Source organism: Psychrobacter sp. Choline-02u-9, assembly GCF_002836505.1.
Lineage (GTDB): Bacteria > Pseudomonadota > Gammaproteobacteria > Pseudomonadales > Moraxellaceae > Psychrobacter.
This window is the reverse complement of the sequence record NZ_PJBF01000054.1, coordinates 1-115343: the sequence shown is the minus strand read 5'-3', so window position 1 is coordinate 115343 and position 115343 is coordinate 1. Positions and strand designations below refer to the sequence as shown.

General features: G+C 42.2%; 95 protein-coding genes and 3 tRNA genes. 41 read left to right on the top strand and 57 right to left on the bottom strand.

Annotated elements, in window-relative coordinates:
* Nucleotides 1-772: 772 nt before the first annotated feature.
* On the top strand, nucleotides 773-1771 hold the full coding sequence (gene araD1 / locus CXF69_RS08730; protein WP_102078733.1) for an AraD1 family protein: 999 nt from the start codon (nucleotides 773-775) through the stop codon (nucleotides 1769-1771).
* 10 nt (nucleotides 1772-1781) lie between these two features.
* Nucleotides 1782-3356 (top strand): aldehyde dehydrogenase (NADP(+)), encoded by a 1575-nt coding sequence (locus tag CXF69_RS08725; RefSeq protein ID WP_102078732.1) that lies wholly within the window; start codon nucleotides 1782-1784, stop codon nucleotides 3354-3356.
* A 113-nt stretch (nucleotides 3357-3469) separates the two neighbouring features.
* On the opposite strand, the gene CXF69_RS14350 is transcribed toward CXF69_RS08725, so the two are convergent.
* From CXF69_RS14350 to CXF69_RS08710, 3 genes are all read right to left on the bottom strand, one after another.
* Complete coding sequence (locus tag CXF69_RS14350) at nucleotides 3470-3661, bottom strand: hypothetical protein (RefSeq protein ID WP_102083175.1); 192 nt, start codon at nucleotides 3659-3661, stop codon at nucleotides 3470-3472.
* Nucleotides 3662-3776: 115 nt separating this feature from the next.
* Nucleotides 3777-4496: a FadR/GntR family transcriptional regulator gene (locus CXF69_RS08715; protein WP_102078731.1), complete on the bottom strand. Its 720-nt coding sequence runs from the start codon at nucleotides 4494-4496 to the stop codon at nucleotides 3777-3779.
* A gap of 385 nt (nucleotides 4497-4881) precedes the next feature.
* Nucleotides 4882-5091 (bottom strand): DDE-type integrase/transposase/recombinase, encoded by a 210-nt coding sequence (locus CXF69_RS08710; RefSeq protein ID WP_102078730.1) that lies wholly within the window; start codon nucleotides 5089-5091, stop codon nucleotides 4882-4884.
* A gap of 182 nt (nucleotides 5092-5273) precedes the next feature.
* Here CXF69_RS08710 and CXF69_RS08705 point away from each other — a divergent pair.
* Nucleotides 5274-6439 (top strand): IS3 family transposase gene (locus CXF69_RS08705; RefSeq protein WP_102078729.1). Its coding sequence is split into 2 segments (ribosomal slippage): nucleotides 5274-5532 and nucleotides 5532-6439, totalling 1167 coding nucleotides; the frame shifts between segments, so codons are not numbered across the junction.
* 334 nt (nucleotides 6440-6773) lie between these two features.
* Here CXF69_RS08705 and CXF69_RS08700 read toward each other — a convergent pair.
* The 10 genes from CXF69_RS08700 to CXF69_RS08645 all read right to left on the bottom strand — a co-directional run bounded on the left by CXF69_RS08700 (nucleotide 6774) and on the right by CXF69_RS08645 (nucleotide 21297).
* Complete coding sequence (locus CXF69_RS08700) at nucleotides 6774-8354, bottom strand: aldehyde dehydrogenase (NADP(+)) (RefSeq protein WP_102078728.1); 1581 nt, start codon at nucleotides 8352-8354, stop codon at nucleotides 6774-6776.
* A gap of 168 nt (nucleotides 8355-8522) precedes the next feature.
* Nucleotides 8523-10310, bottom strand: coding sequence for an IlvD/Edd family dehydratase (locus CXF69_RS08695; protein WP_102078727.1), 1788 nt, complete (start codon nucleotides 10308-10310; stop codon nucleotides 8523-8525).
* A gap of 45 nt (nucleotides 10311-10355) precedes the next feature.
* On the bottom strand, nucleotides 10356-11519 hold the full coding sequence (locus tag CXF69_RS08690; RefSeq protein WP_102078726.1) for a fumarylacetoacetate hydrolase family protein: 1164 nt from the start codon (nucleotides 11517-11519) through the stop codon (nucleotides 10356-10358).
* A 35-nt stretch (nucleotides 11520-11554) separates the two neighbouring features.
* Entirely contained in the window at nucleotides 11555-12427 is an 873-nt protein-coding gene (locus CXF69_RS08685) for an NAD(P)-dependent oxidoreductase (RefSeq protein WP_102078725.1), read from the bottom strand.
* A 47-nt stretch (nucleotides 12428-12474) separates the two neighbouring features.
* Nucleotides 12475-13461: a D-erythronate dehydrogenase gene (gene denD / locus CXF69_RS08680; protein ID WP_102078724.1), complete on the bottom strand. Its 987-nt coding sequence runs from the start codon at nucleotides 13459-13461 to the stop codon at nucleotides 12475-12477.
* A 56-nt stretch (nucleotides 13462-13517) separates the two neighbouring features.
* Complete coding sequence (locus CXF69_RS08675) at nucleotides 13518-14837, bottom strand: MFS transporter (RefSeq protein WP_102078735.1); 1320 nt, start codon at nucleotides 14835-14837, stop codon at nucleotides 13518-13520.
* A 1543-nt stretch (nucleotides 14838-16380) separates the two neighbouring features.
* Nucleotides 16381-16608, bottom strand: a complete 228-nt coding sequence (locus CXF69_RS08665) for a helix-turn-helix domain-containing protein (protein WP_075107579.1) — start codon at nucleotides 16606-16608, stop codon at nucleotides 16381-16383.
* A 511-nt stretch (nucleotides 16609-17119) separates the two neighbouring features.
* Nucleotides 17120-18073, bottom strand: a complete 954-nt coding sequence (locus CXF69_RS08655; protein WP_228706762.1) for a DMT family transporter — start codon at nucleotides 18071-18073, stop codon at nucleotides 17120-17122.
* Between the two features lie 223 nt (nucleotides 18074-18296).
* Nucleotides 18297-19760 (bottom strand): sodium:solute symporter family protein, encoded by a 1464-nt coding sequence (locus CXF69_RS08650; RefSeq protein ID WP_102078426.1) that lies wholly within the window; start codon nucleotides 19758-19760, stop codon nucleotides 18297-18299.
* A 280-nt stretch (nucleotides 19761-20040) separates the two neighbouring features.
* On the bottom strand, nucleotides 20041-21297 hold the full coding sequence (locus tag CXF69_RS08645; RefSeq protein ID WP_180952642.1) for a M24 family metallopeptidase: 1257 nt from the start codon (nucleotides 21295-21297) through the stop codon (nucleotides 20041-20043).
* A 224-nt stretch (nucleotides 21298-21521) separates the two neighbouring features.
* Here CXF69_RS08645 and CXF69_RS08640 point away from each other — a divergent pair, with 224 nt between their 5' ends.
* On the top strand, nucleotides 21522-22502 hold the full coding sequence (locus CXF69_RS08640) for a GlxA family transcriptional regulator (protein WP_180952638.1): 981 nt from the start codon (nucleotides 21522-21524) through the stop codon (nucleotides 22500-22502).
* A gap of 335 nt (nucleotides 22503-22837) precedes the next feature.
* Here CXF69_RS08640 and CXF69_RS08630 read toward each other — a convergent pair whose 3' ends face one another.
* On the bottom strand, nucleotides 22838-23260 hold the full coding sequence (locus CXF69_RS08630; RefSeq protein ID WP_227522987.1) for a DUF4172 domain-containing protein: 423 nt from the start codon (nucleotides 23258-23260) through the stop codon (nucleotides 22838-22840).
* Nucleotides 23261-23597: 337 nt separating this feature from the next.
* Between CXF69_RS08630 and CXF69_RS08625 the strand changes: the two genes are divergently transcribed.
* The 3 genes from CXF69_RS08625 to CXF69_RS08615 all read left to right on the top strand — a co-directional run bounded on the left by CXF69_RS08625 (nucleotide 23598) and on the right by CXF69_RS08615 (nucleotide 25368).
* On the top strand, nucleotides 23598-24230 hold the full coding sequence (locus tag CXF69_RS08625; RefSeq protein WP_102078428.1) for a sulfite exporter TauE/SafE family protein: 633 nt from the start codon (nucleotides 23598-23600) through the stop codon (nucleotides 24228-24230).
* Between the two features lie 280 nt (nucleotides 24231-24510).
* Nucleotides 24511-24930 carry a TetR family transcriptional regulator C-terminal domain-containing protein gene (locus CXF69_RS08620; RefSeq protein ID WP_228706765.1) on the top strand — a complete coding sequence of 140 codons (420 nt, stop codon included), beginning with the start codon at nucleotides 24511-24513 and terminating at the stop codon, nucleotides 24928-24930.
* A 159-nt stretch (nucleotides 24931-25089) separates the two neighbouring features.
* Nucleotides 25090-25368, top strand: coding sequence for a peptidylprolyl isomerase (locus tag CXF69_RS08615; protein WP_102078430.1), 279 nt, complete (start codon nucleotides 25090-25092; stop codon nucleotides 25366-25368).
* 225 nt (nucleotides 25369-25593) lie between these two features.
* Here the strand turns inward: CXF69_RS08615 and CXF69_RS14500 are convergent, their stop codons facing one another.
* Nucleotides 25594-26103: a pirin-like C-terminal cupin domain-containing protein gene (locus CXF69_RS14500; protein WP_102078431.1), complete on the bottom strand. Its 510-nt coding sequence runs from the start codon at nucleotides 26101-26103 to the stop codon at nucleotides 25594-25596.
* Here CXF69_RS14500 and truC point away from each other — a divergent pair.
* The gene (truC, locus tag CXF69_RS08605; RefSeq protein ID WP_416375001.1) at nucleotides 25993-26766 is read left to right on the top strand and encodes a tRNA pseudouridine(65) synthase TruC; all 774 of its coding nucleotides are present in this window, start codon (nucleotides 25993-25995) and stop codon (nucleotides 26764-26766) included. The genes CXF69_RS14500 and truC overlap by 111 nt on opposite strands.
* Nucleotides 26767-27068: 302 nt before the next feature.
* On the opposite strand, the gene CXF69_RS08600 is transcribed toward truC, so the two are convergent.
* Entirely contained in the window at nucleotides 27069-27941 is an 873-nt protein-coding gene (locus CXF69_RS08600; RefSeq protein WP_102078433.1) for an alpha/beta fold hydrolase, read from the bottom strand.
* 7 nt (nucleotides 27942-27948) lie between these two features.
* Nucleotides 27949-28740, bottom strand: coding sequence for a class II aldolase/adducin family protein (locus tag CXF69_RS08595; RefSeq protein WP_228706760.1), 792 nt, complete (start codon nucleotides 28738-28740; stop codon nucleotides 27949-27951).
* Between the two features lie 85 nt (nucleotides 28741-28825).
* Here CXF69_RS08595 and CXF69_RS08590 point away from each other — a divergent pair, with 85 nt between their 5' ends.
* The 10 genes from CXF69_RS08590 (at nucleotide 28826) to CXF69_RS08545 (ending at nucleotide 40053) form a co-directional block, all read left to right on the top strand.
* Entirely contained in the window at nucleotides 28826-29515 is a 690-nt protein-coding gene (locus CXF69_RS08590) for a Crp/Fnr family transcriptional regulator (RefSeq protein ID WP_180952640.1), read from the top strand.
* Nucleotides 29516-29656: 141 nt separating this feature from the next.
* Nucleotides 29657-31375: a phosphoethanolamine transferase gene (locus CXF69_RS08585; RefSeq protein WP_102078435.1), complete on the top strand. Its 1719-nt coding sequence runs from the start codon at nucleotides 29657-29659 to the stop codon at nucleotides 31373-31375.
* Nucleotides 31376-31481: 106 nt separating this feature from the next.
* Nucleotides 31482-32177, top strand: coding sequence for a response regulator transcription factor (locus CXF69_RS08580; protein WP_102078436.1), 696 nt, complete (start codon nucleotides 31482-31484; stop codon nucleotides 32175-32177).
* A gap of 127 nt (nucleotides 32178-32304) precedes the next feature.
* Nucleotides 32305-33645, top strand: coding sequence for a sensor histidine kinase (locus CXF69_RS08575; protein ID WP_102078437.1), 1341 nt, complete (start codon nucleotides 32305-32307; stop codon nucleotides 33643-33645).
* A gap of 178 nt (nucleotides 33646-33823) precedes the next feature.
* The gene (locus tag CXF69_RS08570; RefSeq protein ID WP_102078438.1) at nucleotides 33824-34297 is read left to right on the top strand and encodes a diacylglycerol kinase; all 474 of its coding nucleotides are present in this window, start codon (nucleotides 33824-33826) and stop codon (nucleotides 34295-34297) included.
* 118 nt (nucleotides 34298-34415) lie between these two features.
* Nucleotides 34416-35225, top strand: coding sequence for a PAP2 family lipid A phosphatase (locus CXF69_RS08565; protein ID WP_102078439.1), 810 nt, complete (start codon nucleotides 34416-34418; stop codon nucleotides 35223-35225).
* A gap of 258 nt (nucleotides 35226-35483) precedes the next feature.
* Nucleotides 35484-36041, top strand: a complete 558-nt coding sequence (locus CXF69_RS08560; protein ID WP_102078440.1) for a YceI family protein — start codon at nucleotides 35484-35486, stop codon at nucleotides 36039-36041.
* Nucleotides 36042-36219: 178 nt separating this feature from the next.
* Complete coding sequence (locus CXF69_RS08555) at nucleotides 36220-37593, top strand: cytochrome c (RefSeq protein WP_102078445.1); 1374 nt, start codon at nucleotides 36220-36222, stop codon at nucleotides 37591-37593.
* 81 nt (nucleotides 37594-37674) lie between these two features.
* Entirely contained in the window at nucleotides 37675-39276 is a 1602-nt protein-coding gene (locus CXF69_RS08550; protein WP_102078441.1) for a flavin monoamine oxidase family protein, read from the top strand.
* Between the two features lie 87 nt (nucleotides 39277-39363).
* The gene (locus CXF69_RS08545) at nucleotides 39364-40053 is read left to right on the top strand and encodes a c-type cytochrome (protein ID WP_404944623.1); all 690 of its coding nucleotides are present in this window, start codon (nucleotides 39364-39366) and stop codon (nucleotides 40051-40053) included.
* A gap of 57 nt (nucleotides 40054-40110) precedes the next feature.
* Here CXF69_RS08545 and CXF69_RS08540 read toward each other — a convergent pair whose 3' ends face one another.
* The 13 genes from CXF69_RS08540 to CXF69_RS08480 form a co-directional block, all read right to left on the bottom strand.
* A complete protein-coding gene (locus CXF69_RS08540) occupies nucleotides 40111-40524 on the bottom strand; it encodes a PaaI family thioesterase (protein WP_101206341.1) in 414 nt (137 codons plus the stop codon).
* Nucleotides 40525-40666: 142 nt separating this feature from the next.
* Entirely contained in the window at nucleotides 40667-41209 is a 543-nt protein-coding gene (locus tag CXF69_RS08535; protein WP_101206454.1) for a DUF3124 domain-containing protein, read from the bottom strand.
* A gap of 44 nt (nucleotides 41210-41253) precedes the next feature.
* The gene (locus CXF69_RS08530; RefSeq protein ID WP_057761091.1) at nucleotides 41254-41955 is read right to left on the bottom strand and encodes a potassium channel family protein; all 702 of its coding nucleotides are present in this window, start codon (nucleotides 41953-41955) and stop codon (nucleotides 41254-41256) included.
* Between the two features lie 68 nt (nucleotides 41956-42023).
* The gene (locus CXF69_RS08525; RefSeq protein WP_101206340.1) at nucleotides 42024-43784 is read right to left on the bottom strand and encodes a TrkH family potassium uptake protein; all 1761 of its coding nucleotides are present in this window, start codon (nucleotides 43782-43784) and stop codon (nucleotides 42024-42026) included.
* Nucleotides 43785-43996: 212 nt separating this feature from the next.
* The gene (locus CXF69_RS08520; RefSeq protein ID WP_101206339.1) at nucleotides 43997-44935 is read right to left on the bottom strand and encodes a DMT family transporter; all 939 of its coding nucleotides are present in this window, start codon (nucleotides 44933-44935) and stop codon (nucleotides 43997-43999) included.
* Nucleotides 44936-45013: 78 nt separating this feature from the next.
* The gene (locus CXF69_RS08515; protein ID WP_101206338.1) at nucleotides 45014-46168 is read right to left on the bottom strand and encodes a flavin monoamine oxidase family protein; all 1155 of its coding nucleotides are present in this window, start codon (nucleotides 46166-46168) and stop codon (nucleotides 45014-45016) included.
* Between the two features lie 68 nt (nucleotides 46169-46236).
* Complete coding sequence (locus tag CXF69_RS08510; protein WP_101206337.1) at nucleotides 46237-46659, bottom strand: Replicative DNA helicase; 423 nt, start codon at nucleotides 46657-46659, stop codon at nucleotides 46237-46239.
* Nucleotides 46660-47094: 435 nt separating this feature from the next.
* Nucleotides 47095-47583: a M48 metallopeptidase family protein gene (locus tag CXF69_RS08505; protein ID WP_101206336.1), complete on the bottom strand. Its 489-nt coding sequence runs from the start codon at nucleotides 47581-47583 to the stop codon at nucleotides 47095-47097.
* A 220-nt stretch (nucleotides 47584-47803) separates the two neighbouring features.
* Complete coding sequence (gene betT, locus CXF69_RS08500; protein ID WP_101206335.1) at nucleotides 47804-49849, bottom strand: choline BCCT transporter BetT; 2046 nt, start codon at nucleotides 49847-49849, stop codon at nucleotides 47804-47806.
* A 291-nt stretch (nucleotides 49850-50140) separates the two neighbouring features.
* On the bottom strand, nucleotides 50141-51841 hold the full coding sequence (gene betA / locus CXF69_RS08495) for a choline dehydrogenase (protein WP_101206334.1): 1701 nt from the start codon (nucleotides 51839-51841) through the stop codon (nucleotides 50141-50143).
* A gap of 118 nt (nucleotides 51842-51959) precedes the next feature.
* Nucleotides 51960-53462: a betaine-aldehyde dehydrogenase gene (gene betB, locus CXF69_RS08490; protein WP_101206333.1), complete on the bottom strand. Its 1503-nt coding sequence runs from the start codon at nucleotides 53460-53462 to the stop codon at nucleotides 51960-51962.
* A 147-nt stretch (nucleotides 53463-53609) separates the two neighbouring features.
* Nucleotides 53610-54179: a TetR/AcrR family transcriptional regulator gene (locus CXF69_RS08485; protein WP_220456015.1), complete on the bottom strand. Its 570-nt coding sequence runs from the start codon at nucleotides 54177-54179 to the stop codon at nucleotides 53610-53612.
* Between the two features lies 1 nt (nucleotide 54180).
* The gene (locus tag CXF69_RS08480; RefSeq protein WP_101206331.1) at nucleotides 54181-54525 is read right to left on the bottom strand and encodes a DMT family transporter; all 345 of its coding nucleotides are present in this window, start codon (nucleotides 54523-54525) and stop codon (nucleotides 54181-54183) included.
* A 486-nt stretch (nucleotides 54526-55011) separates the two neighbouring features.
* On the opposite strand from CXF69_RS08480, the gene CXF69_RS08475 reads away from it, so the two are divergent.
* The 3 genes from CXF69_RS08475 to CXF69_RS08465 all read left to right on the top strand — a co-directional run bounded on the left by CXF69_RS08475 (nucleotide 55012) and on the right by CXF69_RS08465 (nucleotide 56643).
* Nucleotides 55012-55087: transfer RNA gene (locus tag CXF69_RS08475), tRNA-Asn, on the top strand.
* A 190-nt stretch (nucleotides 55088-55277) separates the two neighbouring features.
* Nucleotides 55278-55607: a hypothetical protein gene (locus CXF69_RS08470; protein WP_057761113.1), complete on the top strand. Its 330-nt coding sequence runs from the start codon at nucleotides 55278-55280 to the stop codon at nucleotides 55605-55607.
* A gap of 304 nt (nucleotides 55608-55911) precedes the next feature.
* Nucleotides 55912-56643, top strand: a complete 732-nt coding sequence (locus tag CXF69_RS08465; RefSeq protein ID WP_101206330.1) for a hypothetical protein — start codon at nucleotides 55912-55914, stop codon at nucleotides 56641-56643.
* 111 nt (nucleotides 56644-56754) lie between these two features.
* On the opposite strand, the gene CXF69_RS08460 is transcribed toward CXF69_RS08465, so the two are convergent.
* The 3 genes from CXF69_RS08460 to CXF69_RS08450 form a co-directional block, all read right to left on the bottom strand.
* Nucleotides 56755-56845: transfer RNA gene (locus CXF69_RS08460), tRNA-Ser, on the bottom strand.
* A 92-nt stretch (nucleotides 56846-56937) separates the two neighbouring features.
* Nucleotides 56938-58086 (bottom strand): type I glyceraldehyde-3-phosphate dehydrogenase, encoded by a 1149-nt coding sequence (locus tag CXF69_RS08455; protein WP_101206329.1) that lies wholly within the window; start codon nucleotides 58084-58086, stop codon nucleotides 56938-56940.
* A 144-nt stretch (nucleotides 58087-58230) separates the two neighbouring features.
* Entirely contained in the window at nucleotides 58231-60177 is a 1947-nt protein-coding gene (locus CXF69_RS08450; protein WP_101206328.1) for an AAA family ATPase, read from the bottom strand.
* Nucleotides 60178-60684: 507 nt separating this feature from the next.
* On the opposite strand from CXF69_RS08450, the gene CXF69_RS08445 reads away from it, so the two are divergent.
* The 9 genes from CXF69_RS08445 (at nucleotide 60685) to CXF69_RS08405 (ending at nucleotide 72210) form a co-directional block, all read left to right on the top strand.
* Nucleotides 60685-62211, top strand: coding sequence for an acetaldehyde dehydrogenase ExaC (locus CXF69_RS08445; RefSeq protein ID WP_101206327.1), 1527 nt, complete (start codon nucleotides 60685-60687; stop codon nucleotides 62209-62211).
* Between the two features lie 236 nt (nucleotides 62212-62447).
* A complete protein-coding gene (adhP, locus tag CXF69_RS08440) occupies nucleotides 62448-63476 on the top strand; it encodes an alcohol dehydrogenase AdhP (RefSeq protein ID WP_178379299.1) in 1029 nt (342 codons plus the stop codon).
* Nucleotides 63477-63676: 200 nt separating this feature from the next.
* Nucleotides 63677-64003 carry a DUF779 domain-containing protein gene (locus CXF69_RS08435; RefSeq protein WP_101206326.1) on the top strand — a complete coding sequence of 109 codons (327 nt, stop codon included), beginning with the start codon at nucleotides 63677-63679 and terminating at the stop codon, nucleotides 64001-64003.
* A 190-nt stretch (nucleotides 64004-64193) separates the two neighbouring features.
* Nucleotides 64194-65822, top strand: a complete 1629-nt coding sequence (locus tag CXF69_RS08430) for a GMC family oxidoreductase (RefSeq protein WP_101206325.1) — start codon at nucleotides 64194-64196, stop codon at nucleotides 65820-65822.
* A gap of 459 nt (nucleotides 65823-66281) precedes the next feature.
* Nucleotides 66282-67922 carry an ABC transporter substrate-binding protein gene (locus tag CXF69_RS08425; RefSeq protein ID WP_101206324.1) on the top strand — a complete coding sequence of 547 codons (1641 nt, stop codon included), beginning with the start codon at nucleotides 66282-66284 and terminating at the stop codon, nucleotides 67920-67922.
* 186 nt (nucleotides 67923-68108) lie between these two features.
* Complete coding sequence (locus CXF69_RS08420; RefSeq protein WP_101206323.1) at nucleotides 68109-69125, top strand: ABC transporter permease; 1017 nt, start codon at nucleotides 68109-68111, stop codon at nucleotides 69123-69125.
* A gap of 133 nt (nucleotides 69126-69258) precedes the next feature.
* Complete coding sequence (locus CXF69_RS08415; RefSeq protein ID WP_057761128.1) at nucleotides 69259-70173, top strand: ABC transporter permease; 915 nt, start codon at nucleotides 69259-69261, stop codon at nucleotides 70171-70173.
* Between the two features lies 1 nt (nucleotide 70174).
* Nucleotides 70175-71242, top strand: coding sequence for an ABC transporter ATP-binding protein (locus tag CXF69_RS08410; RefSeq protein WP_228706759.1), 1068 nt, complete (start codon nucleotides 70175-70177; stop codon nucleotides 71240-71242).
* A complete protein-coding gene (locus CXF69_RS08405) occupies nucleotides 71239-72210 on the top strand; it encodes a peptide ABC transporter ATP-binding protein (RefSeq protein WP_057761132.1) in 972 nt (323 codons plus the stop codon). The genes CXF69_RS08410 and CXF69_RS08405 overlap by 4 nt, the downstream gene beginning before the upstream one ends.
* A gap of 42 nt (nucleotides 72211-72252) precedes the next feature.
* On the opposite strand, the gene CXF69_RS08400 is transcribed toward CXF69_RS08405, so the two are convergent.
* From CXF69_RS08400 to serS, 5 genes are all read right to left on the bottom strand, one after another.
* Nucleotides 72253-73299, bottom strand: coding sequence for an NERD domain-containing protein (locus CXF69_RS08400; RefSeq protein WP_101206322.1), 1047 nt, complete (start codon nucleotides 73297-73299; stop codon nucleotides 72253-72255).
* A gap of 73 nt (nucleotides 73300-73372) precedes the next feature.
* Nucleotides 73373-73789, bottom strand: a complete 417-nt coding sequence (locus CXF69_RS08395) for a hypothetical protein (RefSeq protein WP_101206321.1) — start codon at nucleotides 73787-73789, stop codon at nucleotides 73373-73375.
* 128 nt (nucleotides 73790-73917) lie between these two features.
* Nucleotides 73918-74460 (bottom strand): hypothetical protein, encoded by a 543-nt coding sequence (locus CXF69_RS08390; RefSeq protein WP_102078581.1) that lies wholly within the window; start codon nucleotides 74458-74460, stop codon nucleotides 73918-73920.
* 270 nt (nucleotides 74461-74730) lie between these two features.
* Nucleotides 74731-76728: a transketolase gene (gene tkt, locus CXF69_RS08385; RefSeq protein WP_101206319.1), complete on the bottom strand. Its 1998-nt coding sequence runs from the start codon at nucleotides 76726-76728 to the stop codon at nucleotides 74731-74733.
* A 295-nt stretch (nucleotides 76729-77023) separates the two neighbouring features.
* Complete coding sequence (serS, locus tag CXF69_RS08380; RefSeq protein WP_101206318.1) at nucleotides 77024-78310, bottom strand: serine--tRNA ligase; 1287 nt, start codon at nucleotides 78308-78310, stop codon at nucleotides 77024-77026.
* A gap of 498 nt (nucleotides 78311-78808) precedes the next feature.
* On the opposite strand from serS, the gene CXF69_RS08375 reads away from it, so the two are divergent.
* Nucleotides 78809-79468 (top strand): YcxB family protein, encoded by a 660-nt coding sequence (locus CXF69_RS08375; RefSeq protein ID WP_101206317.1) that lies wholly within the window; start codon nucleotides 78809-78811, stop codon nucleotides 79466-79468.
* A 265-nt stretch (nucleotides 79469-79733) separates the two neighbouring features.
* Nucleotides 79734-80219 carry a Dps family protein gene (locus CXF69_RS08370; RefSeq protein ID WP_101206316.1) on the top strand — a complete coding sequence of 162 codons (486 nt, stop codon included), beginning with the start codon at nucleotides 79734-79736 and terminating at the stop codon, nucleotides 80217-80219.
* Between the two features lie 118 nt (nucleotides 80220-80337).
* On the opposite strand, the gene CXF69_RS08365 is transcribed toward CXF69_RS08370, so the two are convergent.
* The 3 genes from CXF69_RS08365 to CXF69_RS08355 form a co-directional block, all read right to left on the bottom strand.
* On the bottom strand, nucleotides 80338-81042 hold the full coding sequence (locus CXF69_RS08365) for a DUF2057 family protein (protein ID WP_101206315.1): 705 nt from the start codon (nucleotides 81040-81042) through the stop codon (nucleotides 80338-80340).
* 102 nt (nucleotides 81043-81144) lie between these two features.
* A complete protein-coding gene (gene hda / locus CXF69_RS08360; protein ID WP_101206314.1) occupies nucleotides 81145-81948 on the bottom strand; it encodes a DnaA regulatory inactivator Hda in 804 nt (267 codons plus the stop codon).
* A gap of 328 nt (nucleotides 81949-82276) precedes the next feature.
* On the bottom strand, nucleotides 82277-83383 hold the full coding sequence (locus tag CXF69_RS08355) for an AI-2E family transporter (RefSeq protein ID WP_102078580.1): 1107 nt from the start codon (nucleotides 83381-83383) through the stop codon (nucleotides 82277-82279).
* Between the two features lie 500 nt (nucleotides 83384-83883).
* On the opposite strand from CXF69_RS08355, the gene purM reads away from it, so the two are divergent.
* Together purM and purN are read left to right on the top strand one after the other, a co-directional pair.
* On the top strand, nucleotides 83884-84945 hold the full coding sequence (gene purM, locus CXF69_RS08350) for a phosphoribosylformylglycinamidine cyclo-ligase (protein ID WP_102078579.1): 1062 nt from the start codon (nucleotides 83884-83886) through the stop codon (nucleotides 84943-84945).
* The gene (gene purN / locus CXF69_RS08345; protein ID WP_102078578.1) at nucleotides 84945-85637 is read left to right on the top strand and encodes a phosphoribosylglycinamide formyltransferase; all 693 of its coding nucleotides are present in this window, start codon (nucleotides 84945-84947) and stop codon (nucleotides 85635-85637) included. Before purM ends, purN begins: the two co-directional genes overlap by 1 nt.
* Before the next feature lie 161 nt (nucleotides 85638-85798).
* Here the strand turns inward: purN and CXF69_RS08340 are convergent, their stop codons facing one another.
* Both CXF69_RS08340 and CXF69_RS08335 read right to left on the bottom strand, forming a co-directional pair.
* Nucleotides 85799-87172 (bottom strand): NAD-dependent succinate-semialdehyde dehydrogenase, encoded by a 1374-nt coding sequence (locus CXF69_RS08340; protein WP_102078577.1) that lies wholly within the window; start codon nucleotides 87170-87172, stop codon nucleotides 85799-85801.
* Between the two features lie 401 nt (nucleotides 87173-87573).
* Entirely contained in the window at nucleotides 87574-88563 is a 990-nt protein-coding gene (locus tag CXF69_RS08335) for a LysR family transcriptional regulator (RefSeq protein ID WP_102078583.1), read from the bottom strand.
* 698 nt (nucleotides 88564-89261) lie between these two features.
* Here CXF69_RS08335 and CXF69_RS08330 point away from each other — a divergent pair.
* Both CXF69_RS08330 and CXF69_RS08325 read left to right on the top strand, forming a co-directional pair.
* Entirely contained in the window at nucleotides 89262-90848 is a 1587-nt protein-coding gene (locus CXF69_RS08330) for an isocitrate lyase (RefSeq protein ID WP_101206309.1), read from the top strand.
* A gap of 153 nt (nucleotides 90849-91001) precedes the next feature.
* On the top strand, nucleotides 91002-92636 hold the full coding sequence (locus tag CXF69_RS08325; protein ID WP_102078576.1) for a CYTH and CHAD domain-containing protein: 1635 nt from the start codon (nucleotides 91002-91004) through the stop codon (nucleotides 92634-92636).
* Nucleotides 92637-92783: 147 nt separating this feature from the next.
* Here CXF69_RS08325 and CXF69_RS08320 read toward each other — a convergent pair whose 3' ends face one another.
* Complete coding sequence (locus CXF69_RS08320) at nucleotides 92784-93299, bottom strand: L,D-transpeptidase (protein WP_101206307.1); 516 nt, start codon at nucleotides 93297-93299, stop codon at nucleotides 92784-92786.
* A 140-nt stretch (nucleotides 93300-93439) separates the two neighbouring features.
* On the opposite strand from CXF69_RS08320, the gene CXF69_RS08315 reads away from it, so the two are divergent.
* On the top strand, nucleotides 93440-94708 hold the full coding sequence (locus tag CXF69_RS08315; protein ID WP_101206306.1) for a hypothetical protein: 1269 nt from the start codon (nucleotides 93440-93442) through the stop codon (nucleotides 94706-94708).
* Nucleotides 94709-94853: 145 nt separating this feature from the next.
* On the opposite strand, the gene CXF69_RS08310 is transcribed toward CXF69_RS08315, so the two are convergent.
* The gene (locus CXF69_RS08310; protein WP_057761167.1) at nucleotides 94854-96092 is read right to left on the bottom strand and encodes an argininosuccinate synthase; all 1239 of its coding nucleotides are present in this window, start codon (nucleotides 96090-96092) and stop codon (nucleotides 94854-94856) included.
* Nucleotides 96093-96427: 335 nt separating this feature from the next.
* Between CXF69_RS08310 and pyrC the strand changes: the two genes are divergently transcribed.
* From pyrC to CXF69_RS08295, 4 genes are all read left to right on the top strand, one after another.
* Complete coding sequence (gene pyrC / locus CXF69_RS08305; protein ID WP_101206305.1) at nucleotides 96428-97498, top strand: dihydroorotase; 1071 nt, start codon at nucleotides 96428-96430, stop codon at nucleotides 97496-97498.
* Between the two features lie 291 nt (nucleotides 97499-97789).
* A complete protein-coding gene (rnt, locus tag CXF69_RS08300; protein WP_102078582.1) occupies nucleotides 97790-98449 on the top strand; it encodes a ribonuclease T in 660 nt (219 codons plus the stop codon).
* A gap of 281 nt (nucleotides 98450-98730) precedes the next feature.
* The gene (locus CXF69_RS14230; protein ID WP_134292217.1) at nucleotides 98731-98928 is read left to right on the top strand and encodes a hypothetical protein; all 198 of its coding nucleotides are present in this window, start codon (nucleotides 98731-98733) and stop codon (nucleotides 98926-98928) included.
* Nucleotides 98929-98980: 52 nt separating this feature from the next.
* Nucleotides 98981-99056, top strand: a tRNA-Glu gene (locus CXF69_RS08295).
* A gap of 226 nt (nucleotides 99057-99282) precedes the next feature.
* Here CXF69_RS08295 and CXF69_RS08290 read toward each other — a convergent pair.
* The 12 genes from CXF69_RS08290 to CXF69_RS08235 all read right to left on the bottom strand — a co-directional run bounded on the left by CXF69_RS08290 (nucleotide 99283) and on the right by CXF69_RS08235 (nucleotide 114913).
* Nucleotides 99283-99891: a BLUF domain-containing protein gene (locus CXF69_RS08290; RefSeq protein WP_101206304.1), complete on the bottom strand. Its 609-nt coding sequence runs from the start codon at nucleotides 99889-99891 to the stop codon at nucleotides 99283-99285.
* Between the two features lie 431 nt (nucleotides 99892-100322).
* Nucleotides 100323-101051, bottom strand: a complete 729-nt coding sequence (gene ispD / locus CXF69_RS08285; protein WP_227522984.1) for a 2-C-methyl-D-erythritol 4-phosphate cytidylyltransferase — start codon at nucleotides 101049-101051, stop codon at nucleotides 100323-100325.
* 167 nt (nucleotides 101052-101218) lie between these two features.
* Entirely contained in the window at nucleotides 101219-101527 is a 309-nt protein-coding gene (locus CXF69_RS08280; protein ID WP_057761172.1) for an FtsB family cell division protein, read from the bottom strand.
* A gap of 150 nt (nucleotides 101528-101677) precedes the next feature.
* A complete protein-coding gene (gene eno, locus CXF69_RS08275) occupies nucleotides 101678-102994 on the bottom strand; it encodes a phosphopyruvate hydratase (protein WP_057761174.1) in 1317 nt (438 codons plus the stop codon).
* 326 nt (nucleotides 102995-103320) lie between these two features.
* Nucleotides 103321-105678, bottom strand: coding sequence for a heavy metal translocating P-type ATPase (locus tag CXF69_RS08270; protein ID WP_102078791.1), 2358 nt, complete (start codon nucleotides 105676-105678; stop codon nucleotides 103321-103323).
* A gap of 236 nt (nucleotides 105679-105914) precedes the next feature.
* On the bottom strand, nucleotides 105915-106139 hold the full coding sequence (locus CXF69_RS08265; protein ID WP_102078790.1) for a heavy-metal-associated domain-containing protein: 225 nt from the start codon (nucleotides 106137-106139) through the stop codon (nucleotides 105915-105917).
* A 254-nt stretch (nucleotides 106140-106393) separates the two neighbouring features.
* Entirely contained in the window at nucleotides 106394-106651 is a 258-nt protein-coding gene (locus tag CXF69_RS08260; protein WP_102078789.1) for a heavy-metal-associated domain-containing protein, read from the bottom strand.
* A 27-nt stretch (nucleotides 106652-106678) separates the two neighbouring features.
* Entirely contained in the window at nucleotides 106679-107521 is an 843-nt protein-coding gene (gene kdsA / locus CXF69_RS08255) for a 3-deoxy-8-phosphooctulonate synthase (RefSeq protein ID WP_228706764.1), read from the bottom strand.
* 249 nt (nucleotides 107522-107770) lie between these two features.
* On the bottom strand, nucleotides 107771-109405 hold the full coding sequence (locus CXF69_RS08250; protein ID WP_102078787.1) for a CTP synthase: 1635 nt from the start codon (nucleotides 109403-109405) through the stop codon (nucleotides 107771-107773).
* A gap of 230 nt (nucleotides 109406-109635) precedes the next feature.
* On the bottom strand, nucleotides 109636-110772 hold the full coding sequence (locus tag CXF69_RS08245; protein ID WP_068036869.1) for a porin: 1137 nt from the start codon (nucleotides 110770-110772) through the stop codon (nucleotides 109636-109638).
* A gap of 299 nt (nucleotides 110773-111071) precedes the next feature.
* Nucleotides 111072-112181, bottom strand: a complete 1110-nt coding sequence (locus CXF69_RS08240) for a porin (protein WP_102077670.1) — start codon at nucleotides 112179-112181, stop codon at nucleotides 111072-111074.
* Between the two features lie 527 nt (nucleotides 112182-112708).
* Nucleotides 112709-114913 carry a malate synthase G gene (locus CXF69_RS08235; protein WP_102078786.1) on the bottom strand — a complete coding sequence of 735 codons (2205 nt, stop codon included), beginning with the start codon at nucleotides 114911-114913 and terminating at the stop codon, nucleotides 112709-112711.
* Nucleotides 114914-115343 lie beyond the last annotated feature (430 nt).

Below are 115343 nucleotides of genomic sequence, written 5' to 3'. Positions count from 1 at the left end.
TAAATATAATACATCTAAAATACACTAAAAAAAATATTTTAAAAGGGTTGATGTTTAAATAGTATTACTATATTTTAGATAAAGCTTTTATATACTATTTTGTTTATCTACTAATAACGCCTTTAATTACAGATACTTCCTTTTGATATGATGTTTTAGAATTACTATATAGAACGTAGAATCGAATATGAATTTCGAAAAGAACTTTATATAACAGTGGGCTACAGATCAATCCCTGCATTAGTTTTACTTTATCTGGTCGTCTATATTGATCACGGTGCGGTTTGCTCTACTTACGCACTTATATTTAACAGATGATATTAAAACCTCCAACTAGTTAACTGCAGAGCGAAAAATGAATTTGTTAAAGATGAGTCTTAGTATAAGCAAGCAAGGCATGCTAATTCTTTATATGTGCGAAAAGACAGAAGTATATTGATTCTTGTGCTGTACTACCTACCTGACACCCTAAATATTTACGGTTACCCACTATTATCAAACAATTTAGTGGTAGCGATTTACGAGCTGGTTCTTATCGAGCATTCCTTATTTTTTTGAGGTAATCGAATTATTAATTACTCTACGCGGTGTTGCTCGTTATGGACCCCTTGGTTTCTTCATGCGGTAGGTGCTTGTGCCATGTTCTCGAGTGCTTGGCTCACCTATTCTGTCTTGTAGTTATTTACCTTGACTAAAGCCTGTCATGGCTAATAACTACAAGACATTCAAAAAAAACAAACACTAGCGAACAAGCGTACTAAGGACATTAACTATGAACATCATTCAATTTGAAGCCCAAGACCATCAGCGCGCTATTGGGATTATCGAAAACAATACTGTCAAACCAGTTAATCAAGTTGAAACAGTTCGAGACTTAGCATTGATGGCGATTAAAAATAAATTAAGTCTAGAGCAACAGATCGAACAGTTAGGCTTTGCTTCTAAGACCTATGACTACGCACTACTACTAGACAACTTACAGGTACTCCCACCTTTAGATCATCCAGATACCGCGCATTGTTTTGTCTCAGGGACGGGTTTGACTCATCTAGGCTCAGCGGATACTCGTGACAAAATGCACCAGCAAAATTCCGCTGATACTGTCTCAGTAACCGACACCATGCGTATATTTCAATTGGGTATTGAAAAAGGTAAACCTGCTGAAGGTAAGGTGGGCGCACAACCTGAGTGGTTCTACAAAGGCGACGGCTCCATTGTGGTTCGTCCTGGTGCTGATTTTCCGTTACCTAATTTTGCAGAAGATGGTGGCGAAGAACCTGAAATTGTAGGTCTGTATGTGATCGGACCAGACTCGAAACCCTATCGAATTGGCTTTGCTATGGGTAATGAATTCTCTGATCACATCATGGAACGTCGCAATTACTTATATCTTGCCCATTCCAAATTACGTTTCTGTAGTTATGGTCCAGAGCTACGTACAGGTGAGCTTCCGAAACATTTAGTGGGTACCAGTCGCCTGCGCCGTGATGGTGACGTGATTTGGGAAAAAGAATTTTTATCCGGTGAAGACAATATGTGTCATAGCCTAACCAATCTTGAATACCATCATTTTAAATATCAGCAGTTCTTAAAACCGGGTGATGTACATATTCATTATTTTGGTACGGCGACGCTGTCATTTGCAGATGGCATGCAAACCCAAGTCGGTGATGAATTCGAAATTGAGATGAAAGAATTTGGTCATTCTTTAAAAAATAAGATTGCACATACTCAACCTGAACTATCCATTGGTTCAGTTAAAACACTCTAAGGAGAATACTATGATTATCGGACATAATTTTATTGCAGGTCAGCGCAGCGCGCTTGGTAGCAAAGTCTTACAAAGCGTTAATGCTAGCACTGGAGAACCTTTGGCTTATGATTTTCATCAAGCGACTGAAGAAGAGGTCAATAAGGCCTGCGAAGCCGCCAGTGAAGCCTTTAAAAGCTATCGTAATACGTCACCTGAACAGCGCGCGTTATTTCTTGAAGCGATTGCTGATGAACTAGACGCACTAGGGCAAGACTTTCTTGACAATATTTCACAAGAGACAGCGCTACCACTTGCACGCTTACAAGGCGAGCGTGGTCGTACTAGTGGTCAAATGCGTTTATTTGCTAAAGTGCTACGCCGCGGTGACTATTTAGGGGCTCGTATCGATACGGCACTGCCTGAGCGTGAGCCTATGCCACGTGTAGATTTACGTCAAGTAAAGATAGGCGTCGGTCCGATTGCTGTGTTTGGGGCTAGTAACTTTCCTTTAGCTTTTTCGACAGCGGGCGGTGATACGGCTTCTGCTTTGGCAGCAGGCTGCCCTGTGGTTGTCAAAGCCCATAGTGGACATATGGTAACGGCGGATCAAGTAGCTCAAGCGATTGATAGAGCTGTTGCAAGCACCAATATGCCAAAAGGTGTGTTTAGTATGATTTATGGCAGTGGTGTCGGTGAAATATTGGTAAAACACCCCTTGATTCAAGCGGTTGGTTTTACAGGTTCGCTAAAAGGTGGTCAGGCCTTAGGCGCTATGGCAGCCTCTCGCCCCAATCCCATTCCAGTATTTGCAGAAATGAGCAGTATCAATCCTATGGTCATGCTGCCAGCTGCTCTAAAAAATCGCGGTGATAGCATTGCTCAAGACTTAGCGGATTCTGTTGTAATGGGCTGTGGACAGTTTTGTACCAATCCTGGTTTAATCATTGGGATTAAGTCACCTGAATACAGTCAATTTATTGAAAATCTGACAACTATTATCGATGCCAAACCTGCACAAACCATGTTAAACCCTGGCACGTTAGAAAGCTACTCATTAGGTCTAGAAGATTTAATGGCACACAAAGGGTTTCAGCATTTAGCAGGCCAGACTCAACAAGGGGATCAAGCTCAACCGCAACTGTTTAAAGCAGACGTAGAATTACTACTCGCGGGCAATCAGTTGTTACAAGAAGAGATTTTTGGTCCTGCGACCATAGTCATTGAAGTCAAAGACAAAGCACAGCTGATTCAAGCACTAAGTAGCATGAATGGTCAGCTGACAGCATCTTTAATTGCTGATGAGGCCGATTTTGCTGAATTCGCAGACGTGGTACCCGTACTAGAAGAGAAAGCTGGACGTCTACTCTTAAATGGCTATCCAACTGGGGTAGAAGTCTGTGAAGCAATGGTTCACGGTGGACCTTATCCTGCAACATCTGATGCACGTGGTACTTCAGTCGGAACGCTAGCCATTGACCGTTATCTACGCCCTGTATGTTATCAGAATTATCCCCAGAGCTTATTACCAGAAGCGTTAAAAGATGAGAATCCGTTCAATATTTTGAGACTAATCAATGGTGAGATGACTCAAAATAAGATTTGATGCAAATAAAAAGAGACCATCAAATGGTCTCTTTTTTTATTTTACTAGGTAGAAGATACTTATACTAACAATCTTTTCTGAGATTCATTCCTTTCCCGAACCCTGTGTAATTATTAATAACTTACAAACATAGTGGCGGCCACATATTGCTGATCCTTATCTGTAATAAACTTTAAGCGGCAAGAGAGTAAAAGCACACCTCTTAACCTGCTTTCTAACAACGTGTCAGAGATAGTTTCATGGATCCAAACATAGCGTTCAAAGCCTGCGTAGATTTGCTCTACTAGTTTGTTGATATCAGGCATAGCAATTATTTGATTTTGTGCAATAAAGTTCTTCTAATTCATCATGCAACTCTTATAAAAAGTCTATTATTCTTGCCAACTATTACAAGTTTAATAGTCAAAGTCGAGTTCCATATTATTTTTTGATTAATGCATATCCCATATTAGCGTCATCCAATTGTACTAAAGAAGCAAGTCTCGCTGATAAAGGGTCTTTATTCTCAATCGCAGTTAAAATAGCTTTGTGCCTTGGCAATGAGTGTGTTTGTGAATTGAGCCTCAATTGGCTAGTGACCTTGATAGATTGTTGTAAAGGTAATACCAACATTTTCGACATATAGGCAAGTAAGTCATTATGTGTTGCCTTTGCAATGGCAAGATGAAAATTTATGTCAGGTTCTACAAATTCTTCTATATTAGCTGCCCTTTCCATTCCATCGTAGGCTTCTCTAATTTTTTCTATATCTTCATCCGTTGCCGTACTAGCAGCAATATAAGCTAATTCAGGTTCTAAAACACGTCGAACAGTCGATAGAGTTTTAACAAAATCAGTTTCTGGTGTTGATTCTATCAGCCAAAAAAGTACGTCTGGATCTAATAAATGCCATTCATCTTTTGGGCGAACAACTGTACCAATTTTTGGACGTGAATAAGTTAAGCCTTTTGAATTCAATACACGTATTGCTTCACGAGCAACTGGACGGCTAACTTGAAACTCTTCGCATAATTCAGCAGCAGCTGGTAACTTTTCATTTTCAGGAAATTCACCAGAAACAATTTTTAGACCTAATTGTTGAACAATTAGTGCATGCTGACTTTTACTTGGAATTGGATTTTTATAATTGGCTGAACTCATAGTTTGCACTTATTCATAGTTGACGCTGATATGTTATAGAAGACCTTACAAATTAACAAGGTGAACCACTCTAGCTTTATCGGAGGTTGATTTACTTGAGTCAGACAGCCATGCCCGACAAAGTTAAACTATCATAATATCGTTTTTCAAACTCAAAAGATAACACACAATTAGTCGTGCTATATGAATGGGTTCTATGAAGAATAGTTTATCAATTCAAGAGTTGCCAGTTCAACATCGTTTACACCATTGTTCTTTTGAATATTGAATTATTTCAGTTCTATATAAGGTTATTAGCCGTTCCGACCAACGTATTATAGTATGAGTCCACAAAGATGATAACGTCTGACTCAGCCATATTATAGGTATAGCGAATGGATAAGTATTAAACCTTACTATCGTTATCATGAGTTAGAGCTTTGAGCTTATTACAATTAACTAAAGCTTGTTCTAACGCGTCGAATACCATATTTTTGTTCATATCATTAGAAACCTTCCAGCCGACAATGCTACAGCCAAGCATATGAATAATAAAAGCGGTATAAATCCAACCGTTAATAGTTTCGATATAATTAAAGTCAGCAACAATAAACATGCGAACGACGTGTTATTTAATATTAGGAGGGTAAGTTTGTCTTTTCATTTTCGTATTTCCTTAGAATATTGAGAATCCGACAATCCCAAAGTGGTTCATAGGGAGTTGATAACAGACTGAGCTATGCTGAAGAAACCGTACAACTAAACTTGGTAAACTAAGCGTATTAACTGGAGTTTACCATGACCAAGAAAGTAAGAACCTACAGTGACGAATTTAAAGCAGAAGCCGTTAAGAAAATAGCAGACAATAACGGTAATGTTTCAGCCACAGCCAAGCAACTTGGCATAGCGATGCAAACGTTATCGAACTGGCAGAACAAAGCCAATCAAGGCAAGCTTATTGGCACAGAACAATATGATCCTGATCTTATGAGTGCTCTTCAAGAAATAAAGCAGCTCAAGCGGCAGCTTAAAGTAGCCGAAGAGGAGCGCGAAATTCTAAAAAAGGCGACGGCGTACTTTGCAAGGCACAGCTAGTCAGGTACGCCTTCATCAAAGATAACCAGCACCTCTTTCGCATCACCACTATGTGCCGCGTGCTAAGTGTTAAGTTATCAAGCTATTACGACTGGCTGGGTCGTGATCTCAGCGACCAACAGATACATCGCAATCAGTGTGAACTACTGGTTAAAGTCGCTCATACTCAGACCAAGCAGTGCTATGGCGTAGATCGACTGCATGCCCACCTAAGAGCGCAAGGGTACGATATCAGCCAATATATGGTTAGAAGCATCAAAGAAGAATACGGCATTAAATGCCGTCGTCACAAGCGCTTTAAAGTCACCACTGACTCTGATCATAACAAGCTGGTTTATCCAAACGTGCTGGATCAGAAGTTTGATGCAAACCGTCCTAATGATGCATGGGTAAGCGATATTACTTATATCTGGACTGCTGAGGGCTGGTTGTATTTGGCAGGCGTTAAAGATTTATATACCAAAGAGCTTGTCGGCTATGCTATCAACAAACGCATGACTGCTGACTTGGTTTGCCGTGCACTCAATATGGCAATCAAAAACAAACGACCTAATAAAGGATTAATTGTGCATTCAGACAGAGGCAGTCAGTACTGTAGCCATGCCTACCACAAAATCATTAAGCAGCATCACTTTATAGGCTCTATGAGTGGTCGTGGCAATTGTTATGACAATGCGCCAATAGAAAGCTTCTGGGGCATATTAAAGAATGAGCTAATATATCATAAGGACTATAAAACACGATTCACAGCCATTACTGACATCATCAAATATATCGAGCTGTATTACAAACAGACTAGGATTCAAAAGGGTTTGGGCTATAAATCGCCAAGACAGGTGTGGTTTGACTTTTATCGTCAGGCTGCGTAACTAAAATCTCCCAAGTTTAGTTCTACGGGATTGACAGCAGGGGTCAGTATCGAAAAGGTTCAAATTCATAGACTATATATGAGGTATTTCTATTATTTCCAGTTGTGCAAAAGGTTCTAATTTCTGCCGTTATTTCTGACTATAATAGAAATTGATTGTCCTAAAATTCCTATATCTTTTATAAGAAATTATTGTAACTTAAGGCTGTATGTATAGCATTTAAGTTTTCTAACTATGCTTTGTGCCATCTTCGTGTCCACTTATTTTGTTGTGGACACTAGACACTATCTCGCATTTTTAAGTGTACGCTAGATGGAATAGTCGAATGCTTAGACTATAATTTATCCTTACTTATACTACCATTTACAAGGCGATTAATATTTAAGGGGTTTTCATTCTTTAACGCATCAGGCAAGAGACTATGTGGCGTATTTTGATAGCACACGGGACGTAGGAAGCGTTCGATCGATCCTGTACCCACAGAAGTACCACGGGCATCACTGGTTGCAGGGAAAGGTCCACCATGTACCATCGCATCCGACACCTCTACTCCTGTAGGGTAACCATTAAACAATACTCGCCCTGCTTTTTTACTGAGTAAGTCTAGCAGTTCGCCTGCTTCAACCAAATCTTCCTCATCAGCGATGATGGTCGCGGTAAGTTGTCCACCCAAAGCCGCAATTCCTTTAACAAGATTTTCTTCGCTACTTGTCTCAATTACAATGGACAACGCTCCAAATACTTCATGCTGTAAACGGGCATTCCCTGATAACAATAGAGATTCATCTGCTTTGAATAATTTAGCTTGTCCTTGGGATTTTAGCTCAGCCGCTTTACCTGAAGAAAGTAGTTTAAAGCCTTTTTCTTTAGTAAGATTTTCTACACCTTCATTATAGCTTTTGAGTGTGCCCTGATTGAGCATAACTTGGGGAGCTTCTTCAGTAGTGTATTCAGTTAAGTCGCTAATCAATTGATCAAATTCTGGGCTTTTAACACCTAATATCAATCCTGGTTTAGTGCAGAACTGTCCAGAACCCATATTAAAAGACCCGACTAACTCCTGGGCGATTTTTTTACCACGCGCTTTTAGAGCATTTGGTAAAACAATGACAGGGTTCACACTCGACATTTCAGCAAAGAAAGGTATGGGCTGAGGACGGTTTTGAGCAAGAGAAAATAATGCCATTCCGCCTTCAAGAGATCCAGTAAATCCTGCAGCTTGAATTGCTGGATGTTTAACAATGTCTGCACCAACTTTGCCACCAAAGATCATGTTAAATGTGCCTTTTGGCATACCGCAGACATCAACAGCCTTTTGAATAGCCTCTCCAATCAGTTCTGCCGTCGCCATATGTCCTGAATGAGCTTTAAAAACAACAGGGCAACCTGCTGCCAATGCGGCAGTAGTGTCGCCGCCAGCCGTAGAGAACGCTAAAGGAAAGTTACTTGCACCGAACACTACAACAGGACCAACACCTATTTTTTGTTGGCGCAAATCGACACGCGGCATTGGCTTACGGTCAGGTAGTGCGACGTCAATGCGTGCACCATACACGTCTCCACGGCGTAGGAGTTCTGCGAATAATCGTAACTGTCCGGTAATTCGCCCTGTCTCACCTTTCAAGCGTGCAATAGGTAGACCCGTTTCAATCGAGCTAACCTCTTGCAGGGTTGCACCTAGTGCTTCGACTTGGGTCGCTATCTCTTCTAAGAATTGTGCACGTTGTTCATGACTTGTTTTGTAGTAAGCTTCAAAAGCAGTAGCAGCAGCTGTGCAAGCGTTATCAACTTCTTGTAAGGTGGCCTGACTAAACAAATAACCCGTCGGCTCATAAGTGGTTGCGTTGATGCTTTGTAAATCAGGTGAATTAGTTGCTATACGTTCGCCATTAATAAATTGTTTTCCATTGTTCATAGAGCACTCCAAATAATATTGAGTTGACCATAAATTAATTTGAATGAAGCAATTATAAGTTACTTATAATTGCTTCAAACTAAGGGATCTAAACGTTTTGCGATATAAAGTAATTTTTCACGCAATGAAGGATGTATTAGTTTTAATACAGCTTTGACTGTATATAATCTAATGGGAGTTACGGGGTAGATTACTGTTATGAGTAACATTAAAATATAATGTTGCAGGCTCAAGACATCCACCTGTAGAAAGCTGACCCACCATGCTTCTATAGATTTCTTGCCATGGAGTCTGGGATTTAGGAAAATTAGGCTTAGATTGTTTTTGTCTATCTTGCAATTCTTGTTCAGAAATCAGCACATCTACTTTCCGCAGATTTAGGTCTATTCGCAGTTTATCGTTAGTTTGTAGTAGAGAAATACCACCACCTACCGCAGATTCAGGAGACATATTTAAAATAGAAGGGCTAGCAGAAGTACCACTTTGTCTACCATCACCCAAGCAAGGGAGTTCATCAATGCCTTGCTTGATTAATTTGGCAGGCGGCGCCATATTCACGACCTCAGCACTGCCTGGATAACCGACTGTACCGTTGCCTCGAATGACTAGAATGCAGTTTTCATCAATATCTAGGCTTGGATCATTGATCCTTGAATGATAATCTTCAGGTCCCTCAAAAACGATAGCTCGTGCCTCAAATGAATTTTCTTCACCAGGCTTAGATAGATAAGTTTTTTGGAATTTCTCACCTACAACTGACATTTTAATAATGGCATTATCGAAAAAGTTGCCACTCAAAACAATAAATCCTGCTCTTGACTTAAGGGGATTATCATAAGAATAAATAACATCGGGATTAGTATTAGGAAACTTAACGAGATTTTTCCCCATAGTTTCGCCTGTAACGGTAAGACAGTCTGTATGGATTTTCTCTGCTTTGGATAACTCATTCATAACAGCAGGGACACCACCTGCTCTGTGGAAATCTTCGCCTAAATATTTTCCTGCAGGCATACAGTTAACGAGTAATGGAATATGCTCACCTATACTTTGCCAATCCTCTAACTTTAAATCGATGCCAATATGCCGTGCAATTGCAATCAAATGTGGAGGACAATTACTAGATGCACCAAGCGCTGAGGACACAACAATAGCATTTTCAAATGCTTGTTTGGTCATAATCTTGGAAGGTCTTAGATCCTCTTTGACCATATCAACGATACGCTTACCTGTCTTATAAGCCATCTGTGCCCGCTCCTGGTACGGTGCAGGAATACTGGCACAGCTTGGTAAGGACATTCCCAATGTTTCTGCTATGGCATTCATGGATAAAGCAGTACCCATGGTATTACAGTGTCCAATTGAAGGAGAAGCCGAAGTAGTCATTTCCATAAAATCTTCATAATCAATTTCGCCAGCTGCTAATAGGTTACGAGCATGCCATAGTACTGTACCTGAACCGATTAAATCTCCTTTGTAATAGCCATTAAGCATAGGCCCTCCCGAAAATACAATCGAGGGTAAATCTGTTGTACCTGCTGCCATTAAGCAAGCTGGTGTTGTTTTATCACAACCTGTGGTTAAGACTACACCATCTAAAGGATAGCCATGCAAAATCTCTACTAGACCTAAGTAAGCAAGGTTTCTGTCCAATGCAGCTGTGGGTCGCCTGGTTTGTTCAGCTATGGGATGGACAGGAAACTCCATAGGTATACCACCCGCATCACGAATTCCATCTTTGATACGTTCTGCTAAAACTTTGTGATGGCGATTACAAGGGGTTAGGTCGCTGCCTGTTTGAGCAATACCGATAATAGGGCGGTCTGACTGAAGCTCTTCTCTAGTTAAGCCATAGTTCATGTATCTTTCTACATATAAGGCTGTCATATCTGGATGAGAAGGCTCGTTGAACCATTGTTTACTTCGCAAAAAAACATTGTCTTTTTTGTTTGTCATATAAATTCCTTAAGAGATAGATTCTTATTAACACACTATTGTGAATTAGTTTTTCAGGCTATCTATTAATGAAAGCAAACCAAAATTCCACTTAGGAGCTTTATCGCTGGTTATTACAATGTTTCGTAGTGTGCCAAGTTTTGGGGTGTGGATTTTTACTATATCGTTGATTTTGTGCGTGAATCCTGCACCTACTTTATCTCTATCTTGTGTAGGAGCAAAAAGTGTTCCTAGAAACAATACAAAACCATCTGGATACTGATGATTTTCATTTAATGTTTGCTGCACTAAATCTTCCGGGTCACGACTAATCTCAGTCATCGAACTTTCGCCTGTCAGTATGTAACCTTCACTACCTTCTATTTCTAGCTCAACGTTAGATTCTCTGACGTCATCTAGTGAAAAATTGTCATCAAACAAGCGAATAAATGGACCTAAGGCACACGAAGCATTATTATCTTTAGCTTTACTTAACAGCAAGGCACTTCTACCTTCAAAATCTCGTAAATTTACATCATTACCTAGCGTCGCCCCTTGGATTTTCCCTGCACTATTCACTACTAATACAATTTCTGGTTCTGGATTATTCCATTCAGATTTGGTATTGATACCAATATATTGCCCAACCCCTACTGATGAAAGTGTGGCGGCTTTGGTAAAGATCTCGGCATCTATCCCAATACCAACTTCTAGATACTGTGACCACATATTATTATTAATAAGATGCTCTTTTAACTTTTGAGCTTGTTCTGAGCCGGGAACAATATCTTTTAAATTATTTCCTATAACTTCGGTTACCTTATTGCGAATATCTTTAGCTTTAGCAGCATCGCCCCCTGCTTTTTCTTCTATAACGCGTTCAAGCATACTACTAGCAAAAGTTACACCTGCTGCTTTTATCACTTGTAAATCTATCGGTGATAAAAAATAAAATTTATCGTTTTCTATCGCATTACAGTGGGTATTGTCTAATAACTCATCTATTGTTCCTAACACTTCACCCTTTAGGTTGGTAAGAATGCTGACAGGTGAAGTGTTCTCCAATAGTTGGGCTATTGTGGAAAAATGCGACGATATATCCATAACTTCATTGTTTTTTAGCAAAACGGGCACAGGTTTATTTTTGTCAGCTCGCCAAACCCGTCCAATAAGACACCCTTGTTGTCCATCTGTAGGCAAGGTGTTCATTGTATTTAGTTGCATATTCATAGTAAAAATTCCCTTTAAATGAATAAAAATATAGTTTATAAGTGATTCATCTTTTTTATGTGTTTAATCAAGGCAGAATGGTCTAACTCTCCCCATCCTTCTTGTACCATCTGTTCAAATAACGTATCTACCAACGCCAAAACTGGTAAACTAAGATTAAGGCTTTTAGCATAATTGACTGCAGTATGTGTATCCTTCAGCTGCCATTTCGCATACCCTCCTGGTTTAAAATCTTCATTAATCATACGTTTTCCATGTTGCTGTAGAATTAATGAGTCCGCGAACCCCCCTGCTAAGGCTGATAGCATTTTTTCAGGGTTAGCCCCACCTTGCTTTGCTAAAACTAGACCTTCACTAACGGCAGCGATAGTAGTAGCAACAATGATCTGATTGACAAGTTTGGCTAATTGTCCGGTACCAGATGGCCCAACATGTATGGGCCTACCCATAGCGGCTAATACGTCAAAAGCCGACTGATATGCAACTTCTTCACCGCCAGCCATAATAGCTAAATTTCCAGTAATTGCCCCCTGCTCACCACCTGAAACAGGGGCATCCAAATAATCAATTCCTTTTTCATAACATTTTCTAGATTGAGCTTGAGCTGTTTCGACTGGGATTGAGCTCATGACTATGACGCTGCTAGAGGGGTTCAAGTCATTAATTAGTCCATATTGACCAAATAGCATATCATCACAAGTTTGACCATCACTTAGCATAAGAATAAGCACATCTACCTGCCTTGCTAGTTCTTGTGGCGACTCAACGATGTTAGCCCCTTGCTTCTCTAACAATTCAAGTTTATCTTTAGAACGATTCCAAACTTGGAGGGAAAATCCGGCATTAAGTATATTTAATGCCATTGGAAGTCCCATAACTCCTGTACCGATAAAACCTATTTTTTTCATAATTAGCCATTCTAAGTCTATTTTATTAGTTTCATAATTGATTATGTTTATGCTAAAGCCGTAGGATTGTCTTCTATATGAGCTCGTATAATATCTTCAAAGCTTTTATCTGCTTCAAAACCCAAAGATTTCGCATATGCTGCTTCGATTTGAATAGGCCAACTTTTAACAATCTTTTCGATATTGGCATCATGCTGCCATTCAATTAAATTGAGTCGTTCTTTACCCGCAATCTTCTCTAATGCTTCCAGCATTTTATTGACACTAACAGTTAAACCAGGCAAAGAAATAATCCGCTCATTCCCCAAATCTTCGTGAGAAATCTGGGCTGCTAGAAGCATTGAGGAGATACATTGTCTTGGGGACATTATAAAAACTTGGGTCTCTCTATTGACAGGGCATATCGCTTTTTCGTTATTAAGTGGTTCTCTAATAATCGAACTGAAGAATGTTGAGGCAGCACGATTTGGCTTACCAGGTCGCACTACAATCGTCGGGAGTCGCAAAACTCGTCCATCAATATAACCTTTTCGTGAATAATCACAGACTAGGAGTTCACCCACGGCTTTTTGCATTCCATAAGAAGAGCTTGGTGTAACAGCTGTAGTGTCGGTCACTACATCGGGTAGCTTACCGCCAAAAACAGCACAGCCACTTGCATAGATAAATTTTACTGGTTTGCTAGAAGTGTTTAACCGCAATATTTCTAACAAATTAATTAAGCCATATAAATTTATACTCATACCTAATTCAAAATCTTCTTCTGCAGCAGAGCTGACTACTGCTGCTAAATGCCAGATAATATCAACGTCTTGAATGAGCTCTTGAAGCAGGGATTTATCATTAATATCGCCAAGTACTACCTCTACTCTATCATCTGTGGGAACACCTTCACCTGCAAAGCAATCGAACAAAATAACTTTACTAATTTTATGTGTTTCACCATTTTTTAAAGTAAGACTGCCTGTTTTCAATAGCGTTTTAGCGATTTCTTTACCGACGAAACCTGTACCGCCTGTAATCAAAATATTCATAACCGAATCCTTTGTCTGTAATTAATGTAAAAAATAAAAACAATTAATCAAAATAATCAAGAAGCAATTTTCTTTAACTCTGATAGGTTTGATGACTTAGTAGCAGAGTTTTTTTCCATCTTGTTATACATAAAATAGGTCATTATTAGTCCAAATATCATTACACCGGTGAGGAAGTAGAGACCTGATGACAGGCTACCTGTAGATTCTTTCAATAATCCGATCATAAATGGCCCAACGTAGCCGCCTAAGTTACCAAAAGCATTGATTATGGCAATACCCGCAGCCGCACTTAAACCTGTTAGGAAACGTCCTGGTATCGTCCAAAATACAGCAATACCTGTAAATAGCGCGAAAGCTACAGCAGAAAGTCCAACGAGTTGTAAGATAGGTGAACTAAACCAAGCACTGGAGAACATGCCAATAGCACCGACTATATAAAGAAATGCCATATGACCATAGCGATCGTTTAGGCGTTCAACACTACGAGGAATTACTAATAAACCAATGATTGCAAAAATATAAGGAACGCTTGTTAAAAGTCCAATTTGGAAGTCACTATTACCGCCGAATTTTTGAATAATAGTTGGTAGCCAAAGGCCTATACCATACACGCAGAGTGGCAAAGGTAGGAAATAGAGTGCAAGCATAAGTACTCTTTTATCTTTTAAAGCATGTAGCGGATTGGCATGGGTGGTTTGCTTATACTCAGTTTGATCCTGAAGCAACTGATTTTTTAACCAGCTCTTCTGCTCATCTGACAGCCATTTAACAGTATTGATCTCATCAGGTAGATAGCGATAAGTAGGTAATGCAAGCAAGACTGCAGGTAAACCAACTAAGATAAATATCCATTGCCAACCATGTAAGTTTGCAATGCCATCCATACCTAGTAACGCTCCTAGAAGTGGTCCCGCTATGACTAAGGCTAGCGGCTGGGCAAGAACAAAGTACCCCATAACTTTTGAACGATGGCGTATGGGATACCATAGGGTGATTAGATAAAGAACACCTGGGAAAAATCCTGCTTCTGCAGCGCCAAGTAAAAATCTAAGTGCATAAAAGCTTTTTGGTCCTTGAGTAAGGGCCATCGCCATAGTAATTAGACCCCATGTCAATAGAATACGCGTGAACCATTTGCGTGCGCCAAACTTGGCTAACATTAAGTTACTTGGAACTTCAAAGATAAAATAACCAATAAAAAATAGACCCGCCCCAAGCCCATAGGCTGCATCACTAAGGCCTACATCAGCATTCATATACAGTTTTGCAAATCCAACTGCACCACGGTCAATATAGGCAATAATATAAAGAACTATTAATGCGGGAATTAATTTATAGGTGATTTTCCTAATAGTAGCTTTTTCAAAATCCATAATAGACTCCACTTTCCATGTGATAGATGCCACTTTCCATGTGGTTAAATTTAAGTAAGAAGAAAAACATATAGAGTTTCTTATGTACTTAAATAGGCTCAAGGTGGTAAATAGTATTACTATTGATAAAGTGTGTCAATACAATCTGAACATTATTTTAGTATTTTTTTGACAGGTTTGAATTATCTTACTAAGAAAAAAATCCTTTAAGATATGTATTTAGGCGGTTATATAGAAATTTGTATATGGATACAGGTAGGAAAGCTCTGGCTTTGCGTTTTACTAGTAAAGCAAATTTTATATTATATAGTAAACCTATTTGTAGGCTGGCTAAATTTATTCAATCTATTAATAACTTATTTGAGCTTATGTCTGACCCAATCATTCTTTGTGAAGAGGTCTCACAATCGATTAAGCAAAGTATGAGCATCTGCAAGGTAGTAATGTTCTACGATCTTGGACCAACGATGGTAGCCAGTGGGAAGAAGAATATTAATATCAGTCCCCTGATAGGTCTCCACACAAAATAACTAATGAAGCACTTAAACAAGATATTGCTAACTATCTTGATGCTTATTATTACGAAAAAGCCGTTAATTTTTGACGTTTACTAGAAAAGTCCTAAAGCTACAGTCACAGTTTAGTAGAGTGAAAATCTCAAGCTCGCTACCATAATCTCCGCCTCTAAAACGATATCGAAAAACAACTGAATGAGTTGCCTTTGAAATTGTTTGATGCTTTCGAAGCTATTTTCTAGTAATTTTTTTGATGTCGGTTTGGTGAGTTCTTACTTATTCTGATGCGATTGGATTATAAGCAATGACCTATACCGTCACTACCGTAAAAGACAACTTGTGAAAGTTTAATCGAACAGGCGGACGATAATAATGAAACTAAATAGTCCTTAGTATTTTATATCTTAAACCCTCATTTATTTTTTGGTCCTCAAACTATACATATTTAATATTATCACCAACTGAATAGTCTCCATTGCTGTATCAATCTCAAAAGTAGTAGCTAGCCCTCCTGTCATCTTTTTCTAAATATAAAGCAAAAGAATGCTCTACTTACTTATCGTTTAGAGACTCACTATTAATATTTCCAGTGTAATCTGACAATAGAGTGGCGGTAAAAACACTATAAAAATATAGTGCCTAAATACGAGTTAAATTTTATTCGATTATAATTTACATTCTGATTATTCAGCCTTATAATATCTAAATCCTTTTTATATCAATGTATGTAAGATATTATCATAATATGTACTTTGGTCGACCTACCTTGACATGGTAGAGGTCGTTGGTTCGAATCCGATTACGCCTACCAGATTCGAAAAGCCCCAATCTTAAGATTGGGGCTTTTTTTGTCTGTAATATATGGGCTGTAGCGAAAAATACTTTCTTATATCACCTCATAGTCATGATTATGCAATCAGATTTAAATCATTCAAAAAAGTGATGGTGACCAAATGGTGACCGACCCTTAAAAACCATTAAAATTAAAACCCTCTTTTTGACCTCTACTTTAAACTGTAAGCTAAAACCTATTTCTGAGTATTTTTCTCTTTATCCTCTTTTACATATTCAAAAATATCCCCCACCTCTACTTCTAAATACTCACAAAGCTTATCTATAGTATCAAAATCAATTCTAGATGATTGATCGTTATATATCTTATGTAATGTCGTCTTGCTTACCCCTGTTGCTCGTACGGCATCCGCTACTTTTAGCCTTCTTTCAGCTAGTAAAGTTGGGAGATGGTTAACTATCATCTTACAAACTCCAATTGTCGTAGAATAAATACCCTCTACTACCTTGCTTTTCTACTTGAAACACTTGCGAACACTGAATTCGAGTCCAAAATTCAATATCGCTCTTTAACATGTAAGGCAAAATAAGGTGATTAAATATTTTATAGTAGCCAATATTAGCTTTATGAACACTTAGCTCTTTTTGCTTTATATCGTTTAGGTAAGTCTTTTTCATAAATAGTGAAATCCAATCATACTTATTGAAATCTTATATAATTTAATCTACTGTTATCTACAGAAATTGCAAGTAATTATTGTAAAATAATAAGTAATTTCAGTCACTTATACCAAAATATACCAGGATATAGCAAAATATACCTATTTCATCTAAGCTGAGTTTCTACGCTGCATACTTTAAGAAGAAATGATAACCATCCTGCCATTAGAGTCGTAGCTCTTATATCAAATTATTTTTTAGAAGCAACTGATTTGAGAGAGTTGTATTATAAATAATAATGTCTATAAAACTAAATTACGATAATTTTTGTCTTCTAAACCATCTCGGCAGTTGTACATTGGTCGAATTTGTTAGCCCATTTAATAGAGCAACGAGCAAAATCAAAAAAACACCTATATATTGAATACCTGATAACATTTGATGCAGGAGCAACACTGCCAAAAATATTGCGGTCAAAGGTTCAAAGATAGTAAATACTGACGCGCGTGTGGCTGGTAGTTTTTCTAATGCTTTCATATATAATGCAAAAGGTGCAATCGTACCCACCAAAGATAAGCCCAGTACATATATCCAGCTAATAACAGGAAGCTGTATCAGCTTATAATAAGTTGTATACGTGGTAGGAATGAACAATAATACAATGCCACTGAACAAAATTGACGTAAAAAAGACAAGTGGTGCAGAGTGTTTATGATGCATGGCGCGTTTACCAAGCACACCATATAAAGAGTAACAAACGCCAGAAAGCAGCCCAACGGCAATACCCAAATTCCCTTCAGTAGTGCCACCCATCGTAGTCATACCAACGCCAATCACTGCTACAACTGCTAACAATGCAGCTTTATAAGTAATTCGCTCATCTAATAATAGGTGCGAGAATATTAAGCTAAAGACTGGCGCCGTATAGAGTAATGCGACTGCTGTGCCTGCTCCCACATGAAGCACTGCAAATAAGTAGCAAACCGTCATACCCAGTACGCCAATTAGGGATTGTAGACCAAGCCCAAACCATTGACCGAGTATTAGCCTACTTAATGGTTTCCAGATCTTAGGCAACATCGTTATAGCAATAATAGCTGCCGTTATGATACGCAATATCGTAATTTGCCAACTACTAAAACCTAATTGACTAAGATAAGTCGAAAATATACCAAGTGTGCCCCAACATATGGCCGCCATGACAATTTGTATGGTGCCAATCCATGGCTTGACATCAACCGCTATAGGTCTGGTTTTCAATACTTCCACGACTAGTCACCTCTATTATTGAACATAAAATGTTCGTAATATCATTGAGTAAATATAAAACTGGTACAAAATAACTGAGTGTTAATCAGCATTAGCTTATCTATACAACTCATACTTGCCAGCCTTACTGAATACGTAAACCGCTGAATTTATGACTATCAGTCAATAAACTCAGCGGTTAACTTAGGCTCTGTTAAGTATTAATAAATATAAGTATCTATATCTAAGCGCTGACAGCTTCTTCTGATATGACTTTGACTCTATTAGGAACCAACACACTAACGACCAAGTAAGTGATGGCTGATGCAGCTGATCCGATAAGAGGTCCCTCTACCCAGCCGACAATACCTGATGTTAAGAGATAACTACTACAAACAGCACCGATGATAATAGAGGCAATAGCAGCCATCGTTGAGCCTTTATAAAAGATAGTCACTAAAAGCACGCCAGATAAAGCTGCCATTAAGGTACCGCTAGAGAATATTCCTAGATAGCTAAGCATCGCTTCAGGTAAGAAGAAGGTAGAAATGAAGGCGATAGCAGCCACAATAGCGACCCACAATCTATTCAGTTTCAATAGCTCAGCCTCAGTGCGAGGTTTATTGTCAAATACTGCCAAACGCAAATCATGTGAGGCAGCAGTTGATAAGGTATGCAAGATAGAGTTTGCCGTAGATTTCATAGCAAAAAGAATAAACAAAGTGATCACGCTGCCCACTACACTTGGAATAGCATTGGCTAAATACCAAGGCATTGCTTCATCGGGATTGATCAGACCGGGGTTTTTGATACGAACATATAAGCCAACGATAGGCACCAAACTCAAAATACACCCTAGAATGGCCGTATAAAAGCCTGTTTTGGCAATACTAATATTAGATTTCATCGCCAAAAAACGTACTGACATATAGGGCAATGCAGTACTAAAGATAAGTGCATAGACAAATACTAGAAAAACAGAAGCTTTGGCATTGCCATATGGGTTAGAATTTTCTGGATTGACAAGGTTTGGATCTATCGCATTCAGCTGCGTCATCATATCTGCTAACGGAATGTCAGTGAACACCTGAACCACTATATAAATGGCAGCAGTGGCCATCCCAATCACCATAAAAGTATCAGTCCAAGCAACGGCGAGCAATCCGCCTGCCATGGTATAAATAGTAATAATTACCAATAAAAGCGCAGAAGCCAGAAGAGGTGAAATACCTAGCCAGCTACTACCCAACATACCAAGCGCTCTAATCTGAGCCGTCAAAAATACGGTCAAAAATATAATCATGCCTAAAGACGTGACAATACGCAAAGTGCGAGCAGATACTGAATTTCGATCATTACAGTGCAAATTGACGATAAATTCAGGAATGGTACTACTACCCATCTTCATGGCTCTATTACGCAAATAGACCGCAAAAAATAATACGGCGACGACCATGGCTGGTGCAAAAAAGAAATTACCTAAAAGCTCAATCGTCCCATATTGGTATGCGGCACCAGGTGAGCCCATAAAGCCCCAACCACTAAACCCAGTAGCCACGACAGTACCTGCCATAACAAAAGGCCCTAATGAGCGACCGGCTACTAAAAAACCACTTTCCTCATCTGCTGACATGACTTTTGAAGCTTTACTAGCCAATACAATGAGAAGCGCAATTGCTGCTAACAATATCATCCAATTAATAAACATGTCGATTCCTCGTATCGTTTACTACATTACTTGTTATGACGCTCTACGAAGAAATAACTCACTGCCAGTAATAGCGTCAGTACATTAATGGTCAAAAACCAAAATAACGTCCAGCTGTTAAGAAACAGGTCCATAATGTTATTTCCTTAATAAGTAAAATGTGAAAATAATTGCATCGTGCGAGGCGCATCATCATCTATGTTGGCGGGCTTAAAATAAGAAAATTATTCATGGTAGCCCACTCAATATAGACAGTATTTATTGATGACACTCCCCTACATTAACGACCGATAATATTATGCTCCGGGCCGTACTTAAAGCCTGTGATATTATCAGCGCCCGTCTCATTGATGACTAAGATGTCATGCTCTCGATAACCGCCAGCACCCGGCATGCCCTCTGGAATCATAATCATCGGCTCCATAGAGATGACCATACCGGGCTCAAGCACTGTTTCAATATCTTCACGTAGCTCAAGTCCTGCCTCGCGTCCATAATAATGGCTAAGCACACCAAAAGAATGGCCATAACCAAAGCTGCGTTTTTCTAATAAGTCATATTTTGCATAAATTTTATTCAGCTCATGTGCGATATCGCAGCAGCGCACGCCAGGTTTGATAAGCTCAAGACCTGCTTCATGCACTTCACAATTTATCTGCCAGTAGCGTAGTGAATCTGCATCACATTTATCCAAGAACAATGTGCGTTCAAGCGCGGTGTAGTAGCCTGCTATCATAGAAAAACAGTTAAGACTCAATATATCACCCGATTGGACACGACGATTGGTCACTGGATTGTGGGCACCATCCGTATTAATACCTGACTGAAACCATGTCCATGTATCCATGAGTTCCACTTGACCAAACTGCTCACCAATAGCCTTCACCATCGCTTGTGTAGATGCCAAGGCAACTTCGTATTCGGGCACGCCATCATAAACAGCCTGTACCAATGCAGCTCCACCAATATCACAGACCTGAGCACCCTTTGTTATTAGCGCTATCTCTTCAGAGGACTTAACCATTCTCATGGTCATACATGCTAGGCTAATATCGACAAACTCTACATTGGGTAAGATAGCTTTGAGCTTAGCAAAGCGATCCATTGGTAAATGATCGAACTCAATACCAACGCGGCCGTGATGAGGAATTTGTTGAGCAATGGCTTTGAAATAGTTATCACGCTGCCAATCAGTGTAAACAATATTATTGTCGCCCACAGTACGCCGCCAAGGCTGTCCACCATCGATATTGGCAGAGATTGACACAACTTCTTTTGAAGTAACGACTAGTCCATAAGGTCGCCCAAAAGAGCAATATATAAAGTCAGAGTAGTAATTGATGTTATGTATCGAGGTGAAAAGCGCCGCCACAATGCCATGATTATCTAAATACTCACGAAGTTTCTCATGACGATTTGCATATTCTTGATGACTAAAAGTCGGTTGCACTTTCTGGCCGTTTTTAATTTCGATTAGACTTGGGAGATGCAGATTATCTAATGAGCCATCTAAAGAGGTTAGGTTTAATGAATTCATCGATTTTCGAGAAAAATCTGTAGAAGATAACGTGCTAGTAAGGTCTTTTAGTGCTGACATGGAACGTCTCCAAAGTAGTAATAATTAACTGAGAACACGTTCGATAATAGAGGTAAAATTAATAAGGTATTTTTTCATAAGCGACATTTTATGTTTATAATCAGACATTCAGAAAAATATCTTAATATTGATTAGAAGTTGAGATGTGTGGGAGGCGAAATAGGATGACGCAGATAACAAAAAAAACGACGGACAAGCCTAGACGTATTGGGTTTTTACTGATTAACGGCTTCACCATGTTAGCGTTCAGCAATATCATTGAGCCACTTCGAATGGCAAACTATGTGAGCGAGCAACTCTTATACTCGTGGGTAGTGGCAGGGTTCGATGACAATAAGACCAGTAGTAGTAACGGTATCAAGTTAAGTCATACTGCACCACTCGACTACTTATTAACCTGCGACTTGGTATTTGTATGCGGAGGACACCAAACAGATTACTTGGAATCTAGTAAGCTCATTACCTTAATTCAGCGATTGGCAGTACGGGATATTGCACTTGGCGGTTTGTGTACAGGAGCGCTAGCATTGGCGGCTGCCGGCTTACTTGAACAGCAAGCAGCCTCATTGCATTGGGAGAACATCAGCGTAGCCCAAGAAAGCTATCCAGGTGTTATTTTTAATGACCAGATATTTACAATAGCACCGCAGCTATACTCTTGTTCAGGTGGGGCTTGCGCATTGGATATGACTTTACATATCATCAATAAGCATCATGGTCATCACATCGTTTCCAAGATACAAGATATGTTTATTATCACCTCTATACGTGAGCCTACTTACGTACAGCATATGCCCAAGCCAAAAATACTGAGCAGTAGCTATACCAATGTGATAGATGCTATTTCATTGATGAAAACCAATCTTGAAGAGCCTTTAAGCGTTAAGGATATTGCCCGTCATCTTGGATTATCAAGTAGACAATTACAGCGCATATTTAATAAAAATTTTAGTTGTTCACCGCAACAGTATTACGTGCGATTGCGCCTTGAACACGCCAAATATATTCTTAAACATACTACGCTGCCTATTAGCCAAATCGTACTAGCAAGCGGCTTTATCGATAACAGTGCATTCTCTAGCACCTTCAAAAAAAACTATGGCATGACACCAAGCCATTACAGGCAAGAGAATCAGCTGATATAACCTATTTTTTATTGACGCAGTAACTAGGATGGCTTAACGGTATTCTTTGACTACCCTAAAGACATCAGAAAATCACTTTATGATTCTGTTTGACGACTGTATTAGTAAGCCTTTAATCTAAACGGCAGTTACATAGAATCTAGGATAAAACCTCCAAATTAAAAAAGCCATAAAAGTCACTGCTCTTATGGCTTTACTATTTTTCATATATTGAAACTTAGACTTAGCTTTGAGTTAAATAAGCTCTTTTAGCTCAGTCAGCTTGTCTAAAATCACATCAGGTGAATACTTCACTAGCTGCTGCTCATTTTGTGCACCAGATAGCACACCTAAAACTAGCCCACATAAAGCCCACTATATCCATCTGGAAATAATGCTCGATGCCATCCGAGTAGATCATCTAATAATAACGGCTGTTGATAATGATAGGTAGCACTTAGCATCATCTCTACCACTGCATCGATCTCACGAGTATTGGTTGGCATACTGGCATTATTCAGCCCTAAATGCCGCGCAACTGAAGAACGAACCTGCTCATCATTTAGTGTCTCACCTTCTATCTCAGAAGTTTTGATAATCTCTAAGGTCACCGCATCTAATTGTGCCTCAACATTCAGATCGAACCCTAGTGTTAGCAGCTTTCCTAGTAAATGGCCTTGTAATATCCGCACACGACTAACAAGTGGCAATAGCTTTTTGTCCGACCATTGCCATTCAGTCCAGTTTAGATGTTCATGAATATAAGTAACATGCTTCATATGTTCCTCAGAAATATGCAGAGATTAGGACAGTAATCTCCTTATAATATGCAGAGAATAAGTAGTAGAAACAATACGTAGAAACTCAAAAATGACAATAGTAGATGCAATAAGAATAGATTTTCAACGAACACACATATTTTTTATTCTAATAAGGGCTTGAGTAGAGGTAAAAATACTATAAAAACACAGTGCCTAAATACGAGTTAAATTTTATTCTATTACAATTTACATTGTAATTATTCAGTCGTACAATATATACAGGCTATATATATCAATACATGTAAGACATTGTCACAACATGTACTTTAGTCGACCTACTTTGACATGGTAGAGGATGGTAGGGACAGCGATTGCACCACCTGTAATCAACGTGGCTACCTTTCTGAGTAATGCCTCACGACTTTATCTATTTTGGCATGATATTGATTGGTCATTGACCAAGTATTATGTCCCAAGCGCTATCGTAGGTGCATGGCTAGCCGCATTGGTGTTTAGTCGTTTGGACGCAGGCTGGATTCAGTTATTGGTTGGCGCATTTTTAGTCTCGACTATTTTCCAATACAAGTTTGGTAAGGTAAGCAAGACATTTGATATGCCAAAAGTAGGTTTTGTACCTGTGGGCTTTGCCATTGCTTTTATGAGCACCTTGGTAGGTGGCCTCGGCCCTATTCTTAACCCTTTTTATATGAATGCTGGACTAGAAAAAGAAAGTCTTATTGCGACCAAAACAGCTAATTCTTTCTTTGTAGGTATTGTACAAATCATCAGCTACACCTTTTTTGGGATACTCACCGTCAAGATATGGGCGTATGGTCTTGTATTAGGACTGGGCGCCGTGATTGGCAATATCATTGGCAAACGCTTTTTAGCAGGCATTAGTATTAGCCAGTTTAGAATCATGCTACTGATACTAATGGTTATCAGTGGCCTAATAATGATAATAAGAAATATTGATGTGCTGTTCTAGAGAACCTTCCATTCTATGCCATAACTATTCATAGTACATTTGCACAAACAATGACAGTACTTTCACCGCATATATTTTTACCGATTGAATATCTGCGTACAGTATTTTGATTAATTGCATTACAACTTACATTGTTATTGTTCAATCATATAATACCTATAATTCGATAGAATCAATACATGTAAGATATTGTCACTCCATAACATTCAGTTGACCTACTTTAAAATAGTAGAGGTTGTTCCAAAGTAAAGAAGTTCTGTATGTTGCTGTTTTAGAAAAGGTGCTGAGTAAGTGGCTATCGCCTTTGAGTGAGATTAACGCCAACCAAGACCCAAGGGTTGCCCTTAAGACCTATATTGAAGAAAAGTATAAAATCTCAAAAAAATCACCGGCAGCATCAAGACTGTATGCGTTAGAGATTATACAAGGGGCACCTCATTTGATGGCCGTATTAAAAGGCCATTTAAGGTCTTTGGTTTGTGAAAAAGTGGCAGTGATTGACGGCTGGATTGCAGATAACAAGATTAAGTCCGTGTCTGCCATCCATTTGATTTTTCATATTTGGGCGGTGACTCAGCACTATTCTGATTTTTCTATTCAAACTGAAGCGGTGTGTAATCATAGTTTGAGAAATAAGAAGTTCGCTAATGAGGCATTAAATACTAGCATTCAACTTCTGGTAGATAGTTTGATTCCGTGATTTGACATTATGAAGGTACAGCTATGTACCGAAACCCAAATAGTCGTGTCTGTATAGATAGTGACTTGGGAGAAATCAGCACCTGCAAGTGATGTTAGCAACTAAAGTAAGTAGTGATATAATGTCCTGATAATTAATATTTTATAGAAGGGTTACATTATGGCTCGTACCGCTAGCGCATTGCACATTTTAGTAAAACATAAAGAACAAGCTGAGGACATTATTGCCAAGCTTAAAAAAGGCGCTAAATTTGATGTACTGGCCAAACGATACTCAACTTGCCCATCAGGCAAAAAAGGTGGCAGCTTAGGTGAGTTTGGCAAAGGTGATATGGTGGGGCCATTCGATAAAGTTTGCTTTACCGGCGAACTATTTACCCCGCATTTAGTAAAGACCAAATTTGGCTGGCATGTCGTAAAAGTCCTTTATAGAACTTAAGCGTTGAAGCTCTGATTGTAAGCCACCTGAGCTATATCTCAAATGTTGTCCTGATTCATATATGATTTAACATCGTGATAATTATAGTAGTCAGGACTTGGTTTTTGGTCGACCTACCCATTCTAATCCTTACGTCAAAATCCCCTTATTTTATTTAAGCAGTATTTTACTTAAGCAGTTTTCTACGAGTTAAGGTCAAATAGTGAGGGGCGAAATAAGTTGTCATCAGCCTTTAAAACCTTTCGGTAGTTCAGGTGCAGGCAAGCGCTTCATATCAGAGTCAACATTATCGAAACGCTCATGACCATTATTCCAATCAACAATAGACTGTTCAATCTCAGCTTTATTATCAGCAACGAAGTTCCACCATAGTAGCACTTGGTTATTAAGCGGTTCGCCGCCGATAAACATGATACGTGTGCCCTTTTTGGCAGCCAGTTTGATACTTTTGTTATTGGCGACATCGCTATCATGAAAACGGAATAACTGATCTTGCTGACAGACCTTGCCTTCAGACTCTACCTCCCCTTCTGAAACCAAGATACCGTACTCAAAGTCTGACTCTAAATTTATTATGCCACTACAGGTACAATAAAAAGGATATATAATTGACGCATCTAAAATATGAGCAATAAAAACATGGATATCGAAGGCAATACTGCTGATCAAATAGAAATTATCTATGAAGATGAGTATATAGTAGCGATTAATAAAGAAGCTGGTCTGTTGGTGCATCGCAGTTGGCTGGACAAAGGCGAGACACGCTTTGCCATGCAGCTCACCCGTGATGCGGTAGGCTGTCATGTATTTCCAGTGCATAGGTTAGACAAACCTACATCAGGTGTATTGTTATTTGCCAAGAGCTCAGCCGTTGCACGTAGCCTTACCGAAGCGTTTACTGAACGCAAAGTGACTAAGCAATATTTGGCCGTGGTGCGCGGCTTTATGTCTGAACAAGGTACTGTTGATTATGCGTTGAGCTTTAAGCCTGATGCCATTGCCGATAAATTTGCCAACTTAGATAAACCTGCTCAAGAAGCGGTCACCCACTGGCAGAGTTTGGCACAAATTGAGCTGCCATTTGCAGTATCAAAGAAGCATGCCACTAGCCGCTATAGTCTGGTGCGCTTAACGCCTGAAACTGGGCGCAAACATCAGCTACGTCGGCATATGAGACATGTATTCCATCACATCGTGGGTGATACCAGTCACGGCGATATACGTCATACACGATTCTTTCGTACTCACTATGATTGCACGCGTATGTTGCTGCATGCACAGACTTTGGCACTCAGCCACCCCGTCACTGGTGAGCCACTAGTAATAACAGCGGGATTAGACGATCAATGGATACGTATCTTAGAAGAGTTCTCTTGGACAGATAGTGTTGAGGTTTAAGTCCCTAGTGGGGACTGGAAAAGACAACCTCTTATACTACGCTCCAAAATCTCAAATTTTTCAAAATATCTTTTTATCAAGTCATTAGTATCTTGTAGCACTGCGCATATAGGCCACTTAATGATAACTCGCCGTTTTTTGGTGATCATTTTATCAAAAACCTTTTGCACAGTTTTGTGACTACGCTCACGGATATTAGTCTCATTTAGACTTATGCGTTTTTTTGAGAGTTAAAGGATGATAAGAGAATAACAAACGCAGAGCACCATTTGATGCCCTGCGTTTGTTAAATTGAACTGTATTTACAGAACACTGCGTCTAAATTGTAGATAGGCCGCTGTGATCGCTGCCGCATCTTCTATCTGCGGATAATGACCTAACATAGGCATATTGGTTATATCAGCATTGGGTATCAGTTGACGATAACGATCAATCATATGCTGTCCTGAGATAGGATCTTTGGCACCTGCGATCAATTTCACCGGTACGGTACTGTTGATAATCGCGCCTACCCATCGCTCGCGGTACTGCTGACGTTGGGGCATATAATTAATCAGCTTATGCATCACACCCAACCCATCATTGTGACTTAACAGCTGCCATAGCGTGTCTATCACCTCTACTGTGGGCTGCGTGTCGGGGCCAAATATCCGTTGTAGACTGCCCGCAAATTTCTGCTTATTAATCAGCTTCGATACCAGAGGGCCTAATGGCGATAGCAGTAGTTTCTGTACCAAGATAGGTTTGTGCGTCTCAGGAAACAGACCACCGTTTAAGAAGCATGCGCTAGCGATGTGTCGCTCAGCGCTCCCTTCTACTTGTCTGGCTAGCAATTCCTGAGCCACTGTATCACCATAGTCATGCGCTAATATATGATAATCACTAACACCCAGTTTTTGCAAAACCGCTTGATAAATATCGGCCTGCTCACTGATTAGATAGCGCGCGCTTTTGGGTTTATCTGACAACCCAAACCCTAGCATATCGAGAGTGATGACATAATAATGTTCGGTTAGCGCATCCCACATACCCTCCCAGTCCCAACTGGCACTAGGATAACCATGAATCAATAGCAATACAGGCGCACTTTTATCCCCTGCATACCGAGTGAATATTTGATGCCCGTTAATGGATTCATATTGCCCCTGCCGTTGCCACTCATCAAGAGTTATCATTAGAGATTTACTCCTCAAATGATGGGTCAGTACGACGCAATTTCCTTAACAATGCAGGCCATGCGATGTCGCCATTCGCCCCTCGAGTCACTTGCTCTGATGCAGCTTGGATACCGGCCAATATTTGTGCTGGTATCGGCGTCAAGGCACCTCCTCCGCTCTGCGCTTTGATCTGAATCTCACAAGCTCTTTGCATGATATACATGTATAAGAACGCATTGGCAACCGTATCGGCACAAGTGAGCAGACCATGGTTACGCAAAATCATAAAGTGAGCATCACCTAAATCAGCAACCAAACGAACCTTTTCTTCAGGGTTTAATGCGACACCTTCGTAGTCGTGGTATGCCAAGTTAGATAGTGGAAATAATGATTGTTGCGAGATAGGTAGCAGGCCTTTTTCTTGCGCTGAGACGGCAACGCCATCATTTGTATGTAGATGGATAACGCAATGCGCATCGTCGCGAGCTTCGTGCACAGCACTATGAATGATAAATCCAGCTGGATTTACGTCAAACTCTGATGGCGCTACTTTCTCGCCTGCTTTATTAACCTTGACCAAACTAGAGGCGGTAATCTCTTCGAATAACATCCCGTACGGATTGATTAAAAACTCATCTTCAGTACCTGGTACGCGCGCAGAGATATGAGTGAATACCAGATCATCCCAACCATAAGAGGCAATCATTCGATAACAGGCGGCAAGATTTACGCGCATCTGCCACTCTTGTTCGCTCATATTATGGTGTACACTCGAGGTTGAATCGGTCGATGTTGCGGTTTGCATAGTTGCTTGCATGGTGTATTCCTTTACTGTGTTAGATATCCTGAATAATTACTTTACACCATTTCATAAAACCAAATCTGTCAAAAACATTACACTTATGAATATCAATCATTATTTAAATAACGACCCATGGTTTAGTCAATTACCAGCCATTGTGCAGCCGCTACTGGCAGGCGATGCGGTGTTAAAGGTATACCAAAAAGGTCAAATGATTCATGCCATCGGTGATAGCGATGATGCGGCGCTACACTTTGTCGTGTCGGGTACGATTAGAGTCTGTAATGTGAGCGCTAGTGGCCATGCTATGACACTGGCGCATCTATCTAGTGGCGAGTGGTTTGGTGAGATATCTATCATAGATGACAATCCTCGCACCCATGATGCGTGGACGATTAACAAAGTAACGCTCATCTCAATCCCTAGAAATCTGGTGATTCAAACAGCGCAGTTGCATCCGATTTTATATAAACACCTCGCGCTTATAACCTGCGAGCGAATCCGCCGAGCATTTGATTGGATTGATGATGCTACCTCACTCAATACCTCAGCGCGACTGGCTAGCATGCTGATTGGACTGATTGACACTTATGGACAGCAAATAGGAGACGATATCAAAATAGAACTGCGCTTATCGCAAGAAGAGCTTGGCTTTATGCTTGGCACTACCAGACAAACCATCAATAAAATTATTCAATCGTGGCAAAAACAAGGCCTTATCGATATGCACTATGGTTTTATCACCATAAAGGACAAACCTCAGTTAATGGCGATGATGAATCCTGCCTAACTTAAATGTATAAAATAATCTCAGAAAACACCTCAGCATCTAACTCATGATAGTTAGCATCAATCGCCTTAACATCTTCTTAACAGACCACTTGCTATGGTAAGGGATGACATTTCCTACCATCTGTTGAGAAGTATCTGTATGTCCATACCTCAAGTCATCAAGACCAATGTGCTCAAAGTTAAAGCACCCAACGCCAATACAAAGACCAGCTACCTTAGTAAGCTCTATGATCGTGAGATAAATCTCAGTTATCTCATTATCATCGTGGCTGTATATTTGGTAGCGACTGCAAATATTGGGTTTTTTGAGCAGGTGCTGGCGGTCTATCCATTTAGCAAAAACGTCGGCTTTATCCTGTCTATTACTGGTTTGTTATTTGGACTGATGTGGCTGGTATTACAGCTGCTGTGCTATCGCCCAATTGCCAAACCCGTACTGGCTACGCTACTGATTATCGCTGCCATCTGTGGTTATTTTACCGATGCTTACGGGACGATATTTGACACCAACATGCTGATCAACAGTCTGGAGACCGATCAAGCAGAGGCAATGGGGTTGTTTGCCCCCAGCATGGTCATTCGGGTGCTGCTACTGGGCGTGTTGCCAGCATTTATCATTAGCAAAATTCGTCTAAAACGCTTTACGTGGCAGCGAGGCATACTACAAAAGACAGCCACGTTGATATTGTCTATCGCGCTAATCGCAACGTGTCTTTTACCATTTGGTGACCAGTACGCCAGCTTCTTTCGTCAGCATAAACAAGTCCGTTCTTATGCTAACCCGATCACGCCTATTTACTCTACGATCAAACTTGGCGAAAACTATGTCAATGAGCTGCGCCGTCCTGATACTTTCACATTACATGCGACAGACGCAAAACGCGTGGCACCTGCTAATAGTGTTACTGGCGGCGGCAAACCAAAACTAATGGTATTTGTAGTTGGTGAAACCGCTCGAGCAGATCACTTCGGCTTGAACGGCTATACACGTAATACCACACCGCTGCTCTCAAAACAATCAGACCTCTATAGCTTTCAAAATGCCGTCTCCTGCGGCACCTCTACGGCCTACTCCGTACCTTGCATGTTCAGCTATGCAAATCGAACAGACTACGATATCGATACCGCCAAATATAATGAAAACGTACTCGATACGCTAAGCAAGCAAGGGATCAATGTCGTTTGGCGGGACAATAACTCTAGCTCAAAAGGCGTGGCTGATCGCGTTACTTTTGAAGACTACAAAACAGCTGATACAAACCCAAACTGTGATGTCGAATGCCGAGATATCGGCATGCTTGATGGGTTTGATAAACTGGTTAAATCAGGCAGCTCACAGAAAGAGATGCCAAAAGACACGCTTATTTTGCTGCATCAAATGGGTAATCACGGCCCCGCTTATTACCAGCGCTACCCTAAAGAATTTGAAAAATATAACCCTGTCTGCATGACCAATGAGCTGTCTAAATGTGATGCTCAGTCTGTGATAAATGGCTATGATAATGCGATTCGTTATACCGATTATTTTTTGAACAATGTGATTGATACGTTAAAGCCTTATGAGCAAGATTATGATGTGGTAATGGTATATATTAGTGATCATGGAGAAAGTTTGGGTGAAAATAATATCTACTTGCACGGCCTACCCTATAAGTTCGCACCCGATACCCAAAAACACGTGCCTACGATAGTTTGGTCGCCTAATAGCAATAGCATCGATACGGATAGTCTTTCTAGTATGGTCAATCAGCCAGTGTCACACGATTTTATTACCCCGACATTGCTTAGCTTTTTTGGTATTACGACCGATGAAGTCAAAGGTGAAGCAACCCTTTTCAAACTGTCCCATTCTAATTGATTGGTTAAAAGTGAGTTATTCCAAATAATTTATTAAAACAGCTCTCTACCTACGTTTTTATATTACTCGGTCCTTTTAGGTAACCACTATTTTTTAGGTCAGCATCATGTACAAGATACTCGTTATTGAAGACAACCCCGATATCGTGGCCAATATTTATGCTTTTTTTGAGCCAAAAGGGTTTGAGTTAGACAACGCGCATAACGGCTATAGCGGGCTAACACTTGCCTCAAACAATCGTTATGATGTGATACTACTCGATGTGATGCTGCCAGGTATGGATGGCACGCAGCTGTGCAAAAAACTCAGAGAAGAGTTGCATGACAAAACGCCTGTGCTAATGCTCACGGCTCGCGATACAATCTTGGATAAAGTGGCTGGGTTTGATAGCGGCGCTGATGATTATTTGGTCAAGCCGTTTTCGTTGGTTGAGCTGGAATGCCGTATCAAAGCGCTCATACGTCGCACCGAGGACGATCATTTTGCCCACAGTATTGCGGTCGGAGCGCTGTCCTTAAACAACAGTGAGCATACTATTATGCGTGAGGGACAATCACTGAAGCTTACCCCAACTGGCTTTAAAATATTGCATATCCTAATGAGTGCAGCGCCTAGAGTCGTCAGTAAAACTGAGATTGAAGAAAAAGTATGGGGACTAGACGTACCCAGTAGTGATGCACTGCGCACCCATATGCATAGCGTACGGGCGCAGGTTGATAAGCCATTTGACACACCCATGATAGTCACAGTACCTGGCGTGGGCTACCAAATTGTTGACCCTAATAAATCAGCAAGCGCGTAGTCATGGTTGCAGGATGAATTGAATAAACCTCATGTGACTTACTAACCGACTTACCATATCGTATTTATCGCTCTATTATATATAGCCCTGTTATATATCGCCTTCTTCTATTAGGTTGTCCCATGCCATGCTCAATATAGACTCGATAGCCAATAAGTTCAGACTGTCTTACTTCATATTCGCATTATTACTGTGCGCAGCTTTTGTCAGTATTTTCTTGTACGCGGAGAGCCGAATAGAGCAAGATTTGGTCAAGGCTCGCCTATTGCAGCAGCTAGAGCTTAGTCAAGAAAAGTATGGTGACCAGCCTATCTATGTCGCTGAACCAGGTATCAAGATTTATCGCTATGAAAAAGCACCTACTAGTTTACAAGCGATAGCCAATGACACGGTGCAAGAGACTTCTGTCACTGTTAATAAAGAATCTGGGGCAGGTCATGCCAACTTGCATCTTTTCGCCTACACCCAAGACGGTCAAACCTATATTTTGACTTACCTAGAAAACACCGAAATGGTGATGGGAAATTACCCAGTCTTGGCGATATTTGAGCACCTAGAAGACATATTTGCAGATACGCTAAAAGTAGCCGTGATTCTAAGCTTACTTATCGCCGCTATCTTCTCTCAGTTATCTTCCAAACAGATCATCAAGCCTTTATTGGATTTGAAGCAAGCCGTCGAGACCGATCATCATAACTTAAGCGATTTGACACACTTGCCATCTGAGGTTGGTGTCTTGGCACGGGCCATCGATGAGAAAAACCACAAGTTAGAGCAATATCTCAAGCGCGAGCAACTGTTTACTGGTGATGTCAGCCACGAGTTACGCACGCCGTTGACTATTATCATGGGGGCTTCCGAGGTGTTGGCCTCGCAACTAGACCCTGACAGCCACTTAAATGAGTTTACCAATCGCATTAGCACTACTGCCAAAGAAACTTCTGAGATTATCACTGCCCTGCTTCTACTATCGCGCGCGCCTGAAAAGTTAGACGCACCGCAAACCTCTATCAACAATATCGCTTTAGCAGAAATGCAGCGCCTAAAGTACTTGCTGCGGTATAAGTCTGTGACTTGTCAGATCATTGCTGAGCAGGAATATAGCGCTTACGTACGCCCCGAACTCCTAAAAATGGCATTGGGCAACCTCATTAAAAATGCGTTTCAATATACCGATGATGGCGAAGTGACCATTACTATCGATGACGAAAAAATCACGGTGACTGATACTGGCTTAGGTATTCCTGAGGCGATGATGCCTTTACTCTATGAACGGTTTGAGCGATTAGAGTCTCAGTATAAAGACGAGCAAACAATTCTGTTGTCAGAGCATGATACAAAACATAAGGTTGAAGGGTCAGGTCTAGGACTCAGTATCGTCCAGCGTATAATGTCGCATATGGGCTGGCAGCTCACTCACCAAGCCAATCGCTCAGGTGGTAGCACCTTTAGTATTTATTATAAATAACCTCGTGATAGTCCAAAGACATCTTCACCTCCCAATCATAATTGCTGATTGGGAAATGAAAAACTTAAACAACCATTATGCTTTATTCTCATCCCTCTATGTCCTCTTAACGTTTTCTTAACCTCTCCCGTCTTATACTCAGGCTATCTTAATTTTAATAGACCATTAAGAATGCCCTATGAAGCAAATCACTCATACCGACCTTATAGACCCATCAGCCGAGCATAGTTCTGTCAACCAAACAGCACATGATAGTGCACTCGCAGCTGATAGCTTTGCAAGTCATGCCAAAGGCAAAACGGGAATCCAACGCATTATAAAAGCCACTGGTTACTCTATAGATGGCTTTAAAGCCGCATATAAATTTGAAGCGGCTTTTAGACAAGTTGTGTGGCTCAACCTTGTACTGCTAGCTGCTGTCATCGTTATGCCTTTTGCGCTTGGTATAAAAATGATGCTGGTCGTCGCTTCTTTTTTGTCGTTGATTGTCGAGCTGCTCAATACAGGAATTGAAGCCTGTGTTGACCATACTTCAACCGCCAAACACCCGCTCGCAAAAATCGCAAAAGATGTCGGCTCTGCTGCACAGTTTTTGTCTTTATGTTTGTTACTGATCTTATGGGTAATGGCATTGTCTGTTCTATTTTATTAAAGCATGACAAGCACTCGCATATCAGCGCAAGGCATTGCTAGCACTATCTTAAGTAAACAATAAAACGAAAATCGTATTAAGATCTCTCAACATCTCACGTACGTTATTAGGTGTAGTCATGACTTCAAAAAAAAACGCAATGACTTGGGACTGGCTAAAACTACTGTGCGTCACCATCATGGCCACCTTAGTTTTTGAGCATAGCCAATTAGACGTACGTATCAGTGAGCTTTTTTATAACAATGGACACTGGCTACTCGAAAAAGGCGCGCAGCCTTATGCGTTTATCTTTTATGATTTACCCAAAGCGTTGTTGATTCTTTTGGCTGTCTATCTCATAGCCGTTTTAGTTATCAAGTACAGACAGTCAAGGCTTAATGCTACTGCCCTAACCTGTAATAAGCTCCATCGTAGTAAGCTTGATAGATTTCTACTTCCTTTATCTATGCGCGAGATTAGCTACCTACTAATTATATTAGCAGTTGTACCTGCTACCATTGCCACGCTCAAAGGCGTCACCCATGTCAGTTGCCCAAATGACTTAGTTATTTTTAATGGGGATTTGCCCTACCTCAATCTTTGGCAAAACATAGTAGCAGCAACGCCTGCCAGATGCTTTCCAGCGGCTCACGCCAGCGCAGGGTTTTCTTTATATGGACTGGTTTTTTTACCGACATTGAGAAAATACCGCTATCAGATAGTCATATCAGTAACTGTTTTGGGCTGGACAATGGGACTGTATAAAATGCTGTTTGGTGATCATTTCTTTAGCCATACATTGGTCTCAATGCTGCTGTCATTAACGATAGCCTGTGCGCTCGCAGCCCTGTTTTTTAAACAATCGATTAAGAATAAAACACACAGCACCAACGACGATAAAAGACATACTGGTATTAACTTGTCTAGCATTGAGCACTCTAACATTTAAATTCAGCACTTAGGTTCAGTACTTATGCATCAGTACTTAGCTTCAATAATTAGGTATCAATACTTATGCATTAATAGTTGGAATTGACGTTCGAATATAACAGAGCCGTTCGTCAACTCTTTACTAAAATAGCACTACTAAGTATTTGAAAAACCCTGTATAAATAATTAACAATCACTGGCTTATTGTTAAGCAAACGCACGGATAGCGCTTGTGAATAAGCTCTTCTATATCAATAGCCGGTAAAGGAATGTGGCTATGCGCTTGTTGTCTATTAGGCCAAAATCATCGCATATCTATTCTTTTCTGACCATTCCATTGCTGCTTATAGGCGCTACAAATAGCAATCAAGCGGCCAACTACACTATTAATCCTGCCAGCACTCATATTCGATTTGCTATCGAACGCTTTAAGAGTTCAGCCACGACTGGTGGCTTTTATAATATCAAAGGTCATTTGCAATACGATCCAAACCTAAGTATTGGCGATATCTCATTAATCATACCCATAAACTCCTTAAATACGGGCAATCCTTCTTTTAATAATAGTTTAACGGGGCCTGAATTTTTTGATATGCAGAGGTTTCCTTCAGCGCATTTTGAATCGACAAAATGGCATTTTAATCAAGATAAAAAAAGCCCTCAGGTCACTCGGGTAGATGGACAACTGACACTGCATGGCGAGACCCACCCAATTAGCCTGACCGCGACTAAGTTCGATTGTTATCTAAACACGAGCATCAGAAAAGATGTTTGCGGTGGCGAGTTCACTGCTACGATTAATCGCACAAAATGGAATATCAATAAATTCGCTTAGTTCGGACTGACCAAAAACCTTGACTTAAGTATCAAGGTCGAAGCAGCCAGACTATAGTATTTTTAATGTTTCGCCATTGTCTGAATGGATACTGGTAGTGATTTTCAGAAAGCTTAAAAAGGAATTAGACATGATTCATCGGTATTATAAGAGTATTGCGAAACCGCTTTCTGCAATCATGCCAGCATTGTCATTTTCTTCGATAATAACACTGACATTGGGATTCAGCTTAGTGTCTACCGTCGTGATGGCAGGCACTGTCAGTTTGCCAATAGACACTTTGCCCAGTCGAATAACCCTACCAAATGTCAGCCCTGCTAATAGTGCGCTTGCCAATCGCGGCGCTTACATAGCACGCAGCGCCGACTGTATGGCTTGCCACCGTGATGACTATAGTGGCGGCGTACCAATTGAGACGCCCATTGGCAATATCTACTCGACCAATATTACACCGTCAACGCGCTATGGCATCGGCAACTATACTGAATCTGACTTCAAAAAGGCTTTGCAAAAAGGTCGTGCACCCAATCATCAGATTTATCCTGCGATGCCTTACCCGTCCTATCATGGCATGACAGATGAGGATATCAGCGCCTTATTTGCGTACTTTCAGACCGTTGCTATCGTAGACAAACCACCTGAAAAAACCACTCATTTGCCTTTCCCGTTAAATATTCGTAGCTTAATGCTGGCATGGAATGTCATCAAAGTGCCCTCTACTGAAAATCGCTCAGGACTGACACAAACCCAGCAGCGCGGTGAGTATCTGGTCAATAACTTAGAGCACTGCGGTACCTGTCATACGCCGCGCAACTTAACTCAAGGCCTTGATAAAGATCGTTATTTATCTGGCGCACCACTTGGTAAATGGTTTGCACCAAATATCACCCCTGACAACGACACAGGGATTGGTCGTTGGAGCGAAATGGATATCGTGACTTACCTGCGTACAGGCACCCTTGATAAGCGCGCTTACGCGGGCGGCCCGATGGCAGAAGCTGTGGCGCACAGTACGCGTTATCTCACTGATGAAGACCTGATCGCAATGGCTGACTACTTAAAAGTCGTGCCAGCCATTAAGACCGATGATTATTTGATACCTGTCAATGTCTCTCGTCTACCGCAACCAGTCAGTAACTCGATTATTTACGACTTACTTGAGCAAAAAGACTATCTGGCGCATGCCAAAACCAATATTGCCAATAGTTCCAACAATAGCGGTCTGAACAGCAATTCGCCAAAAGATTTATATCTCATCCATTGCGCCAGTTGTCATGGGGTCGATGGTTACGCACAGCCCGATGCCCGCTATGCCTCCATCGTTGGTTTGAGTAGTATTCGCCGCGTAAAACCTGATGCACTCATTGGCGTCATTGCATTTGGGGCAAAAGGTGCATTTAACACAGCACCAAAAATGCCCGGCTTTTCAAAAGATTTAAGCCCTACACAAATCGCTAGTATCACTAACTATGTACGAGTCACATTTGGTGGTCTACCAGGCAGCGATGTCAGCGCGGCCGATGTCACGCGTGTGATAAAAGAAAAAAGCTAACCCTAAAACCAACTATAAAAATGCGCTCTAATCTTCGCTTTTTATAATGATGCAAAGACTTAGCACGATAAAGATAATCCTATGAATGACCTGCTCCAATCTCCCACGCGTCGGCAACTGCTCTCCATGATTGGCAAGACCGCAGGCGCAACTGCGATGTATCAAGCGATGACCACGTTGGGGTTTGCATCCGAGTCGAGCTTTAACGAAGAAATGAATCTGAAAGGCGCACCTGCTGGTGCCAGTATCGTGATTTTGGGTGCAGGATTGGCCGGGCTGACTGCCGCCTATGAGCTACGCAAAGCAGGCTACAAAGTGACCGTGCTTGAGTACCAAAATCGTGGCGGCGGACGTAGCTGGACACTCAACAGCGGTGATAAATATACAGAGCTGGGCGGTGCTGAGGTCACTTGCGACTTTAAAAAAGGCAATTACTTTAATGGTGGTCCATGGCGATTGCCTATCCATCACTACGCGGTCTTTCATTACTGCAAAAAGTTTGGCGTCGCATTGCAGCCATTTATCCAAACCAATGATCGCGCTTATCTACACCGTACCAATCACTTTAACGGCGCGCCGCAGCGCTTGGGTGAAGTGCAGAGTGATATTCGCGGTTATGTGTCAGAACTGCTGTCCAAAGCCGTCAATAAAGGCAGTCTCGACAGTAGCGTTGATAAAGAGGACAAAGAAAAACTACTCGAAGGGCTAAAGAGTTGGGGCGTTCTGGACAATAACTATCGCTATGTCAAAAGCCATGAAACTGGCAAGCATCGCGGCTACAGTGTGTATCCGGGTGGTGGATTGATGCCTGATGCCAAGCCATCAACGCCTATACCGATGGATAAGCTACTAGACTCAGGCATGTGGTCGGACATTTATAGCAACTATACTGTGCATGTGCATCAACCAACGATGTTTCAGCCTGTCGGCGGTATGGGAAAAATCGGTGATGCGTTTACGCGTGAGTGTCGCGAGATGATTACCTTCAATGCCAAAGTCACCAAGATCAATCAAGACGAGACGGGCGTCACCGTTGATTATGTTGATAGCAATAGCCCTGACGGTGCCACCAAAACCGTGCGCGCAGATTGGTGCATTTGTACAATTCCTTTATCCATATTGACTCAAATTGATATCAACGTCTCCGCTCCGATGAAAAAAGCAATGGCAGCCGTCCCTTATGACAGCTCATATAAAGTCGGTTTGGAGTTCAAACGGCGCTTCTGGGAAGAGGACGAGTGGATCTATGGCGGCATCACTTATACTGATCTGCCGATCACCCAAATCTCCTATCCGTCACAAGATATGTTTAGTACAGGCTCTGGTGTGTTACTTGGCGCTTACGGATTTGGCGAAACCTCGTATAAATTTAACTCGTTAACACCCAAGGAACGTATCAATGCGGCGCTCGCCTATGGCAAACAGATTCATCCGCAATATACCAAAGAGTTCCGCTCGGGCACATCCGTCGCATGGCACCGTATCCCTTGGTCGCTTGGTTGTTATGGTATCTGGAGCGAATCCAGTCGTGAGCAGTATTACGAAACACTCTGCGAGATTGACCACCGCATCGTACTGGCAGGTGAGCATTGCTCGCACATTCCTGCGTGGCAAGAAGGGGCAATATTATCTGGTATGGATGCGGCTAAACGCTTGCATCAAAAGGCCAAAAAGCTTGGATAGCAGTGTCTTTTTAATAAGCTTTTGGATAACCAGTCTGGCGTTGAAGCAAGGATGATAACAATGAGACTAGGCATATTAGGAATAATCATGAATATGGTGACAGTAAACCCATTTAAATCGTCTAGCTCGCTCAGCTCGAGTAAGGCAATAATGATGCTCATGATTGGCGGGTCAATCGCATTAACAACGTTGTCAGGCTGTAGTCAATATAAGGCAAAAAACGCAGCCACTATCGCCAGCCCGCAAACAGCGCCCATGCTATTTGGCAACAGTTTTGACAATCAGGCCAGTCGCAATCAAGGTGCATGGGGCGGCGTATATATGTCCAAAGCAGAATTGGCTGAACCCACCAGCAACATTGTCGATGTACGCTCAATACCAAAAATGAGCGATGATGCTAGCATGCAGCAGTGGCTCACTAAATTTGAAGGCAGCATACAAGGTAAAACTGGGTTCTTTACGATCAATGGCAAAAAGCTCTACGATGACTCTTGTGCAGGTTGTCATATGCAAAAAGGTGAAGGCGCGCAAGGCACAGGCTACTATCCACCACTGGCAAATAATAGCAAGATGCAATCGAAGTACTATATTATTAGTGTCGTTATCAATGGCCTGCGCGGTATGCCATCGTTCCACCGTATGATGAATGACGAGCAAATAGCAGCTGTCACACAATACGTGCATAGCGATCTAAATAGCTTCACTGATACAGTAACTACTGCTAATGTCGCACAGCTACGCCATGACTTCCCACCAGGATCAGACCCTAGTGAGTAAGTAAAATACACTATAAGCTAGCTACCTTACAAAGTATTCGAACTCTTATGCCTAGCTTTAACTACGCTTAGGCGGCACTGAATATGTGCCGACTACATGAGCCACCACATCATCAGACCCTTCCGAATAAAGAGATACCTCACCTACTATCAACGTACGTCCCACTTTCAATAAAGTACACTCGGCGATAATACGAGAGTCCGCTGATGGCTTACGCAAAAAATTGATGGTCAAACTCGTCGTCACCGTTAATGGGACTATACCGATTCTTCCGAGTATCGCGACATAAATAGCCACATCAGCGACGGCCATCATGACAGGGCCCGAGACTGTGCCACCGGGACGCAACTCATTTATGCCAATCTCGTGCGATAAGGTCGCACCATTTTCATTGACCGCCTCAACGACGCATTTGGTTTGTGGAAACTCCAATGCCATAAAGGCGCTGATTTCTTCTTTGGTTGCAGACATAAGGCTTCCTTGAATTGAACTGTCCATGTTGATTCGATTAATACATTTATACGATCATTACTAGTTGGCAAAATCGAAACTATTTTTACCTATGTTACGATGCTCTTTTAATACTCTGAACTACGTACCGACTATACATATATCAATGTATCACGGGCGTGCCTTCTGTACTAAAGGCAAATCCCTTATTGCTAAAGTTACCGATCATGACCGCTTCTATCACTGGTCTGACGGTTTCATCCACACCTTCGACTTCGATGATAAAGTTGGCACCAGAACCGCCTTTATCCTCTTCTTTTTCGACGATATAGTTAAGCGTCGCCATCGCTGGTAGCTCGATAGGCTTATCTAGATATGATTTGACCAATGCTCCATCTGTATCGTAATAATCAATTTTATTGATATACAGTGACTTTTTGAGCGTGGTGTTACGTACACTCAGCGTGGCCGATAGCAGCACTTTGCGTGCGTCTCTATCGGTATAGATATCAGAATAAATCGGTACATAAAAGGTTTGCTTGTAACCAAACTGACTGTGATCCACGTCTGAGGTAATCGCCAACTCTTTAATCGGGTCTTTTTGATGCTCAGACAGAAGAACGTTCGGGTCTTGCGCGGACTGATCACAACCTGACAGTAGTGCCATTATAGCGATCAGTAGGACAGATATACTTCGCTTATTCATAATCATTTCCCTATACCTTCTGGTATCACTGCGATGACAAGCTGCTATTTGATTTTCACACCCACACTACGTAAGAACTGATTGATGTGTTTGTTGGCACCATAGATCACCAGTACATCGCGCTCTTGCAATACTTGCTCAGGCGTCGCCAAACCTTGAATACTAGGCTTGCTCTGCGTACGACCAAAACTGTCTTCATAATACTCATAGCGCAACGTACTAAGCAATCGGATATTAAACTTTTGCTCTAACTGTAAGTCGTCAACGGTCTTACCAATCAGCACATTTGGAATCTTAATCTCTACCATGCTGAAGTTATCGCTCAATTCGAACGAATCGACAAAATAACGTAGTGACAGACGCTTGGCCCAGCGATTGGCCGCTTCTTTTTCAGGGTGAATCAAATCATCCACACCGATGGCTTGTAGGACTTTTTCATGTAGCGGATTGATACTACGGCTGATCAAACGTTTTGCTTTTAACGTCTTAAACAGCGCCGTTGCCATGACATTAGCGCCTTGATCTTCGCCAATTGCCACGATGACAATATCGGTATCAACGATTGGTAATCCGCTAACCGTATACTCGTCCGTGGCATCCATACACAACGTATGAGAAATCACTTCTTTATACGCTTCAACCCGTTGCATACTACTATCAATAGCAATCACTTCATGCCCTTGACTGGTCAATGCCGATCCTAACGATGCACCGAAATTTCCTAGCCCTACGATGATGTACTTCATAACTTAAACAACCTTTTTTAGTATTTTTTTGCTATTTATTAAGAACGACTCAGTCTGTTTACGACGGATTAGTTAATCGTAATCTCTTCAGTAGGATAGCGATAATTACGTTGACGCATATTTTTTAGCAGTGCGATAAATATCGTCAGCATACTGACGCGGCCAACAAACATAATGACCGAAACCACTATTTTACTAAAATCTGATAAGTCTGCTGTCAGGTTTAAACTTAGCCCCACCGTGCTATACGCTGAAAAGCACTCAAATACCACTTTAATCAAATCAAGCTCTGGCTGATCATAACTGATGAGTGTCACGCCCGTACCGATGACCAGTAGCGACAGCCACATAATAGAAAATGCGCGGCGAACTGAAATCTCCGCAATCTCTCGTTTAAACACCTCTATCTTGGTCTGTCCACGAGCTAGGCTCAATGTATTCAATAACGCAATCGCAAAGGTACTGGTCTTGATACCCCCACCTGTCGAGTTTGGCGAAGCACCAATCCACATTAGAAATATCGTCAGCATCACCGTTGGAAACGTAAGCTCACCCATATCAATCACATTGAATCCTGCCGTACGCGGGGTAGCCGCAGTAAAAAACCCTGTTACTAGCTTACCGAGGAAACTGGTATGGTCAGCGAGCACATTATTGTATTCAAATATCATCACCCCAATCAGACCGACCAACAGTAATGCGCCTGTGGTAATCAAAGTAATACGACTATTGATATTAAGTAACCAAGGCTGATAAATATAGCGTTGGTCATGGCGATTGATCAGCCGCTGAGCACGATAACGTAAATACCTAAGCACATTGACCACAATAGTAAAACCCATACCACCGAAGATAAATGTCATCGCCAGAATCAGCTGTAGCGAATAATTAAAACGTAGCGAATCATCGTACAAGCCAGCACTAAATGTCGAAAATCCAGCATTACAAAAAGCAGAAATCGCATGAAAGACTGAAAAGAATAGCTGCTCAGACCAATCCATATTGGGTATGTCATAAATACTGATATAAATCAGCGCAGCCGCTACCGCCTCGACCGCAAACGTGACGTATAAGATAGACTTAAGTGTCGACACCACATCACCCATACCGCGCATGTAAGACATCTCGCTGATGCTGGCTTGTGTCTCATAACTGACACCGCCCTTAAAGAAATAACTAAAATAGGTCACAAAGGTCAAAATACCCAAACCGCCAATTTGTATCAGCCCCATAATAATAACTTGTCCAAAAGTCGTAAAATAGGTGGCAGTGTCCACTACGATAAGCCCCGTCACACAAACCGCACTGGTCGCGGTAAAAAGCGCATCAACAAAAGACAGTGGTTGCGTCGTCGCATTGGGCATCATCAATAGCAAGGCACCAACCAGCACCACGACTAAAAAGCTTAGAATAAAAAACTGGGCAGGATGTAGAAAGGTACGATTGAGATTAAAATTGTGATCGGAGAGTTCGCGGACGAAGGTGACAAACACCGCTATCTTTATCGCGACAAAGCCATCAACGGCAGCAGATAGGCCCGAACGTACTAAGTCCGTAAAATGCGCGGTCAATAAAATGATAATGGCAATGCTGGTCAGTGCGTCAAAGACGGCGACTTTATTAAGCGTTAATGGCTTTTTGGTATAGATGTAACGCCCAGCGGTCACCATAAAACTGAGAAAAATAATGACCAAATAGAAAATATGGAATACTTGCTGGAGCCACGTCGGTAGTGTAAAACCACTATCTAACAAGGCAATCGCTACCCCGATGACACTAATAAGAATCGTAAAATTGTTTAATAACCGATAACGCGTGGCTGCATTCATAGCCTGAGTCCATGACAACGATAACCACGATACTTATACTCCTTTTTTGTCGTATCCACAAAAAGTGATTTAAGTTAATCGTAACCAATTATTGAGTCATAGCAGCTATTGATAAGCTAGATACTGACAACCAGAGCGAGATAAAAAGTGCGCATTAGGCAGTAACGGTTTTAATAACTCTATAGTTTAATGCTATCGCTTATACACATTTATTAAACTTCTTCTTTTACTTTTGCTATTTTTACGCCGCCCCATGTCACCAATGCCACACCAATAGCAATTAAGGTCGCACCTAAAAATAAACCTTCTGGTGGACTCTCCCCTTGCAAAAAAATAGCGATGGGCACGCCCACAATGGCTCCTACTGCGCCTAGTAAGCTTAGCAACACGGGTCCACCTGTCTTTTGCAATAGAAATAACAGTAAAAACTGTCCAGCGAATACGCATGCTTGTGTAGCTATCATGCTTAGCGGCAACCAATTCTCTAAAGGTACAGCAATAGAAAAGTCTGACATCATACCAAACAAACCTAGCAGCAGCGCTGTCGCAATCAACATACCTGGAGCGAGTGCACCAGAAGACGCATTATCAGGCCAGCGTAATGTCCGATATATATTACCAATAGCAAGTAGCACTGGGCCACAAAGCGCGATTAAAATCCAAAATACACTAGAATCTGGCGCAAAGAATTTATGCACGGCTAATGCCCCTGCTCCAATGAGTGCCGCGATGACCCCAAGCGCACGGACAATATAAAATTGCTCTATACGTAGTAACAGCGCACCAAGATAAGTTAGCAGTGGCGGCAATGAGAGGATTAAGGCGACGAAACCTGCGCCCACATGAGGAATGGCAGAAAATAACAGTAAGTTGGCGGCCGCGACACTGACCAGCGCCGCGACAAAGTAATACTCTAAGCTGCGCGCATTAAGAGGAGGGAGTTCTTTTCTGATGAGCGCTACCATCAGTAAGATAACAGCAGCGCCAGTAATCGACCAAAACAAAAACCCTAATGGGGTCAGACCGACATCGATAGCGTACTTTGCCACATTGGTCGAGATACCAGTGAGTGCCCCACCTGCCAGCATACAAACAAAAGGCACCAACCAAGTAGTTTTGTGAATACTGGTTTGTTTGAGCGAGTCATTCATCGACTATCCTATTGGATGACGAAATTTCTTAATCATGTTAGATGGCCTTTAAAATAACTTATAACAGCACCCTAATAGCTACTGGCAAAAAATATCAGCAGGTAAGCTTTGTACAGCGACGGTTGCTGCATCAATTGCTCCAGCGACATAGCCAGGGAACTGCGCCGACCACTCACTACCACAACCTGTTAGACAGTCTTGCCACACGCCTGTTTTTGGCTTGGATGGCGGAGCTACTGCATGCTGACCGTTGCCGCTAGCATCAGCGGGCATCGCTGTTAATGGGTCTGTTGCCCAGTCTTTAAGATATTCAGCTTTCGGAGTACTTGCCTGCGCACCAAATAGTCGCACCAACTGGGCACGGCAATGTTCTTTTAGCACCGTATCAGAGACGCTCCGACGTACTTGAGCAGGAACGCCAAAGAAACCAAACAATGCCCCATCGTTCTCTAATGTCGAGGCATCATGTATCTCAGTAAGCGGCCCTATTGCACTGCGCGCAGCACCCGAGAGACTAGCATCTCGCCAAAATGGTGATTCATAAATAGCGACGTATTTGGCATGGGGAGCCATCCAAGTGTCGGTCTCTTGCCACTCTATCGCTAAATCTTGCGGTAAAGTAGGTTCAAATACGATATTACTAACCGCCAACCGCGGTGGTAGCGCAAGTAATACATGCTGCGCTTGATAAGTGATTATTTGACCAGCGTTGATATGTTCAGAGCCATACTCGCTGTCTATTTTAATATGCTGACCAGTCTTGGTTAAGCGCCTTACTGTCTGTCCCGTTAAGATACGCTTGACATCCAAGCGAGCATATAAAGCATTAATTAGCGCCGTCATTCCACCCACGAGGCGCATAGATGGTGGCGAGCTCTGATAACCTTGCGTACGGATAGGCAACTCACTGGGGCCACGTTCAACCATCATATCGCCTTCTTCGAACTGGGCGAAACGTGGTAAACCTAATGCCTCGATAAGACTGCTCAACTGCGACTGATACTCTGGCCAAAACCACGACGGCCCTAAATCAAAGCCATCGTTTGATTTTTCATGATCGCCACTTTGATCGCTAACATTCTGACCCACTGATGATTTGGCAACAGTGATACGCCCGCCCAATCTATCACGAGCCTCTATCAGTATATAATCAATGCCTTTTTGTTCTAATAAGAAGGCAGCATACAATCCACTTAATCCACCACCGACGATCACCACTGGTACGTTTTGCATATCAAATACGTCCTATCTCATCAAGTACATTTAATCAGGACTACTCGATCAAAATTGTTCGAGTGAAACTACTCACCCAACAACTTAGTCAGCATCTCATCAATCTCAACCTTAAACTCTTTGTCTTCAATTTTATTGGCTGTGACTTTAGCATTTTGTAGGCTTTGGATAGCGGCTTCTTTTTCGCCTGTCTCAAGCTGTAGCACCGCCATAGAAAAAGCAATCGATGACATATGATCTTTTGAGTTAATGGCAGTAGCCTTGGCCAGTGCTTTGTCATAAATCACCAGTGCTGCGTCCAAATCTTCTGTGAAATCAGCAAGCGTTTCCCATTGTTCTGGGTGGTCTTTGTCAGTGCCTTCATTGTCGGTACAAATGGCGTTTAGTTCAGCATATAACGAATCAAATTTTTCTTGATTGCCTCTGCGATCCGCTTCTAACAATTCTTCGGCTAAGGTGTAAATGGCTTTATATATTTTGGTATTAATCATTGTTTACAACCTTTTATTGACTATATCGTGTGTGGTTAGGATTATAACGTAATTCTAGGGCGTGTCCTCATTTTAAAAATGGTGATAAAAATGAGATAAACTGCAGTCAAACAAGGAAAGTAGCGCAGATAATATCGGGATATTAACCAGCTATTTAACGATGTTTGGCAAAATTTAGCCATTTTTAGCCCGTTTAGATATGATCAATTGAATTGAGGACACGCCCTAGCGGCTCAGATGATTGCTACAGAGAAGAACACAATATTTATGTGGCTGTTATTAAGATTACTATGAACCTTATTAAGGTTGCTATTCATACTATAGTCGATTCAATTTAAAAGCAGCACAAGGCAACCGAGCGCAAGTTATACATTAGTATGCTTAGCGAGGATGACGATGATGTAGCGGATTTATATAGACTTGACTATATTAGGGTTACAACTCGCGCCAGTGCAACCACAGTCGCGTATCCAGCTCAAATTGATGATATTCAGGCTCCATGTGGCAGCATAATTGATAAAACGCTTTGTTATGCTCATGCTCTTTGAAATGGGCAAGCTCATGCACCACTATCATGCGCAAAAACTCTGGCGGCGCGTCTTTAAATAGGCTGGCTACCGTGATGCTATTGTGCGATTTCAGCTTACTGCCCTGTACGCGCGATTGCGTCGTATGGATACCTAGGGCATGTTTTAAAACTTTCAATTTACTGCTATAGCTGACATTTGATAGCTGACCAATCTTACGCATGTATTGGGTTTTTATCTCATTGATATACTGATAGAGCGCTTTGTCGCTTTGGATTTGATGCTGAGTTGGGTATTTTTTTTCCAGATACTCGCCCAACCTACCATCACTGATAAGCTGAGCAGCTTGAGTTTGAATCTGTTCTGAGTAATGCGCTATGTACTTTAATTTGGTCACAAATGTATCCTTTGCTAATACGTTGCAGCGTATCAGTCGATCAATTTAATCTTAATGAATTTTACCTTATATTTGCGGCGCTTGTTTGCCACTTATTTGGGATATATCTTCAACTTAAATGACAGTTATTTATAAATAGTTAGTCATAAAAAAACCCATAAGCTGCGTTCAACTTATGGGGATATTTTTACTGATAGTTTTACTTAAAAAGTTTGCCTGATTAACGCTCTAAATGCAGATACTGCAAGTGACGTTCGTACTGATTTAGGATATCAACCAATACCTGCTCTTTTGAGTAGCCAACCAAGTCATACTCCTGCGAGCCTTCACTTAAGAAAACTTCCGCACGGTAGTAGTACTCTGCGTGCTTGGTAGATGTGCTCAATGTAAAGTTAGGACGATGAGCTTTAATCAAATTGACTTCATAAATAAAGTCATCTTCATCGCCGTGACCGACACGCAGTTTTAGACCGTCTACCTGACCACTATCTTGGTCCATGCCTGCATCGATACCTTCACCGATACTGGCAAGGTTTTTGGTATCTAACGAGGTTTTGAGACCACCTGCTTTAAATTCTTTTTCGACCTCAGACATCGCTGGCATCACGACCGTATGCAAGAATTTTTCAACCTGTGCATGTCCTGGGAAACTCACAATACGTTGCAAGCGCGCTTTCCAGCTCTTCCCACTGTCCAACACATTTGCCGTGCCGATTGTACTAGCTTTACGCTTGTTGCCTTCTTCTTTTAGCGACTTCCACATAGACATCATGTAGAGCACAAGAATAATAGAGAATGGCAAACCTGCAATAACAGAAACAGATTGCAATGAGGCAAAGCCACCTGCAAATAACAGTCCTAACGTAATAAGACCAGTCGCTGCTGCCCAAAACAGACGTAACCAAACAGGAGCATCGGTATCATTGGTCATACCTCTTGAGCTCAGGTTCGCTAGTACTAACGCGCCTGAGTCAGCAGAAGTCACAAAGAAAATAAGACCAATAACCACACCAGCAAATGACAATACCTCACTGTAAGGGAAGTACTCAAACAGCGCAAACATGCCCATTGCCGCATCATTGACCGCGATTTCGCCAAGCTCTGTTGCGCCATTGGCAACCAAATCTATCGCTGAATTACCAAAGATAGAGAACCATGCGAAGATAAAACCAAGCGGAATAAACATCACACCAAATACAAACTCACGTAGAGTACGGCCACGGCTAATACGCGCGATAAACAGACCGACAAACGGTGCCCAAGCAACCCACCATGCCCAGAAAAATATCGTCCACCAAGATTTCCACTCGGCACCAGCAGCACCGTCATAAGCATAAACGTCAAAGGTTTTATAAATGATGGTTTGGAAATATTGACCGATATTTTGAGTAAAGGTATTTAATAGATACACCGTATTGCCCATTACCAATATGGCAAGCAACAAGAGTATTGACGACAGCATGTTGAATTCAGATAGACGACGAACGCCTTTTTCGACACCTGTCATCGCAGAGATAGCAGCAGCCGCGACAACACCTACGATGATGAGCGCCTGAACCGTTTTGCTAGATTCGATACCGAACACATGGGTCAAGCCAGCATTGGCCTGCAATACCCCAATACCTAAACTGGTTGCAATACCCATCAACGTACAGACGACACCGAAGGTATCAATACCATCGCCTAACCAACCTTTGATTAAACGTTCACCAAATATCGGTGTCAACGGCGAGCGTAACGCGAGTGGCATGTTTTTGCGATAAGCAAAGTAAGCCAGCGCCATACCGATTAGTGCATAAATACCCCACCCGTGTAGACCCCAATGCAAGAAAGTCTGAGCAAGTGCTTCGCGCATGGCCTCAGCACTAGCAGGCTCTAAGCCTGTATGCGGGGTCAAATAATGCATCAAAGGCTCAGAGGCACCAAAGAACAACAGGTCAATACCAATACCCGCTGAGAACAGCATGGCCGCCCACGCTAAAAACGGAAATTGTGCTTTTTCGTGGTCTTGACCAAGCTTTATATCACCGTACTTAGAAAAACCAACAAACAACGCAAAAATACTATAAGCGGCAACCACCAACATATAATACCAGCCAAACTTGTCTGATACCCAAGTCATGCTTGCGCTCAACAAGGCCTCACTATAATTTGGAAAAACGATGGTCCAGATTATCAATAAAATAGAAATAATAGCTGAGCCCATAAACACGGTTTTGTTTAGGGTCAGAGGTTTCGTCACATCTTGTGATGGCGAACTGTACATAAAAGACCTCAATATATAAATTAAACAGGGTCCGATATTGCTTTGTCCGGCATCGTCTAATAGTAGACTGATGATCTATAACCGTATACGTAGAACCAATCGCATGACGGACAAAGCAGTACCAATAAATAAAAAGCTAATAAAATTATAAACAAATTCAACCTGAACGGTATTCATTATTCTAATACGTTAGCGCTGATAGAAAAGGCCTCTACTTGGAAAGGCCTTTTGGTTAAAATTTTCTCATATCGTTATTTATTCAGTAACCTGTATGCAGGCTTATATCGCAGCCTACACCGTCGAGAGATAATCGCGCATTGGCTCTGAGCGCAGCGGTGCACCATTGGCCACATAATAATCTGCCGTTGAACGTGGCAGCTGTACGCCTCTCATCTTGTCGACGATTTTTTCGGCCAACATAATAGTTGTAGCATTGAGATTACCACTAATAATGTTTGGCATGATAGACGCATCGACGACTCGCAAGCCATCAATACCATGTACCAGACCTTCGCCGTTTACCACCGAATCATTATCTTCACCCATCGCACAAGTACAAGATGGATGATAAGCCGTCTCACTATGATTGCGTACGTATTCATCTAACTGGGCGTCGGTGACCAAATCATCGGTCGGTGCAATCGCGCGACCACGATAAGGGTCAAGCGCTGGCTGATGCATGATCTCACGCGTGATACGCATTGCAGCACGGAACTCTTGCCAGTCTTGATCATGCGACATGTAGTTAAATAAGATACTTGGATGTGCTTTCGGATCACGTGATTTTAGCTTGACGCGGCCACGGCTCGGTGAGCGCAGTGAGCCGACGTGTGCTTGGAAGCTGTGTGATTTCACAGCACTGCGGCCATCGTAGCGTACGGCTAGTGGCAAGAAATGATACTGAATATTTGGATGGGTAAACTTCTCATCCGTACGGATGAACCCGCCACCTTCGAATTGGTTAGACGCACCAAGACCTGTGCCATTGAACAACCATTCCGCACCAATCGCAGGCTTATTCCACCATTTATTGGCAGGCGCAATTGACACTGGCAGTTTGCATTCATACTGCATATATAGCTCTAGATGGTCTTGTAAGTTATTACCGACACCTGGCAGATCCAATATTTCAGTCACGCCAGCATCTTTTAACCACTGACCAGGACCGATACCTGAACGCTGTAGCAGTTGTGGTGAGGCAATCGCACCAGATGAGACAATCACTTCACGAGCGGCATGGAAATTTTTGGTCTGGCCTTCGTGTTCGACTTTGACACCGACAGCGCGCTTGCCGTCAAATAAAATTACGTCAGTCAATGCACCTGTCAAAATCGTAATGTTGCTACGCGGTTTGGCACGGTCAAGATAGCCGCGAGCCGTTGATGCACGGCGACCGTTAGGCGTCACGAATCGATCCATCGGACCAAAACCTTCTTGCTGATAGCCGTTTAGATCTTCGGTACATGGATAACCCGCTTGCACGCCCGCCTCAATCATAGCTTGGAACAGTGGATTAACCCCTGGCTTTGAGGTGGTCATTTCAACAGGACCGCCCACGCCATGATAGTCATTTTCGCCAGCGTCACAGTTTTCTAGCTTTTTGAAGTACGGTAAGCAATCCGAATACGTCCAGTCTGACAGGCCTTTTATTTTAGACCAATCATCAAAATCTAGCGCATTACCACGGATGTAGCACATACCGTTAATCAATGATGAGCCACCTAGCCCTTTGCCACGACCGCAGTCCATGACACGGTTATTCATATATGGCTCAGGATCTGTCTTATAACCCCAGTTATAAGTCGTCCCTTGTAGCGGCATGGCAAGCGCAGCTGGCATTTGGGTACGGAAGTCAAAACGATAATCTGGACGACCTGCTTCTAACAGCAATACCTTAATATTGGCATCTTCGGTCAGACGCGTAGCCAGCACATTTCCTGCTGAGCCTGCCCCAACAATAATATAGTCATACTCAGGTGTGGTTGATGTCATAACATACTCCATAATATTGAAAAAACATACATCGTTTAAGGTCAGTAAGGTCTACTAAAAAGGCTAAATTAAAGCTAATAAGAAACCTTACTGGCTTCGTTTTTCTCAATAAGATTGATTAAAAGACAGATTCAAACGCACCCAACTCTACTTGGATAGATTTGGTCTGAGTATAGTGTTCGAGCGCTTCGATACCGTTTTCGCGGCCGATACCAGAATGCTTATAGCCGCCTACTGGCATTTGTGCTGCCGACTCGCCCCACGTATTCAACCAGCAGATGCCAGCTTCGATCTGAGCGATGACACGATGCGCGCGTTTTAAATCTGCAGTCACAACCCCAGCTGCCAAGCCGTAATCGGTATCATTGGCACGGCGAATAACTTCTTCTTCGGTCTCGTAAGTCAATATCGACATCACTGGGCCAAAGATTTCTTCGCGTACGATAGTCATATCATCCGTGCAATCAGTGAATACTGTCGGTGCGACAAATGCGCCGTTGGCAAGCTCATTCGTTGTAACGCGCTCGCCACCTGTTAGCAGACGTGCGCCGCCTTTTTTACCTTGCTCGATATAGCCAAGCACACGCTCCATGTGCGGGAAGCTAACCAGTGGACCCATATTGATGTTCTCATCCATAGGGTCGCCTAGCTTAATACGCTCAACACAAGTTAAGATCGCTTGCTCAAACTTAGCTTGTAACGCTTTAGGGATGAATACGCGTGTGCCATTGGTACATACCTGACCCGTACTGTAGAAGTTGGCCATCATAGCGATGTCAGCAGCGGTATCGATATCTGCGTCATCAAATATGATTAAAGGTGATTTACCACCAAGCTCTAAAGTTACGTCTTTTAGAGATGAGCTTGCTGCATTCGACATGACTTTTTTACCAGTCGGTACGCCACCCGTGAACGATACTTTTGCGATATCTGGGTGATCGGTTAGCGCTTGACCCACTTCATAGTTACCTTGTACGACGTTAAACACACCATCTGGCAATCCAGCTTCGGTCAATATTTCTGCCAGTTTTAGTGCCGTCAATGGCGTCACTTCTGATGGTTTAAAAATCATCGCATTACCAGCAGCCAGTGCAGGTGCCGCTTTCCACATCGCGATTTGAATAGGATAGTTCCACGCGCCAATACCTGCGACCACGCCAAGAGGCTCGCGGCGAGTATAGACAAAGCTAGTATCACGCAATGGAATCTGACGTCCTTCAATCATCGGTGCCAGACCTGCATAGTATTCAACGACGTCAGCACCAGTAACGATATCGACGTACTTAGTTTCAGAGTAAGCTTTACCTGTGTCTTTGGTCTCAAGTAGTGCCAATACATCATTGCGATCGCGCAATATCTCAACAGCCTTTGATAAAATGCGACCACGCTCGACCGCTGTCATCGCCGCCCAAACTTTTTGACCTTTATGTGCGGCTTTTACGGCCTCGTCAATTTGCTCATTGCTGGTTTGCTGAATCGTTGCCAATACTTCACCAGTGGCTGGATTGATATCTTCAAAAGTCGTTAGCGATTCATCAACCGCTAGATAGCGACCGTTGATATAAGCTGTTTGTACTTGGTCTAAATCGATAATATCTGTCAAATTATTAATATCAGTCATAAATTCTCCTCAGGACGATTGGCAAAATCAGCTATAAATAGGCTCTTACCATATAATGTCGTCGTTAGTTAAGTTTCGAAATTTAGTCTTTAAGAAATTTAGTCTTTAAATAGTGAAATAAAAATTATTTTATAAAACAGCGTCATTTTATGAATCAAAGTCTTGTTGCGTCATTTTTATCAGGCGATCACGTAATGACTGTTTGTCTGCGATATCGATACCTGAAAAGTCTGAGAGCCAAATACCGTCAGCGACAAGGCGAACCATACATAATGTCTCGGTATTATCCGTTGCTGCATGTTTTTTGAGTTGCTCGTTCGCCCACTTAGCCCACAACTCACGCAGCTCACTATCACCTAGCATCAGCACATATAAGGTCGCTTGGTTATCGTACTCTTCCTGCCCTTGCTCGCCGAGACTGATGGTGGCGTCTATGTAAGCGCGGGTAAATGAACCGTACTTAACAGGATCGTCAGCCATTGCTGCGTTTACTTCTGCCTCAAACTTAGCCATTGCATCATTGAAGACTTCTAGCACGAGTGCGTTTTTGGTAGAAAAATGATGCATCACACCACCCTTTGTCACCCCAACCGCATCAGCGACCGCCTGAAAAGTCACTTTAGATAAGCCCTGCTCCAATGTGATACGTGCTGCTTGATCTAACAACGCACGACGAATGACTTCTGGCTGTTTTTTACGCTTATAAGCATTTTCCATATCAATGCACCACAGAATTAGACAATAAGTTCATCACAACAACACCGCCGACGATCATCGCGATACCGACCACTGCTGCTGTATCAAGATTTTGCTTGAATAGCACCACACCAACGAGTGATGTCAGTACGATTCCGAGTCCGCCCCACAGCGCGTACGCAATACCTAGCGGTATGGTCTTAAGCGTCTGAGCCATTAGATAAAATGAAACCGCATAGAGCGCGCCCATCATCAAAGTTGGCACCAAACGGGTGAACTGCTCTGACTTCATCAAAAAAGTAGTGCCGATCACTTCACAAATGATGGCAATGGCTAAGTAACCATAAGCAATAGTAGTAGGACTCATCTTTAGAACACCCGCCTTTGTTCAACGCATGCTATGAAAAACATAGCAAAGAAACCACATGGTCGGTATTTTATAGAACTCTACTGCCAATGTGAAGGACTGTCTTGCAACTTTATTGTGTCAAACGGTATCGCACCACCTTTATATTTAAAAATACAAGGCATCAAATCCAATTTTACTTTGCCGAATCGACGTCTGGCTCTATATTCTTATCGTTTATCCTATGTGCCATATAAAAGTTTCTAAAAATATTTTTTATTTCTAAAGCACATTTATCGTCATTTTCTACTGAGTGCTGCCTTGAAATAGCCTATCTGATAAGGGATTGGCGTTAATTTTCAATAATTGCGATAATATTTATAATTAAACGCATAATAAGGTTGACAGCCTGTAGTGACTTGGCTAAAATGTGCCCCACATAACGCAAACAAGCTAATTAACTGCTTTAATATAAAGCATCAATAACTTACTGTTATGACCAGCTATTCTCCAATAGCTCAGTTGGTAGAGCAACGGACTGTTAATCCGTGTGTCCCTGGTTCGAGCCCAGGTTGGAGAGCCATATACTAAAAACCTTCATCATAATTTGATGGAGGTTTTTTTATTGCTGTGTCTTTTATATTTACTTCTAATAATATTAGCACGGCTGTGGTGTTCTTTTAGACATTTTTGTTGTATGGTAAGATTAGTTTTGATTGGGTTCGTTTTTGTTTGAGTGCTTCGCTCTTACTCACTAAAAGTAATGGTTTATTATGATACCTGTACGTATAAAAAATAAGTTTTCTGATCATCCGCAAAAGATCATGCGCCCGATTAGTATTCGTTTGTCTGAAGAAATGATTGGTCTATTAGAAACGACGTCATCAGACTTGGGCTTTAAGCGCATTCAAGGGCTGATTCGTCTTTATATTCGTCAGGGCTTAGATCGTGACCATCAGGATTATACGCTTGCCCATGATGAAGTATTCATCGAAACGCTACGTAAGCGCGGCGTTAGCCAACATATTATTGATGAAGCGATTGTAGTAACGCATAATAACAACATCACTCATCCGCTATCTGAGCTGCAAGACAACGATTAAACAATTAATAGTAACGCTGCTAGATAATATTAAAATAAAATAGACCAAGTTTGCTAACGCGAGCTTGGTCTTTTTTGTGGCTGTTATAAAAGTTAAAGCATTACTGATCTTTCTCTAACTCTCCTCTTGTTACGCCCTTCTTGCATCTGATTTATAGTAAACATGTTTTTAAGTACTCCGATATATTTGCGACTGTAGTTAGCCATAATTAAACACAACAGATGTTTAAACAAGGTATATTAAGGATATAGTCGTGACTATTTATAGGGTTTTAACATAATAAAGATCTGCAAGGAGGGGTACGATGACGGGCTTACATCAGCGTTTCAACAAAACTTTGTTTTCAACCATGACGGTAGCAATGCTAGTGATTGCAACTGGCTGCTCATCGCCGCAGACTGATCCAAGTAAAACAACCATACCGACAGATTCTGACCAATGGCAAAAAAAGTTAGGGCAAACTTTTGAACAGTTGTCTGAGGCCGATCAACAAGTACTCAGCAGATATATGCTGCGCATGAAATTGAGCGACGCTTATGAATCAGGAGCCATGCCGCGCACCACTATTAAGCAGGCGCTAATACAACAGCGTGAATACGAGCGTCTGCATCCAAACAACCCAACGGGCAAGAAAAGCCCAATTGTCAAAGGTCAGGCGACTAATGCTACCGCACAGATGTACCCTGTCGCCCTGCTCCCTGTGAAAACCAGTGATAGCGATAGCTTAAATCAAGTCAAAATGCAGTTTATGCTATCTAATCATGGCAAAGGCGCGATAAAAAGTTTTAAAGGGACGCTGACCATGAAGGATGCCAACCTGACAAAGGGCAAAAACTTTAATGTGCCATTGACAGCCTTTGATCCACCTATCGCACCAGAGCAGTCTGGCAAGATCATTATTGAAAGCAGCATTGAGGATATCAATGTCATGCGCGCTATCAAAAATGCTAGTGGCATCACTATCGAGATTAATAAAGGTACGCTTACCTTAGCAGACGAACAGACAATCGAATTTGAAAACTCACTGGTGAAGTAGCTGTATAACTTACTATTGAGGTTTTTATAGAAGTAGAAGGTATTATTTAATACTTTTATCGATACCATAAAAAAAAGCCCCAATCATTGCTGATTGGGGCTTTTTCGAATTTGGCGGAGACGGAGAGATTCGAACTCTCGAAGGGCTATTAACCCTTGTCGGTTTTCAAGACCGGTGCATTCAACCGCTCTGCCACGTCTCCATTGGTGCATCATTATATAGATATCATTTTATAATGCAAGCCCCTAAACTAAAAAAATTCAATTAATTTTCGAATACTTGTAAATTGATGCATTATCGCTTGCTTGAGGCCAGATGTAAGCACATATCGAGCAGCCTATTGGCATAGCCCCATTCATTATCGTACCATGCAAAAACCTTATATTGACCGCCTACTTGCATAAGTTGTTGCCCATCAATGATAAGCGACTCAGTCTGATGGATAAAATCACTAGATACCAATGGCTCATCGGTATAAGCCATGATGTCATGCAGATGCGCCTGACTGGCAGATTTGAGTACTTCTCGAACTGTCTCGACATCGACATCTGGCGTATCAAATACAAAGGTGACATCAATCGCAGCCACGTCGATAGTGGGCACCCGTATCGAATGTCCGTTTATTTTGCCGACCATTGCTGGTAGCACCCGCTCTGTCGCAGCGATACTACTAGATGTCGTTGGAATGATATTATAGCCAGAAGCGCGCGCCCGTCTTGGATCTCGATGTGCTTGATCTAGCACTGTCTGATCAGCAGTAACTGCATGAATCTCTGTCATCATGGCGGACTGCACACCAAACGCCTTATCTAGCGTATCAATCAACGGTACCAATGCCTGCGTGGTGCAAGAAACACTAGAGATAATCGGTAGCTCAAGCGTGAGCGCATCGGTATTCACGCCCATCACGATACAGGCATCCACATCATCAAATGGCGCGGCACCGATAATTACTTGCTGCGCGCCAGCATCAATATGTAGCGTCGCCTGCTCATACGAGCGAAAATGCCCTGTACATTCTAAAACCACATCAACACCCAGCGCCTGCCAAGGTAAATTTTTGGGATCAGGCTCTGATAGCATATTGATACAGTAAGTTAGATTATTCTTAGTCAGACAGAGCTCAGTCTTGCTTGTATCACCTGACTCACTCTCTACAATTTCAGCATTTACCCCTAATCGACTGAGGCGGCCATGGGTGCTATCAAACTTTAATAAATGCAGCAAGATATCCGCTGGCGCTAAGTCATTAATTGCCACCACATGAATCGCACGGCCTAACACTTCAAAGCGCTCTAGCAAAGCGCGAAGTACATTGCGCCCTATACGACCAAAGCCATTGATAGCGACTCTAAGTGGCTGTGTATGCTCACCAGTAGTACGGAACGTCGCCGCTATCGGGTCAGAGGTCAATTGATAAGTAGCGCTCGAAAAATCAGGCATAACATTGGACATAAAGGGTATCGCTATAAATGAGGGTAAAAACTGAGCGTTATCACGTTGAGTGCGCTAATGATTGCTGAATATTAAGAAATAGCAAAAATAAAGCCTATAAAAATAAAGGTAACAAAGTTATAGGCAGCAAAACTATGGGGTGATAAAAATCAATGCGAGGCGAATGGTATTGAAGTCAATGCTTTGCTTGAGATGATCATATATCGGACGCAGCTTGATGCTACCGTCATCATTGAAGTCATTTGGATTATTGGCGACTTTAATGGCGACATAGGCATTACCTACGGCTGTCATCACCTCATCATCTGGACGCAGATGATCGCAGGCAAGACTCGGATCTTGTGATTTTAGCTCACCGATATGGCGCATGATGGTCGATTGTGACAATTGACGTGCTTCTGAAATCTCCGCAATGGTCAAACTCTCCTCCAATAACACTCGGGTTGCACTCAAGGTGCTTTCTGACTTATCAGAGACCTGATTGCCCTGTTTTTGCTTTTTATCTATTTGCGCTTGCTGCTGTTCGCGGCGCTTTTTTTGCAGCGCGGCATAGGCATCAATCACGGATTGACTGAGCGTACCACCTGACTTTAAGACAAACTTCTCATGTGCCTGCTGCATGCTTTCTTCATCGAGCATGGCATAGTTGGCATCAGCTTCGTCAGACAGCACCAAAAATCGCTTGTCTGCGCCGCGTGCTAATGGATCAAGTTGCAAGCTCATGTCATTCATACCCAGCAGCTGCAATCCTGCCAGCGACTTGAGACGTGACAAGGCCACATAGCCTTGCCCAAGCTCAAAGGTACGCGATAAATCAATCTCAGCCGCGTCAAGGGTCATGCCTTGCGATTTATGAATGGTGATTGCCCATGCTAGACAGAGCGGTACTTGTAAATAACTTGCCAGCACATCGCCCGTTTCATCTTCGATGATCCATTCTTCAGGTTCAGCGATGACTTCACGTCCGGAGTTTAGTCTAACCACAGGCATTTTTTGCGTCGCCGCTTTCTTTGCTTTTGGCTTATCGGCTTCTTTTTTAGCAGCGCTTTTTTTACCCTTGGTCGTCTGTTTATCCGTGGTTTCGTCAGTATCTTCACGGTCCGCATCAATGTTATTTTCGATCAATGCCTCACTGCTGTCTTTACTGTCATCCACTTTGACAGCAGCAAACCCAATTAACTCGCCCATCGTTCCGTTAGAGACACCAAGCTCAGCGTTGTTTTTGATAAACATTACCTTGGCACCGACTTTTAGAATCAGCTCGTCTTGGGTACGCACGGTCTTTTTTAGCGTCTCAACCAGCTTACTATCGCCTGTCGCCGTCGCCTCAAAACGCATCATCTCGCCATCTAGAGACGCCAGTTCTTTGTCATTGATTTTATTGACGTTGAGATTGTGGGTATACAGACGCGTACGCTTGATATCGACACTTTGGTCATAAGTCGCTTCTAAAGCGGCAATCGCCTCAAAGGTTACTTCCTGACGGCGGATTTGATTGAGAATATCATCTAGATCAAGCCCGCCATTCGCCGCGTCACTGACTTGTCTATGCTGCTCTGACAGATAGCAAATATGGAACTTGGCATCGAGCCACGCCTCAGACATAAAGGCAAATTTTTCACGATTGCTCTCGCCCTTGCTACCGATGGGCGGCAGCTGAAAAAAGTCCCCTGCGACAACGACTTGTATACCACCAAAGGCTTTGTTATTTTTGCGGACATGCTTGAGGACTTGGCTGACCAAGTTAAGCTGTTTGGCATGTAGCATTGATATCTCATCGATGACCAACACAGCCGTGTCTTTTAGTCTGTCTGCTAAGAACTGCTTGCGTGATAAATTTGTCAAATCTCGATCAGACAGCTCATCCTTGATACCAATACCCGACCAACTATGAATCGTTGTGCCGTTCATGTGTGTGGCAGCAATACCGGTACTGGCAGTCACCGCAACAGGCACACGGCGAGCGCGTAGATAATCAATATATTGATTGAGCGTATAGGTCTTACCTGAGCCTGCTGAGCCCGTTAAAAAGACATTTTGACCTGTTTTTAAGATATCGAGAGCAGAAGATTGACGCATAGATTCAAACCAGCCAGTAATGTGAAAAAAGAGAATAATAAAACCATCATCATAATGGAAAAAAACGCAACATTTGCCTAAAATCACCTAAAATTTGCGGGCTGTGCAACCTTGAGGTATCGACAATAAAATAAACAATTGTCAATAGAATATAGATAAAAAATGCTTTATTTTTTATAAATGCAAAAAATCAATAGCTTATCTTTTAATTTTTTCCGTAAAGTATCTGCTTTGATCATAAATACCAAGCCTATGCATTCTAGGCTTTACAGCAATAAAATCATGGCCATTAAAGCAAACTTCCTGTTATGTGTTAACTCATCAGTCATTATAAAATTTTAGTATGATTATCAGCAGAAGCCGAGTAGTATGAAACGTGTACAGAGAGCAATTGATGTTAATCAATCACAACATCAACTGATATTGTTTTGCGATAACAGATATTAGGATAGATAAAATTGCGCTTGTATTATCCGATAAAACAAACAACACAACAAGGAGTGTTTCATGCTGTATGCAAATCCCAATACGGAAGGTAGCCCTGTTCAGTTCCGCGAAAAATACGATAACTTTATTAATGGTGAGTGGACCGCTCCTATCGATGGAGAGTATTTTGATAACACAAGCCCCATCGATGGTAAAACTATTTGCCAAGTAGCCCGCTCAAAAGAAGCCGATATCGAAAAAGCCCTAGACGCGGCGCATGCTGCCAAAGATGCTTGGGGTAAGACCAGTGTTACTGAACGTGCCAACTTGTTACTCAAAATTGCTGACAGCATGGAAGCCAACCTAGAAGCGATTGCGATTGCCGAATGTTACGAAAACGGCAAACCTGTTCGTGAGACACTCGCAGCCGACATCCCTCTAGCCATTGATCACTTCCGTTATTTTGCCAGCGCCATTCGCGCACAAGAAGGCGGTATCAGTCAGATTGACGAAGACACTGTGGCTTATCATTTTCATGAGCCACTTGGTGTCGTCGGTCAAATCATTCCTTGGAACTTTCCTATCCTAATGGCCGTTTGGAAGCTAGCACCTGCCCTTGCTGCTGGTAACTGTGTCGTTCTAAAGCCAGCCGAACAAACGCCAGTTTCTATTCTGTTCATGTTAGAGACCATCGGTATCGCTGACATTTTGCCAAAGGGCGTGCTAAACGTCGTCAATGGCTTTGGGGTCGAAGCGGGTAAGCCACTTGCCTCAAACCCTCGCATCAATAAAGTTGCCTTTACAGGTGAGACTACCACTGGCCGCCTCATTATGCAGTACGCGAGCGAAAACATCATTCCAGTGACGTTAGAGCTTGGTGGCAAAAGCCCTAACATCTTCTTTGCCGATGTTATGGATGAGGACGATGACTTCTTGGACAAAGCGGTCGAAGGTCTAGTGATGTTTGCACTGAACCAAGGTGAAATCTGCACCTGTCCATCGCGGGCACTCGTTCATGAGAGCATCTATGATGAGTTTATCAAACGCTGTATCGCCCGTGTCGAGGCCATCAAAATGGGCAACCCACTCGATACCGACACCATGATTGGCGCGCAAGCCAGCTCAGACCAACTAGAGAAAATTTTATCTTATCTCGACATCGGTAAAAAAGAAGGCGCAAAAGTGCTCGTCGGCGGAGAACAAGCCAAACACGATGGCGACTTAGCAGATGGTTACTACGTCAAGCCAACGATCTTTGAGGGCACCAACGACATGCGCGTGTTCCAAGAAGAGATCTTTGGACCTGTCCTTGCCGTGACTACTTTTAAAGACGATGACGAAGCCATGCAGATTGCCAATGACACCTTGTATGGTTTAGGCGCTGGTGTATGGACCCGTAGTGTACACAAGGCATATCGCTTCGGACGTGGTATCCAAGCAGGCCGCGTATGGACCAACTGCTATCATATTTATCCATCACATTCGGCGTTCGGTGGTTACAAACAATCTGGTATCGGACGTGAAAACCATTTAATGATGCTCGACCACTATCAGCAAACCAAAAACATGCTGGTGTCGTACAGTCAGAAAAAAATGGGCTTCTTCTAAACCATCATTGCTAATCATGGAGCGGGTTATCACAAGTGTTACATAGCCCGCTCGCTACAACGATCTAAATAAAAAACTGAGACGAATTTTTATATCCTCTAATGCGCTTAGGCGCACAGCAGGAAAAATTTGTAGCAGTCTTGCGTTCAAAATAAGGTGTTTGCATATTTTGAATGCAATATCGCAACAACTTTTTATATCAACATTTATCAATCACCCATAAAAGAGAGCTTATTATGACTAACAAAATGAAAGCCGCTGTATTACATGAGTTCGGTCAAGACTTAAAAATCGAAGAAGTCGACATTCCAACCGCAGGTGCTGGGCAAATAGTTGTCAAAATGCACGCCTCAGGCGTCTGTCATACTGATTTGCATGCGGTTGAGGGGGACTGGCCTGTTAAGCCAAGCCCGCCATTTATCCCAGGTCATGAAGGTGTTGGCGTGATCACGGCGGTCGGTGACGGCGTAACTCATGTCAAAGCAGGTGATCGCGTTGGTGTGCCATGGCTATACTCTGCTTGTGGTCACTGTACGCATTGCTTGGGTGGCTGGGAAACCTTATGTAAAAAGCAAGAAAACTCTGGTTACTCAGTGAACGGTAGCTTTGCAGAATACGTCCTTGCAGATGCCAACTATGTTGGCATTATTCCTGAGAGTGTCGACTCCATTGAGATTGCCCCTGTTTTATGTGCGGGCGTCACGGTATATAAAGGTCTTAAAATGACCGACACCAAGCCAGGCGACTGGGTTGTTATTTCAGGTATCGGCGGCCTTGGTCACATGGCTGTACAGTATGCCATTGCCATGGGGCTCAATGTTGCTGCTGTTGATATTGATGACGAAAAACTTGAATTCGCCAAAAAGCTGGGGGCAACAGTGACGGTAAATGCCAAAAATACAGACCCAGGCGAGTTGCTACAAGAAAAAATCGGTGGCGCTCATGGCGTGTTAGTCACTGCAGTATCATCAAAAGCTTTTGATCAAGCCTTAAGCATGTTACGTCGCGGTGGTACTTTAGTATGTAACGGGCTCCCCACTGGCGACTTCCCGGTGTCAATCTTTGATACTGTACTCAATGGTATCACCATACGCGGCTCTATCGTTGGCACACGTCTTGACTTACAAGAGTCGCTAGATATGGCAGCGGCTGGCAAAGTCAAAGCGACCGTCAAAGCTGAGCCGTTAGAGAACATCAATGATATTTTTGAGCGGATGCGTAATGGCAAAATCGAAGGTCGTATCGTCATCGACTATAATCAATAACGGATAGTAAAATGACAGTGTTATAAGCTTATTACGTAGTTATTCCAACTGTCAATTATCAGCCGAAGGTCGTATCTTTTTAGTCATATGCCAGTTGTGATGTGTCTGAAGATGATGCGACCTTTTTGATTTGACTGTGGCATACTGATACTAGAGAGCAATTATATAAACCATGGATGGGCCATAAGAAGGAGTACGATATGAAACTGGCAGCAACAGAATCTTGTAAAGCGTTAATTGAGCTATTGAAATCTAAGCACGGTGAGCTGATGTTTCATCAATCAGGTGGCTGCTGTGACGGTAGCTCGCCCATGTGCTATCCATTAGGAGAGTTCAAAGTGGGTGGTCAGGATGTGTTGGTTGGTGAGCTTGCTGGCTGTCCATTTTATATGGGTAAGGCACAGTACAATCTATGGCAACATACGGATCTCACCATTGATGTCGTCAATGGGCGCGGTGCGAGTTTTTCGTTAGAAATCCCTGAAGGCAAACGCTTTATCGTACGCTCAGAAATCTGTGCGATATAAGGACGTTTGACGCAACATTAAGTAGCATTAATTCCAGACGATGTACCGAATATAACAGTCTTAGCTGGTCCTACGATATTGACGCAAACAGATACCGCAGAGTCATTTTTATTTTATTATTTCAGCAGAATAATAGTTACTGTAAAGCGTACCCTATTTTAATTAGCATGGATGCTATAAGGAATATGAAATGGAATTTGACACAACATTTGACTATGTCATCGTCGGCGGAGGTTCGGCGGGTTGCGTGCTCGCCAGCCGTCTCACTGAAAACCCAGATATCAGTGTCTGCTTATTAGAGTACGGCGGTGATGGCAAAGATCTAGCAGTACGCGTGCCTGCTGGACTGATTCTGATGGTTCCTGGCAAACCGCTGAAATTGAACAATTGGTGCTTTCACACCACCCCGCAAGAGCACCTTAATAATCGTAAAGGTTTTCAGCCGCGTGGACAATGTCTAGGCGGATCATCAGCAATCAATGCCATGATCTATACGCGCGGTAGTAAGCTAGATTATGAGCGCTGGGTAGAGCAAGGCTGTACTGGCTGGGGATTTGACGATGTATTGCCTTACTTTATCAAAGCTGAAAATAATATTCGTGGTAGCGATAAGCTACATGGTGATAGCGGGCCGCTGCATGTTAGCGACCTACTCAGTCCACGAGACATCTCCAAAGCATTCGTAGAAGCTGCGATTGCCAATGGCCTAGATCATAACCCTGACTTTAATAGCGAAAAGCAAGACGGTACAGGATTGTATCAAGTCACTCATTTCCATGGTGAAAAACAAGGCCAACGCTGCTCTGCCGCGGCCGCCTATCTACATCCTGTCCAAAACCGCTCCAACCTAACTGTCATCACTCATGCGCAGGCTAACCGCGTCATTATCGAAGACAATCAAGCGACAGGCGTCGTCTACGAAAAAGACGGTGTCGAACATACTGTCACGGCGCGTCATGAAGTCCTACTATCAGGTGGCGCATTTGGTTCGCCCAAAGTCCTGATGCTCTCAGGTATTGGCCCTGCAGAGCATTTGCAGTCTCATGGTATCGATGTGGTAGTAGATGCACCTGAAGTCGGTGGTAATTTGCAGGATCACTTAGACGTCGTCTTTGATTACGAGGTCAATACTACTGACGTCATCGGTATTGGCATGGCATCGATTTCGACATTGACCAAAAGCATTCGGCAGTGGAGAAAAGACGGTACAGGGCTGCTGTCTACCAACTATGCAGAAGCAGGTGCGTTCTTTAGCGTCGGTGATGACCCAAAGGAGTGGCCAAATACACAGCTGCACTTTGTCATCTCGCGCGTGATAGAGCACGGTCGCGATCTCAGACGCGGATTTGCTGTCTCTTGTCACAGTTGCTACTTACGGCCTGAAAGTCGAGGCACTGTACGACTGGACTCAGCCGACCCCTCCGATGCTGTCTTGATCGATCCAAACTATCTGTCGCATCCAAAAGATGTAGAGTATATGGTTGCCGGTGCCGAGCGTACTCGCGCCATCATGCAAGAGTCTGCACTCGCTAAGTACATTACTGAAGACTACCCTGCCCCTTACCTCGAAAAAGACGGCATGCTCGGCTATATCAGAAATAAGTCAGATACCATCTATCATCCAGTAGGTACTTGCCGCATGGGCTCAGATGACAGCTCTGTGGTCGATTTGGAATTGAAGGTACGAGGTGTGAGCAGATTACGAGTCATTGACGCTTCAGTGATGCCAACGCTTATTAGCGCCAATACCAATGCGCCAACTATTATGATTGCCGAAAAAATGGCCGATCTCATTAAGGCGAATCATGGCCCTATTTGATGCTGTATTAGGCAAACTGCTTATAGCTGATTGCTTTAAAGAGACATAACTTTATCATTTCTAATTGTTTACAATTAGTAAAATTGTAACTGGCTAGCAATTTAAAGGTATGTCTCTTTGCTATTGAAAATTAACAAACATAAAGCCATAGAATTTAGTATTTAATATCTTATTGATGCTAAATACGGCAAAACCGTGCACTTTTTATCAAAATTAGTCTATTTATAGCTTGCATTACCACAGATTAAGAGAGTATATTCGAACGACTTGTTTATATTTTTAGTTTCCATCTATATAATTTAAAGTTATAACAACCTTTAATATGTTTTATTTTGTATATATGAAACATTTTATAGATAGATGCTTTAGAGGTCACTAAACGCTTTCTCATCGTATTCATAATCGAGTACGAACATATGGATACATGAGTACCTACCTACCATTACATAGGATGTAATAATGCAAAAATCACTCTTCAAACTTACGATGTTGGCGACGTTTGTCTTAGGTATCAGCGCCTGTAGTGGAGACAACAAAACTACTGACGACTCTGCTGCTAGCTCAGACGCTAAAGCTGCCAAAACATTGCTATATTGCTCAGAAGGTAGCCCTGCTGGATTCGATCCAGCGCAATATACTTCTGGTACGGATTTTGATGCGAGTGCCTTCCCTATTTACAATGGCTTGGTAGAATTCAAAAGAGCGGAGACTGAGATTCAACCAGGGTTAGCTGAGAGCTGGGAGATTAGCGAAGACGGCAAGACTTATACCTTTAATCTACGCAAAGGGGTTAAATTCGGTACAACTGACTACTTTACTCCAACTCGCGATTTCAACGCAGATGACATTGTCTTTACGCTAGAACGTATCACTGACCCAGACTTTGAATTTAACAAAGCTTATCCTGCTGAATTCCCATATTCGGTCGGCATGGGGCTACCTGATATTATCTCTAATATCGAAAAGGTTGACGACTATACGGTAAAAATTACCCTTAGCGAAACCAATGCGCCGTTCCTACAGAACCTAGCGATGCCTTTTGCTTATATTGGTTCTGCTGAGTACGCAGATCAATTGCTAGCCTCTGGCAATGCTGCTGATATCAATACTAAGCCAGTCGGTACTGGACCTTTCGTCTTTACCTCATATCAAAAAGACGCGCAAATTCGTTATACCAAAAACCCAGACTATTGGAATAAAGACGACATCTATATCGACAACCTAGTGTTTGTCATCACTAAAGACTCGGCAGTTCGTGCACAGAAAGTGCAAGCTGGCGAATGTCATGTGTCCGCTTATCCAAAACCTGCCGAAATCGAATCTGTCAAAAAATCAGGTAAAGCCACTGTTCTCGATCAGCCTGGCTTCAACGTCGGCTATGTCGGTTATAACGTAGAAAAACCTCAACTGAGCGATCTTAAAGTGCGTCAAGCATTAGATATGGCGATCAACAAAGACGCTATTATCAATGCGGTTTATCAGAGCGAAGGCCTCAAGGCAACCAATCCAATGCCGCCAACGCAGTGGGGCTATGATGAGTCACTTAAAGATGCGCCTTACGACGTCGAAAAAGCAAAAGCACTAATCAAAGAAGCTGGCGCGGATAATCTTTCTATCAATCTATGGTATATGCCAGTTCAGCGTCCGTACAACCCAAATGCCAAGCTAATGGCTGAAATGCTACAAGCAGATTGGGCGAAGATTGGCGTCGATACCAAGCTTGTGACTTATGAGTGGGGCGAGTACCTAAAACGCGCTGCTAAAGGCGAGCCTGATGTCATTCTAGCCGGCTGGACTGGCGATAATGGTGATCCAGACAACTGGCTTGGCTCATTACTGTCTTGTGACGCAGTCGGTGGCAATAACTACTCGCGCTGGTGTAACAAAGACTTCGATAATTTGGTGACCAACGCCCGTCAGATTAACAATCAAGATGAGCGTGTCAGTGAATACGAGCAAGCTCAGCAGATATTCAAAGAGCAGCTTCCTTGGACGACAATGGCGCATTCGGTAGTGACGGTATTCACCGCACCAAATGTGGTCGATTATAAAATCAGCCCACTTGGCTCAATACGCTTCGATGGTGTAAAAGTTGAATAACCTTGACTGATTAATTCCGTTACAACATAAGCAATTTATTCATTTTATTCATTCATATAAGTGCGGCTGGGTCAGATACTCTGCTCCAGCCGCACTTATATGAACAATATGAATTAAGCACTTTGTCACGGATCTCTTCATCATCGCTAATACTCTAATCATTGAACCACAACTATTGAGCAGCCCATGCTACTTTATATTCTGCGTCGTATTGCCATTTTAATACCCGTCTATCTTGGCCTAACGCTATCGACTTTTACTCTGATTCGTCTCGTACCTGGAGATGCGGTAGAGATTATGATGGGCGAGCGTATGGTCGATCCCGAGCTACATGCTCGTGCCCTAGAAAGGCTAGGATTAGACAAACCACTCGTTGCCCAGTATTGGGATTATTTGACTGGCATCTTAACGGGTGATTTCGGTCAGTCCTTTCGTACTCGTACGCCCGTACTACAAGACTTCTTTGCTCACTTTGTTCCTACTTTAGAGTTGGCGTTATGCGCTATTGTCATCGCTAGTGTTATTGGTGTTAGCTTAGGCATCTTTGCTGCCCTGCGCCGTGGTACATGGATTGATTACACCCTCATGTCAGGCGCGTTGGCAGGATACTCTATGCCCATCTATTTATTGGGCCCTATCCTGACTGGTATCTTCGCTCATTATTTAGGTCTACTGCCCGTCGCTGGGGTGATATCTGTCGCACAGTTTTTAGATGTGCAACCACTGTATGGGTCATGGTTACTCGGCTCACTAATCTCAGGAGAGCCTGGCGCGTTTTGGAACGTGGTCAAACACTTTATATTGCCCTCTATAGCCTTATCGACCATTCCGTTAGCGATGATTGCGCGGATGACACGCTCTGCAATGCTAGAGGTATTAGATGAAGACTATGTGCGTACAGCACGAGCCAAAGGCTTATCTCCACGCCGAGTAATACTGGTTCATGTCATGCGTAACGCCTTGATTACTGTGGTTACCGTCGTTGGCCTACAGATGGCGACATTACTCGCAGGTGCCATTATTACCGAGACTATCTTTAGTTGGCCAGGCGTTGGTAATTGGCTACTCGATGGGTTTTTCACTCGTGACTACCCTATTGTACAAAATGGTATTTTATTGGTCGCCACCGCTCTGATTTTGGTTAGTTTATTTATTGATATTTTGTATGGTCTGATCAATCCACGTATTCGCCATACTTCTTAATTTAACATTAATAAATACTCACATTATAAATAGTGATGATTAGCGCTCAAGTGAAGTTTTAGCAATGCTTAGTACTTTTTTATGAATAAGATTCTAAAAAATGTCACTGCGCTAGCCACTATAGGAAATGCTCATGAAGCCTTCTGTTCTCCCCTCTGATGTCAATCTGATGGCAGCCACACCGCCGTCATCTTGGCAGCTATTTTTATCGACGTTCTGCCGAAACAAAGGCGCCGTGATTGGTTTTATCGTACTGGCATTGATGGTTCTAGTTGCCATACTTGCGCCTGCTATTGCCCCTCACGATCCTTACGAGCTGTTCACCGGTCAAGAGCAATTGCCACCTGCCTTTTTAGATGGCGGCAATGCGATGTTTTGGCTAGGCACTGATGATGCAGGCCGAGATACATTGTCTCGAGTGATGTATGGCGCGCGTTATTCATTATTTATCGGTCTAAGCGCGACGACTCTGGCGATGTTGGTTGGTATTTCTTTAGGTCTGAGTGCAGCATTTTGGCCAAAGGTCTGGGGCAAGGCGGTCATGTTGGTCAATGATATTCTGATGTCATATCCGAGCTTGCTATTGGCGATTATCATTGCCGCTATCTTAGGTCCTTCTATGACCAATACGATTATTACGATCGCACTGGTCTGTACACCGCCTTTTATTCGTCTGACTCGTGCCACAGCAATGGTAGAGCTACAACGTGAGTATTTTATTGCCTCACAAGTGATGGGCGCTGGCGTGCTCAGATTGTTGTTTATCACCATTTTGCCCAACTGTATGGCACCGCTTATCGTACAGGCAACGATGATTTTCTCGTCTGCTATTTTAGAAGCGGGTGCGATTGGTTTCCTAGGTTTTGGCGTACAGCCACCTGATGCCGAATGGGGCGCGATGCTAGGTACGGCACGTCAATATATTCAAAGTAATGTTTGGCTAGCAATCTGGCCGGGTGTCGCTATCTTCTTAGCTGCACTATCGATTAACCTGACTGGTGATGGCTTACGCGATGCGCTAGATCCTAAATTAAAGCAGGTGACTTAAGATGACTGAACCATTAATTAATACGCCTATCACTCATACGTCTATGAATGGTGCATCAACAAAAGACGCACCATTGCTGTTAGATATCGAAAACCTGTCGGTCACTTTTGGACAAGGGGTGCGTGCCTTTCGCGCAGTCGATGATGTGTCGCTAAAGATTACCCAAGGTGAGGTCATCGCTGTCGTTGGTGAATCTGGCTCAGGTAAATCAGTCACCATGATGGCGCTGATGGGGTTATTGCCACCTTCTGCGACCGTTCGTGCACAGCGAGTGGTATTTGACAATAAAGACATGCTTAGTATGTCAGCCAAAGAGAGACGCGGCATCATTGGCAAAGATATCTCTATGATTTTTCAGAACGCTATGTCTTGCCTAAATCCAAGCTTTACGGTTGAGATGCAGCTAGGTGAAGTTCTACGCAAGCATCTTGGTTTACGAGGCGCAGCGGTACAAACACGCATCTTAGAACTGCTAGAGTTGGTCGAAATGCCCGATGCCAAAAACCGTCTCAAAGTCTATCCGCATCAGCTATCAGGCGGTATGAGTCAACGGGTTATGATTGCGATGGCCATTGCTTGTGAGCCAAAACTGCTTATCGCAGATGAGCCAACCACTGCGCTCGATGTCACGGTACAAGCGCAGATCATGGATTTGCTGAGCCGATTGCAACGCGAAAAACAAATGGCGATGGTATTAATTACCCACGATTTGGGCCTTGTCGCGCAAAACTCGCGTGATGTCGCGGTTATGTATGCGGGACAAGTGGTAGAAACCAGTACCGTACCGGAGATTTTCCAAAATCCTGCTCATCCTTATACCGAGGCATTACTGCAAGCCATCCCAGAGCTCGCTATCGGTCAAGACCGTCTAAACAGCTTGCCCGGTGTCGTGCCAAGTCAATATGACCGGCCAGCTGGTTGCTTGTTGTCTCCTCGTTGCCCTTATAAAGAGCCTGCTTGCGAAGTACCGCCACCTATTTTAGATACGCCCAATGGCAAGGTGCGTTGTATTGATTCTAATATTACCTCTCGCCCCTCTCACGCTGCTACCCTGGAGTCACAAGTATGAGTAATAAAGTGGTCCTAAAAGCAGACAATCTACACAAGCACTACCCAGTATCACAAGGTCTGGGCAAAGCAAAGGCCTACGTAAAAGCGCTCAATGGCGTCTCATTCGAGCTTGAAGCTGGCAAGACATTGGCCGTAGTTGGTGAGTCAGGCTGCGGAAAATCCACCCTTGCCCGCCAGTTGACACTGATCGAATCGCCTACACATGGTGAGCTATTTATCAACGATGAAGGCACCACAGGCTATAGCAGAAAAGCGCTAAAAGAGCTGCGTACTGAAATTCAAATGGTCTTTCAAAATCCTTATGGTAGCTTAAATCCGCGTCATACCATTGGCTATCAATTGACAGAACCATTGGATATCCATACCAAACTGTCTAAAGAGGAAAAGCGCGACAAAATCAACGAGATGATGAGACATGTCGGTCTACGTCCCGAACACGCTGGTCGTTATCCGCATATGTTTTCGGGTGGTCAGCGTCAACGTATTGCCCTCGCCCGCGCCATGATGCTCAACCCTAAAATCGTCGTCGCTGATGAGCCAACTTCCGCACTCGATGTATCTATTCAGGCGCAAGTCTTAAATCTATTTATGGATTTGCAGGATGAGTATCGTACCGCTTACGTTTTCATCTCGCACAATTTGTCGGTCGTGCGCCACGTCGCTGATGATGTGATGGTGATGTATTTGGGTCAAGCTGTTGAACACGGCCCCAAAGAAGCGATTTATAATGCGCCAAAGCACCCCTATACCATCGCCCTATTGGCTGCTGCCCCAACGGTAAATGGTCATAAGAATGACTTAACCCTACAAGGTGAGCTGCCAAGTCCGCTCAATCCACCAAGTGGTTGCGCCCTACATAAACGCTGTCCCTATGCCAAGCAGCAATGCAGCGAAATAGAGCCGCAACTGCGCGAATGGGACGGTCGATTGGTTGCTTGTTTACGTTTAGAAGAGATATATGGTTAAGGTGACTAAGGTTAAAATGATTAAGGTTAAGATGATTAACGACTAATCAATATTAACCACACCGCGGCACTTAGGAAATTTGCTACAACCAAAAAAGGTCTGACCTTGATTCAGGCCTTTTTTTGCCACGCGCTTGATCATCTCACCGTTACATCTCGGGCAGGTTGGCGTTTGAATTAAATCAGCTGTATGGTCTATCACCTCAATTGTCGCAGGTTCATTAACTTTTGGCTCAGATTCTACGATCTCAAACGGCGTAAGAAAAACCTTATCAGCAATATCGTGCGATGTAATTGTATGCTGAATATCTGCCTGCTGAGTGTCCATACTATCAATTGGTAAATCGCTAGATTCAATGTCAGTCTGACCCGACCATCGATGCACTTCCCTACTTTTTAGAATAGCTCGTTTAGCGGTCTCTTTTACTATCGGCTCTGGTATAGACTCATGAGCCACTTTAGCAACTGGTTTATCATTAGTATTATCGCTAGGCTGCTTATTTGTATTTTTGCTTGAATTGCTATGCTTGTCTTTTAGATAGGCTTTATGCTCTCGATTGGTGCGCCAAGACTTACTAAATCTATTGCTATTAATCTGCGCAACGATAGATGCAACCTCATCTTCAGTGAGTATCTTATTTTGCTTTTCCTTCACATAAGACACCATACCACTCGTCAATACATACTCGGGCAACTCATCGCGGGTTTTTAATTCGCACTCACCGATAAAAGCAATCATCGAATGAAAGTAGCTCAACTCCAAGCCTAATAAATCTGCGAGCGTCTTAATGTGCAAGTAGTTTTGGCGCAATGGGTTTTGGAATTTGAATTTACTTCCATTTGGGAAGGCTTGCGTCCACTGTCTTTGGTTCTCGCTACCATATATCCAGCCTTTATAGTTTTTGGTTTCGATGACAAAGATGCCGTATATAGAGACGATGATATGATCAATCTGGGTACTGCCACCATTAGCTCGTGGCAAGGTAATACCGTTTAATCGGTGGTAGACGTCTTTTTCAAGCTTTAGCCACATGGCGACATTAATGACGGTTTCACCTAGGAAACCTTTAAAGCTGGATTTTAGGGACATTGTTTCTTACTCTATCGATAGTATCTACTTAATTGGCACTTACACCAAATATTCATTTAATATAACCAGTAAACTAACCTTTTAGCGACTCACTCCATTGTCTGATATAGTCCATTTGCTTATTTACTGTGGTTAATTTACTTTCATCATCACAACGATCAAAAGTTCGAGCCCTATTGGTTGCTCGCTTTCCTATTTCAATTATATAGCCAACTTTTCCTTGTGACATTTGCTGCCCCATACTTGAGCAGACAAAATCTAATCTACATCCATTGATACATATAACAATGTTTTTAGGCTCTAATAGTGCCCTTAGTCCGAATAAAGCCTTATAAAAATCACTATCTTGAAATTGATACCTGCCAAGTTCAGCCAATACAAGAGTTAGCCCAACATTTTCAGAAGAATCCGAATAGCTTTCAAATATTAACTCAGCACTTTCTTTAATTTTATTGTTATAGATAGCTACTTTTTGATGCACGATATTCATCTTTATATCCAGCCTTTATAATTTTTGGTTTCGCCTAGGAAACCTTTAAAGGAGGATTTTAGGGACATGGTAGCGATCTTTAGAATGGTTATAGAATGTACTAGGCGTAATACCAAGACTCTTTAAACTTAATTAATCAGCACTCTCTTACGATGCTTTAAAGGCTTGGCATAAGCAGAAGAACATGATTTGATATGTTTATAAAAACTCTTATAAACCCGATCATACTCTTCATCAAGCTGTTTAAGTACATCTAAAGTACTATCGTTAGGATTAGTTTCATGTTCATGCTGTGCATTTATCAGGTCTCCCCCTGCATTTAAAAACAACTCATATTTTTTCTCAAGTTCTGGAAAATATAAAGCTATCAATATTTCTATCTTGCCACCTTCTCTGTAAAATTCATCAACGTCTAAAGCTTCATCGCAACTGCTTAAAAAAATTTTGGATTGAACTTCCTGAATAATGGCTGCAAAATCAACCAGTCTAAAAACCACTTCCTCAAACTTTATTCTCAAAAAGGCTTCATACTCCTTTTTGCGTTCAGATCTCTGAGTAATGAGAATACCGCATAGTCCAAACATTCCGATTATGCAGGCTGCTATCAAGCCTTCACTTAGTTCAATCTGTTTTAGCCATGTAATAGCATTTGCCAGTTCGATACTATCCATCTAATTTTTCCAGTTCTATAGTCATATAATTTATTTTTATATGAGAGCTGCACAAGAAATAAAACTTAACTTTGTGAGCAATCAGTCCATTCTAATTTACCACTAAATCATCATGTTGAGGCACAGAATTTAGTACTGATTGCAGCAGTTATTTTACCGATAGCCATATTGATGAAAGCAGACCAAAAGAAAAGTCAAAGATTAAGCCATAAAAAGAGCCACCAGATTTCTCTGATGGCTCTTTTTTTAACAAAAACTAAGTCAGGTTGATTACACCAAACTATTTACTGCTTCGACCACAGCGTCAGTCGTGATACCGAACTCTTTATACAAATCACTAGCAGGAGCAGATTCGCCATAAGTCGTCATACCGATGACTTTGCCATCTAGACCAACGAATTTATACCAGTAATCTACATGCGCGGCTTCGACTGCGACGCGAGCACGGATATTGGCAGGTAATACGGCTTCACGATAGCTAGCATCTTGCTCAACGAAAATCTCAGCACATGGCATAGAGACCACACGGACGCCAACACCATTTGCGCTCAAGGCTTCATACGCTTCCATCGCTAGGCCAACTTCTGAACCAGTGGCGATGATGATAGCTTGTAGCTCACCTTGTTCTTTTGCCAGTACATAACCACCTTTGGTGATGTTCACTACTTGCTCGCTATCACGTGCTTGATGTGGCAAGCTCTGACGACTAAAGATCAATGCTGATGGGTTGTTTTCTGATTTGATTGCTTCTACCCATGCGCTTGCAGATTCAGTCGCATCACAAGGACGCCATGTACGTAGGTTTGGCGTGGTACGTAGGCTAGTCAATTGCTCAACTGGCTGATGCGTTGGGCCATCTTCACCCAGACCGATAGAGTCATGCGTATAGACATGGATGACACGCTGCTTCATCAACGCGCCCATGCGTACCGCATTACGTGCGTATTCCATAAACATCAGGAACGTCGCGACGTAAGGAATAAAGCCGCCATGCAATGCAATACCGTTGGCAATCGCAGTCATACCGAATTCGCGCACACCGTAATAGATATAGTTACCGTCAGCGTCTTTTTCGATGCCTTTCGCGCCTTTAAATAGCGTAAGGTTTGAGCCCGCTAAATCTGCTGAACCACCCAATAGTTCTGGCAATAGTGGCTGCAAGCTGTTGATAGCATTTTGACTGGCTTTACGACTAGCAACATCACCACCCGCTTCTTGCGTTTGCTGAATATAAGCTTGCGCTTGGCTAGCAAAGTCAGCAGGCAATTCGCCATTTAGGCGGCGTGATAGTTCTGCTGCAAGCTCTGGATAGGCTTTCTTATATGCTTCAAAGTCTGCATCCCAATTCTTTTGCTGTACGTCGCCTTTGGCTTTAGCATCCCACGCTTCATAGATTTCGTCATCTAATTCAAATGGGGCATGCTTCCAAGATAGCGCATCACGAGTCAAGGCGATTTCATCATCACCAAGTGGTGCACCATGACTGGCGGCTAGACCTTGTTTGTTCGGGCTACCAGCACCGATCGTGGTTTTACAAATAATTAGACTTGGCTTAGCAGTCTCTGCAATGGCTTGCTCAGTCGCTTGCGTGATTGCATCAGTATCATGACCATCGACTTTGATCACTTGCCAGCCGTAAGACTCAAAACGCGCTTCGGTATCATCGGTGAACCAGCCTTCGACGTTACCATCGATTGAGATACCATTGTCATCATAGAAGAATACCAGTTTGCCAAGAGCTAGTGTGCCAGCGAGCGAGCAAACTTCATGACTGATACCTTCCATTAAGCAACCATCGCCTAAGAATGCATAGGTATGGTGATCAACGATATTATGGCCTTCACGGTTGAACTGTGCGGCAAGTGTCTTCTCTGCGATCGCAAAACCAACCGCATTAGCAATACCTTGTCCTAGTGGACCAGTCGTCGTTTCTACACCAGGCGTATAACCAAGTTCAGGATGCCCTGGGGTTTTTGAATGCAGCTGACGGAAACCTTTTAGGTCATCAACGCTCACATCGTAACCTGATAAATGTAGCAATGAATAAATAAGCATCGAGCCATGACCGTTTGACAGTACAAAGCGATCACGGTTGTGCCAATTAGGATCTGCTGGATTGTGCTTCAAAAATTTGCGCCACAAAACTTCGGCAATATCAGCCATACCCATTGGCGCACCCGGATGTCCAGAGTTGGCTTTTTGAACCGCGTCAAACGACAGTACACGGATGGCATTGGCTAGTTTACGTTCGCTAATTGGAGCTGGCATAGAGTGTCCTAATATTCGAATGAGTAGTATAAAGATAAGATGAGAGTTTACTCAGAGGATAATCCACCAAAAACGCGGCAGGCGTCCTCAATGGATAGGCTATAAAATAAAAATGCAATATTAACATATTTGCTATGAGCCTAGCCAAAAATGCGGTGACAAGACCGTTTATATTTAGCAATGACTCACATCAGTTTTGTTAAACGATAGACAGTTATATATTTCAATTTAAGTTATAAATAATAAGCTGCGAGTGACCTAAGTGACAAGCAGCTCATTACTTATAGTCAATCTATTAAACTGAAATAGTCTCAGTACCGCCCATAAACGGACGTAATACTTCTGGAATCGTAATGCTGCCATCAGCATTTTGATGGTTTTCCATCACTGCTAGTAGCGTACGACCCACGGCCAAACCTGAACCGTTCAAAGTATGAGCCAAGCTAGTTTGTTTGCCATCTTTGACACGCGTACCCATACGGCGCGCTTGGAAATCACCACAGTTAGAGCAGCTAGAGATTTCACGATAGGTATCTTGGCTTGGTAGCCATACTTCGATGTCATAGGTCTTTTGTGCAGCAAAACCCATATCGCCAGTACATAGCTGTACCGTGCGGTATGGCAAGTTCAACTGCTGCAAAATATATTCAGCCTGTCCTGTCATCGCTTCTAATAGGTCATCGGACTGATCGCTAGTACCGACATTGACCATTTCCACTTTTTCAAACTGATGCTGACGAATCAGACCGCGAGTATCACGCCCATGTGAACCTGCTTCACTACGGAAACATGGCGTATGCGCCGTGAACTTTAATGGCAACTCTTTAATATCCAAACGCTCACCACGTACCAAATTGGTCATTGGTACTTCAGCGGTTGGGATCAAATAAAAATCCATCTCATCGTTATTAGTGTGATTGCTTAGCTTAAACAAATCATCTTCAAACTTAGGCAACTGACCCGTACCTTTCAAGCTATCGCTATTGACGATATAAGGTACATAGGTCTCAAGATAGCCGTACTTCATAGTATGCGTGTTCAACATGAATTGAATTAGTGCGCGATGCAATTGTGCCAATTGACCTTTTAGCACGTTAAAACGGCTTCCAGTCAACTTAGTCGCTGCCTCAAAGTCCAGCATACCAAGCGTCTCACCGATATGAGTATGATCTTGAATTTCAAAATCAAACGTACGCGGCGTGCCCCATTTGCGCACTTCTACGTTATCCTCTTCTGACGTACCGACTGGTACATCCGCCGCCGGAATATTCGGAATTTGCAAAGCCGCTTGAGTGATGCGCTCTTGTAGCGTACGTAGCTCGTCTTCCGCAGCTTTAATCTCACCGCTAACGCTTTGCATCTCAGCCAATAGCTCACTGGCATCTTCGCCTGATTTTTTTAGGGCACCTACTTGCTTAGCACCAGCATTGCGGCGCGATTGCAACTCTTCGGTTTTTACTTGTAGAGACTTGCGCTCGTTTTCAATCGTCTGCCAGAACTCCATATCAAGCTCATAACCACGGGTGGCTAGCTGCTGCTGTAGGTCGCTTAAATCGCCGCGTAAGAGTTTCGGATCAATCATAGTAGTTGCCTGTAACACTAAAGGTGAGTAAAAGGTTTAAAAGTATTATTAATAGGGTAATTGCCTAGCACATCGCTATCACGGTCTTTGTGATAACTGGCTATGACGTTATGTTTTATATCAACATATCTTGTAGTCGCTATAATACCAAGACACGGCAGATTTGACCATGTTTTGGATATCTTTGGCTACTTTTCCCTGTTTTTGGCTGACTCTCACTAGCTTTTGTTCATTATGCTAATCGCTTATAGCAAGTTATTATGTTTTTAATTGCTCACTTTTGCTTTCGTCTAGTCTGAATAAGCTGAGTATAGAGCTTGAACTACGTCATTAATATGACATCTATCCGTGAACAGTCTTGCTTATATGTTTCATTTAGGAGTACTTTTCGGTAAGATAAGCGCATACCTTTATTCACGTCTAGCCAAGTACGGCATCGCTGCTTCGCTTTGGCAGTTTTAATCCAACGCTTTTAATATAAGTATTTGAGAAACCTTTATGGCCCTGTACCCCTACACGCTCCAACCTGTCGCCTTAAACCTAACTGAGGCTGAATTCCACCAAGCACAGTATGAACTGTTTGCCAGTGCCAGCCCGTCTTTTGGTTTATCAAGCTTTAAGACCAAAGAGTGGATCATCATGGCAGTGGTTGTGGTACTTGCTATTGCAGGACTTATCTTTGTAACAGGCTATTCAACCATTATCTTTTGGTTAATGCTGGTTGGTGTGGTGATATATCTATTGGCGCGTACTTTAGGTTTTAAATGGTACGTAAAAAGAGAGTTTGACAAACAAGTGGCCGACCAAGAGATGCCAGATGAAATGCGCCAAATGAAGTTAGGTGTACAAAAGCATGGTCTAGTCATGGCGATGCCAAGCAACCAGCCTGATATGATGAAAAACTCGCAAATGCGCGGTATGCAAATGCGTGCAGGCGCAACTCAGCAAGCGGTTATTCCTTGGACCTCTATCAAGAGCTGGGATGAGACTGACGACTATATCTTTATGATGTTTGAGCTAAAAGGTCAGCAAGGTAGCCAAATCGTACCGAAACGCTTGCAAGCACAGAAGTTTCCTATCGATACGATACGTCAACATTTACAAGAAGTGGTTCCCGTTAAAGGCTTAAATCCTGAAAACTTGCAGCCACCAGCGTAAATGTAATGAGGTCTCTCTATCGTTTAGAAAAACAGTAAAGAGACTTGGTTTTAGTTTTATAAAACCAATCGTAAAATTGTATTTATTAAATTTAACTTATTAATAATAGTTTGCTATTATTATAAGCATCAAAGGAAGAGATAGAGTTTATATTGATAGCTACAGATAAAAACTAAAGTATTTTCGCTGTATTTCAATTGATTAGAGTCTTTATTCTTCTTTATTTATTATCATATAACTACACTCACACTATAAGGACAATACTATGAGCAATTCTAACAATGCTACTAACCAGATCGGTCTAGAAAAAGCAGACATGAGCGAAGTCATCGCCAAGTTAAACAACCTACTATCGACGTATCACGTGTTTTATCTAAACGTACGTGGCTATCACTGGAATGTAAAAGGTGAGCATTTCTTTACTTTGCATCCACAATTTGAAGAGCTATATACGTCACTACAATTACAAATTGATGAAATCGCTGAGCGTATCTTGACTTTGGGTGGTACACCACTTCACGCTTATAGCGATTTTACGCAGCATACTAGTATTAGTGAAGACAAAAACGTCAAAGATGGCACAAGCTGTGTCAAAGGCGTAGTCACTGGCTTACAAGCGTTAATTGCAGAGCAACGCCAAGTATCAGCGTTAGCAGAAGAGAGCGAAGACCAAGGTTCAGCTGACCTAATCGATGCTTACGTACAAGAGCAAGAAAAACTGGTATGGATGTATAACGCGTTTTTGGGTTAAGAATCGTTAGATTTTACTAGGCTAAATTTTAATAAGCCTAATGATCATCAAATACTAAATAATAAAAAAGCACCTAATTAGGTGCTTTTTTATTGTCTATCTTTTAGAAAAGACTGTTTTATTTTTCGATCCATTGACGCATTTTTTCACGTTCAGCAGGCGTGGCTTGTAGCCATACTTGCATAAACGTATCTAACGTACTAGTAGAAGTATTTACGCTAGATGTTTGCTTAACAGTGGTCGTGCCAGTGTTGACGTTGCTAGTAGAATTTACTACTGGTTGATCTAAAGAGGCGATAGCACGTTGGTTCTGTAACTCTGCATCACCTGCACCGCCGAACACGCCGCCTAGCGCTTTACCAAGGCCTGAAAATAGACCACCTTGGTTACCGGCCATACTTTGCTGGCTAGCAATGACAGTATTGTTTTGTTGCACAGCGAGCGTAGGCTGCTTGGCATATTCTCTAGCAGCTTCATAATCTTCTGGTTGATTAGGCATAGTCAAACGATATGTTTGATTGTCGGCCAATTGTGCCGTCACACTGACATTACCTGAACGCAAGTAATCATGCTCATCACGACGCAAGTTATATAAACGGTCATACTTAGCAGTAATAGCATGTTGTCCAGGCTGTAACGTAAATGTTTTCTGCAGCGGCTGAAAAGCGCTCTGCTGAATTTCCTGCCCATTAATAGCAGTTACTTTGATATGGTCATCAACCTGTAGAGTAACCGCTGCCTGTGACAACATAGAAACCAAGGCAGCCCCCACCAACAACGTGCCTATCGTTAATTTCTTTAGCAAAAAAGTATTCGATTTCATAAGTTATTCCATTAATAGTAAAAGCGAGTTGGACAAAAGATTCGTATTCTTACGGTTATTCATTTTTTGCTGCTAAAAGCCTTACTGCTCAGAGTCTTACTGCTAAAAATCAAGTGGCATCGTATGTTGGTCTTGATCAGGCGTGTCGTTATCTAATTGCGTCTCTTGAGCGATATCCGCCAGCTCCGCGGCAAGCGTCTGCTCATCGATGGTACGCAAAGCATCACTTATGACTGCTTTTGAGATATTACTGCGACCAAGGTTAGAAAACATTGGTTGAATATAATTAAGTACTTCCATCATCGCACCGATACGATGCGGTCCATCAGTTAGTAAGTGATCAATAATTCGATCGTCAAACTGCCATCCACGCCGACGCAAAATAGACTGTAATAATGCTTGTCTGTCTGCCAAATCATGACCAGTAGGCACTTTAAAAGTAGGTGCCTGTGCCAAACGCGTCATTAAATCTCTTAACTGGAATGGTAAGTCGTCGGCTGGTTTATTGGCGGCAAATAATAACTGGCGTTGCCCTTCTCGGCTACGATTGATCAGGTGAAATAAAGCTTCTTGCCACTGGCTGCTCTGCTCAAGCACTTCCAAATCATCGATGGCAATCAAATCAAAGTTTTCTAAAGATGATAGTACGTGGACATCTGTATGAATCAGCTCATTAAGGGACAAACAGATAGCCGATTTGTCCATTTCGATAAATGACTCACAAATAGCGGACAGCAAATGGGACTTACCTGTAGCAGGGCTACCAAACAGATATAGTTGACCGATCAGGCCGACATGTAACTGCCGTACTGCATCAATAATCGACATCCAACCGGGACCGGCAAAGTCGCTGAGACTTGCATCATGCTTAATGTCCAGATTGAGACTTAGCTGTGCTTCTGCCATGAATCATCAACTCGTGTTGCGTAGTGCAATGAAAAAATATAATAAAAAAGATAGGTTACGTTGAGCTGTATTCATTACTGTCAATACTAGCCGATACAGCTGTAAGTAATGGCCCTATAGTCTTTGCAAAAATAGGTCAGTCACTTTGTCGAAAACAACGTTAGCAAAACTGGTACCAAAACGGTTGATACTATCAACACTGCGCCTATATATAACATATTTACAAAATGACTGACAAGTCTTTTACCCATTAAGCCTTGTCAATCATTGCGTTCATACCCTAATATTACATATCAATCTTTATCTAGTGCATTCAATAATAAGATAATTATCTTTTTTCAAACAGTGCCAGTTGTTTACGGCCTTTATAAAAGTCAGTCGTTCGATAATAGCTATATACATGGCGGAACAGGACATTTAAGACAGCGGACACTGGCAAGGCGATTAACATACCGACAAAGCCTAGTAGACTGGCACCTGCCAATACAGCAAATATGACCCACAATGGTGATAGACCAATCTTATCACCTAACAGCAATGGCTGCAGGATATAACCTTCTGCAGCTTGTCCAATCAAGAACGCACCTACGACCAATGACAAATACGTCCAGTCCAATCCGAACTGAAATAAGCACGCGATAATAGCCGCGATAAAACCAATACCAAATCCTAAATACGGCACAAAACTGGCAATGCCTGCTACCATACCAATGATAAGCCCAAGCTCTAAACCAATGAGCTGTAACTGTACAGCATAAATAGCGCCTAGCAACACCATCACCAGCAATTGACCTTTGATAAATGCCATCAATGCCAGATCACACTCTTTAGCTATTTCAGTCACTTTTTGACAATAAGCACCTGGTATCGCTATCTTCCAGTTATGCAAACGCTGATCCCAATTAAATAGGAAGTAAAAGGTCAAAATAGGTACTAATACAATAAGACCTGCATTATTGATGAAGTTCATACTTGAGGTCAGTATTTGGCTCATCATGGTGCTAGCATCAGCGAACTTATAATTCGTTTGCATATAATCGACGAGAGTATCGGAAAACTCTTTGGACTCTAATTGGGGCAGTTTGATACGAGTATTACTATTGAACCACTCTCGTACGACTTGGTTATACCAATTAAATATCTTTGGCAAATAATCCCACGCCGCTTGCAGCTGATGCCACAATGTCGGTACCAACCACCATAATAATAACGCCATCCCTAAAGTAATCGTCGAGTAGACGATAATAATCGCGACCCAACGCTTGATATATTTTGATAGGCGCTTGACTAGAGGGTTAAATAGATAAGCCAATATGAAGGCAAAAACGAAAGGCACGATGACGGGCATCATTAAATACAAGAGAAACACAGCCACCACTAACGCCACGACAATAAATAAACGCCGAAAAAAAGGATCTATTGGTTGGTTCATCATGGCAAGTAATCCTATAGTTGGACGAGGTTAAAAAAGTGACAGGGAGTCAGTAATAGCGATTTCTAAATGATATAACTACAGCCATCACGATGTATCACTAGGCGAATTTCCTTCTTTTCTCATTAGTTTTAGCTAGCTAAACTGAGACGTCTTAAAATTCCTAAAAAGTCTAATTTTTAATAAATTTATGTTTATTAGTTTTTATTCTGTCAATCATATTTGGACTTGTATTAAAGCCATTATCGACAATAAATTTAGCGTTCTATTATCGCAGAGTACAACAAAAAATCAGTCATTTTTTGTTTCTTAACCGCTTATTTGCCACTTAATGCAAATCTTAGTCAAATATTGGCAAGTTGCTTTGCGAGTACGGTCTGTTTTTGGGTATAATGCGCGCACTGTCTTTAAACTTTGCTTTTGAACTTTATAACGCTGATTTTTGCGTGCTCAATTACTTTACCTTCTAATCCCAATTATCTATCCCCAACTGTGAGATGACTATGAGTGACAAGCCTTCTTTAAGCTACAAAGATGCCGGTGTTGATATCGATGCAGGCGATGCTTTGGTTCAGCGAATCAAGTCCGTTGCAAAAGCCACTACTCGTCCTGAAGTCGTGGGTGGACTTGGCGGTTTTGGTGCGTTGTGCCGCATACCAACAGGTTATACCTCACCATTATTGGTTTCTGGCACTGATGGCGTCGGCACCAAACTAAAACTGGCGCTACAGCTGAACCGTCATGACACGATTGGTATTGATTTGGTCGCGATGTGCGTCAATGACCTATTGGTTTGCGGCGCAGAGCCACTATTCTTCTTAGACTACTATGCAACTGGTAAGCTGGATGTTGATGTAGCGGCGACTGTCGTGACTGGTATTGGTGATGGTTGTAAACTAGCTAACTGTGCGCTTATCGGTGGTGAAACTGCTGAAATGCCAGGCATGTATCAAGATGACGATTACGATCTAGCTGGATTCTGTGTAGGCGTGGTTGAAGAAGCAGAAGTCGTTACTGGTGAAAATGTTGCAGAGGGCGATGTACTGATTGCCCTTGCCTCAAGTGGCGCGCACTCAAACGGCTACTCATTGGTTCGTAAAGTCATCGAAGTTAGCGGTGTGGATGTTACGAGTAGTGACGAGCAACTAGACGGCCAGCCTATTCAAGACGCTCTAATGGCTCCTACCCGTATCTATGTAAAAGCAATCAAGGCATTACAAGATACGCTTGGTAGCTCAGCTTTACATGCGATGTCACACATCACAGGTGGTGGTCTAACGGATAACTTGCCACGTGTACTACCTGATAACCTAGCGGCTAGCATCGATACCAATAGCTGGCAGTTCTCAGAGCTATTCACTTGGCTACAGACCCAAGGTAATATCGCACAGAGTGAAATGTACCGTACCTTTAACTGCGGCGTTGGTTTTGTCATCGTTGTGCCAAAAGACAAAGCAGAAGCTGCTATTCAGACTTTAACTGATGCGGGCGAAACAGCTTGGCAAATAGGTGAAATGGTCAAACGCAGCACTGATGGTCAGGCGGATGCAGTGGTGTACCGTTAATGTCAATTGATACTGCAAGCCAGCCTATCAAACCGTTGCGTATTGCTGTTCTAGTCTCAGGAAGTGGTAGCAACCTGCAAGTGTTAATCAATGCCATGCAAGCAGGTGCGCTACCAATTGAAATCGTTGGTGTTATTAGTAACCGTGAAGACGCTTATGCATTGACACGTGCTAAAGATGCCAATATTCCAGTTGCAGTATTGTCACACGTTGCTAATGGTAAACGTATGGGCATCAAAACATTTGAAACCCATGCCAATGAGCAGCTAATAGCATGGCAACCCGACTTAATCGTCTTGGCTGGGTTTATGCGTGTATTAAGTGGCTCATTTATCGATAATGTACCAGCGCCCATGATTAATCTTCACCCTTCTCTACTTCCGGTTTATAAGGGTTTAGATACTCACAAACGAGTCATACAGTCTGGTGAACGTCGTCACGGTTGTAGTATTCATAAAGTCACAGCGGAGCTTGATGCGGGTCAGGTATTGACTCAAGCTGTATTGAATGTCGATATTAACGACACTGCAGAGAGCTTACAGTCACGGGTACAGAAACTTGAACATCAATTGCTGCCTTGGACGATTTTACTACTAGCAAAAAACGTATTATCACTTGAAGCAAATAATACACCATCGCAAACGGAAACTTACCTACCGACGTTACCTTTGCAATTGCTTATAGACGGATAAAAATCTCAGCTTATTAAGCTGCTTTTAATACCACTTTATATAGCGCAATAAAAAGCCCAGCTACTCGTAATGAGTAACTGGGCTTTTTCATTTGATAACTATTTATTATTTAAAATCGTAAATAGTTATTTATTTAGCTAATTCGTCTAATCAGTTCATTCTTAAAATACGTGAACCGCTTTAATATTGACAAATTCTTTGATACCGAAGCCACCATGCTCACGGCCATAGCCTGAGTTTTTCACGCCACCAAATGGCAGTGCAGGATTAGCTAGACCATAACCATTGATATAGACCATACCTGTATCGAATTGCTCACGTGCTAAACGAACGGCTTTCTCTTCATCTTTCGAGAAAATCGCGCCACCTAAACCATAACGACTGTCGTTAGCGACGCGCATTGCATCGTCTTCATCTTTTGCACGAATTAGTGAAGCGACGGGGCCAAATAGTTCGTCATCGTATGCAGGCTGACCTTTTTCAACGTTCTCTAGGATAGTTGCTGGATAGAAGCTACCTTTACCTTCAGGTACTTTACCGCCAACAGCAATCGTTGCACCTTTAGCCACACTTTGCTCTACTTGCTCATGTAGCTGCTCACGTAGATCTGCACGTGCTAATGGACCGATATCTGAGCTATCATCCATTGGGTCACCCGCTTTAGTACCTTCAAATTTCTCAACGATACGTTTACGGAATTCGTCATATACGCTATCGACTACGATAAAGCGTTTGGCTGCTACGCAGGTTTCACCGTTATTGATTAAACGTGCTTGCGTACAGGTTTCTACAGCAGTTTCGATATCAGCATCTTCTAGTACGATAAATGCATCGTTTGAACCTAGCTCTAATACCGCTTTCTTAATCGCTTTAGCTGCTTGCTGTCCAACGATCACGCCTGCTTTGTCACTACCTGTCAATGTCACGCCGCGTACTTTGTCATTGCCAATCAATGCTTCTGACTGGTCATGATCAATGATAATCGTACGGAACAAATCACTTGGTAATTCAGACTCGTGAAGAATTTTTTCGATTAGTAGACCAGAACCCGTGACGTTAGACGCGTGTTTTAGTAAAACACTGTTACCTGCCATCAAGTTTGCAATGGTGTAACGGAATACTTGATACGCTGGGAAGTTCCAAGGCTGCATGCCATAGATGATACCGATAGGTTGATACGTCACTAACCCTTTTTTCATGCTTTCGATATCGCGTACATCATCAGCCAAAGAAGCAACACCGTTTTCAGCAGTGTAATCACAGATGGCTTTACAGAGATCAATTTCTTGCATGCTCTGGCTGTGTAACTTGCCGCGCTCTTCAGTCATCAGTTTAGCCAGCTCTTCTTTGTATTCCATCAGCTTATCACCGATAGACTTGATGACGCGACCACGTTCTTCGTGGCTCACTGTACGCCATTCTAGAAATGCGTTATGTGAAGCATCGACAATCTTGTTGACTTCGTCGTTGCTCATATAATTGTAGTTACTGATTTCTTCGCCCGTGGTTGGGTTAATAGTAGTAATGTCTGACATAGTTACTGTCCTTATTATTCGAATTTACATTTGGGATTTATAATCGGGTTTACTGTCACTTATAATTATTTTGCTGTGACAGTTTTAATTATTAAATTTACGTCGATAGCACAATCTATTGGTAGCTCGTTTTCTATCTGCCGTTATCTTAACAAGCTATTTGATTAAGAGTTTTACAATATATTGTGAAGTGTGTTGAAGATGTTAATAGTGTGACTGACTTATTAAGTATAACTAAATATCATATAATAACTCTTAAACGCTATAACACAAAAAACCAGCCTAGTGGCTGGTCTAATAACTATATATAGTGGGAGCTAAAGAAAAATATTTTTATTAAAATTCAGATAATCAAAAATATTCTGCTCTAATAAAAGATAGATTTAACTCACACAAACCAATCAAAACAAATGATTAATAACCGGTATCTCTTGTGGTGGATTTTCTTCTTCAGCAACGACTTGTCGTGCCACATGCATAATTAACTGACGTAACCAGCGATGGGCTGGGTGATGCTGCAACAAAGGAGACCATGCCATCGTAAGCTCAAACTCAGGAATAAAAAACGGCGGATCTTCCATCATAATGCTGTCGTTATTTGCCTGCATTCTTGCCACACGCGTGGGCAAAGTCGCTATCAAATCTTTATTTGCTGCAAGCATAGCAGGCATTTGATAGTGTCGAGTAAAGACACTGATTTGACGTTTTTGCCCAAGGCGCTGTAGGGCCTGATCGATAGATCCTAGTCCACCAGATTTCTCTGGATTAACCCCAAAACCCACACCCATACCGGTTTTAGACACCCATACGTGCTGTGCTTTAAGGTAGTTTTTCAGATTAAAACGATTTGCATAAGGACTTTCAGACGACAGTAAACAACTAAATGTATCACGCCATACCAAAACCTGATGAAAGCTTTGTGGTATCTCATTAAAACGGTTAATCGCCAAATCAACTCGTCCCTGCTCCATATCTCGATAAGAGACGTCTGATGGAGTCAAAAAGTCCAAAATTACATTAGGTGCTTCAGAACGTAGTGCTTTTACCAGCTTAGGTACTAGGGTCGCTTCGGCATAGTCCGATGTCATGATACGAAACACCCGAGAGGTACTATAAGGACGGAATTCAGTACGTGGCTCCAACACTTGGGTCAAATCAGCAAGTATCTCGCGGATACGCGGCTGTAATTCAAGGGCGCGTTCAGTCGGCGTCATACCCTCAGATGAGCGTACCAATAATGGATCATTAAACAGCTTACGCAAACGGCGCAAGATATTACTCATAGCAGGCTGAGTAATCCCAAGCTGCTCGGCTGCGCGAGTGACGTTTTTTTCTCGTAGCAACACATCTAGATGGACTAATAAATTTAAATCAACCCGCTGCAAATTCATATTCGGTTCTCTTGGCTTTTGAATAAACACCATATTAAGGCTGGCATTTGTAGTGCTGCTACGGTGATTTGTGCGCTGTAACAGCATAATTTCATTATTTTTTACTAATTTCGTTCTGTATTTTTCTGTTAACTATCCATTATAACTCATTAAACCTATCGTAAGACCCTGTTATATAAACATTATATCATACAGAAATACCAAAGATAACTATCATAAATTAGATAAATCTTGGTAAGGTGGTTATAGTGAGTTCTATAAAGGATTTGCAGCATAGAGGACGAACGTTAGGTTCATAAGCTGTTTTTATCTAATTAAATATTGTCGCTAAGTAATATATTAATGGTTTTTGTCAGTCGTTAAATACGGTTAATTGACCTCATTATTGTAACATCTCTTGCTACCAATTATGACATCACTGCCTATTAAGTATTTGGACACCTTGTAGATATATAGTGAGAATCGATAAATATTTATAAACCAGCAATTATTTTCAACTGTTGAGTTCAGCAAATTTCTTGTAATAGCCTAGCGGTTTGTTTAGGGTAAATAGAGCTTCGACAGATAAATGATAGACCAAATTTTGTATATTACTTTTTAGCACAAAGGTTTTAGTAAAGCGGATTTTAGTAAAACGACAGACCCATTATTTTAACAATTAACTTATTTGTTTTTACACCCCACCAAGGAGACTATAGATGTCAACTGCATATAAATCAGCGATCGACTTAGTACGTGAATTAAAGCAAAAGCACGGCAACTGGCAGAACATTAGCGAAGTTGATGCTGCACGTATGATGTCACAAAACCGTTTCAAAACGGGTTTGGATATCGCAAAATATACTGCAAAAATCATGCGTCAAGACATGGAAGATTATGACAATGATACGTCTCAGTACACGCAGTCTTTAGGTGCATGGCATGGTTTTGTTGCACAGCAAACTATGTACGCTAAGAAAAAATATTTCGGTACGACTTCTAAAACTTACATCTACCTTTCAGGTTGGATGGTAGCTGCCCTACGCTCTGAGTTTGGTCCACTACCTGACCAATCTATGCATGAAAAAACGTCAGTACCTAAGCTAATCGAAGAAATCTACACCTTCTTACGTCAAGCAGATGCTAAAGTGTTGAACGACTACTTCCGTGAACTAAACGCTGCTGAAGAAGCTGGCCAAGACACTTCAGCTATCCTAGAAAAAATCGAAAACTTTGATTCACATGTTGTGCCAATCATCGCTGATATCGATGCAGGTTTCGGTAATGAAGAAGCCACTTACCTATTGACTAAGCAAATGATCGAAGCTGGCGCTTGTGCCATTCAGGTTGAAAACCAAGTTTCTGATGCTAAGCAATGTGGTCACCAGGCTGGTAAAGTCACTGTGCCACATGAAGACTTCATCTCTAAGCTAAACGCTATCCGTTATGCATTCTTAGAGCTTGGTGTTGAAGATGGCGTTATCGTTGCTCGTACTGACTCTGAAGGCGCATCACTAACGCAAAAAATTCCAGTATCAAATGAGCCAGGCGATCTTGCTTCTAAATACATCGATTTCATCGAAATGGAAGAAGTAACGCTAGAAAATGCTCAAGAAAACGACAGCCTACTTAAGCACAATGGCAAACTAGTACGCCCAGTTCGTCTACCTAACGGTCTATATCAGTTCCGTGAAGAGACCAACATTGACCGTGTTGTACTTGACTGTGTAACTGCTCTAGAAAACGGCGCTGACCTACTATGGATCGAAACACCGACTCCAGACGTAGAGCACATCAAAATGATGGTTGACCGTATTAAAGAGCAACAGCCTAAAGCCAAGCTTGTATACAACAACAGCCCATCATTCAACTGGACGCTTAACTTCCGTAAGCAAGTTATCGCTCAGTGGGAAGAAGAAGGCAAAGATATCTCTGCATACAATAAAGATGACTTGATGAGTGCTGATTACGACGGTACTGAGCTTGATGCAGCCGCTGACGTAGCCGCTAAAAACTTCCAACGTGATGCGTCACGTGAAGCTGGTGTATTCCATCACTTAATCACGCTACCGACTTACCACACGACTGCTCTTAGCGTTCATGAACTTGCTAAAGGCTACTTCGGTGAAGAAGGCATGCTTGCTTATGCAGCTGGCGTACAGCGTAAAGAAATCCGCGAAGGTATCTCTTGTGTTAAGCACCAAGCAATGGCTGGTTCAGACCTTGGCGATGACCACAAAGAAATCTTCTCAGGCGATAACGCTCTGAAAGCTGGCGGCGGCAAGAACACGATGAACCAGTTCTAATAACCGACAGACTAGCAGTATTTATCAAAAAACCGCCCTACATCATGTAGGGCGGTTTTTTATTGCGGTTTAAATAATCAGAGAATGGTAGACTAATAATTGTTTATCACAACCATCGATCAGAGCCATTAGTCAGAATTATTAGGAGCTAATATGCAAGAGATAGAGCTGAAGTTTTTGGTACCAGAGTCACGACTGAAGGGATTAATGCGTCAAACGCACGTTAAATCCTCACAAGTGACACAACTGGCTGCACACTATTACGATACGCCTGACCAACAGCTTGCACAGGCAGGTATCGGTCTGCGTATTCGCAAAGAAGGCGATACATGGGTACAAACCATTAAAGCTGGTGGTGATGGTATCGCGGCACGCTTGGAGCACAATGCCGTACTCGATAATGAGCAAGTACAAATAATGCTCAATAATAATGAGCAAGTACAAATAATGCTCAATAATAATGAGCTGATGCCTGATTTAACGATATATCAAGACACCCCAATCGCTGCAGCATTGGCTGACTTTAAACTCAAAAAGCTAGCAAAGACGCTAACACGACTTTATGTGACTGACGTCGAGCGCACTACGCGGTTGCTAACAGAAAGTAATGAGAATGAAACCGATAACTGTATCGAAATGGCTTATGATCAGGGAGAGATTATTCATGGTACTGATGACTCGCTACGCAAAGCTATTCAAGAGATAGAATTTGAATTGGTGTCAGGAGATTTAGATTTTCTATTTACGACTGCCAAAACATGGTGCAAGCGCTATAAGCTGTGTCTATCTACCGTTACCAAAGCTGAAAACGGTAGCTTACTTATTAACGGACAAAATCACAGTCCAGCAGTCAACGCAAACCTAAGTCAATTGCAAATAGACAAAGACAGCAGCGCACCTGCCTTTATACGTGCGGTCGTACACAATTGCTTATTGCAAATATTACCAAATAGCAGTGCTATCGTCGCTGGCAGTATAGATGACGATCATATTTTGCAGTTGCGGATTGGTATTGATCGCTTGCGTACTGCGTTGAAAGCATTTGCTGACTTCTCTGATGAGATTAACCCTGAATGGCTGCCGATACTAAAGCAAACTGCAACCTTGCTTAGCGACTACTATCAACTTGCTTATATCAATGCACAGATCGAACCTGAGCTACAAGCATGTGGCGCGCCTGCCGTCGACTGGACAGCAGATATTGAAAATATCAAGATCACACCTATCAATACGCTACAAGCCAATGACTTTCAGATAACGCTGTTAGAGCTGATTGCCTTTACTATGAGCGACCCAAGCATTGAACCTCAGACTGATCAGCTTGCCCGCGATAAGCTAACTAAAGTCCTCTCTAAACAATATAAGAAATGCCTTAAGACCAATAAAAAAGCTGACGAAATAAGTGATGAAGTAAGTGTTACCGAGCTTGTGAGCAATGACGTAGATCTAGATGTAAACACAGACATTGCTGATAATGACCAACCTGAAAGCGACCTGCTTAGTCAATTAAAAGATTCGCGTTACATCAGTGAATTTTCCACACCTTTACTAAGCAAGAAAAAAGCTAAAAAGAAAACCAAACGTTGGCTAAAACGGCTAATAAAAGCGCAAAAAGCGTTAGAACAACTGAACGATGATAATCAATATCAGCAGTTTTATGAATTGAAATCAACAACAGATGCTAATGCTTTATATGGTGCAGGTTGGTTTACGGCCATACTGACTGATGACCAGAGTCATATTGATGCATGTTTAGCAAAATTTGCGGATAGCTCAACGTTTTGGTAGAAGTAGGAATATTGTTTTTATGACAAATACTGCTTTCATAAAGTAAAACCACTCCATAAAAAAGACAGTTTGTTATATAACAGACTGTCTTTTTTTATTGTGTTTAAATAGCTCCTGTTAGCGTCATGGCTAAATGTGCAAAACGACCTAGTTAGCAACGATCGTAACGGGCATACCCTCTTCTACTTGCTCAAATAATTCTACGATATCTTCATTACGCATACGGATACAGCCATGTGATAGCGGAATACTCATTGGTTCAGTATCTGGTGTGCCGTGAATATAGATATAGCGCTCATAAGTATCGCAACCACCTTGGCTATTGCTACCTTTGTTTAACCCTTCTTCAAGACCGCTTAACCAAAGAATACGGCTCAATATCCAGTCACGCTTGGGATGTAGCTCACCAAGATTTGTATCGTATATCTCACCTGTCGGTACACGCCCGACAAATACCGCATTCATAGGCTCACTACCACCTATTTTCTGTTCAATCACATGCCTGCCAAGCGGCGTGCAACCACTATCCTGCTGACTACCAATACCATTCTTTGCAGTGGAGACTACATATCTCGCAACCTCAGTCTGCTGCTGGTACAGCGTCAATGTTTGCTCAGCGATATTAATCACGAGTTGTTTATCAAGCGTCTTATTATTGGTCATAAATGCTTCCGACTATCAGTCATTCATCAGATTACTATCAAGGTTATTAGCAAAATGATTGAAAATTTCTATTATCAAGGGATTGTATCAAGACATTTGGCACCGTAATATAGGGGCACACTTTTTGATGCTAGCAGATTATGACGACTATTTCACCGACACGTGTGTCGATGTATGATTTTTTATATCATGATACCCAGCCTATGCTGTCACTTTTGGCCGATGCGGCACAGCTCTCTCTACCGCAAGCTCGCTTAGGGATGGATGCCAGTCTACAAGCCATCGTAAGTGCGCTTCTCGCCTATCAGCAGCGTCATCAGGGACAAGCAGTCAGCAAAAAGCTGTTTGGTCGTAGTGCTGTCAAAGAGTTACGACAGTATAACTCAATGAACTTTGCAACCATTAGCGCCACACTCTACCATCGTCACGATGCAGCAGATGCTGTATTTAGTGATAACGCCCGTGTCATAAAGGCAAGCGAACATATCGCTGAGAAGATTGATGCAACGACGCAGCAGGCTCAAACTCTACTCACCTCTTTATGCGTGATTGTGCTGCGTGAATTGGCTATCCTGACAGAATACAGTCAACTAGACAGTGATGAGATCAATAAATGGTTTGCACTACAACCACAGTTTTTATCAGCGGCACGATTTAGCCCAAAGCATGCGCATACCTCATCTGCTGAGACAGAAAGCAATAGTGACTTGCCCCAATCAACTACTGAAGCTGCTGAAGCGATAGAGAACAACTCAGAGAATAATGCGGAACGTACGTTACTAAATGCTGAGCAGTTATCAAGCATTCCACCTTCTTTTGATCCTTACTGGTATGAACTGTCCGGATTCAAACCTGAAAACTATGAACCTGTGCAAGATATGCAAATGGCAACAGGCAATTATCTAAAAGCCATTGGGCGTTCACCTGACAATCTACAGCAGGGTCGTCACAACGATATGCTAGTATTTACGGAGATGCATGCCGTTGCCTTACCACATCAACGTTGGCTGCTTCAATTAGCCAAAATCTCAGATATCTATCTCAGTCGAAATCGACTGCGCGTTAACTCTGAACCAGCCAATCCGCCTAAACCGCCTTTAGTAAGTTTGGGACTAATCGGCGGCAATAATGATAATACACCAACCACCACTAGTGAAAAGCCCATCGAATATGAGGCTTCCACACCGCTATGGAAAAATCCTGTCATTCTTATCATCATACTTGTCGTTGGTGTCCTTGGTGCACTCGCTACTTTAAAATACCAGTCGCAAAAATCTGATGGAGCCATCCTGGCAACTGAAGAAGTATTAGAACAAGATGCTATTGATGAGCGTCAACAGCAAGATGTAGCCATCGTCATGGTAGATGAAGATGAATCTAACGTTACAGAGACAGAAAAAGCTGAGTAAAAATCTTTACTATTAAGACAGCTATTCTAAAAGTGATGGTTTTAGCAATCATTTACTAACCATAAAAAAAGAGACCCTATCAACATAGAGTCTCTTTTTTATTATGCGATCTAAGTTATGAATTGGCTATCAGTAGCCCAAAAACTTACTTAGATAAATCGCGACCACGGCTAGCTTCGATAGCTAGACGTAAGCCATTTAGACGGATAAAGCCTTCTGCGTCTTTTTGATCATAAGCGCCTGCATCATCTTCGAAAGTGGCAATTTTTTCATCAAATAATGAATCGTCAGATTTACGGCCGACGACGCTCACGCTACCTTTATACAGTTTTACACGTACAGTGCCGTTGACGTATTCTTGTGATTTGTCAATCAATGCTTGTAGCATCATACGCTCAGGGCTGAACCAATAGCCATTGTAGATGATTTTTGCGTAGCGTGGCATTAGCTCATCTTTTAGATGGGCAGCTTCACGATCAAGCGTTAGTGATTCGATACCGCGATGCGCTTTTAGCATAATCGTGCCCGCTGGCGTCTCGTAGCAACCACGTGATTTCATGCCGACGTAACGGTTTTCAACGATATCTAAACGGCCGATACCATGTTTGCCGCCGATTTCGTTCAACTTAATCATGACTTCATAAGGCTTAAGTGCTTCACCATCGATAGCAACGATGTCGCCTTTTTCGTATTCTAGTTCTAGATACTGTGCTTCATCAGGTGCTTCTTCTGGGCTAACAGACCAGCGCCACATATCATCTTCTGCTTCAGTATATGGTTCTTCTAGGACACCGCCTTCATAAGAGATATGCAGTAAGTTTGCATCCATTGAGTAAGGAGATTTTTTCTTATTGCCCGCATAATCGATTGCGATATCATGCTCTTCAGCATATTTCATCAAGCTTTCGCGGCTTGATAGATCCCACTCGCGCCAAGGAGCAATAGTTACTACGTCTGGTGACAAAGCGACAGCACCTAGCTCAAAACGAACTTGGTCATTGCCTTTACCAGTCGCACCATGGCTGATAGCATCGGCATTATGCTCTTTAGCAATCTCAACCAAACGCTTGGCAATCAATGGACGAGCAATAGACGTACCTAGTAAGTACTCACCTTCGTAAATGGCGTTAGCACGGAACATAGGAAATACATAATCACGAGCGAACTCTTCGCGCAAATCTTCGATATGGATATGCTTGATACCCATTGCTTGAGCTTTGGCTCGTGCTGGCTCAACTTCTTCGCCTTGACCGATATCAGCGGTAAAGGTGATTACTTCCGCATCATAAGTTTCTTGTAGCCATTTAGCGATGATTGAGGTATCAAGACCACCTGAATAAGCCAAGACAATTTTATTGATATTTTTTGGATCAAGTTGAGCCATGAATAACTCCCATTATGAAATATAGTTTTAGAAAAGGCGACGATCAAATCAAAAGCAAGTCGAACGATAATTACCTGCTCAGTGTACATCATATTTACTATGGGCAAAAGTCTAACTGCCATAAGGCGTGCGCTTTTGACTTAAATTCTAGTCAACCTCATTTTTGCCACTAGAATTTAAACATCATTTAACGACAAGATATTAATCTTAGCCCGATGAATTATGTACAGATATCTAGCCTTATATTTAGTCAAGTGGGCAAATCTGTTATGATAGACCCACAGTAACACTCCCTTTTGTTTCCTTTATTTGACGATATAGAGCGCTTTGACACTATGACTGATTCGATTAGAGAATTGACCATCCTTCAGCCAGATGACTGGCATATTCATTTGCGTGACGATCTCGCCTTGAGCACGACCGTACCTCATGCAGCAAGCAGCTTTAACCGTGTCATCTGTATGCCAAACCTTGTGCCTCCAGTCAAAAATGCGCAGGATGCTATTGCTTACCGCGCACGTATCATGGAGCAATTAGCAGCAAGTGATTTAAGTCTTGAGCGCAAGTCAGCTTTTGATCCACGTATGACTCTATACTTAACGGATAACACCACTGCCCAAGATATCGAGTTGGCAGCGCAGTCAGGTATCGTACAAGCTGTCAAACTCTACCCTGCTGGAGCGACTACCAACTCTGCAGACGGCGTCACCAACATCAATGCCTGCGTCGATGTCTTTGAAGCATTAGAAAAGTACAACTTGCCACTACTGATACATGGCGAAGTGACACAAGACCATATAGATATATTTGATCGCGAAAAGCGTTTCTTAGATGAAGTGTTGGCACAAATTATCGTGAAATTCCCTACGTTGAAAATAGTAGTAGAGCACATCACTACCAGCGATGCAGCAGATTTTGTATTGTCACAAGGTAACCATGTTGCTGCCACTATTACGCCGCAGCATTTGATGTTTAACCGCAATCATCTATTGGTTGGTGGTATCAAACCGCATTTTTATTGCCTACCTATCTTAAAGCGTGAGAGCCACCAAAAAGTGCTATTAGATGTGGCCACTAGTGGTAATCCAAAGTTTTTCTTGGGTACTGACTCTGCGCCACATGCAACAGACAAAAAAGAAGCCGCTTGTGGCTGTGCCGGTTGCTATAGTGCAGCCACGGCGCTGCCTTTGTATGCGACCGCCTTTGATAGTGTTGGAAAAATAGACAAATTAGAGGGCTTTGCCAGTCGTTTTGGTGCTCAGTTCTACGGCTTACCTCTAAATGAAAGCACTATCACGCTTGTCAACACGCCTATGCAAGTACCTACTGACTATCCTTATTTTGATGGTGCATCATTGACGCCCTTGATGGCAGGTGAGACGCTACCTTGGTCGATTAAGGCTTAACGCCCGCAAAGTTTAGCATTCAATAAACGACCTATTATTTTGTCCTATGATATTAATGATACCTTTGTAGTAGATTTCTTTGTACTAAAGGTGCAGTTAGTATCATAGGATGTTTATTTTTTATTCAATATATTAGTACGACTGATAAAAGTGATTTAACTTTATATGACCAATCAAAACATAGCGACCTTGCCTGACGAAGACTTATCAAACCCTAAATCTGCCAGTCTTGATGCTACTCTAAGCACTTCTACTGAAGATGCAGCTTCAGTGACAGATGAGCAAGCGCCTATGGCCTTAAAAGACCGCTTTCGCAAGTTCTTGCCTGTCGTCGTCGACGTGGAAACAGCAGGTTTCAATGCCCAGACCGATGCACTGTTAGAAATTGCCTGTATTCCCGTCTTAGTGAATGAACAAGGTGTATTTTATCCAGGTGAAGCTTTTAACGCTCATATCGAGCCTTTTGAAGGCGCAAACTTAGAGCCAAGTGCGCTTGCCTTTACCGGTATTGACCCTAAAAACCCAATGCGCAAAGCTATTGCTGAAGATGAAAAAACAGCATTGCGCCGAATCTTTAAAGGGTTAAAAGACGTACGCCGTGACGAAGAATGCCGTCAATGTGTCTTAATTGGACACAATGCCCATTTTGACTTGGCTTTCTTAAATGCAGCTGTGCTACGAACCAATAGCAAAAACCACAATCCATTTCATAACTTTTCAGTATTCGATACCGTCACCTTATCAGCATTAGCTTTTGGTCAAACCGTCCTAGCACGCGCTTGTAAAGCAGCAGGGTTAGAGTTTGATGGTAAGAATGCTCACTCAGCTCTGTATGACACTCAAAAGACTGCTGAACTATTCTGTCATATACTGAATAACTATCCCATGTTGGCCAATGCGCTGCATAATGAAGACGCGAAAGAAGAGTCAACTGATAACGACAGTCAATAAGTCACATATCCTATATTGCCAATCATACATAATAGTGCTATTTGTAATACTTGATGACTTTGACATCTTGATTTGGCAATCAATAGGGATATGATTGATATCATAATAAATAGACGGAACTATTTTCGTGATGAAAAACGTAGTTGTTTTATTCGATATGAATAACGGTCTGATGATAAAATATCACTCTTAAGCGATGTAGTTATATCCTATAGATGGTTTAAGTTGCTCACACTGTCTTGATAGCAAGCACTATCAAGATTAATAGGAGGGACTTTATTATGGATCCACAGCTCAAGTTATGGGGCACCATTCTCGGCTATATGCTGCTCGCATTGACGATTAGCGCCTGTACTTCTTTATGGATTCGCTATCATTTAAAGCGAAATGACCTGCATCCACGTCGCGCAATTAAAAAAAGATATTTAATTTTAAAAAGACGTAGAAAAAGGCTTGACAGGAAGCGCCGACGCTATTAAAATACGCACCACTTCAGCATAAATGGTGAAAGCAGTTGAAGTGTTGTTACTAGTCCCCATCGTCTAGAGGCCTAGGACACCGCCCTTTCACGGCGGTAACGGGGGTTCGAATCCCCCTGGGGACGCCACTATTTGGCGTCACTTGTTAGCATTAGATTAGACTAACAAGCGTACCACCAAAACCCAGTTCATAATTTATTATGAACTGGGTTTTTTTATGTCTCTCCTTAAGAGCCAACTTATTTTTTTAAATAAAAAAGCCAGCATCAATTGAATGCTGGCCTTTTTTATTTGGTTGTCTTATTAATTATAAATATAGCTTGGCTCAATGGGTACTTTATTCATATCTATCGATTACAGCAGTAACCATAGCAACGTAGCAACTATCATCAATCCCAATATCGTCTGGATTAAAAAGAACGCTTGATGCTGCCCTACAACCTTACTTAAAGTGACCCCTAGCGTACTATATTTGACAGGAGGCGTATCAACGTTACCTGTTCTCGTTTGCTCTTCATAGTAGCCCTGCAATATGTCCAAGAACTTCTGCCACTCATTAGAATCCCACTCATACGGCTTGAATGGCATTAACTTTTTAAGCTCAGGCTCTTTAGTCATCCAACGCTCAAGGGTAATCGAACGTAATGACCAACTGGCAAAACGGCGTTTGGTAATTTCAGAAAAATCTAAAATCTTTAATTCTTTATGTCGATCATCTACCAACAAACGATTTTTTAGATTGGTTAGTGCCTGCTCTGAGCCTTCGACACACTGTAAAAAGTAGCCATTGCCATAGCAAAGAATACCCGTGACATTATCTATTTGATTGCGTTCAACCGCGGTCTCTGAGATATCATTAAGCGTACTAGGACTTGAAAGACCAGTAGAGGTAATCCGGCTTATATATACAAGCTGGCAGAGATCTGGCGTTACTGGATTTGTTGAATCGTTGATTGTTGACAATCAGCTTCTCCCTATTATCAGGTAAATGTCGCTAAAACAATCATACTAACTTCAGAAAAAATATAGAGACAACATAACTAAGTGTAATGAATCGGTCTGATATATTATTGATTTTATAAGTTTTTATATTAATTGTATTAAGTTAGTTACATCATAGGTTAGTTTGGTCATTAAAGCAACCTATTACTGGACATAGGCCCGCTCAGACACAAAAAACATATGTAATAACCATATTATATTCCAAAGTAGATTATATATATTCTGGGTATAGGCTTTAGTAATAGATTATTTTTGGATTCATTAATTTTTAAGAATAGTACAGAAAAGTCTAACGAGGATATAGTGGCTACTGAAGCCATAATTCTTATCATGGCCACCATTAAGTATAAAAGGAGTAAAACTGATGCTCGTTAGCGGAAGCAGAGTTGAAACTAAGACTGAAGCGCCATAATCGCTGTTAACAGTACCGCATCATCAGGATAGGTCAGTTTTATATTCTGGCGACTACCAGAGACTAAGCGGATTGGTAAATCTAGTTGTTCAAAAGCACTGGCCTCATCTGTGATGCTGAGCTGGTGCTCAAACACATGTTTTAGGACTTTTTTCAATTGACCTAAGCGAAAAACTTGCGGGGTTTGTGCTTGCCACATGTTGCTACGATCAATGGTAGTTTTGGTATAAGAATGTGGACGACTCTCTTCTGCGGAGGTAACTTGCTGATAGGAAGCTTTTAACGTATCGGCCACTGGTGTCGCTAGAATAGCGCCGTAAGGCTCCAGCATCGCTGCTTCAATCACTTGATCGATATCTACATTCGGTACAGCGGGACGTGCTGCATCGTGAATAAGCACCAAATCTGAATCATCAGCACCTGTCTGACTAATTGCCTCAACGCCCGACTGTACTGACTGCCAACGCTCTGCTCCGCCGACTGCATATCGTACAGGAAGTGCAAACTTTAATTGTTGAGCCGTGCTGTCATCGGCTGATATGACCAATAGACACTTATCAATGTAATCGCTATAAGCAAGTCGTGCCACGCTATGCTGCAACAGCGTCTGACCTTCTAGCATTGTATATTGCTTGGCGATAGATGCACCAAAACGGCTGCCGCGACCAGCTGCGACGATCATGGCATGTATATTAGGGGTTGTATTCATAGTAGTGTACTCATGGTTTGAGCCCATGACAGTATATGTAGAGAGGAATAAATCAGATGTTAAGTATGATGAATGGTGTCAGATAACAACACTATGATGCTGCATCATGAAAATTAATTCATGTCGTAAAAGTTAGTATATCCGTGAAAGTTAGTGTATTTATAAAGCTAATAGTTGCTGTGCGTGGTTGGTGCGGTGGATACTTGGACAAAAGTCTCATTCGGTTTGATTAAACCTAAATCTAAGCGAGCATGCTCTTCTACGGCCTCAAGCCCCGTTTTCAAATCTTGAACATCGGTGCGTAATAGATTATTTGCCGCAACTTGATTGTCATTCAAACGTTGTTGCTCTTCGATTTGAGCTGTCAACTTGTTGTGTTCAAAACGGCCATTTTCACCCAACCAATACTGATATTGCAATCCTAAAAGCACTGCAACGGCTAAAGCAAGTAGTATAAATTGGCTAAAATATTTCATAAGGTGATAACGCCAAACGGTATAAAAGAGGATAGTAAAATTTAAGCTGATTAGGCGATATACAAATGATTATATATCGCCCAAATATTGACTTCAGCTAATGAGTCTAGGCTTTTCAACGTATATTACGCTAAAAAGCCAGTCAGATTTTTAGCCACGTAGACCGATAAACTCTTCACGGCCACGATAGCTTGCACGTACTTGCTGCTCGATACGTAGCAATTGGTTGTACTTCGCTACTCGGTCTGAACGACATAGTGAGCCAGTTTTGATCTGGCCTGCCGCTGTACCAACTGCCAAATCTGCAATGGTGCTGTCTTCAGTTTCACCTGAACGATGTGAAATGATGGTTGCATAGCCATTTTTCTTAGCCATATAAATCGCATCTAGCGTTTCTGACAAGGTGCCAATTTGATTAAATTTAATCAAAATTGCATTGGCAATGTGCTTATCAATACCTTCTTGCAAGATCGCAGGATTGGTCACAAACAAATCATCACCAACCAATTGGACTTTATCGCCAATCTGCTCGGTCAAATACTTCCAGCCATCCCAATCCGACTCATCAAGACCATCTTCGATAGAGATAATAGGATACTGACGTGCCAGCCCAACTAGGTAGTCTGAAAACCCTTGGCTATCAAAGGCTTTATTACCTTCGCCTGCCAAAACGTATTGACCATTTTTGTAAAACTCACTAGCCGCACAATCTAGCGCAAGATGAATATCTTCACCAGCTTTATAGCCAACTTGCTCAATCGCCTGCATGATAACCGTGATAGCTTCTTCGTTGCTACGTAGGTTCGGTGCAAAACCACCTTCATCACCAACGGCAGTGTTTAGACCTTGTGATTTCAACACAGACTTTAAGCTATGGAAAATTTCTGTACCAGCACGTAGCGCTTCTGAGAAGCTAGTGAAGCCCACAGGCTCAATCATAAACTCTTGGATATCAACCGTGTTGTCCGCGTGCTCACCACCGTTCAAGATGTTCATCATCGGCACAGGCATGGTCAACGACGTTTGGTTACGTAGATTGGCAATGTATTGATGTAATGGCAGATTCTGTGACTTGGCTGCCGCTTTGGCTGTAGCAAGTGACACAGCTAGCATGGCATTGGCGCCCAAGCTTTCTTTGTTTTCTGTACCATCTAATGCAATCATGGCATCATCAATGGCCTGTTGCTCAGTCACATCTTTGTCAATCAAGGCGCTGCGGATTTGACTGTTGACATTAGAAACGGCTTTTTTGACGCCTTTACCCATAAAGCGGGTTTTGTCGCCATCACGTAGCTCAAGCGCTTCACGTGAGCCTGTTGATGCGCCACTTGGAGCAGCAGCACGGCCGACAGTACCGTCAGCTAAGATAACATCAGCTTCGATAGTTGGATTGCCGCGCGAGTCTAAAATTTCACGAGCGCGAATGTCTTTAATTGCGGTGACGTTGTTGGTTTCTTCAGCGTACATAATGTCTGTTAATTCCTTTGGTCATGCCAAGTTTGTGAGATAAATAACGGCAGCTAGCATACAAAAAAGATAAAGCAAAATATCATATAGCGCGTAATCCTAAAAACCCTTCATACCTTTCCATCTTGTGGCTATAGTTACCCAGCAATTAGAGGTGTATCAAGCAGATTAATAGTCGGCTATAGTGCTTGGCATCATAGCATATATTTTACCAAACTTCCCTTATCTTACACCGACTTGCCGTCATAAAAACAATCTTAGAGATACATATATGCGGTGGTTGCCTCTTTTATATTTGTAGAATACCTAAGCAAATATGATAGCTACTATTTCGCTATGCGCTTATTATCCGTATGAGAGGTGGATACCGTATTATCTAACTCAATCTCTGTCTTAAACCGTGTCAATCGTAGTGCATTCATGAGTACTGAGATGGAGCTAAGCGCCATAGCAGCGGCTGCAATCATCGGATTTAAAAACCCAAATGCCGCAAGCGGAATACCAAGACAGTTATAAATGAAGGCAAAAAATAGATTTTGTTTAATATTGCGTAGCGTTGCTTGAGCGATTTTTTGTGCCGCATCGATATGCATGAGCGACTCGCCCATGAGACGTGCAGAGGCACTATGCTGCGCGACATCAGTCCCCTCAAACATCGCAAAACTGGCATCGGCAGTAGCCATCGCTGGCGCATCGTTGACACCGTCTCCTGCCATCGCTACCTTATGACCAGCAGTTTGCAATAGTGCAATTTGGCTGGCCTTGTCACGTGGGCTCATCTTGCCATAAGCCTTATCAATACCCAACTGCCCTGCTACATGATCGACGACGGACTGCTTATCACCACTCATCAAAATGACATTGATACCCGCATCTTGTAGTGCAGCGATTGCTTGCGACGTATCTGCTTTTAAGTCATCGGCTAGTGCAAACGCACCTAGTGGCTCATCATTGATACTAATCGCAACGGTACTGGCAATTTGCCATACTTTTGGCATGAATCTTGGCAACGTCAAGTTCGCAAACTCTGCCGTACCTACTTTTATCAGCCCAAGACCTTCGATATTTGCTTGTATACCAGCGCCTTTTATCACACTGATGTCAGTCACATTAAATAGAGATAGTTGACGGTCTTTAGCCGTATTGATCAGAGCTGTTGCTAATGGATGACTGGCGTGCGCCTCGACACTGGCAGCAATCTGCAACACATCGTCAACGGCCAGTGACTTATCCACCATGACCTGATCAACGATAGTCGGCTTACCAATGGTCAGCGTGCCTGTTTTATCAAGTACCACCGTATCAATATTACCTGCCGCCTCGAGACTTTGCGCATCTTTAAACCATACACCATGACGCGCCGCCACACCCATACCAGCCATGATCGCCGCTGGCGTGGCCAAGCCAAGCGCACAAGGACAAGCAATGACCAATACCGATACGGCGTGCATTAGTGCAGTATCAACCATACCTGTCAGCCACCATGTGACTCCAAAGGTAACCAACGCAATCGTTACCACTACAGGGACAAAAATAGCCGTTACTCGATCCGCGAGACGCGCTAGATTGGCTTTTGAACCTTGTGCATCACTCAATGCTTGCACCATATCACCCAGCTTAGTATCACCGCCCTTCGCACTGACACGGTATAGCAGACTGCCATTCTCTACCAAAGCACCTGCCAGCAATCCATCGCCTTGTTCTTTTTTGAGAGCTACCGACTCGCCAGTTAAATGACTCTCCACGCACCAGCCGCTGCCTTCTATGACGGTACCATCTGTAGCGACACGGCTGCCTTGTTTTGCACGTAGGACGTCACCTACTTGTACATCAGATAACGCAATATTATGAAATTCACCATTTGGCTGCTGCTGCTCTACTTCATCAGGTGTCAATGACAATAATAAATCAATACTGTTTAGGCTGTGCTTCTTGGTACGTTCCTCAAGATATTTACCTGTACGTACAAAGGCAATGACCATCACCCCTGCTTCAAAATATACGGCTGGGCTATTACTCGCACAGTGTTCGCCCAAATGCCCACTTTGCAATAGACTGTTTAAAGTACCATCGCCATGCGTGAGCCAAAGATAAGTCGAATACGCCCATATCGTCACTGTACCAATGACTACCAACACATCCATATTGGCAAGGCCGCCCTTTATAGATGCCCATGCGCTCTTATAAAATGGTAACGCTAAACCAAACTGTACTACAGTCGCTAAAATAAATTGAACCCAGACTGGCGGCATCCACGCCATGCCAAAACCCGTCAACATACCTGCCATACCCACTAAAAATGGCACCAAACAAACCCATAATCCGATTAAACGCCATGGGTATTGAGTGGCAGTATCTTCGTCAGTCTGAGCAAATAAGCTATCGGCTGCCTGCACATTAGCGACAAAGCCTGTTTTATTCACCCACTCTGTCACCTGTTCGGGCGTCGTCTGGGTTGGATCATAATCAACATTGGCAGTCTCGCCAGCAAAACTCACACTTACCTCGTACACCGAAGGCTTTTTGCTAAGCACCTTCTCGATTCTTGAGGCGCAGGCCTGACAAGTCATGCCGTCAATCGCTAATTGCAAATGCGCGCGTTGCGGTGTCAGTGACGTGTTGGACTCAACATCAGTTTCGACATCATAAGACTCATTTTTGGTAGTACGGGTGGTATCGTTCATAAATAAAACTCGTCATGGTGCCTATAAATTTGTAGGAACCACGATAAAATATCAGTGGGTGGGCAAAAAATTCAAATAAAGCAATTAGGTTATATTGTATTCAGTATGAGTATTTTAGACAAAGTAGCTATTTATCAAAGTATTGAGACTGAATGCTCATAATCGTTAATCATTAAAAAACCAGCTATCATGCTTGTAATAACATGTTAGCTGGTTCTGTAAATAAGTGATGAGATTTATGAGTTAGCAACTGTCGTCTCAAATCCCGCATCGTCAATAACTGAAGCAATAGCCTCTGCACTGGTTTTGCTATCATCAAAGGTTATCGTCGCTAGGTTATCAGCGAGGTCAACAGTAATAGTCTCTAATCCATCAATATCAGCTGTTGCTGTATGTACGCTTGCTACGCATCCGCCACAAGTCATACCGTCAATTTTAATAATACGTGTTTGATCTGCCATATTGGGCTCCTTATTTTTATTAGTAATGAGCAACTCTAATAGTGATTCTGTTAATGCTTACTTTAATATTTTTTAAATTATCAAAGTAAGAGCAACTATCAAAGCTACATTAAATAAGCATAAGCCCTATTACCCTCGACAACAAGACCGTTTGGTTGTTACTTTATTAACGAGATGCTATTAACGAGACAGTAACTTATTAATAAAAACGTAAAAGAGCGCATCAACAAATTTATAGCAATAGCTATTTGTAATTATAAATCGTTATGGTGCGGGTTCTGTGGTGAATCAATCGGAAATGGCTGAGTCACATAGTCCACCATACTAATCGCCGCCGTCAAGGCATGGATACTAGTATCTGTATCCTCATAGCTTACCGTTGCGACATTATGCTTAGGATCCAAACTAATAGCCGTCACGCCTGAGATGTTTTTAAGAGCGGTCATCACACTATTTAAGCCTTCTGCATCATCGATATTTTCGATGCTTACTTGCGCCATTTGAATTGCCATTGTATAGCCCTCTTATTACGTACCGTATCAATGAGTATCCAATACTTCAAAACCTTTGACCAAATCATCAATTTGCTTAAGCTGACGTAAGAAAGGCTCTAGTTGGCTCATACGCAGCGCACATGGACCATCACATTTTGCAGTTTCTGGGTTTGGATGCGCTTCTAAAAATAACCCTGCCAATCCTGTAGCCATACCTGCACGGGCAAGCGTTGTAATCTGCTCACGACGTCCACCAGCGCTATCACTACGTGCACCTGGCTGTTGTAAGCTATGCGTCACGTCAAAGAATACCGGTATATCCATCTGCTTCATAGTATCAAAACCAAGCATATCCACGACCAAATTATTATAGCCAAAAGCACTACCACGCTCACAAAGTATCAATTTATCATTACCACCCTCTAGGCATTTATTGACGATATGACGCATCTCGTGAGGGGCTAAAAACTGCGCCTTTTTGATATTAATAATGGCATCTGTTTTTGCCATCGCATGCACTAAATCTGTCTGACGCGACAAAAATGCAGGTAGCTGAATAATATCGGCCACTTCAGCGACTGGTGCTGCTTGATGTGGTTCATGCACATCAGTGATAATCGGTACTTGGAATTTTTCTTTGATCTGACCTAGCCAATCGATACCCTGCTCTAAACCGGGCCCACGATACGAATGCAGACTTGAGCGATTGGCTTTATCAAAGCTTGCTTTAAAAACATAGCCGATACCCAAGCGCTGGCAAATATCAACATACTGCTCAGCAATCTCAAATGCCAATTCTTTAGACTCTAAAACATTCATACCACCGAACAATACAAACGGCTGGTCGTTACCAATGTTAATCGTATCGTTGTTAGGAGTGTTGAGCATGATATGTGATTGTGCGGTCAATAAGTTTTCCATGAAGCCATTACCTCTTATTTTGTTATTAATATGTCTGTCCCATATTGTAACCGATAGGCTGATTAAAAAAAGTATGCAAGCGTAATTAGACGTCATTAGTAAAGATGATTGCTGATTAATAACAACAAACAGCCTGAATTAAACAAAAAAAAGACCAATCCGAAGATCAGTCTTTTTTTATAATAAACGCTTTCAATATAGATTACATTTTGAGAGCTATTTTGCTTCGTTGTGGTTCTTAGCCGCTTTTACAAAGCTATTAAACAATGGATGACCACCACGTGGTGAGCTAGTGAACTCTGGATGGAACTGTACAGCAACAAACCATGGATGCTCAGAAATCTCAACCGACTCTACCAAATGCTGCTTGGCAGAATAACCAGATATGGTCATACCTGCTTGCTCTAGCGGCTCGATATAACGATTGTTCATCTCATAGCGATGGCGATGACGCTCAGTGATATTGCTCGCACCATAAATTTGGCTTAGCTTACTACCAGAAACCAGCTCTGCTTGCTGTGCGCCTAGACGCATCGTGCCACCAAGGTCTGAATCATCACTACGAATCTGTAGCTCGCCGCGCTCATCTAACCATTCAGTGATCAGACCAATGATAGGCTCAGCTGTCTTACGATCAAACTCAGAAGAGTTGGCGTTAATGTTAAGTACGTTACGTGCATACTCAATCACAGCCAACTGCATACCAAGGCAAATGCCTAAATACGGAACATTGTTTTCACGAGCATAAGTGATGGCTTTTATCTTACCCATCGTACCGCGCTCACCGAAACCGCCTGGTACTAATATAGCATCAGCATCGTTTAGCTGCGCAAGTAAAGTGTCGTCATCTTCTAGACGTTCAGCGTCGATATAGTCAATCTTCACGTCTACTTTATGAGTGATACCTGCGTGAAGCAATGCTTCGTTAATAGACTTATAAGCATCTGGAAGCTCGACATATTTGCCAACCATCGCAACAGTAACTGTTCCTTCGGGATTCAACTGAGCTTCAACCACTTTATCCCAATCGCTCAAATCAGCTTCAGGCACATCAAGACCGAAACGCTCACAGATTAGATCATCAAGATCCTGCTCGTGCAATGTACGCGGTATCTGATAGATACTTTGTGCATCTTCACACATAATGACCGCACGCTCTTCAACGTTAGTAAATAGAGCAATCTTACGACGGTTGTCTTGTGAGATATGATGGTCAGAGCGGCAGATTAAGATATCAGGCTGTAGGCCAATAGAGCGCAGCTCTTTTACTGAATGCTGCGTTGGCTTGGTTTTGGTCTCACCCGCACTAGCAATATACGGTACTAAAGTAAGATGCATTAGCATGGCTCTATTACGGCCAAGCTCTACTTGCATCTGACGTACGGCTTCCATGAATGGTAGTGACTCGATGTCACCTACCGTACCGCCAATTTCGATAATAGCAATATCATAGCCCTCGCCGCTAGCAAGAATCTTGCTTTTGATCTCATCCGTAATATGCGGAATAACCTGTACCGTACCGCCAAGGTATTCACCGCGACGTTCTTTATTTAAAACATTTTGATAAATACGGCCACTGGTGAAGTTATTACTTTTACTCATCTTTGAGTGACGCAAGAAGCGCTCGTAATAACCCAGATCTAAATCGGTCTCTGCGCCATCTTCAGTGACGAATACTTCACCATGCTGAAACGGACTCATCGTACCTGGATCAACGTTAATATACGGATCCATTTTGGTCATCGTGACAGTCACGCCACGTGCTTCTAAGACCGCTGCAAGAGAAGCTGCGGTGATACCTTTTCCTAGTGAGGACACTACCCCACCGGTCACGAATATAAACTTGGTCATAGTACTCTGTCGGTAATTGGTAAAGAAGGATTTTACTAAAAATACGCCATAAAATATAGGGCAAAAGCGCAAACTCTTTAAAACACTCAGTTTTTAACGCTTAATTGTCATAAGTGCGTAATCATCGTAAATACGTAGCTATTATAACCCACTGCGGCTTTAAAAAGGTCACAACAAAAAAACTCACCCCGAAGGATGAGTTTTTTATAATACGTTTTCTAATGTTTAGATTAGAATTTGTATTCTAGACCAGCACCGACCACGAAGACGCTAGCATCACCACGCGCTCTGACAAGAATATCTTTATCACCGTCATCTTGACCAGCAATGAAAAGATCATTTTTTAAGTCTGCAGTGTTATTACCGACATAAGCATGTGCAATTATATTCTTTCTAAAGCTATATTTACCGCCTACGACGATTTGATCTGAATTATTTTCATTAATGCCTCTTAAGTTATCCGTTTTATTGTACTGTGCATATATTGAGGCTGGACGAGCGAGGTTACTTAGACCCATCTCAGCACTTAATATCAATCCTTTTTCAGTTTCATTAGTATCATCAAAATCAGCTTGTTGGTATAGAGCGCCCACTTTTACTGGATAAGCAACATAATTACTTAGATCGACAGTAGCCGTCCCACGGATCATATCGCCGCCCGTATTAGTACTACTGGGATTTTTAGTAGCCAGATCACTCTGATAAGCAACACCAGCCGTAAAGCCATTGCCTGGATTAAATAGTAATGAGGCACCATAGCCGCTGTCACGACTATTATCGTCAGATATAAAGTCTTCATCAGCACCATACTGCAACGCAAGCTCTAATGGTAACTCATTGTATTTAGGCGCTTTCCAGACGATAGAGTTATTAACTCGGTAACCATCAGCTAAGGTTAAAGCATTGGCTAGTGTATTTTTGCTTAAACTACTAGCACCCACATTGTCCCAGTAACCTTCATTGACCGTGACATTATCGATATAATCAACGACTGAGTAGTTACGACCAAAGCGGAATTCGCCAAGGTCTTTATTCTTTAGACCCAGATAAGTATCACGGCTTTTAAAACCGATGTTACTGCTGCCACTATCATCAACCTTGATTCCATACTCTAATTGGTAGATCACATCAGTATTGGCAGTCATGGCTTCAGAACCTTTGAAACCAATACGTGAAGATTTTGATGCGATTTCTACTGAACTGTTGTCTTCATTAATGCTTATACTACTATCGTCCATAGCTTCTCGTTCGAATGAAGCATTGACATAGTTGGCGGTAACAAATGCTTTGCCATAAACAGTCGGTGCCGCTTGAGCTGTAGATACTAATAGCATTGCGACTGATGAGGCTAAAAATAGTTTTTTCAAAAGACATCTCCACTTTACAATTTTTTTGATAAATTGGTTAAGATTGGCCGATATATATAATGGCAGGGTGACTACCCTATAGAACATTTATATATATGAGCTAGAAGCATTACTTAGACACAACTTTACCAACCAAATATTACAGTAAGGTGAAAAAACCAAAATTTACACAAATGTTATTATTAATTTTACGGATTCTGTTATTTAAGACACGCTGTTGTTCAAGACACAGTATTGATTACAAAACAAAAAAACCCACCCCGAAGGATGAGTTTTTTATTTAGATTCTAATGGTTAGATTAGAATAAGTACTCTAGACCACCACCGATAGCGAGTACATCAATATCACCACGTAAGTCGATTTCATTAACATTGCCGTCTTCGTCTCTCGAACCAAAACGACCATTGTTTAATTCCGCTGAATTTAGACCAGCATAGGCATGAGCGATCATATTATTTTTAAACGCATATTTGCCACCTACAACGACTTGATTTGAGTCATTATTCTCAAGACCACTGATATTGTCGGTTTTGTCATACTGAATATAAACAGAGGCTGGACGGGCAAAATTCGAAAGACCCATTTCAGCACTCACCACTAAACCGTCCTCTGTTGCAGTAGTAGTACCGGCATAGTCAGCTTCTTGATATAGAACGCCTAACTTTACAGGAGCTGCGATATATTTACCTAAATCGACGCTAGCACTGCCACGGATAATATCACCACTAACACTCATGTCTTGCTCATAAGCAATACCAGCGGTAATGCCTGTACCTGGATCAAACATCAATGAGGCACCATAGCCTGCGTCACGATCACTCTCAGATATAAAGTCTTCATCAGCACCATACATCAGCGCAAGCGCTAATGGTAGGTCATTGTATTTAGGCGCTTTCCAAACGATTGAATTATTGATACGGTTACCAACGGTCGGGGTCAAAATATTAGCAAAGCTGTCGTTGTTGTTCAGAGTACTAGAGCCAAGATTATCCCAATAACCTTCATTAACTGATACGTTATTGATATAGTCAATGACTGTGTAGTTACGACCAAAGCGGAATTCACCGAAGTCTTTATTTTTTAAACCTAAATAAGTATCACGACTTTTGAAGCCAATGTTATCGCTACCACTATCATCAACTTTAACGCCGTACTCTAATTGGTAAATTACGTCAGTGTTGGCCGTTATCGCTTCAGAGCCTCTGAAGCCTAAACGTGAAATATTAGAATTAACTTGTAATGAACCGTTGTCTTCATTAATTCTGTTATTATTATCCATATTCTGACCATCAATTTCAGCATTAACGTAATCAGTAGTAACGAATACTTTACCATAAACGGTAGGTGCTGCCTGTGCTGCAGATACAGATAGGGCGGCGATTGCTGTCGCTAAAAGTAGTTTTTTCATGGGGGTATCTCCACTTTACAATTTTAGTAATGAGCAAGCTATTATTAGCTGGCGCCCATATTGGTATCGTCACAAATCCTCAAAGATATAATGTGTAACTGGCTACCGAGATTAGTCAGAAACAAGTGTGGCGAATTTCTATTACAGTTAAGATAAAAAACCATGACTCACATGACTGGGATCGAAATCGTAACTGCCATGTAAACTTAAGTCTTATGCGTCCTACTGCGTAACATCCGTTACCAAACTCATACTTCGAGTATAAGCATAACAACTTTGACATAATTTGCAACATATTTTTAAGTCTTTGATGACGAAAAATCCTTAAACCCATATTTAATCTAAGGTTTAACGATTATTTAGATAAAAACAAAAAAATACCCCTACTCGCCATTGGCAAATAGGGGTAACTTTTATAAATAAATAAAAGAAATACATTGCTTTAAATATGCTTGAGTAATACTAAGTATTGAAGGACTACTTAACCATGGATAAGTAGCCCTAAAATGGCTTTTATAAATAAGGAATTAGCAATGCGTATTGGCTTTTAAGTCTAAACGCGCTTGATGCAATAATGGCTCAGTGTAGCCGCTTGGCTGCTCACGACCTTTAAAGACCAAATCGCAGGCAGCTTTAAAGGCGTAAGAATTATCAAAGTTATTGGCCATTGGCTGATAGCCATTATCGCCCGCATTTTGCTCATCGACGATCTTCGCCATACGCTTCATGGTATCCATGACTTGCTGCTCGCTGACCACGCCGTGATGCAACCAGTTAGCGATATGCTGACTTGAGATACGCAAGGTTGCACGGTCTTCCATTAGACCTACATCATTGATATCTGGTACTTTAGAACAGCCAACGCCTTGGTTTACCCAGCGTACGACATAGCCCAAGATGCCTTGAGCGTTGTTCTCAAGCTCTTGCTGCTTCTCTTCTTCTGTCCAGTTGGTATCTTTGGCCAATGGAATGGTCAAGATATCATCTAAGCTGGCACGCTCACGGGATTTTAAGCTGTCTTGCACGTCGGCAACATTGACTTGATGATAATGCATGCTATGCAAGGTGGCGCCTGTCGGTGATGGTACCCAAGCGGTACTGGCACCAGATTTTGGATGCGCCGCCTTGGTCTCTAGCATCTCTTTCATCTCATCAGGCTTGGCCCACATCCCTTTACCAATCTGCGCCACACCCTGCAGGCCAGTTTCTAGGCCGATATCGACGTTCCACTGCTCATAAGCAGGCTGCCATGCTTGCGATTTCATCTCGCCTTTTGGTACAAATGGACCTGCATTCATGCTGGTATGCATCTCATCACCAGTACGGTCTAAGAAACCTGTGTTAATGAATATAACGCGCTCTTTGGCTTGGCGGATTGCTTCTTTTAAGTTGACCGTCATACGGCGCTCTTCATCCATGATACCGATTTTGAGCGTATTGCGCTCTAGACCTAGCAAGTCCTCTGACGCATTAAATAAGTCATTGGCCATTTTAACTTCTTCAGGGCCATGCATTTTTGGCTTCACAATATACATTGAGCCTTGACGTGAGTTTGATAGCTCGTTTTTGCCTTTGATATCATTAAGTGATAATAGTGGCGTGATTAAGCCATCCATTAAGCCTTCAAATATTTGCTCTTGACCATTGCCTAAATCAACCAAAATAGCAGGATTCTGCATTAAATGACCGACGTTACGGATTAATAATAGTGAACGACCTGGCAAGATCAGCTTACCACCATCTGGCGTATTATATTCACGATCTGGGTTTTGCTTACGTGTACGCGTTTTGCCGCCTTTTTCAAAGGTTTCTTGTAGGTCGCTATTCATCAAGCCAAGCCAGTTACGATAGACTTCAACTTTTTCTTCTGCATCTACCGCAGCGACTGAATCTTCACAATCCTGAATGGCTGTCATGGCCGACTCAAGCAGTACGTCCTTAATGTTTGCTGGATCATCTTTACCCACTGGATGACTACTGTCGATTTGAATCTCAGCATGCAAGCCGTTGTTCTTTAATAGTACACCTGTAGGAGCCTCAGCGTCACCGACAAAACCGACAAACTTAGCCGCATCTTTTAGCTCGGTACTGCTATCACCTTGTACGACTTCTAGCTTGCCATCGACTACTTTAAAGCCAGTCACATCATTGTAAGAGCCTGATGCTAATGTAAAGTGCTCATCTAAGAACGCTTTAGCATACGCGACAACAGCAGCACCGCGAATAGGATTATAGCTACCACCCGCTTCTTGACCATTTTCACTACTGATAACATCGGTGCCATACAAAGCATCATATAAGCTACCCCATCGCGCATTGGTCGCGTTAAGCGCATAACGAGCGTTACGAACTGGTACGACTAGCTGCGGCCCTGCGATGTGTGCAATTTCGTCATCGACGTTTTTGGTATCAACCGTAAATGCTTCGCCTTCAGGTAGCAAATAACCAATTTCTTGTAGAAATGTCTTATAAGCTGGATAGTCGATTTCGCCATCTTTTGCAGGATTATCTAGATGCCATTGGTCAATTTGCGCTTGAATCTTGTCACGAGTTTCCAATAGTGATTTATTGCGCGGGGTAAACTCTTTAATAACCTTTTCGAAACCTGACCAATAATCGTCTGAATCCACACCGACTTTCGGTAGTACTTCGTTTTCAATAAAGTCATACAACTGCTGATCGATGGCAAGACTGCCTTTTTGAATACGATTGGTGTTAGAAGACTGGCTCATATTGTTATCCTTATCTGTTCGTGAGGGGTACTAATACTGAGTTGTGACAGTAACTGTTTAAGAGTTTTTAATCTTGTGAGGTTTAAACGTTCATATTTCATTCGTTGTGGAATCTTTAATTCTCTAATTTTTCTGAGAAGATATATCTACAAATTCATGTTCTAGTAAAAGGCAACCTATTAATATTAGACTTACTCTTTACTAAGAGCGAATCATAAAAGTAAGACGAAATGCTTAAAGAGCAAAATCTCATCCTACTATCAAATAATAAAATTAACAAGGAAACACCATTCACTAAGTAAATACTTAGGCTGTTTAATAATGATAATGTATGAGTGGCCTACTCTAGAAGCTATAATCATCATCTAGGAATTAGATGCTGCAAAGTTAATATAAACAGTAAGTAATCATTGATATCTTTAATTATGCT

Excerpts from the sequence above, each read along its gene's own strand:
- CXF69_RS08725 (WP_102078732.1), top strand. The coding sequence starts at position 1,782 with ATGATTATCGGACATAATTTTATTGCAGGTCAGCGCAGCGCGCTTGGT.
- CXF69_RS08375 (WP_101206317.1), top strand. The coding sequence starts at position 78,809 with ATGGCCCTGTACCCCTACACGCTCCAACCTGTCGCCTTAAACCTAACT.
- CXF69_RS08690 (WP_102078726.1), bottom strand. The coding sequence starts at position 11,519 with ATGAATATGCAACTAAATACAATGAACACCTTGCCTACAGATGGACAA.
- CXF69_RS08645 (WP_180952642.1), bottom strand. The coding sequence starts at position 21,297 with ATGAATTCATTAAACCTAACCTCTTTAGATGGCTCATTAGATAATCTG.
- CXF69_RS08615 (WP_102078430.1), top strand. The coding sequence starts at position 25,090 with ATGGCTCGTACCGCTAGCGCATTGCACATTTTAGTAAAACATAAAGAA.
- CXF69_RS08685 (WP_102078725.1), bottom strand. The coding sequence starts at position 12,427 with ATGAAAAAAATAGGTTTTATCGGTACAGGAGTTATGGGACTTCCAATG.
- kdsA (WP_228706764.1), bottom strand. The coding sequence starts at position 107,521 with ATGCTCAACACTCCTAACAACGATACGATTAACATTGGTAACGACCAG.
- CXF69_RS08250 (WP_102078787.1), bottom strand. The coding sequence starts at position 109,405 with ATGACCAAGTTTATATTCGTGACCGGTGGGGTAGTGTCCTCACTAGGA.
- CXF69_RS08515 (WP_101206338.1), bottom strand. The coding sequence starts at position 46,168 with ATGCAAAACGTACCAGTGGTGATCGTCGGTGGTGGATTAAGTGGATTG.
- CXF69_RS14230 (WP_134292217.1), top strand. The coding sequence starts at position 98,731 with ATGGATCCACAGCTCAAGTTATGGGGCACCATTCTCGGCTATATGCTG.
- CXF69_RS08320 (WP_101206307.1), bottom strand. The coding sequence starts at position 93,299 with ATGACCAATAATAAGACGCTTGATAAACAACTCGTGATTAATATCGCT.
- CXF69_RS08325 (WP_102078576.1), top strand. The coding sequence starts at position 91,002 with ATGCAAGAGATAGAGCTGAAGTTTTTGGTACCAGAGTCACGACTGAAG.
- CXF69_RS08565 (WP_102078439.1), top strand. The coding sequence starts at position 34,416 with ATGACTTCAAAAAAAAACGCAATGACTTGGGACTGGCTAAAACTACTG.
- CXF69_RS08410 (WP_228706759.1), top strand. The coding sequence starts at position 70,175 with ATGACTGAACCATTAATTAATACGCCTATCACTCATACGTCTATGAAT.
- CXF69_RS08270 (WP_102078791.1), bottom strand. The coding sequence starts at position 105,678 with ATGAACGATACCACCCGTACTACCAAAAATGAGTCTTATGATGTCGAA.
- CXF69_RS08540 (WP_101206341.1), bottom strand. The coding sequence starts at position 40,524 with ATGTCTGCAACCAAAGAAGAAATCAGCGCCTTTATGGCATTGGAGTTT.
- ispD (WP_227522984.1), bottom strand. The coding sequence starts at position 101,051 with ATGAATACAACCCCTAATATACATGCCATGATCGTCGCAGCTGGTCGC.
- CXF69_RS08435 (WP_101206326.1), top strand. The coding sequence starts at position 63,677 with ATGAAACTGGCAGCAACAGAATCTTGTAAAGCGTTAATTGAGCTATTG.
- CXF69_RS08575 (WP_102078437.1), top strand. The coding sequence starts at position 32,305 with ATGCTCAATATAGACTCGATAGCCAATAAGTTCAGACTGTCTTACTTC.
- CXF69_RS08600 (WP_102078433.1), bottom strand. The coding sequence starts at position 27,941 with ATGATAACTCTTGATGAGTGGCAACGGCAGGGGCAATATGAATCCATT.
- araD1 (WP_102078733.1), top strand. The coding sequence starts at position 773 with ATGAACATCATTCAATTTGAAGCCCAAGACCATCAGCGCGCTATTGGG.
- CXF69_RS14500 (WP_102078431.1), bottom strand. The coding sequence starts at position 26,103 with ATGCACCAACAGACCAGCTTCTTTATTAATCGCTACTATATACTCATC.
- CXF69_RS08405 (WP_057761132.1), top strand. The coding sequence starts at position 71,239 with ATGAGTAATAAAGTGGTCCTAAAAGCAGACAATCTACACAAGCACTAC.
- CXF69_RS08535 (WP_101206454.1), bottom strand. The coding sequence starts at position 41,209 with ATGAATAAGCGAAGTATATCTGTCCTACTGATCGCTATAATGGCACTA.
- CXF69_RS08470 (WP_057761113.1), top strand. The coding sequence starts at position 55,278 with ATGATACCTGTACGTATAAAAAATAAGTTTTCTGATCATCCGCAAAAG.
- CXF69_RS08480 (WP_101206331.1), bottom strand. The coding sequence starts at position 54,525 with ATGAGTCCTACTACTATTGCTTATGGTTACTTAGCCATTGCCATCATT.
- CXF69_RS08595 (WP_228706760.1), bottom strand. The coding sequence starts at position 28,740 with ATGCAAGCAACTATGCAAACCGCAACATCGACCGATTCAACCTCGAGT.
- CXF69_RS08715 (WP_102078731.1), bottom strand. The coding sequence starts at position 4,496 with ATGAGTTCAGCCAATTATAAAAATCCAATTCCAAGTAAAAGTCAGCAT.
- CXF69_RS08315 (WP_101206306.1), top strand. The coding sequence starts at position 93,440 with ATGACGACTATTTCACCGACACGTGTGTCGATGTATGATTTTTTATAT.
- CXF69_RS08465 (WP_101206330.1), top strand. The coding sequence starts at position 55,912 with ATGACGGGCTTACATCAGCGTTTCAACAAAACTTTGTTTTCAACCATG.
- purM (WP_102078579.1), top strand. The coding sequence starts at position 83,884 with ATGAGTGACAAGCCTTCTTTAAGCTACAAAGATGCCGGTGTTGATATC.
- CXF69_RS08395 (WP_101206321.1), bottom strand. The coding sequence starts at position 73,789 with ATGAATATCGTGCATCAAAAAGTAGCTATCTATAACAATAAAATTAAA.
- CXF69_RS08545 (WP_404944623.1), top strand. The coding sequence starts at position 39,364 with ATGAATATGGTGACAGTAAACCCATTTAAATCGTCTAGCTCGCTCAGC.
- CXF69_RS08640 (WP_180952638.1), top strand. The coding sequence starts at position 21,522 with ATGACGCAGATAACAAAAAAAACGACGGACAAGCCTAGACGTATTGGG.
- CXF69_RS08235 (WP_102078786.1), bottom strand. The coding sequence starts at position 114,913 with ATGAGCCAGTCTTCTAACACCAATCGTATTCAAAAAGGCAGTCTTGCC.
- serS (WP_101206318.1), bottom strand. The coding sequence starts at position 78,310 with ATGATTGATCCGAAACTCTTACGCGGCGATTTAAGCGACCTACAGCAG.
- CXF69_RS08430 (WP_101206325.1), top strand. The coding sequence starts at position 64,194 with ATGGAATTTGACACAACATTTGACTATGTCATCGTCGGCGGAGGTTCG.
- CXF69_RS08630 (WP_227522987.1), bottom strand. The coding sequence starts at position 23,260 with ATGAAGCATGTTACTTATATTCATGAACATCTAAACTGGACTGAATGG.
- CXF69_RS08390 (WP_102078581.1), bottom strand. The coding sequence starts at position 74,460 with ATGGATAGTATCGAACTGGCAAATGCTATTACATGGCTAAAACAGATT.
- betB (WP_101206333.1), bottom strand. The coding sequence starts at position 53,462 with ATGACTGATATTAATAATTTGACAGATATTATCGATTTAGACCAAGTA.
- CXF69_RS08650 (WP_102078426.1), bottom strand. The coding sequence starts at position 19,760 with ATGTTTATTAATTGGATGATATTGTTAGCAGCAATTGCGCTTCTCATT.
- CXF69_RS14350 (WP_102083175.1), bottom strand. The coding sequence starts at position 3,661 with ATGCCTGATATCAACAAACTAGTAGAGCAAATCTACGCAGGCTTTGAA.
- adhP (WP_178379299.1), top strand. The coding sequence starts at position 62,448 with ATGACTAACAAAATGAAAGCCGCTGTATTACATGAGTTCGGTCAAGAC.
- CXF69_RS08550 (WP_102078441.1), top strand. The coding sequence starts at position 37,675 with ATGAATGACCTGCTCCAATCTCCCACGCGTCGGCAACTGCTCTCCATG.
- CXF69_RS08240 (WP_102077670.1), bottom strand. The coding sequence starts at position 112,181 with ATGAAAAAACTACTTTTAGCGACAGCAATCGCCGCCCTATCTGTATCT.
- CXF69_RS08330 (WP_101206309.1), top strand. The coding sequence starts at position 89,262 with ATGTCAACTGCATATAAATCAGCGATCGACTTAGTACGTGAATTAAAG.
- CXF69_RS08710 (WP_102078730.1), bottom strand. The coding sequence starts at position 5,091 with ATGTTTATTGTTGCTGACTTTAATTATATCGAAACTATTAACGGTTGG.
- purN (WP_102078578.1), top strand. The coding sequence starts at position 84,945 with ATGTCAATTGATACTGCAAGCCAGCCTATCAAACCGTTGCGTATTGCT.
- CXF69_RS08450 (WP_101206328.1), bottom strand. The coding sequence starts at position 60,177 with ATGCGTCAATCTTCTGCTCTCGATATCTTAAAAACAGGTCAAAATGTC.
- CXF69_RS08370 (WP_101206316.1), top strand. The coding sequence starts at position 79,734 with ATGAGCAATTCTAACAATGCTACTAACCAGATCGGTCTAGAAAAAGCA.
- CXF69_RS08625 (WP_102078428.1), top strand. The coding sequence starts at position 23,598 with ATGGTAGGGACAGCGATTGCACCACCTGTAATCAACGTGGCTACCTTT.
- CXF69_RS08260 (WP_102078789.1), bottom strand. The coding sequence starts at position 106,651 with ATGGCAATTCAAATGGCGCAAGTAAGCATCGAAAATATCGATGATGCA.
- pyrC (WP_101206305.1), top strand. The coding sequence starts at position 96,428 with ATGACTGATTCGATTAGAGAATTGACCATCCTTCAGCCAGATGACTGG.
- CXF69_RS08355 (WP_102078580.1), bottom strand. The coding sequence starts at position 83,383 with ATGATGAACCAACCAATAGATCCTTTTTTTCGGCGTTTATTTATTGTC.
- CXF69_RS08340 (WP_102078577.1), bottom strand. The coding sequence starts at position 87,172 with ATGTCAGACATTACTACTATTAACCCAACCACGGGCGAAGAAATCAGT.
- CXF69_RS08570 (WP_102078438.1), top strand. The coding sequence starts at position 33,824 with ATGAAGCAAATCACTCATACCGACCTTATAGACCCATCAGCCGAGCAT.
- CXF69_RS08675 (WP_102078735.1), bottom strand. The coding sequence starts at position 14,837 with ATGGATTTTGAAAAAGCTACTATTAGGAAAATCACCTATAAATTAATT.
- CXF69_RS08555 (WP_102078445.1), top strand. The coding sequence starts at position 36,220 with ATGCCAGCATTGTCATTTTCTTCGATAATAACACTGACATTGGGATTC.
- CXF69_RS08420 (WP_101206323.1), top strand. The coding sequence starts at position 68,109 with ATGCTACTTTATATTCTGCGTCGTATTGCCATTTTAATACCCGTCTAT.
- CXF69_RS08510 (WP_101206337.1), bottom strand. The coding sequence starts at position 46,659 with ATGATTAATACCAAAATATATAAAGCCATTTACACCTTAGCCGAAGAA.
- CXF69_RS08280 (WP_057761172.1), bottom strand. The coding sequence starts at position 101,527 with ATGAAATATTTTAGCCAATTTATACTACTTGCTTTAGCCGTTGCAGTG.
- CXF69_RS08265 (WP_102078790.1), bottom strand. The coding sequence starts at position 106,139 with ATGGCAGATCAAACACGTATTATTAAAATTGACGGTATGACTTGTGGC.
- CXF69_RS08530 (WP_057761091.1), bottom strand. The coding sequence starts at position 41,955 with ATGAAGTACATCATCGTAGGGCTAGGAAATTTCGGTGCATCGTTAGGA.
- CXF69_RS08415 (WP_057761128.1), top strand. The coding sequence starts at position 69,259 with ATGAAGCCTTCTGTTCTCCCCTCTGATGTCAATCTGATGGCAGCCACA.
- CXF69_RS08310 (WP_057761167.1), bottom strand. The coding sequence starts at position 96,092 with ATGGCTCAACTTGATCCAAAAAATATCAATAAAATTGTCTTGGCTTAT.
- hda (WP_101206314.1), bottom strand. The coding sequence starts at position 81,948 with ATGGCAGAAGCACAGCTAAGTCTCAATCTGGACATTAAGCATGATGCA.
- CXF69_RS08665 (WP_075107579.1), bottom strand. The coding sequence starts at position 16,608 with ATGATAGTTAACCATCTCCCAACTTTACTAGCTGAAAGAAGGCTAAAA.
- CXF69_RS08335 (WP_102078583.1), bottom strand. The coding sequence starts at position 88,563 with ATGAATTTGCAGCGGGTTGATTTAAATTTATTAGTCCATCTAGATGTG.
- truC (WP_416375001.1), top strand. The coding sequence starts at position 25,993 with ATGAGCAATAAAAACATGGATATCGAAGGCAATACTGCTGATCAAATA.
- betA (WP_101206334.1), bottom strand. The coding sequence starts at position 51,841 with ATGACATCAACCACACCTGAGTATGACTATATTATTGTTGGGGCAGGC.
- tkt (WP_101206319.1), bottom strand. The coding sequence starts at position 76,728 with ATGCCAGCTCCAATTAGCGAACGTAAACTAGCCAATGCCATCCGTGTA.
- CXF69_RS08700 (WP_102078728.1), bottom strand. The coding sequence starts at position 8,354 with ATGAACAATGGAAAACAATTTATTAATGGCGAACGTATAGCAACTAAT.
- CXF69_RS08425 (WP_101206324.1), top strand. The coding sequence starts at position 66,282 with ATGCAAAAATCACTCTTCAAACTTACGATGTTGGCGACGTTTGTCTTA.
- CXF69_RS08520 (WP_101206339.1), bottom strand. The coding sequence starts at position 44,935 with ATGAATGACTCGCTCAAACAAACCAGTATTCACAAAACTACTTGGTTG.
- denD (WP_102078724.1), bottom strand. The coding sequence starts at position 13,461 with ATGAATATTTTGATTACAGGCGGTACAGGTTTCGTCGGTAAAGAAATC.
- CXF69_RS08485 (WP_220456015.1), bottom strand. The coding sequence starts at position 54,179 with ATGGAAAATGCTTATAAGCGTAAAAAACAGCCAGAAGTCATTCGTCGT.
- rnt (WP_102078582.1), top strand. The coding sequence starts at position 97,790 with ATGGCCTTAAAAGACCGCTTTCGCAAGTTCTTGCCTGTCGTCGTCGAC.
- CXF69_RS08580 (WP_102078436.1), top strand. The coding sequence starts at position 31,482 with ATGTACAAGATACTCGTTATTGAAGACAACCCCGATATCGTGGCCAAT.
- CXF69_RS08445 (WP_101206327.1), top strand. The coding sequence starts at position 60,685 with ATGCTGTATGCAAATCCCAATACGGAAGGTAGCCCTGTTCAGTTCCGC.
- CXF69_RS08365 (WP_101206315.1), bottom strand. The coding sequence starts at position 81,042 with ATGAAATCGAATACTTTTTTGCTAAAGAAATTAACGATAGGCACGTTG.
- CXF69_RS08695 (WP_102078727.1), bottom strand. The coding sequence starts at position 10,310 with ATGACAAACAAAAAAGACAATGTTTTTTTGCGAAGTAAACAATGGTTC.
- betT (WP_101206335.1), bottom strand. The coding sequence starts at position 49,849 with ATGTACAGTTCGCCATCACAAGATGTGACGAAACCTCTGACCCTAAAC.
- CXF69_RS08585 (WP_102078435.1), top strand. The coding sequence starts at position 29,657 with ATGTCCATACCTCAAGTCATCAAGACCAATGTGCTCAAAGTTAAAGCA.
- CXF69_RS08400 (WP_101206322.1), bottom strand. The coding sequence starts at position 73,299 with ATGTCCCTAAAATCCAGCTTTAAAGGTTTCCTAGGTGAAACCGTCATT.
- CXF69_RS08455 (WP_101206329.1), bottom strand. The coding sequence starts at position 58,086 with ATGCCTGATTTTTCGAGCGCTACTTATCAATTGACCTCTGACCCGATA.
- eno (WP_057761174.1), bottom strand. The coding sequence starts at position 102,994 with ATGTACGCTGAAGAAACCAACAACGTCACCGCAATTAAAGACATTCGC.
- CXF69_RS08560 (WP_102078440.1), top strand. The coding sequence starts at position 35,484 with ATGCGCTTGTTGTCTATTAGGCCAAAATCATCGCATATCTATTCTTTT.
- CXF69_RS08590 (WP_180952640.1), top strand. The coding sequence starts at position 28,826 with ATGAATATCAATCATTATTTAAATAACGACCCATGGTTTAGTCAATTA.
- CXF69_RS08525 (WP_101206340.1), bottom strand. The coding sequence starts at position 43,784 with ATGAATGCAGCCACGCGTTATCGGTTATTAAACAATTTTACGATTCTT.